This is a genomic window from Thalassotalea sp. ND16A, from assembly GCF_000764205.1.
GTDB lineage: Bacteria > Pseudomonadota > Gammaproteobacteria > Enterobacterales > Alteromonadaceae > Thalassotalea_A.
Map to the genome: position 1 here is coordinate 1 of NZ_JQDZ01000125.1, position 80,917 is coordinate 80,917.

The 80,917-nt window shown below is 42.3% G+C and carries 80 protein-coding genes and 1 pseudogene; 39 read left to right on the top strand and 42 right to left on the bottom strand.

Annotated elements, in window-relative coordinates:
- Positions 1–315: 315 nt before the first annotated feature.
- The 3 genes from map (at position 316) to dapD (ending at position 4,769) form a co-directional block, all read left to right on the top strand.
- Positions 316–1,161, top strand: a complete 846-nt coding sequence (gene map / locus ND16A_RS00430; protein WP_033079450.1) for a type I methionyl aminopeptidase — start codon at positions 316–318, stop codon at positions 1,159–1,161.
- Positions 1,162–1,269: 108 nt separating this feature from the next.
- Positions 1,270–3,924: a [protein-PII] uridylyltransferase gene (gene glnD / locus ND16A_RS00425; RefSeq protein ID WP_235282268.1), complete on the top strand. Its 2,655-nt coding sequence runs from the start codon at positions 1,270–1,272 to the stop codon at positions 3,922–3,924.
- A gap of 20 nt (positions 3,925–3,944) precedes the next feature.
- Positions 3,945–4,769 carry a 2,3,4,5-tetrahydropyridine-2,6-dicarboxylate N-succinyltransferase gene (dapD, locus tag ND16A_RS00420; protein WP_033079451.1) on the top strand — a complete coding sequence of 275 codons (825 nt, stop codon included), beginning with the start codon at positions 3,945–3,947 and terminating at the stop codon, positions 4,767–4,769.
- 285 nt (positions 4,770–5,054) lie between these two features.
- On the opposite strand, the gene kdsB is transcribed toward dapD, so the two are convergent.
- From kdsB to ND16A_RS00395, 5 genes are all read right to left on the bottom strand, one after another.
- Positions 5,055–5,819 (bottom strand): 3-deoxy-manno-octulosonate cytidylyltransferase, encoded by a 765-nt coding sequence (gene kdsB, locus ND16A_RS00415; RefSeq protein WP_033079452.1) that lies wholly within the window; start codon positions 5,817–5,819, stop codon positions 5,055–5,057.
- A complete protein-coding gene (locus ND16A_RS00410; RefSeq protein WP_033079453.1) occupies positions 5,819–6,004 on the bottom strand; it encodes a Trm112 family protein in 186 nt (61 codons plus the stop codon). The genes kdsB and ND16A_RS00410 overlap by 1 nt, the downstream gene beginning before the upstream one ends.
- The gene (lpxK, locus tag ND16A_RS00405; RefSeq protein WP_052073356.1) at positions 5,994–7,028 is read right to left on the bottom strand and encodes a tetraacyldisaccharide 4'-kinase; all 1,035 of its coding nucleotides are present in this window, start codon (positions 7,026–7,028) and stop codon (positions 5,994–5,996) included. Before lpxK ends, ND16A_RS00410 begins: the two co-directional genes overlap by 11 nt.
- A gap of 36 nt (positions 7,029–7,064) precedes the next feature.
- On the bottom strand, positions 7,065–8,810 hold the full coding sequence (msbA, locus tag ND16A_RS00400; protein ID WP_033079454.1) for a lipid A export permease/ATP-binding protein MsbA: 1,746 nt from the start codon (positions 8,808–8,810) through the stop codon (positions 7,065–7,067).
- Between the two features lie 105 nt (positions 8,811–8,915).
- Positions 8,916–11,246: a DNA internalization-related competence protein ComEC/Rec2 gene (locus tag ND16A_RS00395; protein WP_033079455.1), complete on the bottom strand. Its 2,331-nt coding sequence runs from the start codon at positions 11,244–11,246 to the stop codon at positions 8,916–8,918.
- Between the two features lie 150 nt (positions 11,247–11,396).
- Here ND16A_RS00395 and ND16A_RS00390 point away from each other — a divergent pair, with 150 nt between their 5' ends.
- Positions 11,397–11,906, top strand: a complete 510-nt coding sequence (locus ND16A_RS00390; RefSeq protein WP_033079456.1) for a DUF2062 domain-containing protein — start codon at positions 11,397–11,399, stop codon at positions 11,904–11,906.
- A 50-nt stretch (positions 11,907–11,956) separates the two neighbouring features.
- Here the strand turns inward: ND16A_RS00390 and ND16A_RS00385 are convergent, their stop codons facing one another.
- From ND16A_RS00385 to ND16A_RS00370, 4 genes are all read right to left on the bottom strand, one after another.
- Positions 11,957–13,351 carry a hypothetical protein gene (locus tag ND16A_RS00385; protein WP_033079457.1) on the bottom strand — a complete coding sequence of 465 codons (1,395 nt, stop codon included), beginning with the start codon at positions 13,349–13,351 and terminating at the stop codon, positions 11,957–11,959.
- A gap of 75 nt (positions 13,352–13,426) precedes the next feature.
- Positions 13,427–14,686, bottom strand: coding sequence for a lipoprotein-releasing ABC transporter permease subunit LolE (gene lolE / locus ND16A_RS00380; protein WP_033079458.1), 1,260 nt, complete (start codon positions 14,684–14,686; stop codon positions 13,427–13,429).
- Positions 14,679–15,356: a lipoprotein-releasing ABC transporter ATP-binding protein LolD gene (lolD, locus tag ND16A_RS00375; protein WP_033079459.1), complete on the bottom strand. Its 678-nt coding sequence runs from the start codon at positions 15,354–15,356 to the stop codon at positions 14,679–14,681. The genes lolE and lolD overlap by 8 nt, the downstream gene beginning before the upstream one ends.
- The gene (locus tag ND16A_RS00370) at positions 15,349–16,590 is read right to left on the bottom strand and encodes a lipoprotein-releasing ABC transporter permease subunit (protein WP_033079460.1); all 1,242 of its coding nucleotides are present in this window, start codon (positions 16,588–16,590) and stop codon (positions 15,349–15,351) included. Before ND16A_RS00370 ends, lolD begins: the two co-directional genes overlap by 8 nt.
- A 236-nt stretch (positions 16,591–16,826) precedes the next feature.
- On the opposite strand from ND16A_RS00370, the gene mfd reads away from it, so the two are divergent.
- The 5 genes from mfd (at position 16,827) to ND16A_RS00345 (ending at position 22,954) form a co-directional block, all read left to right on the top strand.
- Positions 16,827–20,327 carry a transcription-repair coupling factor gene (gene mfd / locus ND16A_RS00365; protein ID WP_033079461.1) on the top strand — a complete coding sequence of 1,167 codons (3,501 nt, stop codon included), beginning with the start codon at positions 16,827–16,829 and terminating at the stop codon, positions 20,325–20,327.
- 66 nt (positions 20,328–20,393) lie between these two features.
- On the top strand, positions 20,394–21,728 hold the full coding sequence (locus tag ND16A_RS00360) for a CsiV family protein (protein ID WP_160173548.1): 1,335 nt from the start codon (positions 20,394–20,396) through the stop codon (positions 21,726–21,728).
- A 21-nt stretch (positions 21,729–21,749) separates the two neighbouring features.
- Positions 21,750–22,043, top strand: coding sequence for a DUF1244 domain-containing protein (locus ND16A_RS00355; protein WP_033079463.1), 294 nt, complete (start codon positions 21,750–21,752; stop codon positions 22,041–22,043).
- Positions 22,044–22,127: 84 nt separating this feature from the next.
- Positions 22,128–22,667 (top strand): isochorismatase family protein, encoded by a 540-nt coding sequence (locus ND16A_RS00350; RefSeq protein ID WP_033079464.1) that lies wholly within the window; start codon positions 22,128–22,130, stop codon positions 22,665–22,667.
- A gap of 92 nt (positions 22,668–22,759) precedes the next feature.
- On the top strand, positions 22,760–22,954 hold the full coding sequence (locus tag ND16A_RS00345) for a DUF4250 domain-containing protein (protein WP_033079465.1): 195 nt from the start codon (positions 22,760–22,762) through the stop codon (positions 22,952–22,954).
- A gap of 42 nt (positions 22,955–22,996) precedes the next feature.
- Here the strand turns inward: ND16A_RS00345 and rsuA are convergent, their stop codons facing one another.
- From rsuA to ND16A_RS00325, 4 genes are all read right to left on the bottom strand, one after another.
- Positions 22,997–23,686 carry a 16S rRNA pseudouridine(516) synthase RsuA gene (gene rsuA / locus ND16A_RS00340; protein ID WP_033079513.1) on the bottom strand — a complete coding sequence of 230 codons (690 nt, stop codon included), beginning with the start codon at positions 23,684–23,686 and terminating at the stop codon, positions 22,997–22,999.
- A gap of 139 nt (positions 23,687–23,825) precedes the next feature.
- Positions 23,826–24,185, bottom strand: a complete 360-nt coding sequence (locus tag ND16A_RS00335) for a ribbon-helix-helix domain-containing protein (RefSeq protein ID WP_052073357.1) — start codon at positions 24,183–24,185, stop codon at positions 23,826–23,828.
- Positions 24,172–24,840: an AAA family ATPase gene (locus ND16A_RS00330; protein WP_033079466.1), complete on the bottom strand. Its 669-nt coding sequence runs from the start codon at positions 24,838–24,840 to the stop codon at positions 24,172–24,174. Before ND16A_RS00330 ends, ND16A_RS00335 begins: the two co-directional genes overlap by 14 nt.
- Positions 24,841–24,898: 58 nt before the next feature.
- On the bottom strand, positions 24,899–25,204 hold the full coding sequence (locus ND16A_RS00325) for a PilZ domain-containing protein (RefSeq protein ID WP_033079467.1): 306 nt from the start codon (positions 25,202–25,204) through the stop codon (positions 24,899–24,901).
- A 184-nt stretch (positions 25,205–25,388) separates the two neighbouring features.
- Here ND16A_RS00325 and ND16A_RS00320 point away from each other — a divergent pair, with 184 nt between their 5' ends.
- Positions 25,389–25,913: a gamma carbonic anhydrase family protein gene (locus ND16A_RS00320; protein WP_033079468.1), complete on the top strand. Its 525-nt coding sequence runs from the start codon at positions 25,389–25,391 to the stop codon at positions 25,911–25,913.
- A 154-nt stretch (positions 25,914–26,067) separates the two neighbouring features.
- Here the strand turns inward: ND16A_RS00320 and ND16A_RS20475 are convergent, their stop codons facing one another.
- From ND16A_RS20475 to ND16A_RS00265, 12 genes are all read right to left on the bottom strand, one after another.
- Positions 26,068–26,982 carry a TolB family protein gene (locus tag ND16A_RS20475; RefSeq protein ID WP_052073358.1) on the bottom strand — a complete coding sequence of 305 codons (915 nt, stop codon included), beginning with the start codon at positions 26,980–26,982 and terminating at the stop codon, positions 26,068–26,070.
- Between the two features lie 168 nt (positions 26,983–27,150).
- Positions 27,151–27,969 (bottom strand): tRNA-uridine aminocarboxypropyltransferase, encoded by an 819-nt coding sequence (locus ND16A_RS00315; RefSeq protein ID WP_033079469.1) that lies wholly within the window; start codon positions 27,967–27,969, stop codon positions 27,151–27,153.
- Between the two features lie 25 nt (positions 27,970–27,994).
- Positions 27,995–28,558, bottom strand: coding sequence for a YcgN family cysteine cluster protein (locus ND16A_RS00310; protein ID WP_443080409.1), 564 nt, complete (start codon positions 28,556–28,558; stop codon positions 27,995–27,997).
- Between the two features lie 144 nt (positions 28,559–28,702).
- Complete coding sequence (locus tag ND16A_RS00305; protein ID WP_200880873.1) at positions 28,703–29,740, bottom strand: lytic murein transglycosylase; 1,038 nt, start codon at positions 29,738–29,740, stop codon at positions 28,703–28,705.
- Between the two features lie 2 nt (positions 29,741–29,742).
- Entirely contained in the window at positions 29,743–30,030 is a 288-nt protein-coding gene (locus ND16A_RS00300; RefSeq protein WP_033079470.1) for a YcgL domain-containing protein, read from the bottom strand.
- Between the two features lie 83 nt (positions 30,031–30,113).
- Complete coding sequence (gene rnd, locus ND16A_RS00295) at positions 30,114–31,244, bottom strand: ribonuclease D (protein WP_052073359.1); 1,131 nt, start codon at positions 31,242–31,244, stop codon at positions 30,114–30,116.
- A gap of 298 nt (positions 31,245–31,542) precedes the next feature.
- Positions 31,543–33,198: a long-chain-fatty-acid--CoA ligase FadD gene (gene fadD, locus ND16A_RS00290; protein WP_033079471.1), complete on the bottom strand. Its 1,656-nt coding sequence runs from the start codon at positions 33,196–33,198 to the stop codon at positions 31,543–31,545.
- Positions 33,199–33,367: 169 nt separating this feature from the next.
- A complete protein-coding gene (locus ND16A_RS00285; RefSeq protein WP_033079472.1) occupies positions 33,368–34,258 on the bottom strand; it encodes an alpha/beta fold hydrolase in 891 nt (296 codons plus the stop codon).
- Positions 34,259–34,368: 110 nt separating this feature from the next.
- On the bottom strand, positions 34,369–34,953 hold the full coding sequence (locus tag ND16A_RS00280; protein ID WP_052073360.1) for a Slp family lipoprotein: 585 nt from the start codon (positions 34,951–34,953) through the stop codon (positions 34,369–34,371).
- A complete protein-coding gene (locus ND16A_RS00275; protein ID WP_235282269.1) occupies positions 34,940–35,548 on the bottom strand; it encodes a M50 family metallopeptidase in 609 nt (202 codons plus the stop codon). The genes ND16A_RS00280 and ND16A_RS00275 overlap by 14 nt, the downstream gene beginning before the upstream one ends.
- Positions 35,549–35,665: 117 nt before the next feature.
- On the bottom strand, positions 35,666–36,367 hold the full coding sequence (gene tsaB, locus ND16A_RS00270) for a tRNA (adenosine(37)-N6)-threonylcarbamoyltransferase complex dimerization subunit type 1 TsaB (protein ID WP_033079520.1): 702 nt from the start codon (positions 36,365–36,367) through the stop codon (positions 35,666–35,668).
- A gap of 136 nt (positions 36,368–36,503) precedes the next feature.
- Positions 36,504–38,471, bottom strand: a complete 1,968-nt coding sequence (locus ND16A_RS00265; RefSeq protein ID WP_033079474.1) for an ATP-dependent DNA helicase — start codon at positions 38,469–38,471, stop codon at positions 36,504–36,506.
- Positions 38,472–38,974: 503 nt separating this feature from the next.
- Between ND16A_RS00265 and hisG the strand changes: the two genes are divergently transcribed.
- The 11 genes from hisG to ND16A_RS21575 all read left to right on the top strand — a co-directional run bounded on the left by hisG (position 38,975) and on the right by ND16A_RS21575 (position 47,993).
- Positions 38,975–39,880 carry an ATP phosphoribosyltransferase gene (gene hisG / locus ND16A_RS00260; protein WP_033079475.1) on the top strand — a complete coding sequence of 302 codons (906 nt, stop codon included), beginning with the start codon at positions 38,975–38,977 and terminating at the stop codon, positions 39,878–39,880.
- A gap of 3 nt (positions 39,881–39,883) precedes the next feature.
- A complete protein-coding gene (gene hisD, locus ND16A_RS00255; RefSeq protein ID WP_033079476.1) occupies positions 39,884–41,173 on the top strand; it encodes a histidinol dehydrogenase in 1,290 nt (429 codons plus the stop codon).
- Positions 41,173–42,315 (top strand): histidinol-phosphate transaminase, encoded by a 1,143-nt coding sequence (gene hisC, locus ND16A_RS00250; protein WP_052073363.1) that lies wholly within the window; start codon positions 41,173–41,175, stop codon positions 42,313–42,315. The genes hisD and hisC overlap by 1 nt, the downstream gene beginning before the upstream one ends.
- Positions 42,316–42,318: 3 nt before the next feature.
- Complete coding sequence (gene hisB, locus ND16A_RS00245; RefSeq protein WP_052073364.1) at positions 42,319–43,425, top strand: bifunctional histidinol-phosphatase/imidazoleglycerol-phosphate dehydratase HisB; 1,107 nt, start codon at positions 42,319–42,321, stop codon at positions 43,423–43,425.
- Complete coding sequence (gene hisH / locus ND16A_RS00240; protein WP_033079477.1) at positions 43,425–44,051, top strand: imidazole glycerol phosphate synthase subunit HisH; 627 nt, start codon at positions 43,425–43,427, stop codon at positions 44,049–44,051. The genes hisB and hisH overlap by 1 nt, the downstream gene beginning before the upstream one ends.
- A complete protein-coding gene (gene hisA / locus ND16A_RS00235) occupies positions 44,048–44,785 on the top strand; it encodes a 1-(5-phosphoribosyl)-5-[(5-phosphoribosylamino)methylideneamino]imidazole-4-carboxamide isomerase (RefSeq protein WP_033079478.1) in 738 nt (245 codons plus the stop codon). Before hisH ends, hisA begins: the two co-directional genes overlap by 4 nt.
- Positions 44,767–45,546, top strand: coding sequence for an imidazole glycerol phosphate synthase subunit HisF (gene hisF / locus ND16A_RS00230; protein WP_033079479.1), 780 nt, complete (start codon positions 44,767–44,769; stop codon positions 45,544–45,546). The genes hisA and hisF overlap by 19 nt, the downstream gene beginning before the upstream one ends.
- A gap of 10 nt (positions 45,547–45,556) precedes the next feature.
- Positions 45,557–46,174: a bifunctional phosphoribosyl-AMP cyclohydrolase/phosphoribosyl-ATP diphosphatase HisIE gene (hisIE, locus tag ND16A_RS00225; protein ID WP_033079480.1), complete on the top strand. Its 618-nt coding sequence runs from the start codon at positions 45,557–45,559 to the stop codon at positions 46,172–46,174.
- A 75-nt stretch (positions 46,175–46,249) separates the two neighbouring features.
- On the top strand, positions 46,250–46,732 hold the full coding sequence (locus tag ND16A_RS00220) for a GNAT family N-acetyltransferase (RefSeq protein ID WP_033079481.1): 483 nt from the start codon (positions 46,250–46,252) through the stop codon (positions 46,730–46,732).
- A 251-nt stretch (positions 46,733–46,983) separates the two neighbouring features.
- The gene (locus ND16A_RS00215; RefSeq protein ID WP_033079482.1) at positions 46,984–47,367 is read left to right on the top strand and encodes a hypothetical protein; all 384 of its coding nucleotides are present in this window, start codon (positions 46,984–46,986) and stop codon (positions 47,365–47,367) included.
- Positions 47,368–47,852: 485 nt separating this feature from the next.
- Positions 47,853–47,993 carry a hypothetical protein gene (locus ND16A_RS21575; protein WP_200880874.1) on the top strand — a complete coding sequence of 47 codons (141 nt, stop codon included), beginning with the start codon at positions 47,853–47,855 and terminating at the stop codon, positions 47,991–47,993.
- A 233-nt stretch (positions 47,994–48,226) separates the two neighbouring features.
- Here ND16A_RS21575 and ND16A_RS00205 read toward each other — a convergent pair whose 3' ends face one another.
- On the bottom strand, positions 48,227–48,853 hold the full coding sequence (locus ND16A_RS00205) for an energy transducer TonB (protein WP_152593950.1): 627 nt from the start codon (positions 48,851–48,853) through the stop codon (positions 48,227–48,229).
- 160 nt (positions 48,854–49,013) lie between these two features.
- On the opposite strand from ND16A_RS00205, the gene ND16A_RS00200 reads away from it, so the two are divergent.
- Positions 49,014–49,412 carry an MAPEG family protein gene (locus ND16A_RS00200; protein ID WP_033079485.1) on the top strand — a complete coding sequence of 133 codons (399 nt, stop codon included), beginning with the start codon at positions 49,014–49,016 and terminating at the stop codon, positions 49,410–49,412.
- A gap of 239 nt (positions 49,413–49,651) precedes the next feature.
- On the opposite strand, the gene adk is transcribed toward ND16A_RS00200, so the two are convergent.
- From adk to ND16A_RS00180, 5 genes and pseudogenes are all read right to left on the bottom strand, one after another.
- On the bottom strand, positions 49,652–50,296 hold the full coding sequence (gene adk, locus ND16A_RS00195; protein ID WP_033079486.1) for an adenylate kinase: 645 nt from the start codon (positions 50,294–50,296) through the stop codon (positions 49,652–49,654).
- A gap of 269 nt (positions 50,297–50,565) precedes the next feature.
- Positions 50,566–52,506: a molecular chaperone HtpG gene (htpG, locus tag ND16A_RS00190; RefSeq protein WP_033079487.1), complete on the bottom strand. Its 1,941-nt coding sequence runs from the start codon at positions 52,504–52,506 to the stop codon at positions 50,566–50,568.
- A 229-nt stretch (positions 52,507–52,735) separates the two neighbouring features.
- Positions 52,736–52,861, bottom strand: a pseudogene (locus tag ND16A_RS20880) (DUF1348 family protein); the annotation flags it as partial.
- Between the two features lie 83 nt (positions 52,862–52,944).
- Positions 52,945–54,615: a 2Fe-2S iron-sulfur cluster-binding protein gene (locus ND16A_RS00185; RefSeq protein ID WP_235282270.1), complete on the bottom strand. Its 1,671-nt coding sequence runs from the start codon at positions 54,613–54,615 to the stop codon at positions 52,945–52,947.
- Between the two features lie 101 nt (positions 54,616–54,716).
- Positions 54,717–55,262, bottom strand: coding sequence for a carboxymuconolactone decarboxylase family protein (locus ND16A_RS00180; RefSeq protein WP_033079489.1), 546 nt, complete (start codon positions 55,260–55,262; stop codon positions 54,717–54,719).
- Positions 55,263–55,467: 205 nt separating this feature from the next.
- On the opposite strand from ND16A_RS00180, the gene ND16A_RS00175 reads away from it, so the two are divergent.
- Entirely contained in the window at positions 55,468–56,367 is a 900-nt protein-coding gene (locus tag ND16A_RS00175) for a LysR family transcriptional regulator (RefSeq protein ID WP_033079490.1), read from the top strand.
- Between the two features lie 5 nt (positions 56,368–56,372).
- On the opposite strand, the gene recR is transcribed toward ND16A_RS00175, so the two are convergent.
- A complete protein-coding gene (gene recR / locus ND16A_RS00170; RefSeq protein ID WP_033079491.1) occupies positions 56,373–56,972 on the bottom strand; it encodes a recombination mediator RecR in 600 nt (199 codons plus the stop codon).
- 194 nt (positions 56,973–57,166) lie between these two features.
- Between recR and ND16A_RS00165 the strand changes: the two genes are divergently transcribed.
- Together ND16A_RS00165 and tpx are read left to right on the top strand one after the other, a co-directional pair.
- Entirely contained in the window at positions 57,167–58,846 is a 1,680-nt protein-coding gene (locus tag ND16A_RS00165) for an amidohydrolase (protein ID WP_235282271.1), read from the top strand.
- 80 nt (positions 58,847–58,926) lie between these two features.
- On the top strand, positions 58,927–59,520 hold the full coding sequence (gene tpx / locus ND16A_RS00160; protein WP_033079493.1) for a thiol peroxidase: 594 nt from the start codon (positions 58,927–58,929) through the stop codon (positions 59,518–59,520).
- Between the two features lie 257 nt (positions 59,521–59,777).
- On the opposite strand, the gene ND16A_RS00155 is transcribed toward tpx, so the two are convergent.
- Positions 59,778–60,392, bottom strand: coding sequence for a DUF924 family protein (locus ND16A_RS00155; RefSeq protein WP_033079494.1), 615 nt, complete (start codon positions 60,390–60,392; stop codon positions 59,778–59,780).
- 275 nt (positions 60,393–60,667) lie between these two features.
- Between ND16A_RS00155 and ND16A_RS00150 the strand changes: the two genes are divergently transcribed.
- The gene (locus tag ND16A_RS00150) at positions 60,668–61,123 is read left to right on the top strand and encodes an Hsp20 family protein (protein ID WP_033079495.1); all 456 of its coding nucleotides are present in this window, start codon (positions 60,668–60,670) and stop codon (positions 61,121–61,123) included.
- Between the two features lie 283 nt (positions 61,124–61,406).
- Here ND16A_RS00150 and ND16A_RS00145 read toward each other — a convergent pair whose 3' ends face one another.
- On the bottom strand, positions 61,407–61,880 hold the full coding sequence (locus ND16A_RS00145; protein WP_033079496.1) for an OsmC family protein: 474 nt from the start codon (positions 61,878–61,880) through the stop codon (positions 61,407–61,409).
- A gap of 119 nt (positions 61,881–61,999) precedes the next feature.
- Here ND16A_RS00145 and ND16A_RS00140 point away from each other — a divergent pair, with 119 nt between their 5' ends.
- Both ND16A_RS00140 and ND16A_RS00135 read left to right on the top strand, forming a co-directional pair.
- The gene (locus ND16A_RS00140; RefSeq protein WP_033079497.1) at positions 62,000–62,395 is read left to right on the top strand and encodes a hypothetical protein; all 396 of its coding nucleotides are present in this window, start codon (positions 62,000–62,002) and stop codon (positions 62,393–62,395) included.
- Between the two features lie 258 nt (positions 62,396–62,653).
- Positions 62,654–63,043 carry a hypothetical protein gene (locus ND16A_RS00135; protein WP_033079498.1) on the top strand — a complete coding sequence of 130 codons (390 nt, stop codon included), beginning with the start codon at positions 62,654–62,656 and terminating at the stop codon, positions 63,041–63,043.
- Between the two features lie 158 nt (positions 63,044–63,201).
- Here ND16A_RS00135 and ND16A_RS21915 read toward each other — a convergent pair whose 3' ends face one another.
- Entirely contained in the window at positions 63,202–63,327 is a 126-nt protein-coding gene (locus tag ND16A_RS21915) for a hypothetical protein (protein WP_268746326.1), read from the bottom strand.
- 154 nt (positions 63,328–63,481) lie between these two features.
- On the opposite strand from ND16A_RS21915, the gene ND16A_RS00130 reads away from it, so the two are divergent.
- Both ND16A_RS00130 and ND16A_RS00125 read left to right on the top strand, forming a co-directional pair.
- Positions 63,482–63,817 carry a carboxymuconolactone decarboxylase family protein gene (locus ND16A_RS00130; protein ID WP_033079499.1) on the top strand — a complete coding sequence of 112 codons (336 nt, stop codon included), beginning with the start codon at positions 63,482–63,484 and terminating at the stop codon, positions 63,815–63,817.
- 222 nt (positions 63,818–64,039) lie between these two features.
- Complete coding sequence (locus ND16A_RS00125; protein WP_033079500.1) at positions 64,040–64,636, top strand: glutathione S-transferase family protein; 597 nt, start codon at positions 64,040–64,042, stop codon at positions 64,634–64,636.
- A gap of 43 nt (positions 64,637–64,679) precedes the next feature.
- On the opposite strand, the gene ND16A_RS00120 is transcribed toward ND16A_RS00125, so the two are convergent.
- From ND16A_RS00120 to ND16A_RS00110, 3 genes are all read right to left on the bottom strand, one after another.
- Positions 64,680–65,036: an MGMT family protein gene (locus ND16A_RS00120; protein WP_033079523.1), complete on the bottom strand. Its 357-nt coding sequence runs from the start codon at positions 65,034–65,036 to the stop codon at positions 64,680–64,682.
- A gap of 1 nt (position 65,037) precedes the next feature.
- A complete protein-coding gene (locus ND16A_RS00115) occupies positions 65,038–66,573 on the bottom strand; it encodes a hypothetical protein (RefSeq protein WP_052073365.1) in 1,536 nt (511 codons plus the stop codon).
- 61 nt (positions 66,574–66,634) lie between these two features.
- The gene (locus ND16A_RS00110) at positions 66,635–67,300 is read right to left on the bottom strand and encodes an SDR family oxidoreductase (RefSeq protein WP_033079501.1); all 666 of its coding nucleotides are present in this window, start codon (positions 67,298–67,300) and stop codon (positions 66,635–66,637) included.
- 121 nt (positions 67,301–67,421) lie between these two features.
- On the opposite strand from ND16A_RS00110, the gene ND16A_RS00105 reads away from it, so the two are divergent.
- The 4 genes from ND16A_RS00105 (at position 67,422) to ND16A_RS00090 (ending at position 74,190) form a co-directional block, all read left to right on the top strand.
- Complete coding sequence (locus ND16A_RS00105; protein ID WP_033079502.1) at positions 67,422–67,982, top strand: GNAT family N-acetyltransferase; 561 nt, start codon at positions 67,422–67,424, stop codon at positions 67,980–67,982.
- Between the two features lie 329 nt (positions 67,983–68,311).
- Positions 68,312–69,532, top strand: a complete 1,221-nt coding sequence (locus ND16A_RS00100) for an efflux RND transporter periplasmic adaptor subunit (RefSeq protein WP_081945762.1) — start codon at positions 68,312–68,314, stop codon at positions 69,530–69,532.
- 12 nt (positions 69,533–69,544) lie between these two features.
- Positions 69,545–72,667 (top strand): efflux RND transporter permease subunit, encoded by a 3,123-nt coding sequence (locus tag ND16A_RS00095; RefSeq protein ID WP_052073366.1) that lies wholly within the window; start codon positions 69,545–69,547, stop codon positions 72,665–72,667.
- A 2-nt stretch (positions 72,668–72,669) separates the two neighbouring features.
- Positions 72,670–74,190, top strand: a complete 1,521-nt coding sequence (locus ND16A_RS00090) for an efflux transporter outer membrane subunit (protein WP_033079504.1) — start codon at positions 72,670–72,672, stop codon at positions 74,188–74,190.
- A 109-nt stretch (positions 74,191–74,299) separates the two neighbouring features.
- On the opposite strand, the gene ND16A_RS00085 is transcribed toward ND16A_RS00090, so the two are convergent.
- The gene (locus ND16A_RS00085; protein ID WP_033079505.1) at positions 74,300–74,620 is read right to left on the bottom strand and encodes a hypothetical protein; all 321 of its coding nucleotides are present in this window, start codon (positions 74,618–74,620) and stop codon (positions 74,300–74,302) included.
- Positions 74,608–74,898: a TonB-dependent receptor plug domain-containing protein gene (locus ND16A_RS00080; RefSeq protein ID WP_152593952.1), complete on the bottom strand. Its 291-nt coding sequence runs from the start codon at positions 74,896–74,898 to the stop codon at positions 74,608–74,610. The genes ND16A_RS00085 and ND16A_RS00080 overlap by 13 nt, the downstream gene beginning before the upstream one ends.
- Positions 74,899–75,097: 199 nt before the next feature.
- Here ND16A_RS00080 and ND16A_RS00075 point away from each other — a divergent pair, with 199 nt between their 5' ends.
- The 5 genes from ND16A_RS00075 (at position 75,098) to ND16A_RS00055 (ending at position 79,211) form a co-directional block, all read left to right on the top strand.
- Positions 75,098–75,712: a GDSL-type esterase/lipase family protein gene (locus ND16A_RS00075; RefSeq protein ID WP_033079507.1), complete on the top strand. Its 615-nt coding sequence runs from the start codon at positions 75,098–75,100 to the stop codon at positions 75,710–75,712.
- Positions 75,713–75,914: 202 nt separating this feature from the next.
- A complete protein-coding gene (locus ND16A_RS00070) occupies positions 75,915–76,478 on the top strand; it encodes a DUF882 domain-containing protein (RefSeq protein WP_033079508.1) in 564 nt (187 codons plus the stop codon).
- Positions 76,479–76,815: 337 nt separating this feature from the next.
- On the top strand, positions 76,816–78,276 hold the full coding sequence (locus ND16A_RS00065) for a DNA-3-methyladenine glycosylase 2 family protein (RefSeq protein WP_052073367.1): 1,461 nt from the start codon (positions 76,816–76,818) through the stop codon (positions 78,274–78,276).
- Between the two features lie 25 nt (positions 78,277–78,301).
- Positions 78,302–78,796, top strand: a complete 495-nt coding sequence (locus tag ND16A_RS00060) for a methylated-DNA--[protein]-cysteine S-methyltransferase (protein ID WP_033079509.1) — start codon at positions 78,302–78,304, stop codon at positions 78,794–78,796.
- 58 nt (positions 78,797–78,854) lie between these two features.
- Complete coding sequence (locus tag ND16A_RS00055) at positions 78,855–79,211, top strand: hypothetical protein (protein ID WP_081945766.1); 357 nt, start codon at positions 78,855–78,857, stop codon at positions 79,209–79,211.
- Positions 79,212–79,275: 64 nt separating this feature from the next.
- Here ND16A_RS00055 and ND16A_RS00050 read toward each other — a convergent pair whose 3' ends face one another.
- The gene (locus tag ND16A_RS00050) at positions 79,276–79,797 is read right to left on the bottom strand and encodes a hypothetical protein (RefSeq protein ID WP_033079510.1); all 522 of its coding nucleotides are present in this window, start codon (positions 79,795–79,797) and stop codon (positions 79,276–79,278) included.
- A 2-nt stretch (positions 79,798–79,799) separates the two neighbouring features.
- Positions 79,800–80,660, bottom strand: a complete 861-nt coding sequence (locus tag ND16A_RS00045) for a DUF6340 family protein (protein ID WP_052073368.1) — start codon at positions 80,658–80,660, stop codon at positions 79,800–79,802.
- Positions 80,661–80,917: the final 257 nt, after the last annotated feature.

Consider the following 80,917-nt stretch of genomic DNA (forward strand, 5'->3'; position numbering starts at 1 on the left):
CAGGAAGTATACCGAAAAAACTTCGGGCTATGCGCGAGAACGTCAAACAGTTTATACTACCAGAGAAAAGAAAGCGGCCCAAAGACAGGACCGTGAGAGTTAGCAAAACTCGTTACCATATTAAAACGAGATCCTCTTAACTGAATGGTGTTAGACGAAGGTCGGGACCTCCTTGCTTCACAATGTGGTTACATTTACCTAGTAACTCGCTGCATTAAATAGCATAACCGCATAATTTAAGTTATTATTTCCGCAATTAATAATTAGTAAATAAGCGTTATAAATATTTACGCTTTAAGCCCTTTAAGGAAAAAAATGAGTATTGCGATTAAGACTCAGGATGAAATTGAAAAAATGCGCGTTGCCGGCAAGTTGGCCGCGAGTGTTTTGGATATGATTGAACCGCACGTTGTTGCCGGTGTTACAACCGAAGAATTGGATGCCATTTGTGCGAAATTCACCAACGACAACAACGCACTGTCTGCGCCACTAAACTATGGTGCCGATCACAATGGCGACGGTGGTTTTCCTAAGTCGATTTGTACCTCGGTGAATCACGTAGTTTGTCATGGTATTCCTTCAGCGCAAGCCCTACAAGATGGTGACATTGTCAATATTGATATCACTTGTAAAATTTGTCTCGACGACGAGAATACGCCGGAAGCAGAAAAAAAATTCTTCCATGGCGATACTTCCAAGATGTTTTTGATTGGCGATGTATCGGCAGAAAATCGTCGTTTATGTCGCATTACCCAGGAAAGCTTGTACGCGGCAATGCGGAAAGTTAAGCCGGGCAATAAATTTTCAGACTTAGGTGCGACGATCCAAAAGCACATCAAAAAAGCCGGCCGTTACGGCATCGTAAAAGATTTTTGTGGTCATGGTATTGGCAGTGTTTTTCACGAAGAGCCGCAGATATTGCATTATAAAAATGCCGATAATCGTAAAATGCAGGCGGGCATGATATTTACCATTGAGCCGATGATTAACTTAGGCAAAGGCGGTACAAAATTAGACCAGGATGATGGTTGGACGGCTTATACCAGCGATGGAAAAAATTCTGCTCAGTGGGAACACACCCTTTTGGTGACCAATACTGGTTGTGAAGTATTAACCATTCGTGCTGAGGAAAAAGAGATTAGTCGAATCATGAATAACTAACCTAATCTTACGTTAATTAATAACCAGAACCCTAAGGCCTAAGTACTTTTATTTCGATAAGCAAAGTGCTTAGTACTTATCACTAACCTCTAATTAAGAAGAAACATTGTGCTAAGTAATCCAATTCTACCCACCGCATTAACCAATAAATTAGCAACAGCTTCAGCGCCGTTAACGACTAAAGAAATGCAGCTTTTAGGCGAAAACTTTTATCTTTGGTTAAAACAAGCATTTAGTGATAACGATTATGATGTTTTTCAGTTAGTCGCCGCCAGAGCAGATTTTGTCGATCAAGTATTACAAAAAATATGGTGTCAACATCACCTCGATGAACATCAAATTAGCCTGTTAGCGGTTGGTGGTTATGGCAGGGGCGAATTGCACCCACAATCCGATGTCGATATTTTAATCCTGACTCAGGAAAACACCAGCAAAGAACTGGAACAGCACATTAGTGAGTTCATCACTGAGCTATGGGACATCCGCCTGGATATTGGTCACAGTGTGCGCAGCGTAAAAGAATGTGTAAAACAGGCGAATAACGATGTCACCATTGCCACCAATTTATTGGAATCAAGACTGATTTGTGGCCACCATTTATTGCAAGAACAACTTACCCCACACATTCAAAAAGCCAAGTTTTGGCCGGCCGGACAGTTTTTCATTGCCAAGCGCGAAGAACAAGTTAAACGTCATCAACAGTACAAAGGGGCGGCGTATACGCTTGAGCCAAACTTAAAGGCGAACCCTGGTGGTTTACGTGACATCCAAAATATCAGTTGGGTCGCATTACGTCATTTTAATGCCAATAATCTGGAAGAGTTAGTCGCCCATAATTACCTTACCCAAAATGAATATCACGAGCTAATAGAGTGTCAATATTATCTCTGGCGCATGCGTTTTGCCCTACACCTTGTTGCAGGGCGAAGCGAGAACCGTTTGCTATTTGATTATCAGGGTAACGTCGCCGAATTGATGGGCTTTGGCGATGAAGGTAAAGCGGCAATTGAACGTATGATGAAGCGTTTTTTTCGAGTGATTAATTACGTCAGTGAATTAAACGAAATGTTATTGCAGCATTTCGAACAAGGCATTTTAAAACAGCCAAAGCAACCAAGCCAAACCGATATTGATAAAGATTTCGTTTTAATTGGTAACTTCATTCAGTTAAAAAGTAAACGTGCTTTTACCCGGCCAGAGATCATCATGAAAATGTTTTTGGTGATTGCCGATAACCCGCAAATAAAAGGCATCCATGCAACCACCATACGGTTGATGCGGAACACTCGTCGCCGATTAATTTCCGGGTTAAACGATTATGCCGAGTGTCGTCACATTTTTATGCAAATCATTCGTCACCCTAAAGGCTTAGGGCGAGCATTTAATTTGATGCATAAACATGAAATATTGGCCAGTTACCTGCCCGAGTGGAACAGTATTGTCGGCCAAATGCAATTTGATTTATTTCATGCTTATTCGGTTGATGAACACAGCTATCGCTTAATTAAAAACTTATACCGTTTTAGCTTACCTGAACACAATCATGAATTTCCGCTGTCGAGTAAAATCATGCAAAAAATTCGTAAGCCTGAAATTTTATATTTAGCCGGAATATTTCATGATATCGCCAAGGGACGTGGTGGTAGTCACAGTGAATTAGGTGCTGTTGATGCACTCGCCTTTGGCAAAATGCACCAGTTACCGGATCACGACACGAGAATAATCTCCTGGTTAGTAAAACAGCATTTATTAATGTCGGTTACGGCTCAGCGCAAAGATATCTCAGATCCGGAAGTGATCCGTGAATTTGGCGAAATAGTTCGTGATGAGGCTCATCTGGACTATCTATATTGTTTAACCGTAGCCGATATGCGCGCAACCAATGAAAGTTTATGGAATACCTGGAAAGCTAACTTATTGGACGAATTGTATTTTGCAACGAAGCGCGCGTTTCGCCGAGGATTAGAAAAACCAGTTGAGTTACGCATAAAAATCCGCGAAAACCAAGATAAAGCATTAGAGCTACTCAATGATAATGAGATCCGTAGCGAAATAATCAAACCATTATGGAAAAACTTTAAACCGGATTATTTTTTACGCTACTCGCCAGAACAAATTGCCTGGCATAGCCGACATATCATCTGCCATGATAAAGACAAGCCGTTAGTGTTGATCAGTGAAAAGCCTTATAGAGGTGGTACTGAAGTATTTGTTTATACCAAGGACGGAAGTAACTTGTTTGCATCCACGGTGGCCTTGTTAGGGATGAAAAAATTATCGATACATGACGCGAAAATTTTATCCTCAAAAGATGGCTTCACCCTGAACACATTTGTTGTGCTCGATGCCAAAGGACACCCGGTGAAAGACAGCTATCATGCCGATGATATCAAAACCTCGCTACAAAAGTATTTAGCGGAAAACAATGACATCAAAATCATCAAAAAACCTCTGCCGAAAAAATTTCAGCAATTCAACTTTCCCACCAGAGTGAGTTTTATTGAACATAGCAATAAAAGCGTCACGACATTAGAAATAGTTGCAATCGACAGGCCAGGATTACTGGCCGAAATTGGCGATGTATTTCAGCAATCTGAATTAAATGTCCATATGGCCAAAGTCACCACCTTTGGTGAGAAAGTCGAAGATGTATTTATTGTGTCTAATAAAGATCATTTTGCACTATCAAAAGATCAACAAGATCAGTTAGAATCCCTGTTATGTAACTCTGGCAATGAACCAGACCAGCAACAGACTTCATAAAATATAATCAGGAAAAAATCATGAGTGCCTTGCAAGACATCATTGAATCGGCTTTTGAAAACCGAGCGAACATCTCACCTTCAACGGTAGAGCCAGAAGTAAAAAATGCAGTATTAGCAGCTTTAGACCAATTAAACAAAGGTACCGCGCGCGTTGCAGAACAAGTAAACGGTGAGTGGGTGGTAAACCAATGGCTGAAAAAAGCCGTGTTATTATCATTCCGTATCTATGACAACGAAGTGATCCACGGTGCAGAAAGTACCTTCTTCGATAAAGTGCCGCTTAAGTATGACGGTTACGGCCAGGCAGACTTTGAGGCCGATGGCGTTCGCGTGGTTCCTGGCGCATCAGTACGTACCGGTAGTTTTATCGGTAAAAACGTTGTCGTTATGCCATCATTTGTCAACATCGGCGCATTCGTCGATGAAGGCTGTATGGTAGATACCTGGGCAACGGTTGGTTCATGTGCCCAAATAGGTAAAAACGTACATTTATCTGGTGGCGTCGGCATTGGTGGTGTATTAGAGCCACTACAGGCTGGCCCTACGATTATCGAAGACGATTGTTTCATCGGTGCCCGTTCAGAGATTGTTGAAGGCGTTGTCGTTGAAAAAGGCTCAGTAATTTCAATGGGCGTGTTCATTGGTCAATCAACCAAAATCTTCGATCGTGAAACCGGAGAAATCCATTACGGCCGCGTTCCTGCCGGCTCTGTAGTTGTTTCAGGTAACCTACCTTCTAAGTGTGGTACTTACAGCTTATACGCTGCGGTTATCGTGAAGAAAGTAGATGCGAAGACGTTAGGTAAAACAGGCATCAATGAGCTGTTACGCTCAATTGATTAATGCTGTTTTTACAGATCAAAAAAGGAGCCAACGGCTCCTTTTTTTTCGATTAAATTTGATATGTTATCAAAGCACGTTTTGAAGCAAGGGGGTCCCGGCCTTCGCCGGGATGACGTGGTGTAAGTTAATAAATATTGTTGAATTGGCCACTAAGTTAGTAAAGATATCTTTCCAATCAGTACATATTCATAGAGAAAGTACTCCGTCATCCCGTGCTTGCCACGGGACCTCCATGCTTCAAAACGTGCATAGTAACAATGGCTCTTCGTCTCTCGTCTCTCGCTTCTAAAGCCCCGCCGCGTAGCGGCGAGCCTTATCCAAATCTTCCGGCGTATCGACGCCTTCCACAGGAAGACGAGATTTTGCCACTTCGACATGGATCTTCTCACCTTGCCATAGCACTCTAAGTTGCTCTAACGCTTCTATTTGCTCTAATGCGCTTGCTGGCCATTGCACATAATCTTTAATGAAACCGGCGCGGTAGGCGTAGATACCAATGTGACGCAGGTAAAAATCTCCAACATCTTTAATATCATCATTGTCTAGGAAGCGATCTCTGTCGTAAGGAATGGTAGCGCGGGAGAAATACAGGGCATAGCCATCTTTATCACACAATACTTTTACCGCATTCGGGTTTAGTGCTTCTGCCACGCTATCAATGCTGACGGCCAGCGTGGCCATTCTGGCACAGCTTTGACTGGCCAAATTTTTCGCTACCTGAGCAATATTGGCACTGGGAATAAACGGTTCATCGCCCTGCACATTAACGATAATTTCATCATCGCTAAAGCCATATTGTGCAACCACTTCGGCCAGGCGTTCGGTACCCGATTGATGATCGGCCCGAGTCTTACATACTTCGCCACCAAAGGCGTTTACTGCGGCTGCTACCTCATCATTATCGGTGGCAATAATCACTTTGCTTGCACCCGATGCCAGCGCCTTTTCGGCAACCCATTGGATCATCGGCTTACCCGCTATTTCAGCCAGCACTTTACCAGGCAATCTGGTTGATTGGAAACGGGCGGGAATGACCACAGTAAATTTCATTAGCTACGCTCTTCTTCAGTTAACTTTCTCGCTTCGGTTTCCAGCAATACCGGGATATCTTTTTCAATGGGGTATGCTAAATGATCAAACTTACAAATAAGTTCGTTGTGTGCTTTGTTCAGTGCAAGTTTGCCTTTACATACCGGGCAAGCAAGAATATCCATAAGTTTAATATCAAAGGCCATAATTTCTACATCTCGTTATAATTAAATCGATTAATTGCTCACCATGATTGTCTTCAAAGTGAGCGTCTACTGGTAAATACCAGCTATTTTTCGGTGCCATAGCGTGACATTTCACCGCATCTTTCTCCGTCATTAATAACGGGGTTTCCATAGTAGTTTCATTATCAAGCGCATTTTGACTAAATTGCTGAAAATCGGCACTGGTGAATTGGTGATGGTCAACAAAGCCTACTTTTTGTGCCAGGGTAAAACCCAACTCATGCAAACTCATAAAAAATCGTTCTGGGTTGCCGATCCCGGCCATCGCATTGACGGTGTGTGCCGGGAACTCCTGCTTAAACTGTTGCAGATTCATTTTCTTGCCGTCTTCTAACCGGATAACATTGTTGCCTTGTAAATTCATGATTTGCTCATTGACGTCGGCAAGGCCGCCATTAACAATGACCTTATCTACGGTTTGCAGTCGCCATAACCCTTCACGTAAAGGCCCTGCCGGTAGCAACCAACCATTGCCAAAGCGGCGTTTGCCATCGACAATCACTAATTCCACATCGCGCTTTAAGCGGTAATGCTGCAAGCCATCGTCACTTATCACCATGTTACAGCCTTGTTGCATTAACATTTTTACGCCCGCAACCCGGTCACTTGATACCACCACAGGAACCTGACAACGACGAGATATCAGCACAGGTTCATCTCCGGCCTGCTCGGCGGTGGTGTCAGCCGTTAATAATAATGGCGATTGACGTTTTTCACCACCATAGCCACGGCTGATCACACCGACAGTGATACCACGTTGTTGCAACTGTTCAACCAAATAAATCACCATCGGGGTTTTGCCATTGCCACCGACGCCAATATTGCCGACGATAACCACCGGCACATCGAGTTCGACCTGCTTTAAGATATTTAAACGATATAACATACGTCTAACAGCAGAGAGCAAAAAGAACAATAAATTTAACGGTAATAGCAACCACTTTAGCGGGTGGTTTTGATACCAGGCTTTTTCAATTAATCGCAATGGCAGCTCCTTCTAAACGGGCAACCAATGTCTTGTCTACTCGCCAAATTGAAACGCATGTAATTGCGCATAAGCACCCTCGTTTGCCAGTAGCTCTTGATGAGAGCCCTGCTCAATTAATTTGCCCTGCTCCATCACCACAATAGAATCGGCACTTTCAATGGTAGATAAGCGATGCGCGATAACCACACAAGTACGGTTTTGTTGTAAAACTTTTAATGCATCCTGGATATGCCGTTCAGATTCGGTATCAAGAGCACTGGTTGCCTCATCTAAAATTAAAAATGGGGCATCGCATAATAAGGCTCTGGCGATCGCAACTCTTTGTCTTTGACCACCACTTAACATTGAGCCATTCTCGCCAATATTGGTTGCAAGCCCTTCAGCCAAGTTTTCAGAAAATTCGATAACATGAGCCGCTTTTGCGGCTGCGACAATCTCGTCCATACTGGCATCAGGCTTGCCGTAAGCAATGTTGTGAGCAAGGGTGTCATTAAATAACACCACCTGTTGTGAAACATAGGCAAACTGATGACGTAAGCTCGCCAACTTATAGTTCTGAATATTCTCACCATCAATCAACACTTGACCCTGCTCGCTATTATAAAAGCGCAACAATAATGAGCTTATGGTTGACTTACCGCTGCCAGAGCGGCCCACCAATGCCAGAGTTTTACCACTGGCTAATTCAAACGTTAAGTTTTCTAGTGCCGGTTTTTCTGTGTCTTGATAAGTAAAGGTCACATCTTTAAAGGCAAGTGTGCCTTTGGCGTTTTTCAACTCAATACTGCCACTGTCTTGCTCTATATCCCGGTCAAGGACGGCAAAAATACTTACCGCTGCCGCCATACCACGTTGAAACTCTGCGTTTACCGTGGTTAACAATTTAAGTGGTCGTAACAACATGATCATATAGGTCACAATTGCAGTGAAAGCTCCAGGAGATAATTCACCGACAATGTCAGGTCTACTTGCCGCATAGAGCACGAATGCCAGGGCAAATGAGGCAATAATTTGAATGATCGGCACACTGGTTGATTTCGCGCTCACCATTTTCATTCGTTGCTGACGGTTTTGGTTATTAATTTTCGCAAAGCGCTTAAATTCACGCTGTTGACCACCAAAAGTGAGCACCACTTTATGGGCATTAAAGGTTTGCTCGGTTGCCGTGGTAACTATCCCCATCATCTTTTGAATGCGTTTGCTGACGGTGCGAAAGCGCTTTGACACTACCACCACAATGACAGTAACAACAGGAATTATTAATAAGAAAATCACCGAGAGCTGCCAGGAGTTATAAAACATCAAACCAATTAACCCTAAAACAAAGGCACCTTCGCGAATTAACGTTAACAAGGCTTTAGAGATGGCTTTTAGTAACTGTTCGGTATCGTAAGTAATCTTAGAGATTAAACTACCCGTCGACTCTTTATCATGAAATGGGACTGGCATCGCCACGATGTGTTCGAACAGTTTTTGGCGCAGGCGCATTACCACATGGTTACCCATCCATGCCAGACAATAAGTCGCCATAAAGTGGCTGCAACCTCTTACGAGAAAAGCGACGATAACAAAAATTGGCGCGTATTTTAAAATGTCTGGGTTGGCGTTGGTTAAGCCGTCATCAATTAACGGCTGCAATTGAGAAAAAACCAAGGTATCAATGCCGGCATAACCTAACATACCAATAATGGCAGCGGTTAAACCAAGGCGTAAGCCTTTGGTGTAGCTGAAAAGGCGCTTAAAATTCTGCCAGGTACTGGCAGCCATTTTATCCTGCATAAATATCTCTTGAGGTATTGTTTTTTATTCTGGTGGTTATTCTACCGTAAATATGCACAATTCAAACCCTAATTCACTGATATAGTTAATATCTTAGCTCATTTTTTAACGCCACGGCCAAAAAGGCAGCAAATCATCACGATAAGTCTGAGCCTTTATATTGGTGCGGCTTATCTGAAAAACAACCATGCCAACTTCGCCAGTATTAAACTGCTTGGCATTTATCGACTTGTACCTGTCGACAACGCTAGTTACCGGCATACGCCATCGATTTAAATAGCCGGCGCTGTGCACCACATATTTCGGCTTAACGGTGTTAATAAACGCCTGGTTTGAAGAGCTTTTTGAACCATGGTGCGGGGTAAACAAAATATCCACCGGAGATAGCTTAGCCTGTTTTAGTAATTGCAATTCTACTTGTTGAGAAATATCTCCTGGCAAAAGCACTTTATGCACACCATCCGAAATTTCAAGCACACAAGAGTCGTCATTGCTTTTGCCGACAGCCTGCTCTGGCCACAGCGATTTTATCTTAAGTTGTTGCCAAACAAATTCTTTTCCGGCTAAACAGTTTTTGCTATTAATCGGGTTTGTCTGCCCGACAGTGGCAAAATTTAGCATATAACGCTGAGCCAAGTGTTTGCTGATGACAACAGGCAAACCACCGGCGTGATCATTATCACTGTGGCTGACGACAAACCAATCGAGTGAGGCTAAACGATGATTGCGCAGATAAGGTTCAATGGCCGAGTCAACAAAATTAAAGCCGCTGGCAAAGGCAGCTCCACTGTCATAGAGAATCGCTTTACCTTGCTTTTCAATTAATACGGCTAAGCCATGGCCAACATCAAAAGCGGTAATTTGCCATGAGTTACTACGTTGTAAATAAGCTCTATAACCAATATCAATCAGAAAGATGCTCAAACTGAGTGAGGCAAGCATTAGCCATAGAGTTTTTCGCGTAAACAGACGCAGGCTCAACAGAAAAACGGCTGCCGCCGACAAGACTATCAACACCACCGTTAGTGGATTGAATGGTACGATAAGCGCGTCAAATTGGCTAAGAAACGCTAAAAACCAATAAGCGGCATCAAGACAAGATAACGCCAGCTGGAATAATCCCTCTGACAACGGCTGATAAATCAACAGTGCTAAGGTCGCCAATAACGTGATCGGGATCGCCGTCATCGATAAAAACGGCACTACGACAAAATTCGCTAGCGGCGCTAACAAGCTAACCTGCTTAAACAGCAACAAGGTTAACGGCATCAGAAATACACTGATGCTGATTTGCAGCAGTAACAGCGACAATAAAATCCGTTGCCACTTTAGTCGCCCCGTGAGTAAATACTGCCATCGCCAAAAGCCATACATGATAACTATCACCGCCGATAAGGACAGGTATAAACTGCTGTCTAAAATGGCAAACGGCTCAAGCAAAATAATGAAAAAAAGGCTGAGCAATAACCAGCGTATTATCGACACTTTTATTGCTATTAAGCGTAAGCCATAATAAACCAGCAACATGATCAACGCTCGCATGGTTGGCATTGAAAAACCGGCAAGGTATGCGTAAAAACCAGCCAGAGATAAGCTTGCCAGCATAGGCAATAAAAACAGATATCGTTGCGAAAGCAGTCTTGCCGGAAACAAGTAGAGACAATATTTCATCAGATAAAAACCAAGCGAGGCAATTAATCCTAAATGCAATCCGGAAATTGCGATCAAATGCTGGGTACCGGTATTTTGCAATACTTGCCAGGTCGATTTATCAATATGGGATTTTTCGCCAATCGCCAACGCCAATAACAAAGGTTTTAACGGGTGAGCTATTGCACTGTTCAAGGATAAATATAATTGCTGCCGTAACGATTGCTGGTGTGCAAGCACTTGATTGATTGCTGATGGTTTAACATAGCCACTCGCTACGATATTTTGCTGTAGTAACCAGCGCTTGTATGAAAAGCTGCCGGCATTAGCAAAGCCGTGTGCAGGCTTTAATTTCACCCGTAACTGAACACTGTCACCTTGTGCCAATAGCATATTGGCCTGTCGAAATGACAACCTGACCACAAAGGGGTGAGCAAGTTCTTGCTGATCAAAAGCGTTAATCAATAAGTTAAATTTAAGAGAATCAGTGCTATGGTTTACCACCGTGGTGACCTTACCCTGAACGATGTGATCATGGCTGTGCAAGCTATTCGCAGCAATGTTATTTGTCAAAAAGGAAGTGTTATATTGGTGGCCGGCAAATAAAATAAAGCTAAAGCCGAACAAAAATGCCTGTAATGACAGTAATTTTTTATTTAATCGAACAAAAAACAGCAAGCAAAAACAAGACAATGCCAGCGATAACAGATAAAATAACTCAGGCACCTTAGGTAAAAACAGCGCGCTAATTGCGCCGGCAATAAATAGCAGCAACCACCGTTCCATAGTGAATTGTCCATAACAAGTTGCTAATTAATTAAACAGTATAGTCGCTATTTCTTTTCCTATACTTTAATCAACTTGCTATTTTACCTAGCGGCGTTGTTCGTTGCATGACAGATTTGTATTAATATAAACTCAATTTAAACGTTAAATATGCCCAAAAAAATGATCAAAAGATGGTTACCAGATCATCACACCATTAAAACCAATAAACACCTGCAAATTTTCGGTGATGTTTTGCATGATGCAAATTTATGGCATCTTAACCGTCGTTCGGTGGCGAAAGCCTTTGCTGTGGGATTATTTTTTGCATTCATCCCGGTACCGTTTCAAATGGTACTGGCCGCGGGCATGGCCATTTTAGTGCATTCCAATTTGCCCTTGTCGATAGCACTGGTATGGGTAAGTAATCCGTTAACCATACCGCCAATATTCTACGCTTGTTATAAATTAGGCACAGTGTTAATGAATGTGCCTCCGCAAGAGTTTGCCTTTGAATTAAGTTTTCAGTGGTTAACCAACAGCCTTTCCACCGTTGCCGGGCCATTTTTATTAGGTTGTGGGGTGAGTGCGGTATTTTTCTCAATTGTCGGCTACTTTAGTATCAACCTGATCTGGCGCTATTCGGTGGCGTCAAACTGGAAAAAACGCCAACAGCGCTAATAAAAACAGGGGGCAGAGTCAGGTTAACCTGACTCTGCCCCCTGTTTTTATTATTGTAAGCTGATCTCGATTCTGTCGGAGGAAAAACCCGGTGTTTGAAAGCCGATAAAACCTATGGTTTGGTTAATCCTGTCGAGTACAAAAACTTGCTCAGTATAAGGGTCTCTTAACTCGGTTTCATTGACAATGTGCTGTTGTTGTTGAGCATTGTGATGCTCTATATCCAACTCAAGGCTGAGCAAGGTTAATCGTCTAACTGCTTCCAGATCGGTCACTCTAATTATATATTCAGCTAACGATGTCGGGTTCGAGCATGACATGATTTTTCCTACCGGGTTATACAACAACCAGTACACATAACTGGCACTGAACTGTTTCGGGCAACTGTCAACCACAGAGTTTACTGGCACAGCCAAACTATGCTTCATTACGGAGTAATCCAGCGATGACTGCTGGCTATAAACATCCAAATAATTGCCGTGACGGTTCAAGGTAGCATTCACTTTAAACAGAGGTTTTAACGCCAATGTGCCGAGCTGCTCAAATGTGCTTAGCTGTTCAAATATATCACTGTCTTGATACGTGTCTAAACTCGAGAGTAACTTCTGCAAGTTGCCCCACTCGCCTAGCATCACCTTAGTAAAACTTCTCTCATCATCGCTAATCATCGTTCGCCACATTTCAGGTATTAGCGCTTGTCGGTGCTCGTCTGCCAGCGGTGATAATAGTTGTTGCAAGAGCAAAAAATGACGTTCAATAGCTTCCCGGCAGATCATTTTAGTCATTAAACTATTGGTGGAACTCAGCACCATCCGCCAAAAACGAATATCCATATCTAACAGACTTTTCGTAATGTGGCGATCAACTAAGGCGAGTTTTTGGCCGACAACCATTAAATAAAGCTTTTGTGAAACTAAGAGTCTTCTATAACTCATAGTTACATTGCTAGCTATGGCGGTTTCTTGCCAGTAGGTAAAATTGATTAATTGTTGATAATTCGCGATGATTTTTCTATTTTCTGCTAATAATTGTGTTACTTGCGCAGAATTCACATAAAAAGCTGGGCGTGACTTGTCTGCCTGACAAAACTTTTTGTCTTGCCGAAAGCACACTTGCTTGATCTCATCTTCATTGATAATTCTAATAGTTTTAGCATCAGTCGTTGTGGCAACAGCAGCAGAAAAATTAGTCTGTTTAGCGATTGCGTTTGCCAATTCCATGCCTGTTTTCAGCGGCGTTTCCGAACTAAGCCCTAAAGCATAACTATGAGCATTATCGGCTCGCACATTAGTCGGTAGTTGCTGTATGGTTTTAATTTTAGCGATTGATGATTGGGAATAATCCTGGTCTGCGATATTAATCGCAATCCAAAGCAGATAGAAAAACAGCGGCAACCCTAAGGCAATGAGACAAAACCATTTAACCACTTTGAAAATACTTTTCATCACCTGTCCTTGTTGTGCCAATACCAATCAGCATAAGTATATAGCCAACTCAGTGCTTATGCCGATTGGTATGAATTATCCACCTTGACCAAGCACTTGCGCCGGTTCAATTTTGGTGGCGCGCCAGGCCGGATAAAGCGTTGCTAGCAAGCTTAATATTAATGCCGATAGCACGGTAAAAATAACATCGCGGCTATCTAACTCGGTCGGTAAAAAATCGATAAAATAAATATCAGCCGATAAAAACTTGGCATTGAAAGTCGATTCAATGCTGCGCATGATCTCAGTTAAATTCAGCGATAAATACGCCCCTAAAATTGCGCCTGATAGTGCGCCCAAGATGCCATTCACCAAGCCTTGATAAACAAAACTGAGCATGATGGTTTTTGGTTTAGCGCCCATGGTTTTTAATATCGCAATATCGCCTTTTTTATCGTTTACCGCCATAAACAGACTGGAAACAATATTGAAACTGGCCACCGCGATCACCAACAGCATAACCACGAACATCACCGTGCGGACTAATTGGATATCGTTAAAGACATGGCCCTGAGTACGAGTCCAGTCGTTCATGTAGACGTAAATGTCCAGTTGCTGGCCTATATCTCTGACAATGGCTGGCGCTTGAAATACATCATCAACGCTGATGCGCAAACCATGAACATTGCCGCCGAGGTTGGCGATTTCACTGCCCAAAGCTAACGGCATATACGCCAGTGTTTCATCGATTGAGCCGCCAAAATCGAAGATGGCAACAATGTTCATATTGCGTTTTTTCGGTGCGGCAAACGGCTGAGTTTTGCCAGTGTCATTGTTGTCATTCATCCGCGGCAAGATAAGTTGTACGCTATCGCCCACTTTTACCTTTAATTTTTTCGCAATGCCGGCACCAATCACTAATGAATGACCCGTTAACTGTTGCCAGGAACCACTGCTGATAAAATCATCAATACTGGACACTTTCGTTTCTAAATCGATATCGACGGCTCGCACTTCCAATGCTTTTAACTGTTCACCTTTTTGTAATAATCCGCCCATTTTTATTACGGGCGCTGCAGCGGTTACTTGCTCAAACTGCTCGAGTTCTGCGACCCGTGCTGGCCAATTATCGATAGGCTTGGTTACGGCAATGTACTCACCGTGCGGAACAATGGATAACAAGCGTTTGGTGAGTTCTCGCTCAAAACCGTTCATCGCTGACAATACCAGGATTAATACCATCACCCCCAGGCCAATACCGATTGTCGATGATGCGGAAATAAACGAAGCGAAGCCTTTACCATGGCGCGAGCGCACATAGCGAAGACCAATAAAAACACTTAACGGTTTAAACATCGACGAGTTTCCCGTGATCGAGTTTTAATTGCCGGTCCATGCGAGCGGCCAGGGTTAAATCGTGGGTGACCACCACGAAACTGGTATTTTCAGAGCGGTTTAACTCGGTGATCAGCTGAAATATTTGCTCCGCGGTATCAAAGTCTAAATTTCCTGTTGGTTCATCAGCTAAGACCAGTGAGGGTTTAGTCACCAGTGCTCGTGCGATGGCAACACGCTGTCTCTCGCCACCCGAAAGCTCGCTTGGGCGATGATGCATACGGTGCGCAAGTCCGACCTTTTTCAACATTGCTTGTGCTTCATGCAAGGCAACTTTGGCTTTATCACCACGAATAAGTAACGGCATCGCCACATTTTCTTCGGCGCTAAATTCCATCATTAAATGATGAAACTGGTAAATAAAGCCCAAATGCTTATTGCGAAATTCTGCGCGTTTTGCCGCAGACAACTGATAAATATCAACATTATCGATACTGACATTACCTGACGTGGGCGTATCTAAAGCGCCGGCCAAATGCAAAAATGTACTTTTTCCGCAACCTGAGCTGCCGACAATCGCTAACAATTCGCCAGGTTTTACTTGCAAGTCTAGCCCGGTTAATACGGCAGTGGTTTGTGGCCCCTGTTGATACTCTTTGATTAGTTGTTGGCAAACTAATACATTACTCATGTCTTAAAACCTCAGCCGGTTGTGTTTTGGATGCTCGATACGCAGGGTATAGGGTGGCAGTAAAGCTCATTAACAGTGCCGTGATAATGATGATGATCACTTGCGGATACTGTAAATCGATTGGCAAGGTTTGCATAACAAAGCCTGAGCCTAGAATATTTACGCCAAACAATGACAGCACACTATTGATATTTAAGGTGAATATCACACCAAGAAGCGACCCTAACAGTACTCCCCAGAAACCATTGACCATACCCTGAGTGATGAATATTTGCAGCACTTGTCTGGGTTTTAACCCTAAGGTTTGTAATATTCCGATTTCCCCTTGCTTGTCGATCACCACCATGACCAATGCCGAAACTATATTAAAGGCGGCGACGGCAACAATTAAGCCCAGCATTAACCACATCATGTTTTTTTCAATTTGTACCGCGGCAAACAAGTTACCCTGGCTTTTATCCCAGGTAGTAAATTTTAAATGGGCTAAATCAGCTTTATCAGCAAATTGCTGAGCAATAAGTTTGGCATCGAAGGCATCATCTAAATACAATCGAATATTATCGACACTCGCCTTGTCTTTTCTTAATAACCTGGCGGCGTCCTGGCCGTGGATCAACACCATATGATCGTCTACCTGCGAGCCTAAGTGAAACACCGCCACCAAGGTAAATTTACGTTGCACCGGGACGCGGCCCATAGGGGTAAAAATGGTTTTGTTGGGCAACGCTATCCGCACTTGCTCGCCGATGCGTATGCCGAGTTTACGAGCCAGCGCAACGCCCATGATCACCCGATATTCACCGGCGATCAGATCGGCTAACTGACCTACTTGCATATTGTCATTGAGCAAGGAGTATTGCTGTTCATGCTCAGGATAAATGCCTTGCATTAGCACTCCAGACAGTTTATCAGGTGACTGGATAAAGGCTTCACTTTCCAAGTAAGGTGTGGCGCCCTGCACTTGCTCTGCAGTTTCGAGTTGGCTGATTAATTCAGGCCAGTTATCGATACCACCCTTTTCTGTGGATTGCACCAACACATGCGGCACTAAACCTAAAATGCGTTGTTTTAATTGCCCTTCAAAACCATTCATTACCGAGGCCACAGTAATTAATGAGGCAACCCCTAATAAAATGCCGGCAATGGAAAAAAAGGTGATAAAAGATACAAAACCTGAGCGGTTTTGCGAGCGAGAATAACGAAATCCGATAAAAAGACTAACCGGTTGAAACATTTATATTTATAATTTGTAGGTAACCTTGTAGGGAATGATAAAAGCTTGCTTGGGTGAGTACAAGTGATGATCAAAATAATCTCGGCTTTTAACGTAAAAAATTGTGTAATTGTCGATTTATACCCGTTACCACTCAAAGTGCTGAAACCAGCATCTTGAATGGTAACGGGTATCAGATTAGAATGATCGACGTTAACAGCATCAATTTCAGCTAAACATAGAGAACCAGTCAACCCATGAGCCAAAGCAGCAGTATTTTTTCACCGTTATTACCGGTAAGTAAGGCAAGCGCAACCAATAAAGATAAAAAGCAATGGGCAAATTTTTATGGCTCGAGTGCCAGTATTGCGATCTATTCTGGCGCCGCCAAATGCGCTGGCTTAACCTTGCTAATCACCGAAGATACCGCAACAGCGCTAAAACTCGAACATGAACTGTTAAGCATTAACGACAACTCACTTGATATTTGTCTGTTTCCTGACTGGGAAACCTTACCATATGACAGTTTCTCACCGCATCAGGATATCATTTCGCAACGATTGCAAACGCTATATCGCCTGTCACGAATGGACAAAGGCATAGTCATCGTACCGGCCCATACGTTAGTGCACCGCATTGCGCCAAAGCAGTATATTGAAGCCAATAGCTTGTTAGTACAAACCGGTGATAAAAAAGATTTGCATCAATTGCGACAAGAACTTGAAGCCAGCGGTTATCGTGCGGTCGAACAAGTACTCGAACATGGTGAATTCAGTGCTCGCGGCGCAATTTTAGATTTGTTCCCGATGGGCTCAAATCATCCATTTCGCCTGGATTTCTTCGATGATGAAATCGACAGCATTCGCACCTTTGATGTGGACGATCAGCGCTCAAAAGATGCCATTGCCAACATAGAACTATTGCCGGCGCATGAATTTCCCAGCGACAGTGATGCCATTAATTTATTTAGAAACCAGTATCGTGAATTGCTAAAAGCAAATAACGAAAAAGAATCGGTTTATCATAATGTCACCAAGGGCATCATGCCGGCAGGTATTGAATACTACTTGCCGCTATTCTTTAGCGAAACCGCGACCCTGTTCGATTATTTACCTGCACAAACGCAAGTGTTGATCCATGGCAATATTGATAAATCGCTTGAGCAGTTTAGTTTAGATACGCAATACCGTTATGATGACAGGCGCTATGATCCATTACGTCCGCTATTGTCTCCGGAGCAACTATTTCTCACTCGTGAGCAACTATTTGCCCAATTAAAGTTACACGACCGGGTGAATATCAACCACGACGCGCTTGCTGACAAGGCCGGTAATGTCAATTACCCAACCCAGTCTTTAGCAGACGTTGCGGTCAATCATCAATCAAAACAGCCATTGCAAGCGGTGTGTCAATTTTTACAAACGGCACAAGATATCAACCAGCAACTGTTGTTTATCGCCGAAAGTCAGGGCCGTAAAGAAACCTTATTAGAATTACTGGCCAGGGAAAAAATCAGCCCCGAATACGTCGACAACATCAGTGACTTTATTAATGGCGATATAGATATTGCCATTACCGTCAATGCCCTGGCACACGGTTTTGTGGTTGCAGATAAAGCCAATGAGCTCAATTTTGCCATCATTACCGAAGATGACTTGTTTACCGACCGGGTGAAACAAGCACGGCGACGCACAAAGCAACAAGAAACCAATAGTGAAGCGATATTTAAAAACCTTACCGAGCTATCCATTGGTCAACCTGTGGTGCATATCGAACATGGCATAGGTCGCTATCAGGGACTGCAAACCTTTGAAAACCAAGGTATAAGCACCGAATTTTTAATGCTCACCTACTTAAACGATGCAAAACTCTATGTGCCGGTAGCCTCTTTGCATTTAATTTCCCGTTATTCAGGCACCAACAGCGACACTACGCCGATACATAAACTCGGCAGTGACTCCTGGAGCAAAGCAAAGAAAAAAGCGGCAGAAAAAATCAAAGATGTGGCTGCCGAATTACTGGATATCTACGCCACGCGCGAAAGCAGTCATGGTTATGCGTTCAAACGCAACAAAGACGATTATATCAGTTTCTCTGAAAGCTTTGGTTTTGAAGAAACCGAAGATCAGCGTAACGCCATCACCAATGTGATTGCGGATATGCTCGATCATAAAACTATGGACCGACTGGTATGTGGTGATGTCGGCTTTGGTAAAACGGAGGTGGCAATGCGGGCAGCATTTATCGCCGCCAACGACTCAAAGCAGGTGGTGATATTGGTGCCAACAACGCTGCTGGCACAACAGCATTATGAAAACTTTAGAGACAGATTCGCCAATTCTCCGGCAAATATCGAAGTGCTGTCGCGCTTTAAAACAGCGAAACAACAAAAAGAAATTATTGCCAATATTGCTACCGGGCAAATCGATATTTTAATTGGCACCCATAAATTACTTTCTGATGACATTAAATTCAAAGATTTGGGCTTGTTGATAGTCGATGAAGAACATCGCTTCGGGGTGAAACAGAAAGAAAAAATTAAGAAGCTTCGCGCCAATGTTGATATTTTAACCCTAACGGCAACGCCTATTCCCAGAACCTTGAATATGGCGATGGGCGGTATGCGCGATCTGTCTATTATCGCAACACCACCGGCAAAACGTCTGGCAGTAAAGACTTTTGTACGCGAACGTGACAACGGCTTAATTAGAGAGTCTATTTTACGGGAAGTGTTGCGTGGCGGACAAGTGTACTTTTTGCACAACAATGTGCAAACCATTGAAAAAACTGCGCAAGAAATACAAGACTTGTTGCCAGAAGCAAAAATCACCATCGCCCATGGGCAAATGCGCGAGCGTGAGCTAGAACGCATTATGAGTGATTTCTATCATCAAAAATTTAATGTGCTGGTGTGTACCACCATCATCGAGACCGGCATTGATGTGCCCAGTGCTAATACCATTATTATGGACCGGGCCGATCATTTAGGCCTGGCACAATTGCATCAATTGCGTGGCCGCGTTGGTCGCTCACACCATCAGGCTTATGCCTACTTATTGACTCCGCACCCAAAACGGATCACCAAAGATGCGGTAAAACGTTTAGATGCAATCGCCCAGCTGGAAGATTTAGGTGCAGGTTTTGCACTCGCCACTCACGACCTGGAAATTCGTGGTGCCGGTGAATTACTCGGCGAAGATCAATCGGGACAAATGGCTAGTATCGGCTTTAGCCTTTACATGGAGATGCTAGAGCAAGCCGTTGCCGCGTTAAAAGCCGGTAAACAGCCTTCGCTTGAAGATTTAACCGCCAAACAAACCGATATAGAGTTACGGGTGCCGGCGTTAATTCCGGAAGATTATATTCACGATGTCAGTATGCGCTTATCGTTTTATAAACGCATCGCCAGTTGTAACAGCAATAATGAACTGGATGAAATTCAGGTAGAGTTAATCGACCGTTTTGGTTTATTACCGCAAGCGACCAAGCATATTTTTCATATTGCCAAAATTCGCTTAACCGCCGAAGCCATTGGCATTGCCCGAATTGACGCGGGTATTAATGGTGGTTCGATTGAGTTTAATAGTAACACTCAAATTGATCCTATGCAGATAATCGGCCTGATCCAACAGCAACCGAACATTTTTAAAATGGACGGTGCCAATAAATTAAAATTCGCCATTAAAACCGAAGATAACCAGGCGCGCTTTACCTTAATTACCAATATGGTTGAACAACTGCAGAAAAAAGTTGCCTAAGCCATGTTCGAAAACATAACAAAGCTGATGTACAATCACTTAACCGAAAAGCAACTTATGCTAATAATGAATAAACCGAACACTAACTTGCTGAAATTTCCCTCAATAATCGTACAGGCTCGGCAAAGCGTTAGCGCCGGGATAATCGCGTTGAGCTTAATCGCTTCCGCCCCCACTTACGCACAAACAAAAACAGCGGCACAGCCCGCTGAGCGCTGGTTTGAAATCGAAGTGATCTTGCTTGAACAGCTGATGGACAAGGCTCGCTATGGTGAAAATTTTCAGCAAGAAAGTATTGTCGTTCCTCCCGCCTCACAAGCGCCTGCCAATATTGATTTCCTGAATCAGTATCTACAACGCATTACTCTTTTTCAACAGCAACTAACAAGCTGCAGCGACGAAGAGCAAGAGCTAGCTACAGATATTGAAAATACCGAACAAAGCGACGAAGAAGATAGTCAGCAACAATACGCAGACGCTGAAAACGAACTTGAGTCATTGCCAGATACCAGCGCGAGCCAGCAACCGTATACCGAACAAAAAGCTGAAATAACAACGTTAGCAAGCGTTGAACAACAACTTAAAGCGGTATCATTGTCTTGTAAAAAACATGACCTTGATCTGTTTGAACATACCGTCGATAAACAGTTTTATCAAATTCCTCGAACCATTTCAGGTAGCGAAGACTTGTACGCCAAGGTGCCATATTTATTGGATAAAGACAGTTTACAATTGACTCATATCCATAAATCTTTACGCCGTTCAAAAGCATTCAGGCCGGTACTGCACATAGGTTGGCGACAAGCGGTAGTTGATAGGAACCGGGCAAAGCCGGTGCGTTTACTCGCCGGCGAAAACCTAGGTTTAATTGCCGAAGAACGTCAAATGAAAGTAGCACTAGAGCCGCAACTGCAATTATCTGAACAGCAAAAACAACAAATGACCAGTGAGCATATCAGTCAGATCATCGCTGACGTCAAGGCTGGGAACAGCAACCTTAGCGAATCCACTCAGTTATTAAAACAGAGTGATATTACACCACTATTTAGCGAGCAGGAGCATAGCAATGTCACTCAAGCCGACAATGAAGAATTGCCGCAAACCTGGAAAATAGATGGTTTGTTTAAAGTACATCTTAATCACTATTTATTCATTAACAGTCAGTTTAATGTTATTGCCAATGTTGAACACAATAAAGAAGATGGCAAACAGCACACGACTGAACAAATATTGATCCCGTTTAAACAAAATCGCCGGGTGATCAGTGGTGAAGTGCATTACTTTGATCACCCTTACATCGGGATGATAGTGCAGATCCGCCGCCACGAAAAACCAGAAGCAATAGAAATACCGGAATCAGATACCTTAGCACCGGCAGCAAATCAGCCGGTGAGTCCCTAACTTAGCAATAGAGAAAATATTATGTCAGTAGATAAGCAAACTGAAATTGAAGCGGCGGTATTTCGTCGTCTGTTAAAACACTTAGACTCACGCAAAGATGTGCAAAACATCGACTTGATGATTTTGGCGGGCTTTTGTCGAAACTGTTTTTCAAAATGGACGGTTGCCGAAGCGGAAAAATTAGGCGAAACCATAGATATCGATACCGCCAGAGAACAAGTTTATGGCATGCCATATAGTGAGTGGAAAGCAAATCACCAATTGCCGGCAACCGCTGAGCAGCTGGAAAAATTTGAACAATTATCGAAAAAGTAACGCCTTATTGAATACCAAGTTGATCAAATTGGTATCAGTCAAAGATTGCTGAAATATTATGCTATTAAATAAAAACGATAAGAAATGTTAAATAAAGACGATACGGTATTTGTACTGGTGGATGTGCAAGGTAACCTTGCCGGATTAATGCATGATAAACAAACCTTGTTTAGCAATTTGCAAAAACTCATTAAAAGTTTGCAAATTCTCAATATTCCGATCATATGGTTAGAACAAAACCCGCAAGCGATAGGCCAAACGATCCCATTGATTAGCAGCTTATTGGTGGGCCAAAAACCGATCAGTAAAATGAGCTTCAGCGCCTTTCAAGAAGAACACTTCGTTAAACAGCTTGAACAGCTGGACAGAAAACAAGTGCTCATTGCCGGTATTGAATCTCATGTCTGTGTCTATCAAACGGCAATGGATTTGTTGTCGGCTAACTACCATGTCGAACTGGTGAGCGATGCAGTGGCGTCAAGAACGCAATCCAATAAGCAAATTGCCTTGTTAAAAATGCAAAATCAAGGCATTACCTTAACGAGCACTGAAATGGCCTTATTTGAGTTGTTAGGTGTTGCCGAAGGCAAACAATTTAAACAGATCATTAAGATCATCAAATAACATTTTATCCAACGACAAATTCATGGTTTAGCAAAAAAACGATTATACTTTAGTTAAGCATTTTTAATCCACTTGGTATTAGGGAGAATAAATTGGAAATCGATAATTTATTAAATTTAGACAGTCACATTTTATTTGGCATTATCAATGAACGCCTAAGGATTGAATGCGGCAGTGTCGAAGAGCTGGTTTCCCGTTATGAGCTTAATGAACAGTTATTAACAGAGAAAATGGCGATGCTGGGCTATCAATACGATCCCCTATCTAATCAATATAAAGTAAAATAATAATTCACTATTAATGAAGATGTTCATTAAAAAACATTAATATTATACTGAGCTAACTTCATCTTCGGTTAAATAACGCCACTGGCCGATTGCTAATTCACCATCCAGTGCTATCGCACCAATTTGTTCCCGATGCAAGCCTATCACCCGGTTTCCTATCGCCGCAAACATCCGTTTTACTTGATGATACTTGCCTTCTGAAATGGTTAGCAATGCTTCTTTTTCCGCTAATACCTCAAGCCTTGCGGGTTTGGTTAACTTGGCTTCATTTTGTAACTGTAAACCATGGGCAAAGCGCTCAACGGCATCCGCGGGAATGGGTTTTGATAATTGTACCCGGTAGCGCTTATTGCATTCTTTTTTCGGTGCGGTAATTTTGTGTGACCATTGACCGTCATCAGTGATAAGTACCAAACCGGTAGTATCGACATCTAATCGTCCGGCAATATGCAAATCAAAAGCACGGTCAACGTCTACCAGATGTAAAACGGAGGGGTATAGCTCGTCTACGTTGGAACAAATGCAGTCTTGTGGTTTGTACAACATGATATAACGGGCACTGGCAAAGGTGAGCAAATTACCCGCCAGAGTAATCACCGACTCTTCATACACTTGAAAACCAGGATCTTTAATCGTCTCGCCATTAACTAGCACAGCCCCACGTTTCAGGTATTTTTTCGCTTCGGTTCGGCTAAGTTCAGTACAACGGCAAATATATTTATCTAAGCGCATAGAATTTGAAAATTTAATCTTTAACAATGAACAAGGCGATGTTATCACATCGCCTTGCATTATACCCGTCGCCATTCAAAGTGCACTCTGAAACCTGCATCTTGAATGGTGACGGGTATAACTAATCAAAGTTGCTTGGCTATTTTACTTTCGAGACAATTAATTCGTTTGGATTTTCCAGATAATAAAAGTTATTGACTAAAATTCGCAATAATCTCGATTTAGAAATTGATGTTTTTGCGGACAGTTCATTGAGTTGCGAAATGATATCTTCACTCAAGGTAAACGTTGCCCTCTTGAACGGTTTATCTTTACAAGGCTCTATTTTTTCGGCAATTTTCCTACTTAACAGCTCCGTTTGCGCCTGCATATGCATATCTGCATCAATAAATTCTGGGTTACCGGTAGCATAGTTTGTGGCACCATCAATAAACTCATCCACAGTAAATGTGCGTTTGGTTTTTGTTGGACGCTGTTTTTTAAGATCAGCCAAACTCATAACTAACCTCCTGTTTGATCGCCAGCATTTCATTGGCAATGCTGCGAATCTCATTAGCAGCCTTGCCATCCGGGTCAACCTCAAACACTGAGGTACCTTTTTCTTCACTGTCATCGTAAATATTACGCGCATAGGTGATTGAGTCTAAAACATTAATGCCAAACGAGGCACAGACTTCTTTGGCTTCCAGTATGCGTGGTGCCTGATTAGGTAGCGAAGGACATTGGGTAATAACAAACGATGCTATCATTTTCGGGTTAACCATTTTACAGGTGCTAAGCATATCTTCCATGTGTGGTGCGGTCTTAATATCACGACGTTTCGGACGCATAGGTATGAGTACGTGATGAGCTACTGACATGGATGCGCGTAGTGCCAGATTATCCTGACCGCCACAATCAACAACCACATAATCATAATGTTCATTAAGGCTAAGCAAATCATTACGAATCTTGCCATAAAGCTGGATGCAGTTAATGGTTTCTAATTCAGGGTCGTTATTACGTGCCTGGATCCAATCTGAACTTGTTCGTTGTGGATCACAATCGGCTATCAGCACAGTTGCAGCTAACTCTTTGGCAAAAAACACGGCTAAATTTTGCGCCAAACAACTTTTACCACTGCCGCCCTTTTCCCCGCCAACTAACAAAATCATAATTATTTCCTTGCTTATTATTCTTTATCCGGTTTTACAAATTACAGCTGCGGTATTTCTATTTATGCATTTTAAAGCCAATCGAAAATTTACCATTAATTAATTCCAGGCAGCGGACTACGGTCGCAGGTATAGTGCGACTTTCTGGGTGGTCGGCTTGAAATTTAAAGTTCACCAGGGTATTTACACTGATAGCGAACTCATGTTCTATCCGCATACCACCTCTGGAAAAATCATCACATAAACATTTTACTTGATGCGCCTGGCCATCGCCGTCGAGCCAAGTAATATCGACGAGTTCTTGCTCCATATTTATTCGACTGTCTTGACGACGATCGATGATATCTTCTTTGGGATCTCTCATTATTATTAACTTCCTTTATTAGCCCTTTGACCCTTCTAAAACCAAATTACAAAAATCTCTTATACTAAAAAACTTTAGCTTGGTATTTTCAATATAACAACATATATTTAAAAATTCCAAATTTCGAGTTAGATTATCATTTGATGATTGTATAAATTTTTTTTAAGAAAGATAAGGGTGATAAATGATTTACCAAATTGGCGATAAACAACCACGTTTTAACGGTGATTATTTTGTCGCACCAAATGCAAGCTTAATTGGCGATGTTATCGTCGAAAATAATGCCAGCATCTGGTTTAACGTCGTGGTAAGAGCCGATAATGACACCATTACCATAGGTGAAAATAGCAACGTCCAAGACGGCAGTGTGTTACATGCCGATGATGACGTTCCCCTTTTTATCGGAACAAACGTCACCATAGGCCACAAAGTCATGCTACATGGCTGCACCATAGGTGATGGCAGTTTGGTGGGAATGAATGCCGTCGTGCTAAATGGCGCAACGATAGGAAAAGAATGTTTAATCGGTGCCAATACCTTAATCCCGGAAAACATGGTGGTACCGGATGGCTCTATGGTACTTGGCAGCCCTGGTAAAATTGTCAAAGAATTATCAGCCGAGCATAGGGAAATGATAGTCAATGGTGCACAACATTATGTGGATAACGGGATAAAGTATCGGGAAACGGGGAAAGTGATCAGCTCATAAACTTAGTATGTTTTCAAAGCACGTTGTGAATTTAGGAGGTTCCGTGTAACAACATCACGGAATGACGGCGTAAGTATTCCTGATACTATTAAACGTCATCCCGGCGAAGGCCGGGACCTCCTTACTTCACAGCGAGCTTTAATTAAATTTTACGTTACTCCGTATTACAAACAAACGCCAGCATAGTCCCGCTACTTGCCATATCCATCCGAGTGATGCTGCCAGAACAGTAGTTTGAAAAATCAATCCAGGGCTGCCAGGTAGCTTTGGCTTGCCAAATATCAGTTTTCATCACTACGGCTTTATCAGCCGAGAGTAAATGGCCATTGCGATGCCAGGCATAGTACATGTTATCCACTGGCAAGGTGTTTTTTTCGGCAATGGAACCTGCTTGCGGGTCATAAACGTGTAACTGCCATTTATCGGCCTTGGCCTTGGTGTAGCTAAAAAGGTTGCTACTCGGCAACTTCCTTAAGGTTCTGCCAATGTCGGTATCCAATATATGAGCATTGCCAGTGAGCAGGTTTACACGTTGCAACTGCATTGGTTGGGCCAACACAAACAATAATAATTCATCTTTATTAAGCCAAACCTGATAACCGATGTCATTAAAATTTTTGTTTAGCTGAGCGACTAAAGAACTGGCCGGTCCCCCCGTTAGGGGATATTTAGACAGCCGTTGGCGACCATCTTCGCCAACGTAAACCACCGAAAACGATTGATTGTCTGGCATCACCGTGGGTGAATACTCACTGGCTGAAGAATTGGTTAAATTTGTGCTGCTGCCCGTTTTAATATCATAACTGATGCTGTCAGTTTGAGCGTCCTCATCTTCGCCGTACATGGCAGTATAGAATAGCTGACTACTGTCAGGAGTAAAATGTGGCTGATTATCATAACCCGCTCTGTTGCTAATATTTTTTACTGAAATCACTTTATCCTGCTTTAATTCAGCGATAAAGATTTCATCTTCGGCGACACAACTGAAACTCAGAGCCATCAATAGCGCGGATAATCGCTTTGACTGAATACTGTTTTTTGTCGAAGGTTGAAGCGTTTGTATTACCATAGTTCACCTAACACTCTGTATTAACAAAATTTACCTTGACTTTACTGTCGCTAAAAAACACGCCAGTTGCAATAATTAGTTTAATAAAAATGAATGTTAATTTAAAACCATAATTTTAACGGGGCGCCGAAATGTATGGCCAAAGCCGCTGGTGCTCGTACAGAGCCGCTATTTTAGCGTTCGTTCGTTGATAAATCGTTGAAAATTTTCCACCGCTCGCGGGTTGGCTTTATTGGTTTGTTTTACGGCTTGTTGGTAGCGAAAACTAAAGACATCAAACCAAAGGTCAAGCAATGTTGCGCTTTCGTTTTCACCAAACAATTGCAATACCTTGGCAGCAACTTCGGCAGTGCCTAACTGACCTGGTTTTTCAGCTTTTCTTAACTGGTATCTGGAGTCGTAATTTAGCGCTGTGCGATGTTGTTTTTGGTGAACTTGCTCAGCGCTATTGTTGACCGGGTTGCTACACTCAGTTGCAGACTCAGCCAATACCGATTCTATTGACACTATCGGTAACTGCGCCAAATATTCACTTTTTCTAAAAATTCTTTTCGCTTGTCGCCAGGTCGCATCAATCAAGATAAATAGGGGTATTTTGCTGTGTTCAAGAACGTCAGGTTGCTGATTATACACGCGCTGTTGTTCGCTGGCATATTCGCTTGGGAATACCAAGAAAGGCTGATATTTATCGTCTTGTAATAGCGACAATAAATCATCATTTACCTCGGTACGATGCCAAATAAAAGCGTGGGTGTCAGGAATGACATCGGCGATCAAACGCCCAGTATTACTCGGTTTTAAGACTTCATCATCCGACATTAACAGTAAAAAGCTGCAGTTACTGTTGCATTGTTGGCGTAACTCGCAAATGCAAAACTCCTCGGCTAAACGGCAAAACTCACAGCGTTTAACCTTCCAGCCTCGAGATTTGTATGCTTTCGTGCTAATGCTTTTGCGTTGTTGATAAAGGCGATGAAATGCGTGCATTTTATATATTACTTTTCAAAATCAGTTAATCGATATCTGCCAACGGCCAGGTAACCAAATGGTCTTCATAATCTTGTAAATCCACTTCATTATCTTTTATCACTTTACCACGAACCGACATACCGGCTTTGTGCATTGCCGTTTTTTTACCTTTATGCAGTAGCGGGTGCCATGACGGTAAGCCACGCCCTTCTTGCAAGCGACGATAGGCACAGCTTTCCGGCATAAAGAAAATATCGTCCAGGTTTTGCTGAGTCAATTTCACACAATCCGGCACCAGGCGGGTACGCTCGGCATATTTACTGCATTGACAAGTTTTGTCATTTAACAAATAACAGACCACATTGGTATACAGCATTTCCTCACCTTCGCGAATATAATCGGTAGGCGATTGTAAGCCTTCGTCTTCGAGCTCACTGTCAGCATCAATCTCTTCTTCGATAATCTTATGTAAACAACATTTACCGCAGCCGTCACACAAGGATTCCCATTCGGTTTCGCTCATTTCACTTAATGACTTAGTTTGCCAAAATGGTTCGAGTGGTTGGGTGATTTTATTCGGTTTTTTCAAAGATTTTTTACGGGACACATAAACCTCAAAACCCACTGGTTAAAGTGGGTCATATATTTAACTTACTGTGCAACTCATTATCGCGAGTTCAGCTTACTTGGATGATTATGCCATAGTATACACCCGTCACCATTGAAAGTGCAGAAAACCTGCAGCTATAGTTCACTGGTCGAATTTAATTCTATCGGCTAAATGGCCAACGCTGGTGACAAAATAGTAGGACAAATTCCAATGCATCAGTGATTTGTAGTTGTCATAGGCTAAATACGCACGGCCTTGTTCTCCGTCAGGAAAAACCATAGCCGCGTTGATGTCAACCTTTGGCAGTTGGCCACCATTATAAGTTCTCACGCCAACACTATTCCAATCCGCAAGTTTCATTTCTGTGCGCGACCAATGTTTTAACCAGGGCTTTCGGCCACCGGTTTTTTGTGGAATGGCTAAGCTGTAATCAAAATCTGCCGGTAACTGTACTTGCCTTGCCCAGGTAATATCACTATTCCAGCCAACTTTTTTCAGGTAATTGGCAATAGAAGCGAAGACATCGGAAGTATTGTTCCAGATATCTTTTTTGCCGTCACCATCACCATCGGCAGCATAGGCTAAAAATGAACTTGGCATAAACTGATTGTGGCCCATAGCACCCGCCCAGGAGCCCTTCATATTTTCAACTTTAATATGGCCTTGTTGCAAAATGGTCAGGGCATCAAACAGCTGGTTTTTAAAAAACGTCTCTCGTCGGCCTTCATAAGCCATAGTCGCTAACGCCGAAATCACACTGTAATTGCCGGTAATTTTGCCAAAGTTTGATTCTAGTGCCCATAAAGATACGATAAAGCGTGGTTGCACACCAAATTGTTTGCCTATTTTGTCTAGTTCTTTAGCATGTGTTTTCAACATTTCCCGGGCTTTTTTGACTTTCCAGTCAGAGACTCTTTTCGGTAAGTAAGTTTCTAACGTTTCAACCTGCTCCGGCTGATTCTTATCCGCTTTCACGGCTCGCTTATGGAAAGTAATATTGGCGAAACTTTGTTCAATCAATTTACTCGAAAAGCCTTTCGCTAGCGCTTGCTGTTTTAATTGGTTGACATAATTTTCGAAACTTATTTTTGGCTGTGCAGCAGCATTTGCCGTTGCTGACAGAGAAGAGAAAGCCGAACTGGCAAGGATGAAGGCGGCCAGGCATTTTTTCAGGATCATTTTTACTCCGTTAAATTGTCGCTACCGTTACTGGCACGATGCGTTTTTAATAAATTTTCAGTCGGTGGTGGCAGTTGCAAATAAAAGCCATGCAGTTGCATACCCGCTTTGACTTTATCTATGTCTGCTAATGCTAATTTGTCACGATTGGCAAGGTTTATCAAGGTAACTAATTGCGGCGTGCCAAAGGTAGTCAACAAGGCTTCTGGTACTGCGGAAAAATCATCACGTTTTAACACGTATAAATAGGTTTCTTGTTTCTTTGGGCTTTTATACACCGCACATAACATGGCTAAATCACTGTAAATAAATAATAGTCAAAATATACCATTAAAAACGCTGTTCTCGAAAGTGAAATCATCGCGATTAGCGATTAAAAGCCATTATCGGCAAATTCGGCCAAAGCTTTAGCAAACAACTGACCACGCCAGCCAGTTAACAGGTCAACCTTTTCAATTTTCTGTTGGTTCAACTGCCAAAACCAGGATAAAAACTGATGAATTTGCTTTTTACCGGCAACAATTTGCGGGTCTAAATCTTGTTGTTTGGCAAGTTCCGCAATTTTTTGCTTCACCGCTTTAAACACTTGCTTATAATTGGGGTAAGAGTCCAGGCGAGTTAACCTTGCAGGATACACTTCAACCGGTTCTTTATTGGCCGTTTTCAGTACATTTAACATGGCCTTGCCTTTATGGCGCACATCCAGAATATCGACACCGTCATAGTTGGCCATCGCCCCAACACTTTGTGGGTTACGTTGTGCCAAGATCATCAAGGTATGCTCTTTAGCGACAAAACTTAACGGTAAATTTCGCGCTACCGCTTGCTCATACCGCCAGGCCAATAAATGTTGCAAAAATAACAATTGTTGTGGTTGTAATTTCCACGCCTGCTTGTTTTCGAGATACAATAGATCGGCGTCAATAGCCGTGAATTTTTTCTCAATTTGTTGTTGTGTCTCAAGTTTTGCCGCTTGATAAAAACCAACCTGATTAATATCACTGAACAAACGTTCACAAATTTGATGTAAATGCAGTACATCTGCAGCCGCATAGTGTAACTGGCTTTCGCTTAATGGTCGTTTCATCCAATCAGTTCGCGACTCACTTTTATCAAGTTCAAGTGTGAGATAATGTTTGATCATGGCCGCATAGCCCATTGACAAACCGTGCCCTAAAAATGACATGATCACTTGCGAATCGATCATATTTGCCGGCTTGCAATTACCCGACTGAAGAAATACTTCCAGGTCTTCTGAGCATGAATGGATAACTTTCAGCAATGATTCATCGCGCAATAATTGCCAAAACGGCTCTAAATCATCAATGGCTACGGGATCGATTAATGCCAGTTCATTGCCATCATAGGCTTGAATTAAGCCAAGGTTTGGATACAAGGTACGGGTACGGACAAATTCAGTATCAACGGCTAATACCTCAGCATGACTAACTTGCTGACAATATCGAAGCAATTCTTGTTGATCTTGAATGTAGGTAAATTGCACTGTGATTCCTTTAATAATTGATAAAATTTAGCTTATGGCTGAACAAGCAGTGTCAATGTTCAGCTCATTACTGTCAACGATTATTCACTGCAGGGTGAGCAAGTGTATAGAAAACCAACAATAGTACAAAAGATTAATCGCTTCTGGCTTCTTGCTACGGGCAGCCTTGGTATTGTCACACGATAGGTGAATTCATCAACTATACAGCCCGTAGCTAGCAGCTCGATGCTAGAAGCTTAAAACCTAAAAAGTCCAGATACAGGGTATCCGGACTTTAAAAATGGATTGCATTAAACGGTTAACGAAGTTCGCGACGTAAAATTTTACCAACATTGGATTTGGGTAATTCGTCTTTAAATTCAATTAATTTTGGCACTTTATAGTTGGTCAGATTGTCTTTGCAGTGCTTGATCAATTCTTTTTCGCTTAAGCTGTCATCTTTTTTAACAACAAAGATTTTTACCATTTCGCCACAAACATCATGCGGAATGCCTATGGCGGCAACTTCAACGACTTTTGGGTTCAACATCACCACATCTTCAATTTCGTTCGGGAAGACGTTAAAGCCTGAAACGATGATCATATCTTTTTTGCGATCAACAATTTTAAAGTAACCTGCCTCATCCATCGTCGCGATATCACCGGTGGCCAGCCAGCCATCTTGCAAAATTTCGTTCGTTGCCTCTTCGCGATTGTAATAGCCCTTCATCACTTGTGGGCCTTGCACTTGCATTTCGCCTGGCTCACCAATCTCGCACAGGTTACCACCTTCAGTCACAATGCGAATGTCGGTAGATGGTGCGGGTAAACCAATAGTACCATCGAAGCCTTCTTGGTTGTACGGGCTAAGTGTTACCAGAGGTGCACACTCAGTTAAGCCGTAGCCTTCTAGCATCCGGGTTTTGGTCACTTGCTGCCACGAATCTGCTACGGCTTTTTGCACCGCCATGCCACCACCTAACGACACTTTTAAGCTACTAAAATCCAAATCTTTAAAACCTGGGGTATTGAGTAAACCATTAAATAAGGTGTTCACCCCGGTTAACGCGGTAAATTTATACTTTTTCAACTCTTTGATAAAACCGGGCATATCACGAGGATTTGTAATTAATAAGTTGGTGCCACCTAAGGTTAAAAACGTCAGGCAATTCGCCGTTAGCGCGAAAATATGGTAAAGCGGTAGCGCCGTAACGACCAACTCTTCCCCTTTGACTAAAATCGGTTTTAGTACGCCTTTGGCTTGTTCCAGGTTTGCCACCATATTGCGATGGGTAAGCATAGCCCCTTTCGATACGCCAGTGGTACCACCGGTGTATTGCAAAAAGGCCAAATCATCGCCGTTTATGTCTATCGGTTTAAATTGTTCAGCATCAGCTTTGGCTAAAACCTGATTAAACGCGATGCTATTGGGTAAATGATACGCGGGCACCATTTTTTTAATATAGCGTACGACACAATTGACTACGGTGCCTTTGATGGTACCTAAACGATCACCCAGAGTGGTTAAAATGACATGTTCAACCGGGGTTTCATTGATCACTTGCTCTAAAGTGTTGGCAAAATTTTCAATAATGACAATGGCTTTCGTGCCCGAGTCATTTAGTTGATGCTTTAATTCACGTGCGGTGTATAGCGGATTCACATTTACCACAGTTAAACCGGCAATTAAGGCGCCAAACAGGGCTATTGGATATTGCAGGGTGTTTGGCACCATGATCGCTAATTTATCGCCTTTTTTAAGCCCCAGTTCATTTTGCAAATAGGCGGCAAAGGTTTTTGCTTGTTGCGCTAGTTGTTGATATGACAACGACACATCCATATTAATGAATGCGGTTTTATTCGAATACTCATCACAATATTTGAAAAACATGTCAGCTAACGATTTATAACGATCAGCATCTATTTCGAACGGAACTCCTGGAGGATAACTTTTTTCAAGCCAAACTTTCTCCACAATACATCTCCTACATTATTATTTGGCACTAAGAATTTGCGACAGATTTTTTCTGTTTCACCCAATTCTCTCAACGTTATTTTTTATTTTGCCAGTAAAATTAATTATGTTATTTACGCCGTATCATTTCACAGTTTGAAACAATTGCAAGAGGTACGACCAGAAAAAATTAAAGTTTTTTGGTCATTTCGTTATTTTCTTTATTAAACATTTGTTCAGCAATGCCTAATAATGCTACCGGACTTTCCATATGCGGGTGATGCCCTCCCTTAATAGTATGAAGGCGGTGATTGGCAATATGTTCGGCAAAAATTTTGATGCCTTTTTGGATCATATCAAAACCATTTTCGCCAGCAACAACTCCTACCGGACAATGCAAATTGGACACTATTTGAATGGCTTGCTTTAGCGAGTAACGCTGTGGTGAGGTGTTCCTTAATTTTGGGTCTGAACGCCAGCTAACGCCCCCTTCCACCTCTTGTAATCCACGCTCAACCAACAACCGGGCCGCTTCATTTGCCAAGTCTGAGACATTCATTCTGGCTTTTATCGCCGACTCAATATTGGCGTGAACTGTCGGCGTTTTGTCTTGTAACTGCAAGCGAGAGAGCATGCCCTTGCGGAGTTGTTCACTTGGGCTTTCGCTTTCAGTGATCACCCCAATCGATTCTACCAACAACAGATTTTCAACTTTGTCATTAAATGCCGAGGTGAACACGGTAGCAACCATGCCGCCCATCGAGTGGCCAATAATACTCACTTGCGACCATTTCATTGCAGTTAACAATTGCAGTAAGTCGTAACTCCAATCAATCGCGTGATAAAATGCGTCGTCACCACGATGGGAAGATTTACCGTGCCCGGGCCAGTCAATGGCAATGAATTGGTACTGCTTGAGTAATGGGCTTTGTTGCTGAATAAGCGCATCAAAAAACGGCATATAACTTGCCGAATTATCAAGCCAGCCATGTAGGCAAAGTATCACCGGCGCTTGCTCATTACCCACGGTTAAACCGGCAAGCTGGCAGTGGGCAAGCTTAAATTCTACTTCTGTGATCAATGGCTTTCCTTAAAAATAAAATGAGTTGTTTACGCTGAACTCGGATAACGAGTGCTTGACTTTTTTAATCAACAACTCAGTTTAGTTGGCTCAGGTTATATCACCTCAGGTTAATTGGTTTTTGAGCCTTTGCTGACATTGCGTTTCGGCTTGTGGTAATGCACGGGTCTTGAATAATACCGATATCTGGGTGAATAATGCCAGTAATAGGGTGAATACCACATCGGATGGTGCATGGACTCAACCCTGATTTTATTGATTTTTTTCCATAGATAAACATTATTGGCGGTGAGTTTAGGGTATAAATATTCGAGTTCGCCAATTAAGCCGGTTTCAGACTCGGCAATAATTCCTAACGCCGTGACATGCCGGCCTTGCTGATAAATTACCGGATCGAGTAAGCCACTTACATAGACGCGAAACCGCCCTTCTGTGCTATCTTTTTGTTTCGGCCGAGCGTTACTTTTAAGCTCCATCGAGACAATTTCCAGCATGGTTTGTTGCTCTAAAGTTTTCACCTCGGCAATCACTCCGCCCCATCTTGCTTGCATGCCAATATGGGCTGCCGGCATGGCGCGAACATCGGCAAACGCCACCAGAGGTGTGGTTTCAGGCACTTGCAATGGCTCAGGAATGGTATTACAGCCACTAAGCAGCAACACGCTTAACATGGCTAAGAGGTTAACGATTTTCATTTTTTTTCCCCAATTTATAAATGGCGAATATACCTATAATAGACCAGATTATTATCCACACAATTTCAGGGATAAAAGTAATCTGCGCCAACGCGCTGCCATCACCAATGCCACGGCCATCAATTAAATACAAAGGTGAACTTAAACTATTGAGTAACACCATGATTGCAAACAACTTTAATATAACAGGCAAAAAGTTAAAATGGGAAATTTTTATGCTAAAACTGAATAGAGCTATCAACATCAAACAAATAAACAAGGTCAGAATATCTCTTACCCAAAGCAAACAGGTAACAACGAGCAGCAATACCAGAAAAGCACTAAAATAACGACTGACGGAGGATTTAAATTGAGCAATTTTATAAATCAGCGCGCCCCAACCGACCGCCCCGGCATAACCAGAAAAAGCGATTAGCCAGGCAAACCCGCCTTGGGTAGTGCATAAACCAGCGCCATTGGGGAACAACTGAATTTGCACAATTCGACCACCGCTGATCAGCGCCGCGATGCCATGGCTTAATTCATGAAAAAAACTTTCCAGCCAATTAAACGGAATACCAAGATATGGAATTTGCTTTAATAGCACTGCAACCACTAACAATGCCCAAAAATTACCGGTTAAAAATTGGTAAATGGTATTGTTTTTACCTACCGCTTTAATATGTTTTTGAACGATGGGGTTACTCCTTTAATTGACCAGTCAATTAATGCTTTACTCTCTGCCTGGAAGTTTTTTCCACGTCACAGTATCACGCAGGTATACCGGTTGAGCTTGTTCGGCGGCGACACTATTGCCTAATGCAAATTCGGCCTTGCCAATCGCTAACATCGCGACTGCCGTTGGAAACTCGATATCATCATTAATGCTAATATCGTCAATGTTGGCCAGTTGCTCTTTATAAGCATTCCAGGCACTGCCGACACCATGCAGAGAGTCATCATTTCTGTGGTCAGTGATGTAATCATTCACACTTGCCGGGGCAATAACCGCTTCTTTTATTACCGGTTGCATAATCTGGTTTGCATCGATTGCAAACAAACCGCAATAGGTTTCCGCCATGCGAGCATCAATGGCTGAAATGACCTGTGTTTGGCCTTTATTGATAAATGCTTGTTGCGCCATGGTTTGTAAGGTGGATACTCCCACGACCGGTAAATTGGCAGAATAGGCTAAGCCTTGCGCCACCCCAATGCCAATACGTACTCCGGTAAAGCTACCGGGGCCCTGACCAAAAATTAAACCATCGAGTTGCGCCAATGTTATGTTTGCTTCATTGAGCACTTCATCCACCATAGGTAACAGCATCAAACTGTGCGATTGCGGACACAATTGATAACGGCTGTAACGGTTACCTTGATAACAAAGGGCTACAGAGCAAGCTTCGGTAGAGGCGTCAATGGCCAAATAATTCACAATAAATCTCTCTTTCAATTTTACCCAGTTGATTAATCCACTGGGCATTTTGGTTTAATACCGATATGTATAAACAATATTGGCTAACGCTGGTAGTTAACAGTATATCAACTAATGAATATAACTCGTTGTAATTTTACTCGTTTTTACTGTTCTCAGGGTCAGTGTTATTCAATTTGCGTAAAAATTTTACCGCACTGTTAATCTCTCGGGTTCGGGTCATGTCTGGCAAACTGGCCAAAAACACTTGTCCATAAGGCCGGTTAACCAGGCGTGTGTCACAAATGGCTAACACGCCTTTATCGCTGGTGTCGCGAATTAAACGACCAACCCCCTGTTTTAGGGCTATCACCGCTTGTGGCAATTGTATTTGCGCAAAGGGATCACCGCCCTTGCGTTTTACGTCTTCACTTTTGGCTTGCAGTAACGGCTCATCTGGGGCGCTAAACGGTAATTTATCAATGATAACACAGGTAAGATCATCGCCTCTTACATCCACCCCCTCCCAAAAGCTGGCCGTTGCCAGTAACACCGCCTGTTTTTGCTCGACAAATTGTTCAAGCAAAATACTTTTCGCCATTTGCCCCTGTACTAGCAACGGATTGTCAATTTCTTCGGCCAACAGTTCCGCCACCTGATTGAGCATCCGATACGAGGTGAACAAGATAAAACAGCTACCATTACTGGCTTTTATCAAGGGAATGGCAATATTTACCAGCGCTTTACCACGATTAAAGTTACTCGCTTCGGGCAAATATCTTGGCACCAACAGTTTTGATTGCTGCGGATAATCAAACGGGCTTTCCAATAATAATTGTTTGGCCGCGGCAAGTCCTAGATCATCGGTAAAATGAGTAAAATTGCCATTAACCGCCAGTGTTGCCGAGGTAAATATCCAGCCGGCGTTGGCACTGTCCATATACTGTTGAAATTTATCGGCAATCGATAGCGGGGTTTGATGCAATACCACATGCCTGCGTGTGGTTTCATACCAAAGGCTCATGCCTAGGCGGTCGACATCACTCATCACTTCATACTTGGATAATAATTCAGTGACCCGCTCAAAACAGTTATCGATCACTTCACTGCGCGATACACACATCTTTAATACGTCGTATAAAAATTTTAAGTCATCATGCAACTGTAAAAACGCCCGAGCAAACTGCCCTTGCTTGATTTTTTGGCGCCAATTACCGCGCTCTGCGTCTTGGCCAAAGAGCAAACGAAAATCGCCGGCGGCACGCATCAGTTTTTCTGCCGCTTTTAATAATTGTTTTACATCGGTAAGTTCGGTGCGATATTGCTGCAAACAATCGCTCGCCACTTCTAACAGTTGCCGGGTAGAAAAAGCCTGGCCGAAATATTCGCTGGCAATATCACCTAACTGATGCGCCTCATCGAATATCACCACATCAGATTCAGGGATTAATTCACCAAAACCGGTATCTTTTAATGCCATATCGGCAAAAAACAAATGATGATTCACCACCACTAAATCCGCCTCTATGGCGCGTTCTCTGGCTTTCATCAAATAACACTTGCCATAATCCGGACAATTTCTGCCCAGGCAATTATCGGTGGTGGAAGTGATTTGTGCAAAAATTGATGAATCTTCGGCAACCTTGGTGAGCTCACCGATATCGCCCGATTGGGTTTCACTTGACCATTGCCGCACCGATGCTAAATCACTTAACGATTTAGCATCCAGCATTACCCCGGCCTGATGCCGTTTTTGCGGTGAACTGGAAAAGTTTTCTTCTAAGCGGAACAAACATAAATAATTGCTTCGGCCTTTCAATAACGCAATTTTTTGGCCGCTGCCTAATGCTGCTTTAACCAGTGGTAAATCTTTATGAAACAGTTGCTCTTGCAGGTTTTTGGTACCGGTAGAGACAATCACCTTTTTACCTGAGCTTAATGCTGGCACTAAATAAGCGAAGGTTTTCCCGGTACCGGTGCCCGCTTCGACCACCAGAGAGTTTTTCGCGCTAATGGTTTTACTCACCGCTTGTGCCATATCAAGCTGAGCTTGTCGTGGATTAAATCCGGGGATCACTTGTGCCAACGGGCCATCTTTGGCAAAGGCGGATAAAATGCTAGTCATTATTCGTGTTCATGCAGATCGATAAGTGATTACGCGGTTAGATTAATGAATCCATTATAACCAGTAAAGAATAGGGCTGAATAGTAAAATTGTTTTGCGGGCTAATATTCACGTAATATTATTGTAACAATTAAGCTTTATTATAACTTTAAGATAGGGTTAATTAGTTACTCATAAGCAAAAGTTATGAGCTATATCGTAATAATTAGACTATTGTTAAATTAATTTCTTGCGAGATTAGTGTAAAAGCTTTATTGTTTATGCAACTGCATATTTATTTACTTATTGAGAAGATTTATGAACAACCTGAACTTGCGCCACCATCATCATATTATCGATTAGCCCTCAGGTTATTCGCCGAGGGTCTATGGACTCTTCAGCGTGTAAATCAACATAAGCACAGCCCCGAAAGAGTCCACTTTTTCGGGGTTTTTTATTCCCGACAATTTTACTAAAAATTTAATAGTTTTATCGCAAACAAACCATTTGCAAAGGAAATAATCATGACAAGCAACGATACAAAAAGACTTAGAATTGCCATCCAAAAATCAGGTCGCTTAAGCGATGAGTCACAAGGCTTATTTAAAAAATGTGGGATGAAAATCAATTTAGCCGACCGACGCCTAATTGCCCATGTTGCCAATATGCCGATTGATTTAATGCTGGTCCGGAGCTCAGACATTCCCGGTCTGGTGATGGATGGTGTCTGTGACTTAGGCATTGTTGGTGATAATACTTTGGAAGAACACGCACTGGAACGTCAGTTAACCGGCGAAAACTCAAAATATGAAAAGATATCGTCGTTAAACTTTGGTGCTTGTCGTTTATCAATCGCCCTACCTGAAGAAGTGGAATATGAAGGCATTCAAAGCTTGGATGGTTTGCGACTGGCCACCACTTACCCGAGATTATTGAATCGTTTTGCCAGCGCCAACAATATTAAGTTTGAATTTTGTAAATTAAACGGCTCAGTCGAAGTTGCGCCACGCGTTGGCCTGGCCGATGGCATTTGTGATTTGGTCTCAACCGGTACCACGCTTGAAGCCAATGGTTTGAAAGAAGTGGAAGTGATTTATCAATCGAAAGCGGCACTGATCAAAGGCGAAGGGCCGTTAAATGCGGTAAAACAACAAACGTTAGATACTTTGTTGCCACGGATTAAAGGCGTTTTAAAAGCCAGAGAAAGCAAATACATTATGCTGCACGCGCCAAAAGACAGATTAAATGAAGTCGTTGCGCTAATGCCTGGCAGTGAAACGCCAACGGTATTGCCTTTAGCCGAACGCGATGACCGGGTAGCCATACACATGGTAAGCACCGAAACCTTCTTCTGGGAAACCATGGAGGAGTTAAAAAACTTAGGTTGTAACTCGATATTGGTGATGCCAATTGAAAAAATGATGGGGTAAGTCATGTTAATTTGGTCGGAACTAACTAACACTGAGCAGTTACAAGCATTAGCAAGACCTGCCATAAGTGACAATAAAAGCTTGAGCATAGCGGTGGCAAACATCATTGATAAAGTAGACAAGCAAGGCGATGTTGCCTTGTTTGACTTAACCAATGAATTTGACAAGGTTAAGCTTAGCAGCTTGCGCTTAACCGATAAGGCCGTGGTAAACGCCACTCAAAGATTATCAGATAAACGTAAACTGGCGATTCAAACGGCGTACGGACAAATTGAGCGCTTTCACAGTGCACAACTTGCTCAGGATATTGAAGTGGAAACTCTGCCAGGGGTGAAATGTACACTCAAAACTGAAGCCATTGAAAGCGTCGGTTTGTATATTCCTGCAGGCTCTGCGCCACTGCCATCAACGGTGTTGATGTTAGGGGTACCGGCAAAACTGGCTGGTTGCGACCGAGTAGTACTGGTTTGTCCGCCTAACCAACAAGGTGTAATTGCCGATGAAATTATTTATGCGGCTAAACTTTGCCAAATAAGTGAAATTTACACCATAGGTGGTGCACAAGCAGTTGCAGCGTTAGCTTTGGGTACTGAATCGATAAAGCCGGTGAATAAAGTATTTGGCCCGGGGAATCGTTTTGTCACCGAAGCGAAAAAACAGTTGTCACAACTTGTCCCTGGCTTTGCCATCGATATGCCCGCGGGTCCGTCTGAATTATTAGTGATTAGCGACAGCAGCGCCAACCCGGCGTTTGTTGCCGCCGATTTATTATCGCAAGCTGAGCACGGGGTAGACTCGCAAGTCATATTGCTCACCGAAAGCCAACCAATGGCGCTAGCGGTAGAGGCGGAATTAGATAAACAAATACAATCCTTAAGTCGCAAAGCCATTGCCGAAGTGGCGTTAAAACAAAGCCGGTTAATTATTTGTGACGATATGGCGCAAGCGGTACAGGTATCAAACGCCTATGGTCCTGAGCATTTATCCATTCAAACCGAAAGCCCACGACAACTGATGCAGGGTATTCGTAACGCCGGCTCTATTTTTGTTGGTAGCTACTCGCCTGAATCTGCCGGCGACTATGCCAGTGGCACGAATCACGTCCTGCCGACTTATGGCTATTCAAAAGTGATCTCGTCGTTATCCTTAGCCGATTTCTCGCGTCGCTATACCGTACAGGAATTAACCAAGTCGGGGCTACAATCATTGAGTGAAACCATCATAGAATTAACCGATGCCGAAGGCTTAGATGCACACCAACGGGCGGTGACTATTCGTTTGGAGGAAAGCTAATGGTTGCCAGCTCTAAAACCTTAACCAATAATGAAACCGATGACTTAGTTAATGCCTTGGTCCGTAAAGACGTGCTCAACATGGTGCCCTATCAGTCGGCGCGCAGAGAGCAGTCTGGCGGCAGTTGTTGGTTAAATGCCAACGAAGCCGGTAACAGCAACGATTTATCGGTTAATTTGCAAAACTTAAATCGTTACCCGGATTTTCAGCCACAGCAATTAATTAGTGCTTATGCCGATTATGCCGGCGTTGATAATAACCAGGTGTTGGCCACGCGGGGTGCCGATGAAGGTATTGAAGTATTGATCAGAACCTTTTGCGAAACAGCTTCTAACAATAAGAATGCCGGCAATAGTGATAGCATCATTATTTGCCCGCCAACCTATGGCATGTATGCAATTAGTGCCAAAGGTCACGCCGCCAATATTATCACGTTGCCATTAACCAATGATTTGCAATTAGACCTAGATGGCTTAACCGCAAATAAAGACAATGCCAAAATCGTATTTATCTGCTCACCGAATAACCCGACCGGCGATGTGATCAAACGTGACGATATTATTTCCACCTTAGAGCTGTTTAAAAACTCGGCGTTAGTGGTGGTTGATGAAGCTTACATCGAATTTTGTCCCGAATTTTCAACCGTAACCTTATTAAACGACTACCCCAACTTAGTAATTTTACGCACTTTATCAAAAGCCTTTGCCTTGGCCGGCCTGCGTTGTGGTTTTACCCTGGCAAGTCACAATATCATTGAGATGATGGCGAAAATCATCGCCCCATACCCTATCTCGAATCCGGTCAGTGCCATTGCCAGTCAAGCATTGACCGCCGATTTAGCCCTAATGCAACAGCGAGTCGACAGCACCAATCAACTAAATCAACACATTGCCAGTTTTTTAGATGCACAGCCCTGGCTAGTAAAGCGCTTTAGCTCAAAAACCAATTACATTTTGTTCCAAGCCGACAATGCCCAACAAATATTTGCAGCTCTGGTAGAGCACGGCGTATTAATTCGCAATCAATCGAGCCAACTGGGTTTGAATAATTGTTTACGAGTGAGTATTGGCAGTATTGAGGAACTTGAATTATTTAAAAATGCAGTCAACAATTTTAACAGCAATCAGCAATCAGGAAGTTAGACCATGAAAGAGCCAATTAAAAACCCAGTGATAAACTTAGCGTCTAACTCAGATATTTTATTTATTGACCGCGATGGTACCTTAATTGAAGAGCCAATTACCGATAAACAAGTAGACAGTTTAGAAAAGCTGGTGTTTGAACCTAATGTGATCCCGGTGCTGTTAAAGCTGCAACAAAGTGGCTATAAACTGGTGTTAGTGTCGAACCAGGATGGCTTGGGGACTGACAGTTACCCACAAGCCGACTTTGATTTACCGCACGATAAAATGCTCGAACTTTTTAGTTCACAAGGGGTGAATTTTAGCGACCAGCTAATTTGCCCCCATTTTGATGAAGAAAATTGTAGCTGCCGCAAACCTAAATTGGGTTTGGTCAGTGATTATCTGCAACAAGGGAAAGTTAACTTTGCCAACTCTTTTGTCATTGGCGACAGAGAAACCGACATCGGCTTAGCGAAGAATATGGGCCTACCCGGCATTCAATACAATCGCGAAACGTTGAACTGGAACGATATTAGTGAGCAATTGTTAGTTAATGCGCGTATCGCCAAGGTTACCCGCACCACCAAAGAAACCGACATAAATGTTGAAGTTAACCTCGATAAAACCGGCGGTAGTCATATTGCTACCGGTATTGGCTTTTTTGATCATATGCTAGATCAAATTGCCACTCACGGTGGCTTTTCATTAACTTGTACCGTAGACGGTGATTTACATATTGATGACCACCACAGCGTAGAAGATACCGCGTTGGCGCTAGGCGATGCCTTAAAGCAGGCACTGGGCAATAAACGCGGCATTAACCGTTTTGGTTTTGTATTACCTATGGATGAATGTAAAGCGGAATGTAGTCTTGACTTATCTGGTCGTGCGCACTTGGAGTTTAACAGCGAATTTAGCGATAACCGCGTTGGTGGCATGAGTACACAAATGGTCAGTCACTTTTTCAAGAGTTTATCCGATGGCATGGCCATTACCCTGCACTTATCGACCACAGCAGGCAATTGTCACCATCAGGTTGAAAGTTTATTCAAAGTATTTGGCCGAGCATTGGGCCAGGCGATCACGGTATCCGGTGATGCTCTGCCAAGCTCAAAAGGTGTTTTATAATGAGTGACACTACATCAGCTGACGCGCTGATCATTGACACCGGTTGTGCCAATATCAGCTCGTTGAAATTTGCCCTGGAACGTCTGGGTTATCAAATTGATGTTTCGAAAGATATAGCCGCGATAAAGCAGGCGACGAAAGTATTTTTACCTGGCGTAGGCTCGGCCGAATATGCCATGGCTGGCATTAATGAGCGTGGCTTGTTTGCCACCATCACCGAGTTAACACAACCGGTATTGGGTATTTGTTTGGGCATGCAATTGATGACCAAACATTCGGTTGAGAATGATATCGACACCCCTTGTTTAGGCGTTATCGATAGCAGCATTGCGAAAATTGCAACCAGTACCGATGCTAATTTAAGGTTGCCGCACATGGGCTGGAATACTTTAGGTGAAATAACCGATTCTCCACTATTTTCCGACATTGGTAGCGATGATTATTTTTACTTTGTGCACACTTATTGCGCACCAGTATCTCAGCAGACACTCGCCAGTTGTGATTATGGCCAACACTTTAGCGCCAGTTTGCAACAAGGCAACTTTTACGGGGTGCAATTTCACCCAGAACGCTCGGGTAAAGCCGGCGCAAAACTATTGAAAAACTTTATGGAGTTATGCGGATGATCATTCCAGCTATCGATTTAATTAATGGCAAAACCGTGCGCTTATACCAAGGCGATTATCAGCAAAAAACGGATTATCAACAAACACCCGAGCAGCTAGTAGCAAGTTACTTTGAACAAGGCGCTGATGTTTTGCATTTAGTCGATTTAGACGGCGCAAAAGACTCGAAACAACGACAAACACAACGCTTAAAAGAGATTATCAGTGTGGCAAAAATGCCGGTACAAGTTGGCGGCGGTGTACGTTGCCAGCAAGATGTTGATGATTTGCTTGCCCTTGGCGCCAGTAAGGTGGTGATCGGCTCATTGGCGATCAAACAGCCGGAGTTGGTAAAATCATGGCTCACGGTTTATGGCAAAGACAAAATCGTGTTAGCGCTAGACGTACAAATTAATGAGCAAGGTGATAAGTTATTACCCACTCACGGTTGGATTGAGCAAAGTAATACCACGCTTGAGAGTTTGTTAGATTTTTATGGCAGCGATAACATTAGCCAGGTGTTATGTACTGACATTTCTAAAGATGGCACCTTAACCGGCTCAAACGTAGAATTATATCGCCAGCTGAAACAGCAATACCCAACTATCTTCTGGCAAGCATCTGGTGGCATCGGCTGTTTAGATGATATCAACAATGTTGCTCAATCTGGTGCTGACGGCATTATTTTAGGCAGAGCCTTGCTCGAAGGTAAGTTTACCCTGACGGAGGCAATATCATGCTGGCAAAACGCATAATCCCTTGTCTCGACGTTCGCGATGGCGTCGTGGTGAAAGGCGTTAAATTTAGAGATCATGAAATTATTGGTGACATAGTACCTTTAGCTAAACGCTACGCCGAAGAAGGTGCCGACGAGCTGGTGTTTTACGATATCACCGCCAGCTCTGATGGCCGTACGGTTGATAAAAGTTGGGTTGAACGTATCGCGCAAGTGATCGACATTCCATTTTGTGTCGCTGGCGGCATCAAGTCCGAAGCCGAAGCCCAAAAAATGCTATTAATGGGGGCGGATAAAATATCAATCAACTCCCCTGCGTTGTCTGATCCAGAGCTGATTTCGCGACTCACTCGTCAATTTGGTCAACAATGTGTGGTGGTTGGTATCGATTCATTTTTTGATGAGAACACGCAGCAATACCAGGTCTATCAATTTACTGGCGATGAATCAAAATCGTCTAAAACCGTATGGCAAACCAAAGACTGGGTGGAAGAAGTACAACGCCGTGGCGCCGGTGAAATCGTATTAAATGTGATGAATCAGGATGGTGTGCGCCAGGGTTATGATATTGAGCAACTGTCGATGATCAGAGCCGTGTGTAATATTCCATTAATCGCCTCCGGCGGTGCTGGCACCATGGCACACTTTAACGATGTATTTAAGCAAGCCGATGTCGATGGCGCACTTGCTGCCAGCGTATTTCACAAAGGCATTATTGATATTCAAGAATTAAAACAGTACTTACGCGCGCAAAACGTCGCCATAAGAGTTGAGAGATAAAGAGAACACTATGATCATTAACAAAGACAACATAGCCGAATTAGCCTGGGAAAAGATGGACAATATGCTCCCGGCAATCATTCAACACGCCGATACGGGTGCGGTATTAATGCAAGGTTACATGGACCAGGAAGCATTAACGCAAACCCTTGAAAGTGGCAAAGCCACATTCTTTTCTCGCAGCAAACAACGTTTGTGGCAAAAAGGCGAAAGCTCGAAAAACTATCTTTTAGTACAAGGCGTTTTAACCGACTGTGATCAGGACAGTTTGCTCATCAGCTGTCGACCACAAGGGCCGACTTGTCATTTAGGCACTAACTCTTGTTTCCCGGAAGAAAACATTAATCAGAAAAACTTTTTAGGTTATCTGGAACACGTGATCGATACTCGTAAAAACGATAAACCAGAAGACAGCTATACTGCCCATCTATTATCGAGAGGTACGGCAAGAGTGGCTCAAAAAGTGGGTGAAGAAGGCGTGGAAGTGGCTCTTGCCGCGGCAACCAACCAAAAACAAGAATTTATCGGCGAATGTGCTGACTTGTTCTACCACACTCTGGTATTGTTGGCAGATCAGGAAGTAGAATTAGCTGAAGTGATGGCGGTATTACAGTCTAGACATCAGTAGCAACGAAAAACAGGAACTAGGAACTAGGAACTAGGAACTAGGAACTAGGAACTTTAACAGGATATGCCTTTAACTATGAGTAATACAATCAATTGGCGAGCTAAAACCTTTAATCAGCTTAGCACCAACGAGTTGTACGACGCTTTGAAGCTGCGAGTCGATGTTTTTGTGGTTGAGCAAACCTGTTATTACCCTGAACTTGATGATTGTGACCGGGTAGAGGGTGCTATGCATTTGCTCGGTTACAATGACGAGCAATTGGTTGCATACCTACGCCTTTTACCTAAAGGCGTATCTTACCCGGATTATGTCAGCATTGGTCGAGTGGCAACGCGAGCAGATTACCGCGGTAAAGGCATCGGCCACCCGTTAATGAGCAAAGCGCTTGAAGTTTGTGAACAACAATGGCCGGGGCAAAATATAAAAATATCGGCGCAAGAACACTTGGAAAAATACTACAAGCAGCACGATTTTGTCAGAGTTTCTGAGATGTATTTAGAAGATGATATTCCTCATATCGCCATGCTTTTAGACAAATCGAGTATTCCAAATACTTAATCAATACATTTTCATCTCGGCAGGCTTATTGCCGAATCGGTTGCTCATTGATAAATTTTACTGCGTATTTCGCAAAATAAATCGCTACCTTTATGGATCTTAAGTGTGGGTAACAAGCAGCCCTAGTGGAATTATTGCATCTAATTAAAAACCTACTACATTTATTAATGCGCCGTTAACACTATCTGTTTTTGTTGCTAATTTCGCTCATATATAATTCACACAAACAAGAGTTTAAAGAGGAAACTAATATGAAATCACCTTTTACAAAAGCGCTATCGTTCATCATTGCCCTTGGACTCAGTCTTAGTGCTTACGCTGATACACGTATTGAACAAGTTTGGTCTTGTACGCTTAATGACGGAAAATCTATGGATGATGTAAAGGCACTAAATCACAAATGGGTGAAATATGTGAATAAAGCCGTTAAAGGTGGTGACATACAAAGTTATGTAGCAACTGCCATCGTTGGAAAGATGGCAGTTTTTATTTTTGTAGACTCATTTCCAAACATGGGCTCTTGGACGGCTAAGGAAGCGGCAATGGATGCTGAAGAGGGAAAAAAACTCAATGAAGCCTTCGATGAAATCGCGGAGTGTCAATCAAATTCACTGTATTCTGTAGAAGAAAGTTAATTAGCTGCTTTAATTAAATTAGCAATGGCTCCCCCCAACTGTAATTGAGTCATTCGGGGGAGTGATAATTATCTAGTGATAAATTCGTCAATTATGATTTAATAAATCGACGAATCGCTTTGCGCCTACTTCTAATTTGTGCACTTTGCCCAACAGCAGCATTATTCGCATCATTCCTTTCATCACTAGTCCATCTACCGGCTCTTTTAATGACTTTACCGCAGCTCGAACTGAATCCAGATCCCAAAAGTGAGATGGCTTTGCACAATACAATCTATCCTCACACAAAAAAGTAATTTTATAACGAAATTTATTTACTAAGACGATCAGAATCTAATAAAAACTTGTGTAGAGCGGCATAATGTTGTAATAATACAACATGAGTATTCAGCAAAATCGTTAAGGCCGTGTAACTAACTTTTGCTATTTGAATCACTATTACTGTATTGATGAGCTAATTCATCAGTTAACAAGAGGAAAATAAGATGGAAGATCAAAATATAGCTGCAAACGAAGATAAGAGTGTAGAGTCAACAGAGTTTAATTATGACAACAGTGGTTGGCCTCGTGATTTTGATATTCGTATTGAAGTGGCTGAGCAGCGTGAAGTATTGGAATGTCTCTAGTCACAGATTGGCTGAAATATAAGTTAGTTGGAGCAAATGAACATTAACCTCAGTGTATGCCAGTGGCACCGAATCGTGGTTGATGTTCATATTTACTAGGGTTGAGTTTAAATTTTTTATTTTACATATAAATAAAAATTAACTCCCTGTAGCTCTCCCATATTGGTTTTATTGTCATAGAGTTGATGAATAATCAAGGCGCTATAATATTCATCCCAAGCCGCTTGAAATTCCTAATAAATAATATGTTTGGATTGTTTTTTGCCAAAATCTAGACGTACCGACAAGTTTTCCTGAGATACCGTTTTGCCGTTCACAACTTTTGCTTTGTATTTCCAATTGTTTAGTGCATCTATTGCCGCCTGGTTAAATATCACTTCGGGTTCAGCATCAATAATGACAATATCTTCTACTCTTCCCCAGCGATTGACACTAAAATTCAGTTTTACCCAGCCCCTGACTTTTTGTTGAGCTGCAGCTACCGGATAACGAGGTAAAGATCGGTAAATAGGGATAGCATCATTGTCTTTAATAACGCCAACGGCAAATTCTTGGTTGGCAAAGTTATTGTCTATGCTTATCTTTGGCATCGACATATCAACCGGTAACTTGGCTTGTGCTTTGGCAACGGTTCTATCATTAAACTGACCAACCGGTTTTTCCACATGCTCTGGCGGTGGATCCAATATACGGTTTTTACGGGCAAGGGCACTGTCTTCGGGTTCATTGATAATGGTGATGATAGTGAAGTCCTCAACTTCTTCAAGGTAGACCTCTTCGGTTGCAACTAAGGAAGCCATAATTGCAAATAGAGCAAATGATATTAATGCGCCAAGCAGAATAGGAATAAAAAATTTCAAGCCGCCTCCAATATCTAGCACCAATAAACTTAATTATTTGAGTTAAGTATAGCTATTGATTTTAAAGGTAAAAGCTTATTATTAAAATCAATTAATGCTTTGCGGATATTATTGTTTGTACTACTATCTTTACAGCAACTTACCTAAGGATAAAAACAACATGGGTACTACATTATTATTGACTGGATTTTATGCCGGTATTTTAACATTTTTATATATTGCTTTATCGTTTAAAGTGATTAACTTACGAAGAAAACACAGCGTTGGTATTGGTGATGGGGAGAACTCTGAACTTGCCAAAGCCATTCGAGTGCACAGTAATTTTGCTGAGTATATTCCACTTACCTTAGTGTTGTTCGCTATTTATGAAATCAACCATGGGTCAATGCAAATATTGCATGGTTTAGGCGGGTTTTTAGTGATCTGTCGATTTCTACATGCTTTTGGTCTTGCCAGAAGTAAAGGGACCACCTGGCAACGTTTTATAGGTGCAGCAGGCACTTTCGGTGTAATGTTAGTGTTAGCCGTTATCAACATTGCATGGTTGGCGGGGTTTTAACCTCGCAGGGTTGGCGCAGGCAAATTAATCTGGCTTACGCCATCATGCGAGAATAAATTCCCGCCAACGAAAACCATCCCTGGAAATTCTAAGTTAATTCGTCCCTGAATTAACAGAATTGGAACCATCCCTGGAAATTCTAAGTTAATTCGTCCCTAAATTAAAAAAGCCCTGACATATTCTAATGTCAGGGCTTTTTTGGTTGGCGGGGTTTCAACCTCGCGCAGTAAATAAAGTGCTTAAACTAATTGCTCGGCAAGTTGTGCACTGACCGTTTCAACCGCTTGTGTGCCATCCATAGTGATGTACTTACAGTTACCTGCGCTGGCTTCTGCCTGGTAGTATGCAACTAATGGCTTAGTTTGATCGTGATAGATACCTAAACGCTTACGTACGGTAGATTCTTCATCATCAGGGCGTATTGCTAAATCGTCGCCAGTTACATCATCTTTACCTGCAACGATCGGTGGGTTGTAAACAATATGGTAAACACGACCAGAGCCAGAATGTACACGGCGGCCGCCCATGCGTTCAACAATGACTTCGTCGGCAACATCAAATTCGATAACGCTATCGACGCTTACGCCGTTGTCTTTCATCGCATCAGCTTGCGGGATTGTACGAGGAAAGCCGTCTAATAAGAAACCGGCTTTACAATCGTCTTGAGCAATACGCTCTTTAACCAAACCGATAATCAGCTCGTCAGAGACTAATTGCCCGGCATCCATAACTTGCTTAGCCTGTTTACCCAATTCAGTACCCGCTTTAATCGCAGCACGCAGCATGTCACCTGTTGAGATTTGTGGAATGCCAAATTTAGCCATTAAAAACTGAGCTTGAGTACCTTTACCAGCACCCGGTGCACCTAATAAAATAATGCGCATATAGAAAGACCCTAAAATGTCGTCGAAATAATATTTATAAAAACGCCATGATACTTGTTGAAAACTTTGCAAACAAGTGTTTCACAGCAATTTTTTGGTTAATCTGCATATTACTATAATTGTGCCGCTTTGCGACTAGACCATAGTCGCAATTACTTATCAAATACGGACAAATCATTATCAAAAAAGAGAAAATACAAAGCAATGTATTTTCTCTTTAGTTGTGGTTAAGACTATGTCGTTAACCTTTATTTATGAGTTGAAAAAGCTTACTTAGTTAGGCTAAGCATTAACTTGTTCAAACGGCTGACAAAAGATGCAGGATCTTTTAAACTGCCACGTTCGGCCAACAGGGCTTGCTCATATAACACTTCCGCCCATTCATTAAACCTGGCTTCATCTTGCTCATCTGATACATGATTAATTAACGCATGTTCCGCGTTTATTTCAAACACAGGCTTAGTTTCTGGCACTTCTTGACCCACCGATTGCATCAGTTTGATCATTTGGCTGCTCATGTCGTCTTCATCGGCAACAATACATACCGGCGAATCGGTTAAACGATGCGAAATACGAACGTCTTTCACTTTATCGCCTAAGCTTGTTTTTAAGCGTGCAACCACACCATCAAATTCTTTTGCCAGTTTTTCTTGCGCTTCTTTAGTTTCAGCATCGTCCATGTCGCCTAAATCAAGACCACCACGAGTAACCGATTGTAACTGCTTATCTGCAAAGTCAGTTAAGTGGCTTACTAACCACTCGTCAATACGATCGCTTAGTAATAAAACTTCGATACCTTTTTTGCGGAATACTTCTAGATGAGGGCTGTTTTTCGCCGCTTCGAAGCTATCGGCCACTACGTAGTAAATTTTATCCTGACCGTCTTTCATCCGGTCAATGTAATCGGTTAACGATACATTTTGCGTAGCAGTGTCGTTTTCGGTTGAAGCAAAGCGTAATAGCTTAGCAACGGCTTCTTTATTGGCTGCATCTTCCGATGGACCTTCTTTTAGCACCTGGCCAAACTCATCCCAGAATGACTGGTATTTTTCAGCATCTTTCTTCGCCAGCTTATCAAGCATGGTTAATACCCGTTTGGTACAACCTTTGCGCATTGCCTGAGTAACTTTGTTGTCTTGTAAAATTTCACGAGACACGTTTAACGGTAAATCGTTCGAATCAAGCAAACCTTTGACAAAACGAAGGTAAGTAGGCATGAACTGTTCGGCATCGTCCATGATAAATACACGTTGTACGTATAATTTCAAACCGTGCTGACGTTCGCGGTTATACATATCAAATGGCGCTTTGGCAGGTACATACAAAAGTGAAGTATATTCTGTAGTCCCTTCTACCTTGTTATGTGCCCATAATAATGGCTCGCCAAAATCATGCGAAACGTGTTTGTAAAATTCTTTGTATTCGTCATCAGAAACATCCGACTTTTCACGAGTCCATAGTGCTTCGGCTTTATTTACACTTTCCCATTGCGCAGCAACGGCAGCAACGGCAGGGATTTCTTCACCATCAGGGCCTTCACTTGCCGGGATTTCGGCAACTTCTGCGCCCATCATTTCAACGGGAATAGAGATATGGTCTGAGTATTTAGTAACGATTGACTTTAATCGAAAATCGTCTAAAAATTCATTTTCATCTTCTTTTAAGAAAAGAATAATGTCAGTACCACGGGTTGATTTGTCAATGTTTTCTACAGAAAAGTCTCCTTCTCCAGCCGATGTCCATTCTACGCCATCGCTTGCTTGTGAGCCGGCAGCGCGAGTGCGAACCACGACTTTATCGGCAACGATAAATGCCGAATAAAAACCGACACCAAATTGACCAATTAGCTGGGAATCAGACGCCTGGTCACCAGATAATTTCGAGAAGAAATCAGCGGTACCTGATTTGGCTATGGTCCCTAAGTGAGTGATAACATCATCACGAGTCATGCCAATACCATTGTCAGAAATAGTAATGGTATTCGCCTCTTTGTCCGCTTTTACGCGAACGCGAAGATTTGCATCGCCATCGTATAAGTCGCCATTTGATAATGCTTTAAAGCGCAATTTATCGGCGGCATCGGCAGAGTTAGATACTAATTCACGCAGGAAAATTTCTTTATTGGAATATAAAGAGTGGATCATTAATTGTAATAATTGTTTAACTTCAGTTTGAAAACCGTGAACTTCTTTATGGCCTGTATCAGACATAAAACGACATCTCCTAGATAACTAAAAATATACCTTTGATTGCGCCCATCGCGCATTGGTATTTACTATGAATAAGATGTGGGGATAGGATAAAAATTTTAAAGGGGGGTTTGAAAATTAAATTTCGTGCCCTTTGAATTGGTAAGTTGAATTCGTTGCAAGCAAAGAGCTCAACTGCCCATAGCTATCGACAAGTTAATTACAAATGAGCCGGTAATTAATTAACTTGGTATTCATAAGCAAATCGAACGGCGATGCGGTTACCACGGTAAGCCCATAATTCTTTGATTAGCCGATAATCTTGCTCTTTTTGCCATTTGCGAGTGAGCAACTCAATGATTTGCTCTCTGCCATTCGAATTTTTTCTCTCGCACTTTGCTCGGTAAACGGAGGCAAAGGTTTTCTAACATTATTCATAATCATGGTCTGGTATTAAAATTATATATCTAAGGTCAAATGTGAGCTCGTTGCTCGTGATACACACGGACACATTAACCCTTGCTGCTCTTGCTCGGCGACGCTTAACGCATTATCTAAATGCTTAGGGGTTCCTTCCAGTATTTTTACCGCACAAGTTTTACATTCGCCAGCTTTACAACTGTATGGCGCAGCAATGTTTGCGTCTAACATCGCATCCAAAATGCTTTGCTGTGCACTTACTTCCAGGGTAATAGCCGATTTATTTAATGTTACCGTAATTGCTGCAGCAGTATCGTCGATGGCGGCAGTAAAACGTTCATAACAAATACGTTGTGGTACAATATTTTGTATTTTTGCCTCCTCTAAAAACGCATCAATTAACCGGCTTGGGCCGCAAATATAAAAAATGCTGTTGGCTGGAGCGCTAGTTAAAACATTACTGATATTTAAACGCTGACCTTCAGCTGAACGATAAATGTTAAAGCTATCAGCAAACTCTCTTTGCAATTTTTCTTGGAACGCCATACTTAAGTTATTTTTACCCGCATAGTGCAATGCGAATTCAAAGTTTTGTGCCCGTAAAGATTGTGCCATTGCTTTTATTGGCGTGATACCAATGCCACCGGCAACCAACACCGCAGGCGCCCCTTGCTGATGCAATGCTGATCGTAAACTAAAGTGGTTTTCTGGCTGTTGACAAGCGAGCACTAATCCCAGTTGAAAGTGTTGATGTATGGTATGCGAACCGCCCCTACCATCCGGCTCATTCAGCACTGCAATTTCATAAATGTCTCTTCGCTGCGGGTTTGAGCAAATAGAATAATGCCGCAATGCTTGCTCGCCAGTTGGCAATTGCACCGGTATTTGCAGGTGAGATCCGGCGACAACTTGCGGTAATTCATCACCATCAACGTCACGTAACTCATACGCTCGTATGTCTGGCGTTAATTGTCTGATCCCAGATATCACTAACTTAAGTGGGCCATCACCTAGCTTTTTAGGGTAAGAGCCCGTTGGGTAAGGATCTGTTGGCTCAACATTAATCGATGCAGAATTGCTTGCTGTGGAAGTGTTGCCGGGGTTGCTTTCAATGGTCGCCAGCTGTTGCTTTAATTGTTGATTTTCTTGCTCTAGCGGCTTGAGTAATGTTTGTATTTCATCATTGTTATATCTGGGCGTAATGTATTTAGGGCAATTCCAGTCAAATGCTTCAACATGAATTAAAAACCCGCGCTCAACCGGTGCTCGATAATCCGCAACTTCTAGCTTAGCCAATGTTTCAGCATCATCCAGCGTTACTATGCTAACGCGGCCTAACAACTTCATTCGTGTGCGGTTTGGGTAATCCATAAAGATAATTGATACCCGATCATTGTTGCTAAAATTGCCGGTACTAATGTATTGACGGTTGCCAGTGTAATCGGCAAAACCTATGGTTTTGGCACCTAACACCCGCATAAAGCCGGCAGGTCCGCCACGATGTTGCACGTAAGGCCAGCGGGTTTCACTGACACTGGCCATATAAAAACTATCACGCAGAGCAATAAAGTTGGCTTCATAATCACTGAGTAAATGATTTACATCTTCGCCTTGTTCCATACTGGCATAGCCTGTGCGGCTATGTTGTTCAGTTTGAACTTGTTTCACTTGTTCGGTAAATGCAATTTTTGCGTATTTATGGGCCATCATTTCAACCTTAGCGGATGCTTTATTTTGCGCGTCGTAATCAATATTTTTTTATTGGATAACGGCCGAGGCCAATTCACGCCTCGGTCATATATTGCCTTTGCTTAAGATGCTTTTTGCAGCTGCACTTTCGGAAAGTCAATTTCCACACGACTCGCCTTACCTAAAATATTAGTCAAAATATTCATTCCTACATGGGTAATGATCTCAACAATGTCAGATTCATTAAAGCCGGCATTGCGCACATCTAATAGTTCAGCGCTTGTGACTTCGCCTTTATGTTCTGCCAAAGCCAAAGCAAACTTAACCGCCGCCGCCGCTTTTGCGTCTTGACTTGTACCGGCACGGTTGGCATCCATTTCTGCGCCAGACAAGCCAGCTTTACTACCAATAGCAGTATGAGCCGATACACAGTATTGGCAAGCGTTTTGTTCAGCCAAAGCTAAAGCGATGCGCTCTTTGGTTAACGGCTCAAGACTGCCCTCACCAGCAATACTGTGTAAGCCTAAAAACGCTTTTAACGCGGCCGGTGAATTGGCAAATACTTTCAAAAAATTAGGGACCATGCCCAATTGCGAGGTGATTGCCGAAAACAGTTGTTGTTGTTCAGTGTTAGCTTGTTCATTAGTTACCAGGTTAATTCTACTCATAATCTTTACCTTTTGCTGTGGTTGTCGTTTGTTTGGTTGTCGAACTTGACTCGCATACTCATAACCGCTCGGTGCTGATTATTGCCACTAGAATTCGCAGCGGCTTTCAGTCAATACCTCGCCAGTGATGTTACTTTGCCAAATTCCACTTGATAAAAGAATACTCATGATTAACAATTAATTATTGCTTAAAGTGGAATAATGTATGGATAATTTGCATTTAATGACTGTGTTTGTCGCCGTGGCAGAAGAACAAGGCTTTGCTGCGGGGGCCAGACGGTTAGCAATGTCTCCTCCTGCGGTGACTAGAGCCGTTGCTGCGCTTGAAGAGAAACTTGGGGTGAAATTATTAAATCGTACTACCCGCTATGTGCGTACCACCGATGCTGGTTTGCGCTATTTAGCCGACGCCAAGCGAATTTTAAATGATGTGCACATGGCCAATGAAGCGGCTGCAGGTATTAATGCCGCGCCAACAGGTCATTTGACTATCACCGCCCCCGTAATGTTTGGACGGATGTTTGTGATGCCAGGCATCATAGATTATTTAAACCAGTATCCAAATACCGAAGTAGACGCGATATTTTTAGACCGAGTGGTCAATTTACTCGAAGAAGGTTTAGATGTCGGGGTAAGAATAGGTGAATTGCCCGACTCAAGCATGCGCGCCTTACGCGTGGGCTCGGTGCGCTTAATTTTATGTGCGGCCCCAGACTACCTTGAACAAAACGGAATACCACAACAGCCAGAAGATCTAAATCAGCATACCATCATTTCAGCACGGGCAATGAATAACTCAAGCGATTGGCGATTCGAGCAGCAAGACAAAACATACAATGTGAATATTAAACCCAGAATTACGGTTACCACCAATGATGCGGCGATAGAGGCCGCATTGTCAGGGTTTGGCATCACCCGTTTATTGTCTTATCAGGTAGCACCTTTTCTAGCTTCCGGGCAACTAAAAATTGTTATGGAAAACTATGAGCCTGCCGCTAAGCCCATTCATATCGTGCATCGAGAAAGCCACCTCAGCACCGCAAAAGTTCGCGCTTTTATTGATTTGATGGCAGAGCGATTAAGAAACGATAACGCATTGAATTAACTGTTTTAGAAGCTTTTTCTACCAGAAAAAGCATGCGAAAGCGTATTGCCATCGACAAACTCTAATTCACCACCAACCGGTACCCCATGAGCAATACGGGTACTGATAATTTGATATTTTTTGGCGATTTCGGCAATAAAATGCGCGGTTGCTTCGCCTTCAACCGTTGGGTTGGTGGCTAAAATCATTTCATCAAATTCATTAGTTGCCAGTAAGGCGTCTAATTTATCCAGGCCTAATTCGTCCGGACCAATACCATCAATAGGTGATAAGTGCCCCATTAACACAAAATATCGTCCGGTAAATTCACCGGTCTGCTCTATTGCTAAAATATCAGCAGGCGATTCAACCACACACAACATGCGTTTTAATTGTCGTTTCGGACTTTGACAAATTTCACAATAATCGAGTTCGGTGAAGGTTCGACAGCCCTTACAATAACCGACGTCTTCCATCGCACTGGCTAAGCTGGTTGCCAGTTTTTGCCCACCGATGCGGTTACGCTCTAATAAATGAAACGCCATACGCTGTGCCGATTTTGGCCCAACGCCAGGTAAACATTTTAAACTATCGATTAGCTCTTGCACTAAAGGGCTTAATTTCATCTGAGTACTTTCAACTATTTTTATAATAAAACAAATTGGCAAAAGCTTACCAAAAACAGCCACGCAAAGCACTCGAAATTATCGTCAATCCACTTGCTATGAAACCCGGCGAAATTGAAGGTAAGTTAAACTTTTTGATATTAAATTGAGAACTGCTACTATGTTTTACCAATCAAAAAAAAGAAACCGATTCCATGTCAAAGATTTCTCTGGCGACAATGCCTCATCGCTTTTTAACTGCCGCAGTTTTATTGTCGGTTAGTGCTTTTACGTCATCAGTGTTAGCCGAAAGCACAGTGATCGAAAATATCAATGGCTATACATTAAAGGATAATCAACTGCTAAAGTTTAATGCCATTAAGTTTAGCAATGACAAAATTGACAAACTGTATCTGCCCGGAGAAAACGTTAAACCTGGCGATAGCGCCAACATTATTGATGGCCAAGGTAAAACACTAATCCCCGGGTTAATTGATGCTCACGGTCATGTTCTAAGTTATGGATTGAGTTTACTTAGAGCCGATGTCAGTGCAACCGGCTCAGAGGCTGATGCAGTAAAGCGCGTGCTGGAATACGCCAAAAACAATCCGCAAATGGCCTGGATACAGGGCAGAGGCTGGAATCAGGTGCAATGGCCAAGCAATCAGTATCCTAGTGCCGCAAGCCTTGATAAACACTTTAAAGATACCCCTGTGGTGTTAGGTCGGGTTGATGGTCATGCCATCTGGGTAAATTCGAAAGCGATGCAATTAGCGGGCATCAGCAAGGCGACCGTCGATGTCGAAGGCGGACAAATCATCCGCGATAGTAATGGCGATGCCAGCGGCGTATTTGTCGATAATGCGATGAGTTTGATCTATTCGAAGATCCCAGCCCTCAGCCAGAAAGAGACACAACATGCGCTTAAAATTGCGATGCGAGCTTTAGCCAGCGTTGGTCTCACCAGTGTTCATGATGCCGGAATTTCTTCCTCCAACATTGCCGCTTTTAAACAGCTAAGCAGCAATAATGAGATGGTGATCCGGGTAAATGCGATGATTGATGTGACCGACAATCAATGGCAGCAGCAAATGGCGAAAGGACCTTTTGCCAGTGACGATATGATGTTAACCATCAATAGTGTTAAAATTTCCGCCGATGGCGCATTGGGCTCAAGGGGCGCTGCGTTAATTGCCGATTATTCAGATAAACCGCATCACCAAGGCTTGCTATTGCATAGTGAAGCTGATTTAAGGAGATTAATCAAAACCTCAATGCAGGCAGGGTTTCAGGTTAACACCCATGCCATTGGCGATAATGCCAATAAAATGGTGATCGATAAATACCAGGCATTAATTAAGGAAACGAAGAGTAAGCACCTCCGCCATCGGGTAGAACATGCACAAGTGCTGCGCATAGAAGACATTCCTCGTTTTGCTGAAAATGGCATTATTGCCTCTATGCAGGCAACTCATGCGACAAGTGACAAAAATATGGCCGAAGACAGGCTGGGAAGTGATAGAATAAAAGGCGCTTATGCGTGGCGCTCATTACTTGCCAACAATGCCGTAATTGCTGCGGGCTCAGATTTTCCAGTAGAGTCCCCTAACCCATTTTTTGGATTGCACGCGTCAATTACTCGGCAAGATAAACAAAACCAGCCGATAAATGGTTGGTATTCAAATGAAGGCATGAGTATGATTGAAGCGTTTAAGTCATTTACCTTAGATGCTGCTTATGCCGGCCATCAAGAAACCATTATCGGCAGTTTGCAAGAAAATAAGAAAGCCGACTTTATTTTGCTCGACCAAGATATTTTCACCATTAAGCCTGAGCATATTTGGCAAACCAAAGTGTTACAAACTTGGGTGAACGGTAAGCAAGTTACGCCCTAAATGATGAAAGTGGTTTACCAAGATAAATCACAAAACACATTACCCCTTTAAAATTTATTACTATAGAAGATCCTATTACTATGAAAAAATTATTACCACTTTGCATCGCCGCCTCACTTTGTTGTGCTTCATTTGTACAAGCACAAGAAGAAACTGTCGGTCTTGTTGTTGCAGGCGATAAACCTATCACCCTGCTTGGTAAGCAAGTGTTTAAAGGTGACAAAGCACCAAATTTTGACGTGGTCGATCAGCGTTTTGCCAAAGTTAAGCTTACCGATTTTTCCAATCAAACAGTGTTGATCTCGGTAGTACCAAGTTTAGATACCGGAGTGTGTTCACTGCAAACCAAACGCTTCAATGAAGAAGTGGCAAATTTACCCGAAGACGTGGCAATGTTAACCATTAGTAATGACTTACCGTTTGCGCAAAAGCGTTTTTGTGCTGCCGAAGGGGTAGACAAGTTAAAAGTGTTATCCGATTCGGTGTGGCGTGACTTTGGTGAAAAATATGGTTTATTAATCAAAGATATGGGGCTGTTAAGTCGAGCTATTTTTGTTGTCGATAAAAGTGGCAAAGTGGCTTACAAAGAATTGGTTGCCGATATCTCAACTCATCCAGATTACGAAGCGGCCTTAGCGGCGGTTAAAGAAGCGAATAGTTTAGCGGCTAACTAAAAAATAAAAGCTTCTGGCTACGAGCTTCGGGCAGACTTGGTATTGTTACACGATCGGCCAATTCATCAAATACACAGCCCGGGGCCAGTAGCTCGTTGCTTATAACAATCCCGCTCAAAAGGCCTCCTGCCTGCCGGGTATTAGCACTTTAATGTACAAAATATAATAGCTTCTGGCTTCGAGCAGCATTGGTATTGTTAGACGATAGGTGAATTGATCAAATACACGGCCCGTAGCTAGTTGCTAGTAGTTCGTTGCTAATTTCTCGTTTGACCAAAGTTAACACCTTTTTCAATAAATTCTATTTCTTCAGCTGTTGATACTCTGCCAAGTACTTGGTTGCGATACGGAAAACGACCAAACTGTTCAATAATGTCTAAATGCAACTTGGCAAATTCCAGCGAACTTCGAATAAACTGTCGTTGTTTTTCCCCTTGGTACTCTTGCTGCAAGCGCTGAAACTCAACCACGCAACGTTGTTGCATATTAATGTCTTCAGCATGCTCTAACGGGTGATAAAAGAAACTTCTTTCCACTAGAGATAATTGTTTGTCATAGCCCTTTGCTAATCCTAACAAGCAATATTGCAGCGCTAAATGATCACTTTTAAAGGCCTTATCCGTGCCTCGATACATATTTCTCGGCAGCTGATCGAGCACAATAATTAACGCCATTGTGCCTTTCGCCGTTTCAGACCAACAATTGAGCTGCCCTTGCAATGCCCGTTCATATAAATGCTCAAACTGGCGGGTAATAGTGGCATCATCTTGAGCTGTTGACAGGTACCAAAGCTGGTTTTTCTTGGCTGCTGAAAGCTCTTGCTCAATTTTTCCAAACCAAAAATCGATAATAACGTTAATATTTTTATCCATGATTTTTCCTTGTTTTTCAATTAATTATATAGTTCACAGTGGAAAAATTAAATTTTTTTTCAGACTTTCCCTTGAAAAAGAAACGAACGTCCGCATCTTTTATATTGTAGTCGCCATAAAGGGTCTACACCGTTAAAGTGAAAACAGTTTCATTTAACACAATAACCGCCAGTTCTTAAAGAATGGCACATTTATTATCAGATCAATCTAAACGTGCATTAACAAAACCGCACAGATTTGATAACTCACATATTGCTAAATAATAGGATATGACTATGCGTACAATTACTAAAGATTTCAGCCCTCTATACCGTTCATTCATTGGTGCCGAGCACTTAGCTCAATTAATGGACAAAGCCTCAAGAGCCGACAAGCAACCGGCTTACCCTCCGTACAATATTGAATCGATTGCCGAGGATAAATACCGAATTACTATGGCCGTTGCCGGATTTGTTGATGCCGAGTTGGACATCGAATCAAAAGAAAACTCCCTAATCGTTACCGGCACGAAAGCCGCAAAAGATGAAGCAGATAAGAACTTTCTCTATCAAGGTATAGCCGAACGTAACTTTGAACGAAAATTTCAATTAGGAGATCATGTAAAAGTTGTTTCTGCTCACATGGAAAATGGCTTATTACACATTGATTTGGTGCGCGAAATACCAGAAGCCTTAAAACCTCGTAAAATAGCCATAAATGGCAAAAGTTTACTCGAAGGAAATGCTAACTAAGGTCTGACTTGCTCGCGCAAACTGCCAATTTAATCATTGGCAAACTTTTCTCCCTATGACATTTTGCCCAGCTAACGCTGGGCTTTTTTGTACAGGGATGTATTTATCCACGACAGGCAGGATAGCCTTTAGAATGGGTTTGTTCATGTACGTATAGGAGCTTATACTTAACACACATTTTCAACATGGACGTTGTGTACAAGAGCAATGCATTAATACATAGATGTATGTAAGTAGAATAACGCAGGAGCAGTTATCGAAGGAGCAATTGCCGGAGAGGAACTTATCCTTCGGGAATGATCTCTGTCACTACTTCGGTTTTCACTGAATTTGCAATAAAGCACTGGCCATGGGATTGATGATGCATTTTTTCCAATTGCTTTATCGTTGGATACTTTTCACCTGAGAATTTAACCTGTGGGCGCAGAGTCACCTTTGTCATGCTAATCTTGCCTTGACTGTCTTTATCCATGACGCCAAGAGCGTGATCAAGGTATTTATCAACGATGAAATTCCGCTGCGCTGCTATTTGTAAAAAAAACAACATATGGCAACTTGAAAGAGAGGCAATAAAGGCTTCTTCAGGATCTACATTTTCCTCAACTGAGTATGGCAGAGGAACAATATGTGGTGATGGCGATGCCGCCACGGTTGCTCCGCCATCAAAATCCCATCGATGCGCTCTGCTATATTTATTATCGATAAACTTTTCTTTGTCATCTCTTTGCCATATTACCTTGGCGGTATATTCGGACATGGTTTTCCCCATTTATTGGCGCTGCCATCACTGTTGAACGAATGTTCATTATGGCTTGATAAATGTGTTGAAAGGAAGCGACAATATTTCAACATGAGTTGAGGATAATTCACATCCTGATGAGCAATAACATTTCATTTTCTGCTATACACACATTTACCGTAGTCGCAAAGGAGCTTAGCTTTACTCGAGCAGCCGGAATTGAAGATGAACCTGGGGGGATTTCCTGGAGGAGCTGGTTACGGAATTTTTCCATTGAAAAGCCCGCAGAGTTGAATCAAATGTGGTTTCGCCATGTTTCTATGGCGATATTGGCCGCAAAACTAAAACAAGGAATTGCGTTGGGTTGGCATCAAATGGTAATCGACGACATAGCCAACGGTCAGTTATGTCGGTTGACAGATAGTGAGGTCTGTACAACTTATAGTTATTACCTTGTTGCTCCGAGTAGATCATGGAAAAATAAATCCTTTAGTCATTTTTCATCCTGGCTGGAGGAACAAATGTCTTATTAACAGGTATCGTTCTAACTAACTATTACAAATTATATTATTTTCAAAGAAACTCTCTAATTAAAACAGCAAGTATTGCAGCGGATAAATTGAATTTATTTTGCGTTTAACACAAATTTCTCTGACGGCCGTGCTCTCACAGACGCAGAACGATCCTAAAATAAGTGTTCAAGGGTTTGCAGAAATTTTAAGCTGGGTTGAAGGTAAAGATAAAAAGTAAAATGTGGTCTAATATGTATATAATTTCACCGGGAGAAACTCATGAATTTATACAAAAAAAAATCTGTATCCAGATTATTTCCACTCGTCATTATGTTCGGTCTTATCAGTACCTCTGTTTTCGCCGATCAAATACCGGCTCCTGATGCATCCCAAAAAGCCGCAATAGATAAAATGCATCACAAACTGCATATTGATCAGGCCCCCTTTAAAGCACAAGAAGTGCAGGCACTTAAAGAACTCAATGAAATGACCATCCTTGATGATGTTAAACTTGAAAAAGTTAATGTCAAGATTGATGAACTTATGGCGGCAAAAACACAGATCATGCGCCTCAGATATGAACACCTGATCGAAATGCGTGCAATTCTTTCCGATGCGCAAAAAATACCATACGACAAGAACGTATTAAAGCGATCGGCTGTTAAGTAATTAATAATCAGCCGTTGCAGCATCAACGTTTTCTAAATGAGCAACCTTATCGACAAAGTCCATAACTTGGCCTCGCAATTCACTGTCTGGTGCAAATAAATGAAATGCCACAGGCTCGTATAGCGATAGACTTAATAATCGCTTTGAATTTTCGATAGCTAATTAATTAATGCTCGCCACTGTTTATTGGAGCTTAACGAGCTATGCAATAACACTATAGCTTCTTTATTGACATCGGAAGTACCGCCAATTGCCTCAACGCCTTGCAAAATACTTTTACTCACCTAGTCTGCTCACATTTAATCGTTTTTTCACTATTATCGCGCCCTGTCAGTATTTGTCAAAATTAACAAAACACGGGTCATATTATGATTAATTTGATTTAACTCAAAAGCTCAACTAATTGGATCTTTATACTAAAAACAAAGGAGATAAATTATGAACTATACACAATTAACTGGCGATATTTCTAAGCAGCTGGGTAAATTAAGAAAGACCAATAATGAAGCTTATGCGGGCTTTTCAAGCATGGCTAAAGCCTGCCACAAAGACGGCGCGTTAAGCGCGAAAACCAAAGAATTAATCGCAACGGCGATAGCAATAGCAAACCGTTGTGACGGCTGTATTGGTTTTCACGTGAAAACCTTACAACAACTGGGCACAACTTATGAAGAGTTTATCGAAATTTGTGACGTCGCCATGTACATGGGTGGTGGTCCTTCGGTGATGACGGCAGCCGAAGCGATGCAAGCTTGGGAAGAGTTCAGTAAATAAGTGCTTTAAAGCACGTATCACTGAAGATTTCACTACCACCCCATGCCCAGGTTGTCAGACTATTTTCGCTAGAAATACCTTAGTAAATGGCATCCCGGCATATAAAATTATTGGCAATAAGGCGTTTTGTAAGTAGTCTAATAACAATCTGTATAAGCACTGATTTGGCTATGTACTTATACCGGTTGGTATTGCTAACCTAGTAGAAAAAGGACTGATGGGATGATTATTTACGGTGACAGCAAATCTGGAAATTGCTACAAACTGCAACTCTTGTGTAGCAATTTAGCTATACCTCATCGCTGGGTCGAAATTGACATCTTAAAGGGTGATACCCAAACTAAGCCATTTTTAGCCAAAAACCCAAATGGGAAAATTCCAATTATTGAGTTGGACTCTGGCGACGTGTTAACCGAATCAAATGCTATCTTACATTTTTTGGCAAGTGGTTCGGCATTACTGCCAACGGTATCGTTACATCATGCGCAAGTGCTGCAATGGCAATTTTTCGAGCAATATTCTCATGAACCTTACATTGCCGTTGCCCGTTTTATTGAAAAATATTTAGGTTTGCCCGATGAGAGATTAGCGGAATATCGGCAAAAACAACAAGGCGGTTACAAGGCTCTGGATATTATGGAGCAACATCTGGCTAAGCATCATTTTTTTGTCGATGAAAAATATTCCATTGCCGATATTAGCTTGTATGCCTATACCCACGTAGCGGATGAAGGCGGCTTTGATTTAACTCCTTATCCCAATATTACCGCCTGGTTCACACGAATTAGCCAGCAACCGGGTTACCTGCCAATGGCATAAGCCAGTTTTGCCATTTACCCTAAAAATACCACGCTGATAGTAATTAATATTGCAGAGTGAATAACAATTCCGTGAGATCAGGTTGCCACTGAAATTGTTTTAATTTAATTCTGCCGTTCAGGACGACCACTTCTTCACTCTGTAACAAACCTTTTTGTTTTTCAAAGTATTCGCTACCTGGCGGGAACGAAATTTTTCCTTGTGAGTTTATCACTCGCTGCCAGGGCACCGCTAAATCTTTCGGGGCAAAACCAAGCGCCCGGCCAACCAATCTGGCTTTTCCAGGCAACCCTGCCAGATCAGCAATTTGGCCATAACTCGCCACTTTACCTCTCGGTATGGCTTTCACCGTAGCCCAAATACGCTGGTAATTGGCATTGGCAGTCCCTGCTTTAAGCAATTTATTCAACTTGCAGAATTAATAGTCGACTTTGTTTTTTGCCACCATCTTCACTGCCATAGCGTACTATCAACTCTTCTTTACCATCTAAATTAAGATCATCACTGGTCAGTAGTGAACCATCGGTTGGCAGTCTTACGTCTAAATGTTGGTATTTGCTTTGCAACAAGGTGCTTTGCTTTTTCCCGGGAAATATTTTCAGCTGGTTCTCGTCATCGGAGATAATTAACTCTTTCAAACCATCGCCATCCAGGTCTGCCAACTCAATCACTGGCGAGCCACTTTTGCCAGAGGAAAGGCTGAATTTTAATTGTACTTCTTCGGTGAAACGTTGACGATAAATTTGCTGCTGATCCAGGGAGAAAATTAATATTTGTTGATCTATGCTACCGGTTAATAACGCGCCAATGATCTGTGATACCGAAATATCAAAAGATGACGCCATCACTTCAGCTTTGTTGTCGCTATTAACGTCGATAAAATCTAATTCCGCCAAAGTACCATCGGATCTCACTATCGTATTGGCTTTTTCAGCATAAGTAAGCACACCATCAACGGTTTTGCCTAAATACACTTCATAGTCATTGCTCTTATCTAATACGCCAGCACTTTTGGTGTGTTGCACCACCAAGTCGGGTAAATTGTCATCGTTAAGATCTTTTAAGTATTGTACGGTTTTATAGGAAAAATCACTTTGATCAATATTATCGCCATCAGCACCGCGAGAATCCCACCAATTAATGCCTTTGATTTCCTCATTTACGGCTAATGTTTCCGGCTCTGTTGAAAAACCACCATCGGCCGTCTGCCTAAACACCAACAATTCACCATCGCCGGTAATGACGATATCCTGCTTACTGTCTAAATTCATATCCTCCAGGTAATAGGGTCTTTCGGTGTAGCTGACTCTACGGGTAAAAATTTCGACCGTAGGCTCAATCGGTAAGGCTTGCTTACTATATCGGTTGAGGTTTTCACTGTCGCTTTGATTAAGGTAAATATTCAAGCTGCGAAAATCCGCCAATAACACATCATTAAGACCGTCTTTATTTAAGTCACTGATAAAATCGGCTTTTTTTAAATAACTGGCGTTATAATTAACATAAATAGAGCTAATGTCGACGATCTCGGTAAACGGGTTGGCATTTTCGGGTGAAAACAAAACAACGTGCTCACTGGAGAGAAAATATAAGGATTGCTGCCCTGCTTCGCTTTCATCACTGACATCAAAACTGAAATAGGTTTTCGGCAAAGCGATATCCAGGTTTAACTGATATTTTTGTTCGCCTTCATTAAAGGCGAAAATGGCAAGACGAGGAACACCTTGTTCTTCGCCGATTAAAATAATTTCTTTACCTTTATTACTCAGTATATTGGCGCGAATAGGCTCTTTCGAAATATTAAAGGGTGAATTAATTTGAAAGTGTGAAAACTGATAAAAATCTTTTGCCTGGACAGCCGCAGTACTGAGTAATGCGGCGAATCCGATAACGACTGAAAGCACACTGGTGCGACTGTTTACTATGTTACTGCTCATCTATATATTCCATTTACTACTTTGCCATTTACGGCTTTGCAATTTGCCAATCAAGAAAAACTTACCACGGTAATACTTCACCATTTGAATGATAAAACACCCCGGTGTTAGTCATGGTTAAATTATCCATTAGCGCGATTAAACGCGATGCTGCTTCACTCGCAGGAATATCACCAGAATGGTTTACCATATCGGTTTGCACGTAACCCGGATGATATATTCCCACCGGGATTGCTCGAACCATCAAATCTTTCGCCAATGATACACCAGCGGCATTCAAGGCCGCCTTGCTCATGCGATAGCCATAGCGCCCGCCCGAGCCATTATCGGCAATAGAACCCATTCGCGAAGTAATTAAGCCAATTTTACTGCCGGCGGTTAAATTACTTTGCAGCTTTTGACAAACGTTGATTGGCGCTAAAGCATTCACTAAAAACTGCTCTGTTATTGTTTGATTGTTAAAATCGGATAAGGTTTCATCTCGTAAAATACCGGCATTATTGATCAAAATATCAATTTCAATACCGGCTAACTCCTGTACCATTTTTTCAAGCCCAGTGGTTGTTGCTATATCGACTCCGGAGATAATTGCTACACCTAAAGCATTAAGCGGTTCTGAACTGTGTCGACAAAGGGCAATCACATTGTCGCCTCGCTGTTGATAAAGACTGGCAAAGGCAAAACCAATCCCTCTATTGGCGCCAGTGATCACGACTGTTTTACTCATAATGTTCTCTTGTTTAGCGTTTTATCTGTTCGTGTTATACGTTAGTATGTCGAAAGATTTTGTTAACACCAGCGATAATTTGTAATAACTTATTAACACCCCATTAACTTGAGAACATTCAATGCTTAAACAGCTATTTAACGCTGGCCCGATAGTGCCGATAATAACCACCGCCAGACTCAAACTAAGGGCAGTAGAGCTTGACGATAAGCAGTTTATCTGTGATTTAGAAGCAAAACCGGAACTGATGACACATATCAAAGAAGTGCAAAGCCCTGAGCAGCAAATTAAATTTTTTGAAAGCGTGTTGAAACCATGGCAAGCCACGGAAGGCGAATGGCTAATGCTAATCGCCATTGATAAGCAGTCAAAACGAAGAATTGGCTGTTTTTCAATGCGTATTGTCAGTACTTCGAGTTTATGTGCAGAAATTGGCTATCTGGTGTCATTAACTGAGCAAGGAAAAGGCTACGCCAAAGAAGGAGCTCTTGCCGTCAAAGAAAGTTTATTCAAACAATTTAATATGCACAGAGTTTGTGCCTATTGCAATACCGGCAACGTCGCTAGTTGGAAAGTAATGGAGCAAATTGGTTTAGCGCGTGAAGGCCACTTGAAGCAAGATTTTCGCCTTAATAACGTCTGGCATGATACCTATGTTTATGGTCAGGTCCGAAATCCGTAGCAGGGTGATTAACAGTTCAAGATAAGATAACAAGATCCTCTATTTTTCCATCTCAATATCGTTTAGCCAACATAAATGACGATAAAATCGTCCCCTCCATTCCTTCAGACACACCACAGTTGTTGTACAGATACAACAGCTGATCCCTCATAAAGATAGCCAACAAAACGATATCCTATTGAATTTAAGCATAATAATTGCCCCTGTAGGGTTTGTGAACCATACTTTGCAAGACAATTACAATATCGAGTTGCACCTAACCCTTTTAGATAATCACGCTATAATTTAATTCATTATTGATAAAATCAACAATGGCTGGAACAATTTATATGAAAACATTAACACTCTCTGTTCTGATATCGACGTTGTTCATTTTAAGCGCCTGCAGTGAACCAGTGGTCATCACACCAGAAAAAGTTGAAGTGATAGTCACTCAACTCAGCCAAAAAAACATTCCTTTATATGGTCACTATATCGCCAATACTCAAGCCTCGTTGGATGTTGAAGTACGAGCCAGAGTGGAAGGTTACCTTGAACAACAGCATTTTTTAGAAGGCAGTTTCGTGAGCAAAGACCAGTTGCTCTATTCTATTGATGATGGCCCATATCAAGCCGCGCTGGCCAGTGCTCAAGCCAGTCACATTCAAGCGAAAAATGCGTTAGCAAAAGCGAAACGAGACGTAAAAAGAATCAAACCACTTTTTGAGCAAGACGCTTCCAGCCAACTCGATTTAGATAATGCTTACGCCGATGTAGACAGCGCTCAGGCCAACTTGAAATCTGCAGAAGCGTCATTGCAACAAACCGAATTAGAATTAAGTTACACTCAAATTCGCGCCCCGATATCCGGCGTTGTCAGTGCATCGAATGCCGACATAGGTGCTTTAGTCGGCGGCTCGGGCGTTTCATTATTAACCAATGTGCAAAAAGTCGATCCACTGTTTATCGAATTCCAAATGACTACGTTAGATTATCTGCAGGCCAGACGTCGTCTAAAAAGTTATTACGAAAAGTTTAAAGCCGATGTTGAAGGCACCTCAGTCGAAGGCCTAATCACCATCACATTACCTGACGGCAGTGAATATCCGCACTTAGGGCAAATGAAATTCACCGCACCAAAAGCGAATCAGGAAACGGCAACATTTACCGCCAGAGCGGAAATTATCAACCCCGATAGAGAACTTCTACCGGGGCAGTACACCAAAGCCCGCATTCAACTCGATCAACTTGCCGACAGCTTATTACTGCCTGAACAAGCGGTAAAATTTGAACAAAGTGGTGCCTTTGTTTATGCGGTATTAGCCAACAACACTATCGAGCGGCGCTTTGTTGTTTTGGGTCGAAATGTGGGTGGTAATTTTTTAGTGCAAAGTGGTTTAAGTAATGGTGAAAAAGTCGTATTAGAAGGCACTCACAAAGTACAACACGGCAGTCATGTAATTGCCATTATGGCGAAAGACGTGAAAGAAGCAGCACAAAAAGCGCAAGAGGCGGAAAACAAATCCCAGAAAAAAGCGGCTGAAAAGCCAGCTAAAGCCAAAGATAAATAAGGGAGAATCACAGTGATCTCACAATACTGTATTAAACGCCCTGTTTTTGCGTCGGTTTTATCCATTGTCATTGTGCTGGTGGGGGCGGTTTCCATTTTAAAAATGCCTATCGATCAGTACCCAAATATATCACCGCCACAGGTCACAATTTCAGGAAGCTATAGTGGCGCAACTGCCGCCATAACCGCGGAGTCGGTGTCGATACCGTTAGAACAAAAAGTGAACGGCGTGCCGAATATGCTCTATATGACATCCAGCAGTAATAATGGCGGTAGTTCAAAAATAAAAATCACCTTTGATGTGGGTACCAACCCAGACTTTGCCGCCATTGATGTACAAAATAAAACCAAGCAAGCGGAAGCTGATTTACCCGGCGATGTAATCACCGATGGTGTCACCGTTGAAAAAACCTCAACCGTACCGCTAATGACCTTAATTTTGCGCTCCAGTGAAGAGAGATATGACGATCTATATTTAAGTAACTTTGTGACTCTGCAAATTCAACAGGCATTAAAACGCATTCCCGGTGTCGCTAAGGTTAGGAATGTCGGGGCCCGTACTTACTCAATGCGAGTTTGGTTACGTCCTGATGATCTGGCGTCTTACAGTTTAACCCCGAGTGATGTGGTTGACGCCATAAAAGAGCAAAATGCCAATGCTGCCGCGGGATCTTTAGGGAGCCAGCCTGCAAGTGGTGATATCAATTTATCACTCACCATAAACGCTTCTGGCAAGTTAAAAGATGCGGAGTCTTTTGGTAACATCATTGTTCATGCCACCGACAATGGCGCACTAATCCGCCTTAAAGATGTGGCCAGAATCGAGCTCGGTGCCAGTGCCTATAAGCTGATATCACAACATAACGGCCAAAGCGCAGCCATTGCTGCTTTATTGTTATTGCCAGGCGCGAATGCGCTAGAAGTTGCCGAAGAAGTTAGAACCACGATGACTGAGTTGTCTGAGCAATTCCCTGAGGGGATCAGCTATCAAATAGCTTACGACACTTCCGTTTTTATTGAAGCGGCCATAACTGAAGTGGTTATCACATTAATCGAAGCGCTATTATTGGTTTCTGCGGTGGTATTTTTATTTTTACAAGATTGGCGTACTACGATAATCCCGATGCTGGCGGCACCGGTATCCATTATCGGTACTTTCACCTTTTTGGCGGCCTTTGGTTTTTCCATCAATACCATCAGTTTATTAGCTATGGTGTTAGCGATTGGCTTAGTGGTAGATGATGCCATTGTGGTGGTGGAAAACGTTGAACGTATCATGCAAGAAAAAGCCATAAGCGCGGCCCAGGCGACGTCAATGGCGATGCAAGAATTAACCGGCGCACTGGTGGCTACGTCGTTAGTGCTCGCCGCAGTATTTTTACCGGTTGCGTTTTTAGGTGGAATATCTGGCGAGCTATATAAAGAATTCGCGATAACCTTAACCGTTGCCGTACTGATTTCCACCGTAGTCGCACTGACCTTGAGTCCGGCACTGTGTGCGTTACTGATGAAACCAGAAAAAAAATCCCTGCCGATTTTCAATTGGTTTAATAAAAAAATCGATGCTCTCACCTGTAAGTATACCGGTTACGTGACCGCGGCAATAAAACGTACGGCTCGCTCTGTAGTGTTATTTATCGCATTGTTTACTGTTGGTTTATTTATCTTCAAGCAGCTACCTGTTGGTTTTATGCCACTTGAAGATACTGGCATGTTTTATGCCGACATTCAATTACAACCCGGCACAGCAGTTTCACGCACCGCAAAAACGACATTTAACCTGGAAAAAGAATTAACCGCACATCCCGCGATTGAACAAATTATTACCTTAACCGGGGAAAACCTCAGCAATGGCTCAGGCGAAGAAAACGCTTACTTTCAAATCATGTTAAAACCCTGGGACGACAGAGCAGATTACACCATGGAAAAAACCATGAATGATGTCAGCAAAATTATTACCGCTTACCCAGAGCTGACCTACAAGGTGTTTCAGCCCCCTGCCATTGCCGGTATGGGAGAGCGCAGTGGTTTTTCTTTTGAATTACAAGACCGAAGCGGATCGAATTCTGAAGGGCTAGCGGAAATCGCTAAATCATTCATCCAAAAAGCAAAGTTTTTACCGCAAATAGGCAATATCAGCAGCACCTTAAGTGGCGATATCCCCATGCTAAAACTCATCGTTGACCGGGAAATGGTCAAAACTTACGGGGTAAATTTGGCTGATTTAAATACCTTGTTAAAACAGCTAACCGGCTCTTCTTCGGCCAGTGACTTTAATATGTTTGGCCGTACCTATAAGGTAAAAGTACAAGCCGAGGCGCAATTTAGACGTCGTCCGGAAGATCTCTCACTTTTTTATATCAAATCAGGCTCTGGCGCGTTAATCCCTTTATCTATGTTAGCCAAAATTGAATACAGCGCTGGAGCAGGCAATATCAGCCGTCATAATTTATTCACCAGTGCCAGTATTGGCGGTACGCCAGCTCAAGGCTATAGCTCTGGTCAGGCAATGGCGGCAATTGAGAAATTGGCAGCGGAGGAATTACCGGATGGGTTTGCTTATGAGTGGACCGGTATGTCATACCAGGAAAAAAATGCCAGTGGTCAAGCAGGATCTGCGATGCTGCTCGCCGTCGTATTTATCTATTTATTCCTCGCGGCACTGTACGAAAGCTGGGTGATCCCAATTCCAGTACTGTTAATTGTGCCAATTGCTTTGGCGGGGGCGGCAATCATTGCCTGGATAGTGGGCATTGAAAACAACCTGTTCTTTCAAATCTCAGCGGTTGCGCTGGTGGGTTTCTCCGCCAAAAATTCTATTCTAATTGTCGAATTCGCCAAAAGCTTGCATCAACAACATGGCAGAACCATTAAGCAAGCCGCCATAGAAGCCGCAGAGCAACGTTTTCGCCCGATTGTGATGACCTCGGTATCGTTCATTTTGGGCATATTGCCATTGGTTATTTCCATGGGGCCTGGCGCCCTGGCCAGACAATCAATTTCCACCGGAACACTTGGTGGCATGATTGCGGCAACCACGATAGGGATCATTTTAGTGCCATTGTTTTTTGTGATTTTTGTCAGTTTCGCCGCAAACATCAAACAAAAATTCAGCTCAACAGATAAGGAGGCTTAGTCATGATTAAACGATCACTAAAGCCAAGTTATTTAGTCCTTGCAATCGTTTTATTATCGGCTTGCGCCATTGGCCCCGATTACCAAAAAGCCCCCGAATTAACACCTGATGAATTGCCTTCATGGCAAGTCAACAATGATCTTGCTCAGCCAGATCCCTCAATCGCGGTATTAGACTGGCGGTCATTTTATCAAGACCCGGCACTGCAAAGCTTTATTCAACAAGCGCTTGATAATAACATCGACTTGAGAATTGCCAGCGAACGGGTGTACCGCTCACAAATAGGCTTAATCGCCAGTGATGCCCAATTTTTACCAAATTTTGATATGACATTTGACGCTGACAGAGAGAAAACCAGCAAAGCATTAACGACAACACCGAAAATAGATAATGAGTTTAAATGGACCGCGAATGTATCGTGGGAACTCGACCTTTGGGGTAAATTACGGCGCAGTAATGAAGCCGACATTGCCAATTTACAGGCAACCCAAGCGGAGTTTTACGGGTCGAGAATATCATTGATCGCGCAAGTTGCAGAGCTCTATTATATCATTCAGGACGCTAAAAATCAGATTCTGTTAACCAATAATAATATTGTCGCTCGCCAAAAATCGAAACGAATTACCGAATTAAGACACCAACAAGGCATTATTTCAGGGTTAGATGTGAGCCAAAGTAATGTGGAATTAATGCAAGAAAAATTAAAACTTCCGGCGTTGCACAACTCGCTCAACTCAAGCATGTACCAACTGTCAATCTTGCTCGACCAATCGCCGAAAAAGCTTAATATCCCGGATCGGGATCCCAACAATTTAGATCAAAAAATATTGCCTGTGGGCTTGCCCTCTGAATTATTAAAACGACGCCCTGATATTATTGCGCAAGAGCGTAGACTGCATGCCGCAACCGCCGCCATTGGCGTCGCCAAAGCCGATTACTTCCCCAACATTAGCTTAGTCGGAAATTTTGGCGCAAAAAGTCTTGAAATAGATGATCTACTCGATGATGCCGAATATTGGGAAGTAGGTGCCGATATCTCTATGCCTTTATTTAACTGGGGGACAACAACCGCCAATGTTGATAGAGTAAAATCCGAATACCGTGAAGCCATACTCAATTACCGTAAAGCTATTTTTGTCGCTTTCAGAGAATCGGCAGAAGCGATTGAAAATGTAGATAAAAATCGGACTGAATATTATTTAAAACGTGACCTGCTGGCGGCAACCAATGAGTATTTACGTATCGCCAATTTACGTTATAACAATGGTGTGATCAGCTATATTGATGTGCTTGATGCGCAACGTAACCAGGCGCAATCACAGCAAGACTTTTCCGCTGCTGCGCAAAGTTTACAAACCTCATTTGTCGGGCTCTATAAAACCTTGGGTGGTGGTTGGGATGCCGCAAGTTACCATCAGGCATTAACCAATGAAGAAAATATTGATAGCGCAGTTGAACAACAAAGCAAAGTCATTATTAGTCAAACTCCTGAAGTTGAGCAAACGCAAGAAAATGGGTCTTGACCACCGGCATAAGCCCATTCGCTGAGTCCGACCGCTTGAGGCGGTGCTTGTTCTAAGTCATCAAAGTCATAAGATACTTGCATGTTGGTGTTAGCCGACATCTCCCATTTTATCGCGATACGAGCGGCCGTATGAGCTTTGGCGCCACTTTACCAAGATTTAAAATCATCATTCCACTCTGGTTCAGACTGGTTTTCGATAAACCGTCTTGGGTATTGGTCAAAAAGTTGGCTCGTAAATAAACATTATCCGCTAATGAAAAGTTCACCATGCCTTCAATGCGTTGCAAGTTGTCGGTACCTAAAGTGCCTTTAATAAAGCTTTCAAATTCGGCTTGCGGTGCATTAGGCACCATGTTGACCACGCCCATTGCGGCATTTTTACCAAACAGTGTCCCTTGTGGGCCTTTTAACACCTCTACTCGTTGCATATCAGAAAACAATACGTTTTGCGCCGCTCTTGGCATATAGACGTTATCAAAAAACGTGGCTGAGAGGGGTCGCCGCCAACGGTAATGTCAGGGCTTGAAATACCTCGAATGGTCACCCCCGCCTGGGTCATGCTACTGTCACCAAATTCAAAGCCGGGAATAAACTTATCAATATCGCTTAATAGAATGGAACCAGGCTCTTTCATCGTTTCGGCCGAAACGGTATCTACTGTTACTGGTACTTTCATCACATTTTGCACACGTTTTTGTGCGGTCACGACAATCACATCATCGATGTCATCTTTTTCTACGTCGGCTTGTTCGGCTGAATAACAGGCAAACGATGTTATTGTCAGGGCAGTCGCTATGGTTTGAGCAATAAGGTTTTTACGATATATCGTATTCGCTCCACCTTTGATAGTATGTAAAGGTTTTATTAATACTTTTATTGTTCTTTAAGGATAAAAATCCTCCAAGATGAAAAAATTTAGACCGCTGTTTAGCGTAAGTTTATTGTTGCTAACACTATTATTGAGCAGTTGCAGTGAACCAAAACTGACCGCTTTATCATATGATGCGAAGATCCTTGCTTTCGGCGATAGCTTAACCGCGGGTAAAGGCGTAGCGCAGCATTTTAGTTATCCGGCGGTATTGTCAAAACTCACCGGGTTAGAAGTAATAAATGCTGGCGTTTCAGGTGAATTGACGGCACAAGGCCTTGCCCGATTACCGAGTTTGTTAACCGATAATGACATTGAAATTATGCTATTGCTTGAAGGTGGTAATGATATATTGCGCAACAAAAGCAAGGCCAAACTAAAACAAAATCTGGCGGGTATGATAGAGCTGGCGCAAGCAAGAAACATCAACGTGATGTTAATTGGCGTGCCCGAAAAAAGTATATTTTCCAGCAGTGCCGATTTATATCAGCAACTGGCCGAACATTATCAACTGGCTTTTGCCGATGACATCGTCGCTTCTCTCCTTAAAAACTCCTCATTAAAATCCGATGCCGTGCATTTTAATGAGCAAGGCTATGCAAGATTAGCCGAGCATATTTTTGAGGTTTTGCAAGAAAATGGCGCTCTTTAGCGATATTTTCTTGTCACTTTGCAAATTAATGCCGCTGCAGTTTTTGTTAAAAAAATAAGAGAGGGTAATCACTTAGCAAAATTCATCGTCACCCGACAAAGCTGTACAATAAATGTACTATTGATATCCTGTTAACAAAACATTAACCTAGTATGGATCTGATGGGGAATCCAATAGACGTGTACAACAGATAAGAGGTAGTATGAGCTTAGTATGCAACCATAGACGACAGTTTTTTCGTAAATTTAGTGGTGTTGTCGCCATCGGGGCAACCGCGCCGTTAATTAGTCAAACGGCTCATGCTGAGTTAAATGAAGACCGGAATAATAAACGTTTATCGCTTTATAACCGTCACACAGGTGAACGCGTTAAAGGTGTATTTTCTGCCAATGGCGTATTACAACAAGATGTGCTCAATTCATTCCAGCATAACTTGCGAGATCATCGGCAAAATGAAAGTGTTAAAATGGATATCCGCTTATTTGATTTTTTAGATCAAATACAACGACGTCTGGGCAGCGATAAAGAAATTCACATCATTTCAGCTTTTCGTTCAGAAAAAACCAATGCCATGCTAGCAAGTAGAAGCTCAGCTGTAGCGAAAAAAAGTTTCCACATGAAAGGCATGGCGATAGATTTTGCGATTCCAGGCATTGAATTAAAGCTAATCCGCGATACGGCAAAATCATTAAAACTTGGTGGTGTCGGTTATTATCCTAACTCTGGTTTTGTCCATATTGATACCGGCTGGGTCCGTAGTTGGTGATCGCTTTTATGTTTATCGATACTCGATGAAATTTGAAATGTTAACAAAGCTCATTTTGAAGTGAGGAGGTCCCGTGGCAAGCACGGGATGACGTGGTGTAAGTTAACTAATAATAGCTGTACATCCCTTCTTCAGAAAATATACACCGTCATTCCAAACTTGATTTGGAACCTCCTTTCGTATTATAGAGCTTAGTTATCTATCCCTCGAAAACTTTCAGCTAATGTCGGATTTTCGCGAGAATTTTTGGCACTTTTGTTTTATCATAACGGCATTAATCAATCATTTAAATTGCTTTACGCAGGTTGGAACTATGGTGCTAGATAGCAGTATTTGCATGCAGGCAAGATTATCCCGAGATCTTCGTTTTGACGGAAAGTTCTTTACCGCGGTGTTAACCACAGGCATCTATTGTCGGCCAACATGTCCAGCAGGTCCGGCGAAAGAAGAAAACGTGCGTTACTATCAAAGTGCCGCACAAGCTGAGTTTAATGGCTATCAACCCTGTAAACGCTGTAAACCTGAATTATCGCCTGAGCAAAAACTCCCCAGCCACTTAAGCCAGGCTTTAAATTTAATCACCATTTCACCGCAATTGTCGGTGCATGAGTTAGCTTTACAATTACAGCTTAGTGAGCGCCAGGTGCAGCGGTTATTCAAAGAAAACCTGGGCCTTAATCCCAATGAATTTATCAATCAAAAACGACAAATTAGCGCTCGTAATCTCTTACTGACCTCAAGTATTGCGATTGCTGATGTTGCTATCATCAGTGGTTTTGGCAGCACTCGCAGTTTTAATGAGCACATCAAAAAACAATATAAACTCACACCTTCACAACTGAGAAAATCTGCGAAGTCAGAAAAACACAATCATTTGCGGCTCAAGCTAAAATATCAAGGTATGTTAAATTGGCCACTGATGCTGGATTTTTTTCGGGCAAGAGTGATCCCCGGGGTCGAGTTAGTCACCAACAGTTATCAAAGAACCATAACTATCGATAACTGTCATGGCTGGATAAAAGTCAGCAAGGACGACAATAATGTTGTCAATGATGAGTATTTAAATCTCGATGTTATGGTAAATGATTATTCGCAACTTCCCCAAATCATCTCCAGAGTCAGAAAAATGTTTGATCTGGACTGCAATTTAGCGGTGATCACTGAGCATTTAGGCCAACATAAAGAATTTCAGCAAGTGATAGTGAACAATCAAGGGCTGCGCTTACCGGGTTGTTGGGACATTTTTGAGTTCTCCATCCGAGCAATTTTAGGCCAGCAAATATCGGTGAAAGCGGCAACAACGCTTGCCGGCAGGATCGCCAAAAAATATGCAGAAAAAGTTGAAACCGAAAGCATGCAAAGACTGCCAGCGGGGTTGGAGTTATACTTTCCCAGCGCACAAACTTTGATCAACGCTAACTTTACCGAGTTAGGCATTACCGACACCAGACAACAAACGTTACGTACCTGGATTGAATTTTTTAATCGCAATCAAACCTTGTTCCGCACCAGCCATAATACAGAGTCATTTGAAAAAACCTTATGCGAGCTAAAAGGTATAGGTCCCTGGACCGCAAATTACATGGCAATGCGCGGCTTAAGTTTACCGGATGCGTTTCCGGCCGCCGATTTAGGCATCATCAAGGCCTTAACGAATAAAGCCCCGGCAACTACTGCGACAGCGAAACCGTTAACGGCAAAACAAATATTAGCCATGGCCGAGCAATGGCGTCCCTGGCGTTCTTATGCCGCAATTTATTTATGGCAGACATTGGCCCCACAAAACAACAATGAATAAAGGCATCAACTAAGGTATTAACACGATGATTTACTATGACATTTTAACAACTCAGTGTGGTGACATTGCCATTTTAGGCAACGAACGAGGCATTATTGAAGTTGCTTTCCAGCAAGGCAAAGCCAGCGCCGATATAAACTCTAACGTAGAAAAAGTGAATCAATTTTCTCCGGGTCATATGTCAGAGGCAAAACAACAACTCGATGAGTATTTTAAAGGTAGCAGAGAAAACTTTGATCTGCCGCTAGCCCAAACCGGTACTAATTTTCAAAGCAGCGTCTGGTCTGAATTAAGCAAGATACCTTTTGGCACCACCATTAGCTATGGAGATTTAGCCAACCGCATCAAAAAGCCGGCAGCTGTTAGAGCCGTAGGCACCGCCAATGGCGCAAATAAGTTAGCGATTATCGTGCCTTGCCACCGGGTAATCGGTGCCAATAAAAAATTAACTGGCTATGCCGGAGGCATGGGCATAAAAGCGAAATTATTAATGCTAGAAGGTGCACAATTTAAGGTTTAACTAGTAATGAATTTTATTCTCATTATAATCACGATATCGTTTTCTTGTTGTGGTTATTATGATTGAAATTATCATCGGCTTAGCGGCTATTATATTACTATGGATGATGTGGCGCTTATATCAAGCAAAACAATACAACCGTTTTATTGACTGGCTAAACGTTGACATAAGTCCAAAATTGGCACAGGTGTTAATCGCTGAAATGGAGCAAAACCGCTCACAGTTGTTTCCAAATACCGAGGATCACATTAACGCAGCCCTACTGTATTATCGTCAATATCCGGTAAGAATATTTGAAGCCGCAGTGGCAAGAGAAGTGATAGCGCCACATTGGTTGGATGATAAACAGCATAAACGTTGGGCTGCCCATTTACTGTTTATTCAAGCGACTTACCGTTTAAAAATGGCTAGATAACCACACTCAGATATCGATTAAGCAATTATATGGGCTAGAGAACTACAACTAATAGCCCAAGTTATTAAATCGCCTTTATTTGTTTAATTTTAGGAACTTCAACCAAAACTTTACAGGTTAATTTTATGGTATTGTCTTGTGTTAAACTCGAATCGCATTGCTGTTTTTTAACTTTCCCAATACCTAAGACTTCATTAACAGACTCACTCTGCATGTCTTGATAACTGTATTGGTTATTCTGGTTTCTCACGCTAACCGTGTTTATTTGTGTTTTATCTTCAATGAGCACACCATTAACCTCTTCTACTGCTAGCAGTTTGGCTTTTTGCTTAGCAAACTCACTCAGCGAAGCTAAACTGTCTTTTTCCCCGCCGACGACAGTCACTTCGGTCCAGGTTTGTTGAAACAGCGGATTACCTTGAGCATCAGTTTGATAAACAATATCGTATTTACGTTCTACTTGTTTATCATTAACGAAAACATTGGCTCTGGGCTGTGCACTCGGAATTGCAATTGCCTGCTCACCACCAGTGGATGCACAGGCGCTCAGTAAAATAAGGACGATGCTATAAACTAGTTTCCTCACGGTTAAAACCCTTTCATTTGATCACTTTTAATTTTTAATTTCTCTACCAGTACAAGTGCATCCAGAATTTCCATATTTCTTGGATCTATGCGATTAGCATTTGCAACTAAATCAAATGAATCTTTATAGCGGCCCTCAATCAAGCGCACCATACCTTGGTTATGAATTGCAATGGCTTGATCTTCACCACTTTTTGCTTGATTAGCAATTTGCTCATAAATTGCAAACGCTTGTTGATAACGTTTTTTCTCAACGTAGTCATTACCCAAGCCGATGTTGTCGTCACTGCCATCTAATAACTTAATTTTTTGTTTTGTTGGGTACGGTGAAATGTATTTTGCGATTTCCTTAGCCGCTTTTTGCATTAGCTTATTGGAAATTTTTTCGGCTGATGGCACATCTTCCTTTGCATCACTATACGATTCATAAGAGCTAAATTTTTTATTGTAATCAAACGACAAGGTATCACTGACATAAGTGTTATTACCTCTTACCACAGAGAAGGTTACGTTCAGAGTTTGTTTAACACGATAGTAATACGTATAGGTTGTTCCTTTTTTCCCTTCATATTCTTTACGCCAATTATCTGTTTCTAATCGAGAAGCTGAAATTTGACCGACAACATGGTTGAATGAATTTTTGTTTTCATTAACATAACCATACTCTTGAATTCGTTGCGCTAACGCATTAGCAAACGCATCGCCATCATAATTCCGACTTTTGGATTTAAATTTATGAACACCTACATCATCAAATTGAAAATTTCCCAGTGGCGGGCTTGGCACTACATGTTCAATCGTAGTTTTACAGCCAGTTAATAAGATAACGAGGAGTACGCAGAGGTTTACATAAATTTTTTGCATTTTTAATTCCCTTTATTAATAATTATGCGGATAAACATAACCACACAATCCAAATGAACTTATTTGAGATCAAATAGTTAATTATATATAGCTGAAATGATAAGGGGTTGTCAATGGATTAAATCTAACGGGGGTTCTTGCTAGTTAGCGAATAATTGCCTAAACCTGATCATGAGGTGGTGATTATGAAAACTTTAGTCTTCGATTTAGTGAGTATAGGCGAGGCCGCAAAGCATTATGGTGTTTCAGTCGAAACT

What these genes read in the sequence shown, in the direction of transcription:
- ND16A_RS00300 (WP_033079470.1), bottom strand. Translation starts at nt 30,030, where the DNA reads ATGTTATGTGCGGTGTATAAAAGCCCAAAGAAACAAGAAACCTATTTA.
- ND16A_RS00140 (WP_033079497.1), top strand. Translation starts at nt 62,000, where the DNA reads ATGAGCAATAACATTTCATTTTCTGCTATACACACATTTACCGTAGTC.
- ND16A_RS00175 (WP_033079490.1), top strand. Translation starts at nt 55,468, where the DNA reads ATGGATAATTTGCATTTAATGACTGTGTTTGTCGCCGTGGCAGAAGAA.
- ND16A_RS00200 (WP_033079485.1), top strand. Translation starts at nt 49,014, where the DNA reads ATGGGTACTACATTATTATTGACTGGATTTTATGCCGGTATTTTAACA.
- ND16A_RS00355 (WP_033079463.1), top strand. Translation starts at nt 21,750, where the DNA reads ATGTCAGTAGATAAGCAAACTGAAATTGAAGCGGCGGTATTTCGTCGT.
- ND16A_RS00165 (WP_235282271.1), top strand. Translation starts at nt 57,167, where the DNA reads ATGTCAAAGATTTCTCTGGCGACAATGCCTCATCGCTTTTTAACTGCC.
- ND16A_RS00325 (WP_033079467.1), bottom strand. Translation starts at nt 25,204, where the DNA reads ATGAGAGATCCCAAAGAAGATATCATCGATCGTCGTCAAGACAGTCGA.
- ND16A_RS00305 (WP_200880873.1), bottom strand. Translation starts at nt 29,740, where the DNA reads ATGATCCTGAAAAAATGCCTGGCCGCCTTCATCCTTGCCAGTTCGGCT.
- hisA (WP_033079478.1), top strand. Translation starts at nt 44,048, where the DNA reads ATGATCATTCCAGCTATCGATTTAATTAATGGCAAAACCGTGCGCTTA.
- ND16A_RS00090 (WP_033079504.1), top strand. Translation starts at nt 72,670, where the DNA reads ATGATTAAACGATCACTAAAGCCAAGTTATTTAGTCCTTGCAATCGTT.
- mfd (WP_033079461.1), top strand. Translation starts at nt 16,827, where the DNA reads ATGAGCCAAAGCAGCAGTATTTTTTCACCGTTATTACCGGTAAGTAAG.
- hisH (WP_033079477.1), top strand. Translation starts at nt 43,425, where the DNA reads ATGAGTGACACTACATCAGCTGACGCGCTGATCATTGACACCGGTTGT.
- ND16A_RS00105 (WP_033079502.1), top strand. Translation starts at nt 67,422, where the DNA reads ATGCTTAAACAGCTATTTAACGCTGGCCCGATAGTGCCGATAATAACC.
- recR (WP_033079491.1), bottom strand. Translation starts at nt 56,972, where the DNA reads ATGAAATTAAGCCCTTTAGTGCAAGAGCTAATCGATAGTTTAAAATGT.
- kdsB (WP_033079452.1), bottom strand. Translation starts at nt 5,819, where the DNA reads ATGAAATTTACTGTGGTCATTCCCGCCCGTTTCCAATCAACCAGATTG.
- ND16A_RS00085 (WP_033079505.1), bottom strand. Translation starts at nt 74,620, where the DNA reads ATGCAACGAGTAGAGGTGTTAAAAGGCCCACAAGGGACACTGTTTGGT.
- ND16A_RS00110 (WP_033079501.1), bottom strand. Translation starts at nt 67,300, where the DNA reads ATGAGTAAAACAGTCGTGATCACTGGCGCCAATAGAGGGATTGGTTTT.
- ND16A_RS00385 (WP_033079457.1), bottom strand. Translation starts at nt 13,351, where the DNA reads ATGAAAAGTATTTTCAAAGTGGTTAAATGGTTTTGTCTCATTGCCTTA.
- hisF (WP_033079479.1), top strand. Translation starts at nt 44,767, where the DNA reads ATGCTGGCAAAACGCATAATCCCTTGTCTCGACGTTCGCGATGGCGTC.
- ND16A_RS00370 (WP_033079460.1), bottom strand. Translation starts at nt 16,590, where the DNA reads ATGTTTCAACCGGTTAGTCTTTTTATCGGATTTCGTTATTCTCGCTCG.
- ND16A_RS21575 (WP_200880874.1), top strand. Translation starts at nt 47,853, where the DNA reads ATGGAAGATCAAAATATAGCTGCAAACGAAGATAAGAGTGTAGAGTCA.
- ND16A_RS00065 (WP_052073367.1), top strand. Translation starts at nt 76,816, where the DNA reads ATGCAGGCAAGATTATCCCGAGATCTTCGTTTTGACGGAAAGTTCTTT.
- msbA (WP_033079454.1), bottom strand. Translation starts at nt 8,810, where the DNA reads ATGCAGGATAAAATGGCTGCCAGTACCTGGCAGAATTTTAAGCGCCTT.
- ND16A_RS00395 (WP_033079455.1), bottom strand. Translation starts at nt 11,246, where the DNA reads ATGGAACGGTGGTTGCTGCTATTTATTGCCGGCGCAATTAGCGCGCTG.
- ND16A_RS00410 (WP_033079453.1), bottom strand. Translation starts at nt 6,004, where the DNA reads ATGGCCTTTGATATTAAACTTATGGATATTCTTGCTTGCCCGGTATGT.
- ND16A_RS00390 (WP_033079456.1), top strand. Translation starts at nt 11,397, where the DNA reads ATGCCCAAAAAAATGATCAAAAGATGGTTACCAGATCATCACACCATT.
- ND16A_RS00180 (WP_033079489.1), bottom strand. Translation starts at nt 55,262, where the DNA reads ATGAGTAGAATTAACCTGGTAACTAATGAACAAGCTAACACTGAACAA.
- ND16A_RS00070 (WP_033079508.1), top strand. Translation starts at nt 75,915, where the DNA reads ATGAGCTTAGTATGCAACCATAGACGACAGTTTTTTCGTAAATTTAGT.
- ND16A_RS00265 (WP_033079474.1), bottom strand. Translation starts at nt 38,471, where the DNA reads ATGACTAGCATTTTATCCGCCTTTGCCAAAGATGGCCCGTTGGCACAA.
- ND16A_RS00360 (WP_160173548.1), top strand. Translation starts at nt 20,394, where the DNA reads ATGAATAAACCGAACACTAACTTGCTGAAATTTCCCTCAATAATCGTA.
- ND16A_RS00055 (WP_081945766.1), top strand. Translation starts at nt 78,855, where the DNA reads ATGATTGAAATTATCATCGGCTTAGCGGCTATTATATTACTATGGATG.
- tpx (WP_033079493.1), top strand. Translation starts at nt 58,927, where the DNA reads ATGAAAAAATTATTACCACTTTGCATCGCCGCCTCACTTTGTTGTGCT.
- adk (WP_033079486.1), bottom strand. Translation starts at nt 50,296, where the DNA reads ATGCGCATTATTTTATTAGGTGCACCGGGTGCTGGTAAAGGTACTCAA.
- ND16A_RS00075 (WP_033079507.1), top strand. Translation starts at nt 75,098, where the DNA reads ATGAAAAAATTTAGACCGCTGTTTAGCGTAAGTTTATTGTTGCTAACA.
- ND16A_RS20475 (WP_052073358.1), bottom strand. Translation starts at nt 26,982, where the DNA reads ATGGTAATACAAACGCTTCAACCTTCGACAAAAAACAGTATTCAGTCA.
- ND16A_RS00060 (WP_033079509.1), top strand. Translation starts at nt 78,302, where the DNA reads ATGATTTACTATGACATTTTAACAACTCAGTGTGGTGACATTGCCATT.
- map (WP_033079450.1), top strand. Translation starts at nt 316, where the DNA reads ATGAGTATTGCGATTAAGACTCAGGATGAAATTGAAAAAATGCGCGTT.
- ND16A_RS00215 (WP_033079482.1), top strand. Translation starts at nt 46,984, where the DNA reads ATGAAATCACCTTTTACAAAAGCGCTATCGTTCATCATTGCCCTTGGA.
- ND16A_RS00045 (WP_052073368.1), bottom strand. Translation starts at nt 80,660, where the DNA reads ATGCAAAAAATTTATGTAAACCTCTGCGTACTCCTCGTTATCTTATTA.
- ND16A_RS00125 (WP_033079500.1), top strand. Translation starts at nt 64,040, where the DNA reads ATGATTATTTACGGTGACAGCAAATCTGGAAATTGCTACAAACTGCAA.
- ND16A_RS00145 (WP_033079496.1), bottom strand. Translation starts at nt 61,880, where the DNA reads ATGTCCGAATATACCGCCAAGGTAATATGGCAAAGAGATGACAAAGAA.
- ND16A_RS00220 (WP_033079481.1), top strand. Translation starts at nt 46,250, where the DNA reads ATGAGTAATACAATCAATTGGCGAGCTAAAACCTTTAATCAGCTTAGC.
- ND16A_RS00350 (WP_033079464.1), top strand. Translation starts at nt 22,128, where the DNA reads ATGTTAAATAAAGACGATACGGTATTTGTACTGGTGGATGTGCAAGGT.
- ND16A_RS00150 (WP_033079495.1), top strand. Translation starts at nt 60,668, where the DNA reads ATGCGTACAATTACTAAAGATTTCAGCCCTCTATACCGTTCATTCATT.
- hisIE (WP_033079480.1), top strand. Translation starts at nt 45,557, where the DNA reads ATGATCATTAACAAAGACAACATAGCCGAATTAGCCTGGGAAAAGATG.
- lolD (WP_033079459.1), bottom strand. Translation starts at nt 15,356, where the DNA reads ATGAGTAATGTATTAGTTTGCCAACAACTAATCAAAGAGTATCAACAG.
- htpG (WP_033079487.1), bottom strand. Translation starts at nt 52,506, where the DNA reads ATGTCTGATACAGGCCATAAAGAAGTTCACGGTTTTCAAACTGAAGTT.
- hisG (WP_033079475.1), top strand. Translation starts at nt 38,975, where the DNA reads ATGACAAGCAACGATACAAAAAGACTTAGAATTGCCATCCAAAAATCA.
- ND16A_RS00185 (WP_235282270.1), bottom strand. Translation starts at nt 54,615, where the DNA reads ATGATGGCCCATAAATACGCAAAAATTGCATTTACCGAACAAGTGAAA.
- ND16A_RS00115 (WP_052073365.1), bottom strand. Translation starts at nt 66,573, where the DNA reads ATGAGCAGTAACATAGTAAACAGTCGCACCAGTGTGCTTTCAGTCGTT.
- ND16A_RS00335 (WP_052073357.1), bottom strand. Translation starts at nt 24,185, where the DNA reads ATGAGTTTGGCTGATCTTAAAAAACAGCGTCCAACAAAAACCAAACGC.
- ND16A_RS00130 (WP_033079499.1), top strand. Translation starts at nt 63,482, where the DNA reads ATGAACTATACACAATTAACTGGCGATATTTCTAAGCAGCTGGGTAAA.
- ND16A_RS00320 (WP_033079468.1), top strand. Translation starts at nt 25,389, where the DNA reads ATGATTTACCAAATTGGCGATAAACAACCACGTTTTAACGGTGATTAT.
- hisD (WP_033079476.1), top strand. Translation starts at nt 39,884, where the DNA reads ATGTTAATTTGGTCGGAACTAACTAACACTGAGCAGTTACAAGCATTA.
- dapD (WP_033079451.1), top strand. Translation starts at nt 3,945, where the DNA reads ATGAGTGCCTTGCAAGACATCATTGAATCGGCTTTTGAAAACCGAGCG.
- ND16A_RS00315 (WP_033079469.1), bottom strand. Translation starts at nt 27,969, where the DNA reads ATGCACGCATTTCATCGCCTTTATCAACAACGCAAAAGCATTAGCACG.
- rsuA (WP_033079513.1), bottom strand. Translation starts at nt 23,686, where the DNA reads ATGCGCTTAGATAAATATATTTGCCGTTGTACTGAACTTAGCCGAACC.
- ND16A_RS00100 (WP_081945762.1), top strand. Translation starts at nt 68,312, where the DNA reads ATGAAAACATTAACACTCTCTGTTCTGATATCGACGTTGTTCATTTTA.
- ND16A_RS00280 (WP_052073360.1), bottom strand. Translation starts at nt 34,953, where the DNA reads ATGAAAATCGTTAACCTCTTAGCCATGTTAAGCGTGTTGCTGCTTAGT.
- ND16A_RS00330 (WP_033079466.1), bottom strand. Translation starts at nt 24,840, where the DNA reads ATGATTTTGTTAGTTGGCGGGGAAAAGGGCGGCAGTGGTAAAAGTTGT.
- hisB (WP_052073364.1), top strand. Translation starts at nt 42,319, where the DNA reads ATGAAAGAGCCAATTAAAAACCCAGTGATAAACTTAGCGTCTAACTCA.
- ND16A_RS00155 (WP_033079494.1), bottom strand. Translation starts at nt 60,392, where the DNA reads ATGGATAAAAATATTAACGTTATTATCGATTTTTGGTTTGGAAAAATT.
- lolE (WP_033079458.1), bottom strand. Translation starts at nt 14,686, where the DNA reads ATGTTTAAACCGTTAAGTGTTTTTATTGGTCTTCGCTATGTGCGCTCG.
- hisC (WP_052073363.1), top strand. Translation starts at nt 41,173, where the DNA reads ATGGTTGCCAGCTCTAAAACCTTAACCAATAATGAAACCGATGACTTA.
- ND16A_RS00135 (WP_033079498.1), top strand. Translation starts at nt 62,654, where the DNA reads ATGAATTTATACAAAAAAAAATCTGTATCCAGATTATTTCCACTCGTC.